Genomic DNA, 80,979 nt, shown 5'->3' on the forward strand with positions numbered 1-80,979 from the left:
GGCCTGCCCGGAAGCTGGCGGCTGCACCGGGAAAAGAAAGCCGGCAACGTACATTACGCGCTCTGGCAGCGGGGAGCCTGAGGATGAGCCCGGCTTCCGCGAGCATTCGCCAACGCCTGCTGGCGCTTGGCGAGCCTTGCGCGGCGCAACCCGCCGCCGACTGGCAGGGCGATATCGCCCTGCCCGCCGAGCTGGAGCGTTTCTACCGCGAGGTCGGCCCACTCGACTGCACCCTGGAGAGTGCCGGCAACCCATTTTTCCTGCCGTCCCTGGCCCGCCTCTGGCAGCGCCAGGCCGGCTATCGCTGGCACGGCATCAGCGGCGAGCGCCTGTCGGGCTGGCAGGACGACTGGCTGGTGGTGGCCGACCAGGGCGCCGACCCGTTCATCCTCGAGACCGGCAGCGGGCGCATACTCTTCGACCTGCATGGCGGCAGGGGCTGGGACCCGGCCCCGTGCTTCGACGACCTGTGGCAGATGGCGGCCAGCCTGGTCTGCTTCGGCGAGGTCTGGAGCGGCGCCGGCGAGGACATCCTGCTGGACGACTGCAGCGTCGCGCCCCGCTATCGGCAGCAGCTCGTCGACGAACTGCAACCGATCCTCGGTTCGCGCCAGCGGGCGGAGGACCTCGCCGACGAGTTCGGCTGGTAAGCTGGTGGCCACACCACCACCGCCCATGACCTGCGCATGACCGCGTCCCCGACCTTCCAGCCCGCCTGGTGGCTGCCCAATCCGCACCTGCAGACCCTGTGGAGCCCGTTCTTCCGCCGCGGGCCGACCCTGGAACGGCAGCGCGAACGCCTGTGGCTGGCCGATGGCGACTTCATCGACCTCGACTGGGCCGGCCCGCACGATGCCGAGACCCCGCTGGTGCTGGCGCTGCACGGCCTCACCGGGTCATCCTCGTCGCACTACATCCTCGGTCTGCAGCGCGCCCTGCTGGAGCGCGGCTGGGCCAGCGTGGCGCTGAACTGGCGCGGTTGCTCGGGGGAGCCGAACCGCCTGCCGCGCGGCTACCATTCCGGGGTCAGCGACGACCTCGCCGAGGTGGTCGCGCACCTGCGCGCCAGGCGCCCGCAAGCGCCGCTGTACGCGGTCGGCTATTCGCTGGGCGGCAACGTGCTGCTCAAGTACCTGGGCGAAACCGCTGGGGACTGCCCGCTGCTCGGCGGCGTCGCGGTGTCGGTGCCGTTCCGCCTGGACGAGTGCGCCGACCGCATCGGCCTGGGCTTTTCCCGGGTCTACCAGGCGCACTTCATGAAGGCCATGCTGGCCTACGTGCAGGACAAGCAGCGGCTGTTCGGCGAGCAGGGCCAGGCGGAAGGCCTGGCCGCCCTGCAACGCCTCGGTCCGCTGGAGGGCATGCGCACCTTCTGGGACTTCGACGGCCGGGTCACCGCGCCGCTGCACGGCTTCGCCGACGCCAGGGATTACTATCGGCGCGCGTCCAGCCGCTACTACCTGCCGGACATCCGCACGCCGAGCCTGATCATCCATTCCAGCGACGACCCCTTCGTGTTCGCCCGCAGCCTGCCCGATCGCAGCGAACTGGCATCCTGCACCGAGCTGGAGCTGCACGCCCGCGGCGGTCACGTCGGCTTCGTCGACGGCTCTCCGCGCCAGCCCACCTACTACCTGGAACGACGCATCCCCGACTGGCTGGAGGCCCGCCTGCGGCAGCACTGAGCTGGCCGGCGTCCGGCGACGGGCGGCAGAATAGGAACAGGCTGAAGGAAAAAGGGGGGCGAATGGAACTGACGCTGCGGCACAACCCGATGCTCGACGACGCCGACTGCGAGGCGATCCTGGCGATCCACGCGGCGGTCGGCTGGGACCGGCGCATGCCGCCTGCCGAGCTACGCACGCTGTACCAGCATTCCGGGTATTCCCTGCTGGCCGAACGCGACGGCCGCCTGGTCGGCCTGCTGCGCGCCGAGGAAGAAACACCGATTCGCGTCTGGCTGGCGGAAATCGCCGTGCTGCCCGGCGCACAGAGCAGCGGCGTCGGCGCAGCCCTGCTGCGGCGCTTCGCCGAGGATCACCGCGGCGCCTACCTGTTCACCGACGCCACCCTCGGTACCGAAGCCTTCTTCCGCCGCCACGGCATCCACATCCAGCAGGTGCTGGAGAAAACCCTGCGCGATCAGAGCGGCACGTAGAGCCGCTCGGAAATCCCGTCCACCGCATCCTGGGCCTGCGCCTCGATGTGCCCGCTCTCCAGCGCCAGCACCTGGTAGATGCCGCGACGCAGTTGCGCCTCGCTGAGGTCGCCGTCGAGATCGAGGGTGGTGCAGAGGAAGCGCACCCAGGAGGTGAGGATGATCCAGGCGTTGAGGGTCAGGGCCTCCAGCTGGGTCTCGTTCATCCGCAGGATGCCGGCCTCGGTGAAGCCCCGGTAGATCGCCTTGGCGTTGACCAGGCAACGCTGGGCGAAGGCGCGGTAGCGCGCCGCCAGCTCCGGGTCGCTTTCCAGCAGGTGCTCGAGGTCGCGGTGGAGGAAGCGGTAGCGCCACATCGCGGCCAGTAGCGCTTCCAGGTAGAAGGTCTTGTCGTCCACCGTCAGACCCCGCCCTTCGGGCAGGCGCAGGAAACTCTCGACGTGGCTTTCGTACTCGGCGAACAGCTCGGCGATGATCGCCTGCTTGTTCGGGTAGTGGTAGTAGAGGTTCCCAGGCGATATACCCAGGTGGGTGGCGATATGGTTGGTGGTGACGCTGCGCTCGCCCTGGGCGTTGAACAGTTCCAGGCTGGCCTGGGCGATGCGATCGCGGGTCTTGATGCGTGGTGCCATGGGGACGACGGGCTCGTTCGGGTAACAGTGCGGGGCGCGCCCCGCCGTGACAGCGTAGAAGGTACACAAAGCCGGCCGCCCGGGTCAGCCCCCGGGGTGGCGGCCGGCGACCGGCCCGCCTTTCGTTGGGTACGCAAGCGCCGGGCTGGCAGGCATGCTGTTTGACACTTTAGAGTATTTACTCTAGAAATCCAGCGACGCAGCGAAATTCATCGGACCGAACCAGGTCCGCCATAACGACAGACGCGCGGCCACGCAGCCGCCCACGCTTCGCCGAGGAGCCAGCCCATGGTCGCCGATATCGCCTACCTGCAGCAGAGCCAGCAGGAAATCAACCAGCTCGAAGCCCTCTTCGCCCGCCAGCGCGCCGCCTACCTGGCGCAGCCGATGCCCGACGCCACGCAGCGCGTGCAGTGGCTGAAGGCCCTGCGCGACCTGCTGTTCAAGGAACAGCAGGCACTGATCGAGGCCATCGACCGGGACTTCAGCGCGCGCTCCGCCGACGAGACCCTGCTCGCCGAGATCATGCCCAGCCTGCACGGCATCCACTACGCCGCCAAGCGCGTGAAGAAATGGATGAAGCCCGCGCGCCGCGCGGTCGGCCTGCAATTCCAGCCGGCCTCGGCCCAGGTGGTGTACCAGCCGCTGGGCGTGGTCGGGGTGATCGTGCCTTGGAACTATCCGCTGTTCCTCTCCATCGGCCCGCTGACCGGGGCCCTCGCCGCCGGCAACCGGGTGATGATCAAGATGAGCGAGTCGACCCCGGCCACCGGGCGCCTGCTCAAGGACCTGCTGGCGCGGATCTTCCCCGAGGACCAGGTCGCCGTGGTGCTAGGCGAGGTAGACGTCGGCGTGGCCTTTTCCAAGCTGCCGTTCGACCACCTGCTGTTCACCGGCGCCACCAGCGTCGGCAAGCACGTGATGCGCGCCGCCGCCGAGAACCTGACCCCGGTCACCCTGGAGCTGGGCGGCAAGTCGCCGGCGATCGTCTCCGACAGCGTGCCGATGAAGGACGCCGCCGAGCGGATCGCCTTCGGCAAGAGCCTCAACGCCGGGCAGACCTGCGTCGCGCCCGACTACGTGCTGGTACCGAGCCGGCGCGTCGAGGAATTCGTCAGTCAGTACAAGGAGGTGGTCCAGGGCTTCTTCCCGCGTCTTTCGGACAACCCCGACTACACCGCGATCATCAACGAGCGCCAGCTCGGCCGCCTCCGGGGCTATCTCGACGACGCCCGCGAGAAGGGCGCGACCCTCGTCCCGCTGTTCGCCGAAGGCCAGCAACGGCGCCTGCCGCAGACGCTGCTGCTGAACGTCAGCGACGACATGAAAGTGATGCAGGAGGAAATCTTCGGCCCGCTGCTGCCGGTGATCCCCTACGAGCGCCTGGAAGACGCCCTGGCCTACGTCAACCAGCGCCCGCGACCGCTGGCCCTGTACTACTTCGGCTACGACAAGGCGCAGCAGCAGCGCGTGCTGCACGAGACCCACTCAGGCGGCGTGTGTCTGAACGACACCCTGCTGCATGTCGCCCAGGACGACATCCCGTTCGGTGGCGTCGGTCCCTCCGGCATGGGCCACTACCATGGCCACGAAGGCTTCCTCACCTTCAGCAAGGCCAAGGGCGTGTTCAGCAAGCCGCGCTTCAACGCCGCGCGAATGATCTACCCCCCCTACGGCAAGTCGATCCAGAAGCTCGTCTACAAGCTGTTCGTGCGCTGAACCGGGGCGCGTGCGGCGCCCCCTCATTCCTACGCTGCAGGTGACATAACAACAATGAGCGACACCACCCTTGAAAGCGCCGGCCTGTCCCGACGCAGCCTGATGAAAGTCGGCCTGATCGGCGGCGCCTTCCTCGCCACCGCGGGCGTCACCGCCAGCCTCACCGGCTGTTCGGCGGAGAAACCGGCGAGCGGCCTGGAAAAGGTCCGCGAATCCGACCTGCCGTTCCTCCGTGCGCTGCTGCCGGTGATGCTGCTCGGCGCGGTTTCCGCCGAGCAGATGCCGAAAGCCGTGGAGGGCGCGATCCAGAGCCTCGACCACAACCTGGCGCGGCTCTCCCCGGAGATGTTCAAGCTCACCCAGCAACTCTTCGACGTGCTCGCCCTGCCGCTCACCCGTGGCCCGCTCACCGGTATCTGGGGCAGTTGGGAGAACGCCAGCGGCGACGACGTGCGGGCATTCCTTTCGCGCTGGGAAAACAGCTTCATCGGCCTGTTGCGGATGGGCCACAGTTCGCTGATGCAACTGGCGATGATGGCCTGGTACGCCCGCCCCGAGGCGTGGGCCCATTGTGGCTACCCCGGACCGCCGAAGATCGCTTGAGCCGCCCCCGGAACAATACGAAGAGCCCGAAGCCGCCTAGCCTGAGAGTGCATTCATGCCTGTACCCGATCTGTTCGCCGAGGGCCTCGCCCGCGGCTGGAAAACCTACAACGGCTCGCGCCTGGACGACGACCTGGAGCTGGAGGCCGACGTGGTCGTGGTCGGCACCGGCGCCGGCGGCGGCACCACCGCGGAAATCCTCAGCGCCGCCGGCCTGAAGGTGCTGCTGGTGGAAGAAGGCCCGCTGAAGACCAGCAGCGATTTCAAGATGCAGGAGGCCGACGCCTACCCCGAGCTGTACCAGGAAGGCATCGGCCGGATGAGCAAGGACGGCGCCATCACCATCCTCCAGGGCCGCGCCGTGGGCGGCACCACCCTGATCAACTGGACCAGCAGCTTCCGCACCCCGGAACCGACCCTGCAGCACTGGGCCCAGGTCTACGGGGTCAAGGGCCACAGCGCGGAGGACATGGCGCCCTGGTTCGAGAAAATGGAGCAGCGCCTGCACGTGGCGCCCTGGGCGCTGCCGCCGAATGCCAACAACGACGTGATCCGCCTGGGCTGCGAGAAGCTCGGCTATCACTGGAAGGTCATCCCGCGCAACGTCCTCGGTTGCTGGAACCTCGGCTACTGCGGCATGGGCTGCCCGGTCAACGCCAAGCAGTCGATGCTGGTCACCACCATCCCGGCGACCCTCGACAAGGGTGGCGAGCTGCTCTACCTGGCGCGCGCCAACCGGCTGCTGCTGGACGGCGACAAGGTGACGGGCCTCGAATGCCTGGGCATGGATGAGCGCTGCGTGGCGCCCAACGGCCGCCGGATCAGGGTCCGGGCCAGGCACTACGTGCTCTCCGGCGGCGGCATCAACACCCCGGCGATTCTTCTCCGCTCGAAGGCGCCTGATCCGAGCCAGCGGGTCGGCAAGCGCACCTTCCTGCACACGGTGAATTTCAGCGCGGGGCTGTTCGACCGGGTGATCAACCCCTTCTACGGCGCACCGCAGTCGATCTACTCCGACCATTTCCAATGGGACGACGGTGTCACCGGACGCATGTCCTACAAACTGGAGGTGCCGCCGCTGCAACCGTCGCTGGCCTCGGTGCTGCTCGGCGGCTTCGGCAGCGACAACGCCCTGCGCATGGAACAGCTACCGCATACCAACATGATGCTCGCCCTGCTCCGCGACGGCTTCCACCCGGACAGCGCGGAGGGCTCGGTCGGCCTGCGCGGCGACGACACCCCAGTGCTCGACTACCGGATGACCGACTACACCTGGGACGGTATCCGCCGTGCCTTCCATACCATGGCGGAGATCCAGTTCGCCGCCGGCGCCCGGGAAGTGCGGCCGGTGCACAGCGACGCGCGTAGCGCGAAGAACCTGCAGGAGGCGCGCGGGATCATCGACGGCCTGCGCCTGGAGATCTACCGCACGCGCCTGGGCAGCGCCCACGTCATGGGCGGCTGCGCCATGGGCGAAGACCCGGCCGTGGCGGTGGCCGACAGCCTCGGCCGCCATCACCACCTGCGGAACCTGTCGATCCACGACGGCTCGCTGTTCCCCACCAGCATCGGCGCCAACCCGCAGCTCTCGGTCTACGGTCTTACCGCGCAACTGGCCAGCGCGCTGGCCGAACGCCTGGCCAGGGCCTGAACCGCCGCCGCGGCAGCCGGCCCGGCGCCATCAGACCTATGGGCTAAAGGCCGATGGCCCGTGCGTCTTGGCCGCACGGGCATCCCTGCGCTACCATCCGATTCCCTTACGAAACCCTGCCAGGACGTAGCGATGAACCGAGTGCTGTACCCAGGCACCTTCGATCCCATCACCAAGGGTCACGGCGATCTGATCGAACGTGCTTCACGGCTTTTCGACCATGTGATCATCGCGGTCGCCGCCAGCCCCAAGAAGAACCCCCTGTTCAGCCTGGAACAGCGGGTTGCGCTGGCCCAGGAGGTCACCAAGCACCTGCCGAACGTCGAGGTGGTGGGCTTCTCCACCCTGCTGGCGCACTTCGTCAAGGAGCAGAAGGCGAATGTCTTCCTCCGCGGCCTGCGCGCGGTTTCCGACTTCGAGTACGAGTTCCAGCTGGCCAACATGAACCGCCAGCTCGCCCCCGACGTGGAAAGCATGTTCCTCACCCCGTCGGAGAAGTACTCTTTCATTTCCTCGACGCTGGTCCGGGAAATCGCCGCTCTCGGCGGGGATATCAGCAAGTTCGTGCATCCGGCCGTGGCAGACGCCCTGGCGGAACGTTTCAAGCGCTGATCCGCGTCTCTCCGCCGGCCTCCCGTCGGCGTCCCGCGTGCACTGCGGGCGCCGATGCGGCACAATTCCGCTATTCCCGTTACCGATGCCGTGGCTGTCCGTCGCGGTTGGAGTTGTTAGATGTCCCTGAAAATCACTGACGATTGCATCAATTGCGACGTCTGCGAACCCGAATGCCCGAACGGCGCGATCTCGCAAGGCGAAGAAATCTATGTGATCGATCCCAATCTCTGCACCGAGTGCGTCGGCCACTACGACGAGCCGCAGTGCCAGCAGGTCTGTCCGGTGGACTGCATTCCCCTTGACGACGCCAATGTCGAGAGCAAGGAACAGTTGATGGAGAAATACCGGAAGATCACCGGCAAGGCCTGATCCCCGCCGGCGCCTGTCCTTCAGGGACGGTTCGCGCCCCGTCCGACGCGCTTTTGGCTATCCTTGGCAATCCAGTCTGAGGCGTTCGCGGTCCCGTCCCGCGAACGCCGCTGAACAGTGAGCCGCCATGTCCTTCCTGAACCTGCCCGTCCGTACCCTGGTCGCCGCCTGCGGCCTGTCCCTGCTCAGCCTCGCGGCGCATGCCGACAGCTTTCGCGGCGACGCCCACGCACCGCAGCAGGCCGCCGTCGCCACGCCACATCCGGCCGCGACCGTCGCCGGCCTGGAAACCCTGGCCAATGGCGGCAACGCCTTCGACGCCGCGGCGGCCATCGCCGCTGCCCTGGCGGTAGCCGAGCCTTACGGCTCGGGACTCGGCGGCGGTGGATTCTTCCTTCTGCGCCAGGCCGGTGCGCAGCCGACCTATCGCTTCCTCGACGCCCGCGAGCGCGCGCCGAAGGCCGCCTACGCCGACATGTACCGGCGCAATGGCAAGGTCGACCCCAGGCTGTCCGTCGACGGCCCGCTGGCGGCGGCGATCCCCGGCCTGCCGGCGGCGCTGGTCGAATTGAGCAGCCGCTACGGACGCAAGCCCCTGGCCGACAATCTGGTGCCGGCGATCCGCCTGGCGGTGGATGGCGTCTCCGTCGACCGGATCTACCGTGACCGCGCCGCCATGCGCCTGGAAGCGATGCGCAAGGACCCGGAAACCGCGCGGATCTTCCTCGACAAGGGCGGAATCCCCGACGAATGGAACCTGCTCCGCCAACCGCAGCTGGCACGTACCCTGGAACGCCTCGGGCGCTACGGGCGGATTGGTTTCTACGAAGGCGAGACAGCGGACAAGCTGCTCACCGGGGTCCGCGCCGGCGGCGGCATCTGGAGCGCGGCCGACCTGCGCGACTACCGGGTGATCGAACGCCGCCCGCTGGAGGTGAAGCTGGCCAACGGCCGCGAACTGATCAGCGCACCGCCGCCCTCGGCCGGCGGCGTCGCCCTGGCGCAGAGCCTGCAGATGCTGGAACAGCTGCCGTGGCAGAAGGCCGAGCCGGTACAGCGTGCCCATTACGTGCTGGAGGTCCTGCGCCGTGCCTACCGCGATCGAGGCCTGCTCGGCGACCCGGACTTCGTCGCCAACCCGCTGCCCAGTTTGCTGGCGCCGGACTACCTGAAGCGCCTTGCCGCCGGCATCGACCCGCGCCGCGCCACGCCCAGCTCGGCGCTGCCGGAGGCGCCGGCCTGGCGCGAAGGCGACCACACCACCCACTTCGCGGTGATCGATGCCCAGGGCAACGCGGTGGCCGCCACCCTCTCAGTGAACCTGCCGTTCGGCGCTGCCTTCACCGTTCCCGATACCGGCGTGGTGCTGAACAACGAGATGGACGATTTCGCCGCCGACACCCAGGGCGCCAACAGCTACGGCCTGGCCGGCAGCCAGGCGAACGCGGTGGCGGCCGGCAAGCGCCCGCTGTCGAGCATGAGCCCGAGCTTCCTGGAAAGCCCGACCGACTTCGCCGCCTTCGGCACCCCTGGCGGCAGCCGCATCCCGAGCATGGTGCTGATCTCCATGCTGCAGTACTTCGACGGCCGCCCGGTCGGCCAATGGGTCGCCGCGCCGCGCTACCACCACCAGTACAAGCCGGACGTCGTCGAGTACGAACCGCGCGCCTTCAGCGATGCCGAGGCCGCCGAACTGCGCCGGCGCGGCTATCAGCTCAAACGTCTGGAGCGCAGCTACGGCAACCAGCAGGTGCTCTACTGGGACAAGCGCAGCGGCCGCGTCGACGCCGCCAGCGACCCGCGCGGGATCGGCTACTCGTCTCTGTCCCTGGAGGCGCAAACGCAGCCTCGGCCGCACTGAACAAACGAGAGACAGCGCTCAAAAAATGTTCGACGATCTCACCCAGATAGGCGCCGCGTAGGGATTTCGCCGACGAGTCCAGCTGGCAATCCAGGCGGCGTGCCTCACTGGCTCGCCGCTTCAACCGCCTGCTGCGCATCCTCCGCACTGGCTTCCACCGCCTCCGGGTCAGACGGGGCGCCCTCCATGCCTCGGCCGGAGTGCCGGCGATCGGCGGCACCGGAGCAGTCGGCGACACCGGACAGCTCTCCATCCAGCGCAGCATGAATCCAGTTTTCCAGGCGGGTGTACCAGGCTGCGTTCGCGGCGCTCTCCAACCAGGCGATGGCATCCGCATCCTGCTGCTGTGCGGCCTTTTCCAGCCAGAGCCGCGCTTGCAGCTTGTTCATCCCGGCACCGGAACCGTTCCAGTAGGCCTCGCCCACCTTGAACTGGGCACGGGCATCTCCCTGGGTCGCAGCCTTGCAGAACCAGTGGAAGGCCTTTTCCCGGCTGCCGGCATAACGGTCCAGCAGGGCGGCTTCCTCGTCTGAAGTGGCGGAATAGACGCCTTGCGAGTCGTCCAGGTAGAACCATCCCAGATTGGTTTCGGCGTCTTCGCTACCGCTGGCCGCCGCGCGTTCGAACCAGGTCCCGGCCTTCACCCGGTCCTGGTCGACCCCTTCGCCTCTCCAGTAGAGAACGCCCATTTCATTCTGGGCGGCGGCATCCCCCTGCTCCGCGGCCTTCCGGAACCAGCGTGCCGCCTCGGTCTTGTCCTGTGGCCCGCCGTCACCATCGCGATAGAGCATGGCCAGTTGGATCTGCGCGCGGACCATCCCCGCAGCGGCCGCCTTGCCCCACCATTCGCGCGCGCTGGCGTAGTTCCGTTGCTGGTAGAAGTAGGCGCCGAAATCGAACAGAGCCTGCGGCTCCCCCGTCTCGGCGGCCTGGCGGAGGCGGGTGAATTCGGCGAACAGTTCATCGCCGCGCTTGTCGCCCTGCTCGGCCTTGGACTGCTCCTTGGCGAGGTCGGACACCGCATCCTCCGCCCAGGCGAACGAGGGTACGGCAAGAGCAAGGACGGACAGGAACACCCACTGACTGAACATACGCGAAATCCTTATCTTGGTTGAGTCGGTCGGCCACCCCTGGTCGACCTTGTGACCTTGCTGGTCAGCAGGACACTGTCACCATCGGAGAGTCCGATCAAGTGCCGCGAACGGTCCGTGCGGAACATCTGTCATCGGCCGATGCGGCGCTATAGCTGCCGCCTGCCGTGGCGGAAGAAAAGACTTAGCCCAATCTCCGTGCCCCCTGCAATGCATCGAGAAAACAAAAAGCCGGTCGATGACCGGCTTTTTTTCATTCCGTTGGAAACTCAGCTTTCGTCGTGGTTATAGCCGCTGGTGGTGCAGCCCAGGCAACGGACGAAGGCTTCCTTGCCCGGATCGACCACCAGCGCCTGGCCGGCCTTGCCGACGCTGCCGCTGGCCGCGGTGAACGGCAGGCTGACCACGAAGGCCACCGCCCCGACGGCCGTGGCGGCGATCAGGAAGGGACGGGCGATGAGCAGATCGCCGATCATGGCGTACGCGGGGGGCGCTTCGACGGTGTACATCGGGTCGCCGCTGGCGTTTTCCTGCACGGCATCCGCCAGCGCGGGCATGGACGAGAGCCCGGTGGTCAGCGCCAGCACGAGCGCGGTGGTGCGAAACAGGTTCATGGAGGCGGTCCTTTCTGGTTTTTGGTTGGGCAGATATCGCCTAACTATAACAGCGCTGCGGGTAGTGCCAGCGTGACCGCCTTCAATCGCCGAGGAATGCGTAGTGCGGCTTTTTCGGGATGAACGGCCGGTAGAAGCCGATCAGGCTGCACAGGTCGGCGTCCTCGTTGCCGGTCGGCCAGAAGGGTTCGCCGATGACGATCCGCCGGTTTTCGTAGTCCAGCGCCGCCGGTACCACCGGTACGCCGGCGCCACGGGCGATGTGGTAGAAGCCCATGCGCCAGCGGTCGACCTTCTTGCGCGTGCCTTCCGGAGCGATGATCAGCATGAACTCACGGTGCTCGCGGAAGGCCTGGATCGCCTGGTCCACGGTATTCAGCTTCAGGTGGCGCTGGATCGGGATACCGCCCCAGCGCCGCATCAGGCCGCCCAGCGGGCCGTTGAACAGGGTGTGCTTGCCGAACCAGCGGGCGTTCAGGCGCAGGACGAACTTGGCGGCAAGGAAGGCCACGAAGTCCCAGTTCGAGGTGTGGTGGGCGCCGATCACCACGAACTTGTCGAGCGCGGGCAATTGGCCCTCGATCTTCCAGCCGGAGAGTTTCAGCATGGCATGGCCGAGCGACTCGACCAGGGTGTTGCGAGGCAGGTAATTGCCGGACATCGTGCACCTTTCTTATGGCAGGCCGCTCACCGTGGCGGCCCTTCTTGTGGCGGTAGAGTATGCGCGGCGCGGCGCTTCAGCGTTGGCAGCGCGGGCAGTACACGCTGGCGCGCTGGCCTAGGCGGATCTCGCGCAGGGTGCTGCCGCAGACCTTGCAGAACTCCCCGCCACGGCCATAGACGAACAATTCCTGCTGGAAGTAACCGGGCTGGCCGTCGCCGCCGACGAAATCGCGCAGGGTGGTGCCGCCGCGCTCGATGGCGATCGCCAGGATCCGCTTGATCTCCTCCGCCAGGCGCAGGTAGCGCGCCTTGGAGATGCTCCCGGCGGGCTTGCGCGGATCGATGCCGGCGGCGAACAGCGCTTCGCTGGCGTAGATGTTGCCGACCCCGACCACCACCGCGTTGTCCATGATGAACGGCTTGACCGCCATGCTCCGCCCGCGCGACAGCTCGAACAGACGCTGGCCGGCGAAAGCGTCGGTCAGCGGTTCCGGGCCGAGGTTGCGCAGCAACTCGTGTTCCAGTGGCGCCAGGCTCCAGAGCATGGCGCCGAAGCGCCGCGGATCGGTGTAGCGCAGGGCCATGCCCGAGGCCAGCTCGATGTCGACGTGCTCGTGGCGACTGGCCGGGGTGCCGCTCTCCACCAGCCTCAGGCTGCCGGACATGCCCAGGTGGCTGATCAGCGTACCGGCCTCGGCGCCCAGCAGCAGGTACTTGGCGCGGCGCTCGACGCTGACGATGCGTTGTCCGGACAGGCGCACGTCCAGGTCTTCGGGAATCGGCCAGCGCAGGCGCCGCTCGCGCACGATCACGCGCTCGACGCGCTGGCCTTCGAGGTAGGGGGCGATGCCCCGGCGGGTGGTTTCGACTTCGGGTAGTTCGGGCATGGCGGCAGCAATCCGGTTGACCGCGGCACCTTAGCAGGAAGCGCCGCGGCGCGGCCAGTCAGTAGCTGCCCTGGCCGACGCCCAGCTCGAGGATCGAGCCCTTGAGGTTCTCGAAGTCGTAGTCGGTGAGCCCGACGTAGTCCAGCACCAGCGCACCGATGCTGTTCCATTCGTGGTCTTCCGGCTGGTTGCCGAGGACCCGGTGCGAACCGCAGATGTGCTCGGCCATCTTCAGGATCGCCAGCAGGTTCTTCAGTTGGGTATCGCGTGCCGATTCGTCGCCGAAGATCGACAACGCGTTGTGGTGGTTGGCGATCGCCTCGCAGACGTGCTCCGGCAGGCGCCAGGAGCGCGCGGTGTAGTAGCCGACCACCGCATGGTTGGTGTTCAGCACGCGGTTCTCGGTGTCCACCACCCGGCGTTCGTCGCTGGCGGCGGCGTAGGCCTCTTCCAGCACCGCCATGTAGTGCGGGAAGCGCTTGAGCATCAGCGGGATGCCGCAATTGTGGAACAGGCCGAGAGCGTAGGCTTCGTCCACCGATTCGTAGCCGATCCGCTTGGCCAGGCTCAGGCAGCTCATGGCCACGTCCTGGGCGGTGTCCCAGAAACGGTTGAGGGTGACGATGGTGTCGTCGCTCATCTCACCCTTGATCGACTGGGCGTTGATCAGGTTGATCACCGAACGACTGCCCAGCAGGTTCACCGCGCGCTGGATCGAAGTGATGCGATTGGCCAGGCCGAAGAACGGCGAGTTCACCAGTTTCAGGAGAGCCCCGGAAAGGCCCGGGTCCTGGCTGATCAGCCTGGCAATGTTCTTCAGGTCCGGATTGGGCATGACCTGCTCCATCTGCAGGTCGACCATGATCTGGGGTTGCGGCGGCACGCTGATGCCTTGCAGGGCCTGGCGGATCTGCTCGGCGGTGAGTTCTTGGACCATGAGGACGGAGGCGAAAGTTGACGGTGCGCGCAGTTTACCCGGAGAACCCCGCCATGGGGCGGGCTTCTACCGGAAAAGCGGCGCCAGGCAACGGACATGGAACTTTTCCCGCAGCCGCCAGGGTCGGAATGAATACCCCTTCTGATATCGGGAGACATGCCATGACCCAATCCCTGCACGGCAAGGTCGTCGCCGCCCTGGTGACCGACGGTTTCGAACAGGTCGAACTGACCGGTCCGAAAAAAGCCCTGGAAGACGCCGGCGCCACGGTAAGGATTCTTTCCGACAAGGCCGGCGAGGTGCGCGGCTGGAACCATCACCAGCCAGCCGAGGCCTTCCGCGTCGACGGCACCTTCGAAGACGCCAGCCTGGACGACTACGACGCCCTGCTGCTGCCCGGCGGGGTGATCAATTCCGACCAGATCCGCAGCCTGGCCAAGGCCCAGGAACTGGCGATCCGCGCCGAACAGGCGAGCAAGCCGGTGGCGGTGATCTGCCACGGCGCCTGGCTGCTGATCTCCGCCGGACTGGTGCAGGGTCGTACCCTGACCAGTTGGCCGTCGCTCAAGGACGACATCAACAACGCCGGCGGCCACTGGGTGGACCAGGAGGTAGCGGTGGACGGCAAGCTGGTGAGCAGCCGCAAACCCGAAGACATCCCGGCCTTCAACCGTCGATTCATCGAAATCCTCGCCGGCTGAACGGCCCGCGTTCGCGCAGCGGCGAATCCCGTCGCTGCGCTATAATCGCGCTCTTTTGCCGGAGCCTTTCCCATGACCCTGCCCAGCTTGCGTCTCAAAGCCAACGCCGAGCGCCGCCTGCGCGCCGGCCACCTGTGGGTCTACAGCAACGAGGTGGATGTCGCCGCGACGCCGCTGAATGCCTTCGCCGCCGGCGACCAGGCGGTGCTGGAAATGGCCAACGGCAAGCCGCTGGGCATCGTCGCGCTGAGCCCGAACAATCTCATCTGCGGCCGCCTCATTTCCCGTGATACCAAGCACGTTCTCGACAAATCGCTGCTGGTTCATCGCATCAACATCGCCCTCAGCCTGCGCGAGCGGCTTTTCGACAAGCCGTTCTACCGGCTGGTCTACGGCGATTCCGACCTGCTGCCCGGCCTGGTGGTCGATCGCTTCGGCGACGTGCTGGTGGTGCAACTGGCGTCCGCAGCCATGGAACTGCGCAAGGACGAGGTGCTCGCCGCCCTGCTGCAGGTGCTCAAGCCCGCCGCCGTGCTCTGGAAGAACGACTCCAGCGCGCGCGACGCCGAGGGCCTGGAACGCTACGTGGCCAATGCCTACGGCGAAGTGCCGGAGTGGGTCGCCCTGGAAGAGAACGGCGTGAAGTTCGAGGCGCCGGTGCTGGCCGGGCAGAAGACCGGCTGGTTCTACGACCACCGCATGAACCGTGCGCGCCTGGCGCCCTACGTGCGGGGCAAGCGGGTCCTCGACCTGTTCAGCTATATCGGTGGCTGGGGCATCCAGGCCGCCGCCTTCGGCGCCAGCGAAGTGATGTGCGTGGACGCGTCCGCCTTCGCCCTCGACGGCGTCGAGCGCAACGCGGCACTGAACGGCGTGGCGGAGAAGGTCGCCTGCGTCGAGGGCGACGTGTTCGAGGCCCTGCGCGAGCTGAAGGCCGCCGACGAACGCTTCGACGTGGTGATCGCCGACCCGCCGGCCTTCATCAAGCGCAAGAAGGACCTGAAGAACGGCGAGGCCGCCTACCGCCGTCTCAACGAACAGGCCATGCGCCTGCTGAGCAAGGACGGCATCCTGGTCAGCGCCTCCTGCTCGATGCACCTGCCCGAGGACGACCTGCAGAACATCCTGATCGGCAGCGCCCGCCATCTCGACCGCAACATCCAGCTGCTCGAGCGCGGCGGCCAGGGCCCCGACCATCCGGTGCACCTGGCGATCGCGGAAACCCGCTACATCAAGAGCCTGACCTGCCGGCTGCTGCCCAACGGCTGAGCCCGTCCCGGCGGATGAGCGCCTGCGTTCATCCGCCCTACGGCCACCGCCGCTCATGGCGCGACGGGCGGCGCAAGACGCCAGCCGGGTCGCGACGCGCCGCTCCGCCGACCGCCAGCCTTCCCCATTCGCCCGCTCTGGGCTTAGAATCCGGGCATTCCTCGCCAATCATCCCCCGGCGGGCAGTGAGCCCAGGCCGTCGCCAATGGTGACCCCATTCAGACCCCGGCCAACTCCGTACACTCGGCTATTCCCCGTTTGCATCCGGTTCCTTCGACGCTCACGATACAGTCATAACCCGAACCTGATTAGCCGCAGGAAATCGTCATGCCCGATTACCGCTCGAAAACCTCCACCCACGGCCGCAACATGGCCGGCGCCCGCGCCCTCTGGCGCGCCACCGGGATGAAGGACGAAGACTTCAAGAAGCCGATCATCGCCATCGCCAACTCCTTCACCCAGTTCGTGCCCGGCCACGTGCACCTGAAGGACCTCGGCCAACTGGTCGCCCGCGAGATCGAGAAGGCCGGCGGCGTGGCCAAGGAATTCAACACCATCGCCGTCGACGACGGCATCGCCATGGGCCACGACGGCATGCTCTATTCGCTGCCGAGCCGGGAGATCATCGCCGACTCCGTGGAATACATGGTCAACGCCCACTGCGCCGACGCCATCGTCTGCATCTCCAACTGCGACAAGATCACCCCCGGCATGCTGATGGCCGCGCTGCGCCTGAACATCCCGGTAGTGTTCGTCTCCGGCGGGCCGATGGAAGCCGGCAAGACCAAGCTGGCCAGCCACGGCCTGGACCTGGTCGATGCCATGGTGGTGGCCGCCGACGACTCCTGCTCCGACGAGAAGGTCGCCGAGTACGAGCGCAGCGCCTGCCCGACCTGCGGCTCCTGCTCCGGCATGTTCACCGCCAACTCGATGAACTGCCTGACCGAGGCGCTCGGCCTGTCGCTGCCGGGCAACGGCTCGACCCTGGCCACCCACGCCGACCGCGAGCAACTGTTCCTGCGCGCCGGGCGCCTGGCCGTGGAACTCTGCCAGCGCTATTACGGCGAAGGCGACGACAGCGTGCTGCCGCGCAACATCGCCAACTTCAAGGCCTTCGAGAACGCCATGACCCTGGACATCGCCATGGGCGGCTCGACCAATACCATCCTGCACCTGCTGGCCGCCGCCCAGGAGGCCGAGGTGCCGTTCGACCTGCGCGACATCGACCGCCTGTCGCGCAAGGTGCCGCAACTGTGCAAGGTGGCGCCGAACATCCAGAAGTACCACATGGAAGACGTGCATCGCGCCGGCGGCATCTTCTCCATCCTCGGCGAACTGGCCCGCGGTGGCCTGCTGCACACCGACGTCCCCACCGTGCACAGCCCGAGCATGGCCGACGCCATCGCCCAGTGGGACATCACCCAGACCCGCGACGAAGCCGTGCACACCTTCTTCAAGGCCGGTCCGGCGGGCATCCCGACCCAGACCGCGTTCAGCCAGAACACCCGCTGGCCGAGCCTGGACGACGACCGCGCCGAGGGCTGCATCCGCAGCGTCGAGCATGCCTATTCCAAGGAAGGCGGGCTGGCCGTGCTCTACGGCAACATCGCTCTCGACGGCTGCGTGGTGAAGACCGCCGGGGTCGACGAGTCGATCCACGTGTTCGAAGGCAGCGCGAAGATATTCGAAAGCCAGGACGCCGCGGTGAAAGGCATCCTCGGCGACGAGGTGAAGGCCGGCGACATCGTGATCATCCGCTACGAAGGACCGAAGGGCGGGCCGGGCATGCAGGAAATGCTCTATCCGACCAGCTACCTGAAGTCCAAGGGCCTGGGCAAGCAGTGCGCCCTGCTCACCGACGGACGCTTCTCCGGCGGCACCTCGGGCCTGTCCATCGGTCACGCCTCCCCGGAAGCCGCCGCCGGCGGCGCCATCGGCCTGGTGCAGGACGGCGACAAGGTGCTGATCGACATTCCCAATCGCTCGATCAACCTGCTGGTCAGCGACGAAGAACTCGCCGCACGCCGCGCCGAACAGGACAAGAAGGGCTGGAAGCCGGCCGCGCCGCGTGCCCGCCGCGTCAGCACCGCGCTCAAGGCCTACGCCCTGCTCGCCACCAGCGCCGACAAGGGCGCGGTACGCAACAAGGCGCTGCTGGACGGCTGAATCGTCCCGCGACGAAAAAAGCCCGGTCCCGCGCCGGGCTTTTTCATTCACGCGTACGCGCGCCGAATGGCGGATAACCGCAAGCGGTCATTCGCCCTACCGCTCACCCACGCTCCAACCGCAGGGCGCATACGCCACCGGCGTTATCCGCCGACATGCGACGCAGCCAGGCCTGGGCGAGACCGCGTTCGCCCAGTAAAATCGCGCTCTTTTTCCCCGGACCGCCACCATGAGTTCCCTGCAAAGCCCGTCGGACGCCAGCGCCCGCAACGACCTGGTCTATGGCCTGGACGACCGTCCCAGCGCTCCCATCGCCCTGCTCGCCGCCCTCCAGCACCTGCTGGCGATCATCGTGCCGATCGTTACCCCCGGCCTGCTGATCTGCCAGGCGCTGGGCGTATCGCCGCGCGACACCAATCTGATCGTGTCGATGTCGCTGGTGATCTCCGGCATCGCCACCTTCGTCCAGTGCAAGCGCTTCGGCCCGTTCGGCGCCGGACTGTTGATCGTCCAGGGCACCAGCTTCAACTTCGTCGGCCCGCTGATCGCCGGCGGGGCGCTGATGGTCAAGCAGGGCACGCCGGTGGAAAGCGTGATGGCGGCGATCTTCGGCGTGGTCATCGCCGGCTCCTTCGTCGAGATGGGCATCTCGCGCATACTGCCGTTCGTCAAGCGGCTGATCACCCCGCTGGTGACCGGCATCGTCGTGCTGATGATCGGCCTGACCCTGATCAAGGTCGGCCTGATCAGCATGGGCGGCGGCTTCTCGGCGATGTCCAACGGCACCTTCGCCAACGGCGAGAACCTGCTGCTGTCCGGTGTGGTGCTGGGCATCATCGTGGTGCTCAACCGCATCCCGGTGGTATGGATGCGCAGTTGCGCCATCGTCATCGCCCTGGCCGTCGGCTACGCGCTGGCCGGCTACCTCGGTCGCCTGGACTTCACCGGCATGCACCAGGCCGAGCTGTTCCAGGTACCGACCCCGCTGCACTTCGGCCTGGACTTCTCCTGGCCGCTGTTCATCCCGATGCTGGTGATCTACCTGGTCACCTCCCTGGAAGCCATCGGCGACGTCACCGCCACCAGCAAGGTGTCTAAGCAACCGGTGGAAGGCCCGCTGTGGATGCAGCGGATCAAGGGCGGCGTGCTGGTCAACGGCGCCAACTCGTTCCTCGCCGGTATCTTCAATACCTTCCCCAGCTCAGTGTTCGCCCAGAACAACGGGGTGATCCAGCTCACCGGCGTGGCCAGCCGCTACGTCGGCCTGTGGATCGCCGCCATGCTGGTCCTGCTCGGCCTGTTCCCGAGCGTCGCCGGGGTCATCCAGGCGGTGCCGGAACCGGTACTGGGCGGCGCGGCGATGGTGATGTTCGGCGCGGTGGCCGCTTCGGGCATCAACATCCTCGCCGGCATCCAGCTGGACCGCCGTGCCCTGCTGATCATCGCCGTATCCCTGGCCCTCGGCCTGGGCGTTTCGCAGGTGCCGGAGTTCCTCGCGCACATGCCCGCGGCGCTGCGCAACGTGCTGGAGTCCGGGGTCGCCACCGGCGGCATCTGCGCCCTGCTGCTGAACTGGTTCCTGCCGGAAAGCCCGGTCCAGAAGGCCGGACACTGATAGGCGCGGCGCCACCTCCGGGTGGCGTCGCGGTTTTCGCCGAAGGGTTTTCGTACCCGGCCAATGGTTGGGTATGATCGACGGCATGGCCATGCCCGTCGGCCACCCTCTTCCGTCCCGCAACCCGGACCCGCGCCCATGCCCCAGTCCCGCCGCCCGTTGCGCATCGGCCTGATCGCCGACACCCATGGCCTGCTCCGGCCCGAGGCGCTGGAACGGTTGCGCGGCTGCGACCAGTTGATCCATGCCGGCGACATCGGCAAGCCGGAAATCCTCGCCGAGCTGGAACGCCTGGCGCCGCTCTCGGTGGTGCGCGGCAACAACGACACCCAGGACTGGGCGGCGGACATCCCCGAGCGCCTGCTGCTGAAGATCGGCCGGCTGACCCTCTATGTGCTGCACGACCTCAAGCGACTCGACCTCGACCCGGCCGCCGAAGGCATCGACGTGGTGGTCGCCGGACATTCGCACAAGCCGCTGAAGGAAGAGCGCGACGGCGTGCTCTACCTCAACCCGGGCAGCGCCGGGCCGCGGCGCTTCAGCTTGCCGATCGGGATCGGCGTGCTGGAAGTGGCGGGGAAGAAGATCGAGGCGGAGCTGATCACCCTCTGACCCCGCCTGGAACCGTCAGCGGCGCTCCCATACCTCGAAGGCGTAGGCAGGCGCATCGTCAGCCGCGGCGTGTTCGATGCTCGACGCCAGGCGCCAGGCCGCACCATCGATCTCGGGGAAAAAGGCGTCGCCCTCCGGCGCCAGGCCAACCCGGGTCAGGTAGAGACGCGCGGCGCGCGGCAAGGCCTCGGCATAGAGCTGGGCGCCGCCGATCAGCATCAGTTCGTCGGCGTCCTCCGCCTGCGCCCACGCCTCGGCGCGCGCCAGCGCGGCGTCCAGGCTGGCGAACACTTCCGCACCTTCCAGTGCCAGGCCGGCCTGGCGGCTGACCACCAGGTTTAGCCGGCCCGGCAGCGGCCGACCCAGCGAGTCCCAGGTCTTGCGCCCCATGATCACCGGCTTGCCGAGGGTCATCGCCTTGAAATGCTTGAGGTCGGCCGGCAGGCGCCAGGGCAGGCGGTTGTCGATGCCGATCGCGCGGTTCTCGCCAAGGGCGGCGATCATCGCCAGCGGTCGTGCCATGGGGTTACCTCATCGTGGAAGGACAAAGGCGCGAGGATAAACACTCGCGCCGGCGGACTCCAGGCCAACTGTGCGGGCCGGCCTACAAGGGATTGGCATACGGCGGCACCTGCATGAAGAAGGTGCCATCCTCGTTGACCTGGGTGGTGCCGGTCGCCAGCACCTTGCGGTAGTCCTGCAGGTTGAAGGTCAGCACCTGGTCCGGGGTCTCGGTCTTCAGCAGCACCTGGGCGTAGGTGATGAGGATTTCGAAGATCTTCAGGTCGCCCGACTGTAGCCAGAGGAAGGATGGGCCCGCCGCGGCCGGCGGGCTGAACACCGGCGACGGCTGGCCGGGCGCCTGGGAGAAACGCAGGTGCAGCCCCTGGTCGTCGAGCCAGGCCTCCTGTACGTGGCCGTCGATGCCCAGCAGCGGGAAGACCTTGCGGTAGTCCAGGCGCATGGCGCTGCCCACCAGGCTCGCCCCCGGCCGATCGAGGCTGACCAGCGCCGACATCGGCAGGCCGACCAGGCTCATCGCCCCGTACAGCGGCAGACCGATCACCCTCAACTGGTCGGGCCGATAGACCAGCGCGCCGCTGGCCGCGTCCACCTCCACGCCGCCGCCCAGCCGCAGCGGCAGCCAGGGCCCTACGCCGAGCGGACGCACCCGCCCCTCCACCTCCAGGCGTCCCGCCGCACTGCTCATGCGGAAGTCCTTCAACATGGTCCCGTCGTAGGCGAGGATGTGCTCGTTGAACAGGTTGGCCAGTTGCCGCGGGCTGAGCAGCACCTCGCCCTCCATCACCTGGAAATGCATGTCCTGCGGACGGTCGAAGTCCACCGGCTGGCCGGCCCGGTTCGGCACCAGCCAGCCCTTCAGCTCGGGCACGTGGAAACCGATGTTGCCGCGCAGGTACATGTCCACGTTGCGCAGCAGTATGCCGACACCATCCTGGCCGGAATCCGCCGGCCCGGCCGTACGCATGGGCAGCGGCACCGGCGCCGGGGGGACCTGCCGGTACCAGCCCTCGCGCAGCAGGGCCAGTTCGCGCTGCTGCCGGTCGATGGCGCTTTCGGCCTGGGCCGCGCTGGCCGCCAACAGGCAACAGCCAAGCAGTACGCCCCACGGACGCCGGCTCACAGCCGTGCCTCCAGCGGCGCCGGCGCCTTCACCGGCGACACGGCGATCTGCACCATGCCGTCCTCGCGCAGGCGGATCACGCCGTTCTGCAGTTGCCGCCGGTAGTCGTAGAGATTGAACAGCAGCGGCTGCCCCGGGCTGAGGCTGGTGAACAGGGCATAGGCCTTGACCAGCACGGTGCGCGCCATCTTGATATCGCCGCCCTCGATGAACATGTAGCTGTCCGGCGCCCGTAATGCCGGCCATTGCAGGTCGGCCAGGGAGTCGCCGAGGGCGAGTTGCATGCCGCCGTCGGCCAGGGCCAGGCGACTGACGCGGAAGTCCAGGCGCGGCGGCGGGAACAAACCGTCGAGGTCGACGCGGATGCGGTTGCCGACCAGTTCCATGTGCCGGGTCTTCAGCTTCAGCACCTCGGACATCTCGATCGAGGCCGCCGCCAGCGACGAAGTGACCTCGACCCCGTCGACGAAGATCCGCCGGGGTACCAGGGTCACCTCCAGCGGACCGCTCAGCTCGATCTCGGTGAGCATCCGCAGCGGCCGCCAGCGCCCCTTGCGCAACAACTCGCCACGCACTTCCTGGCCGTCCTTGCGGGTGTTCATACTGAGGTTGCGCACGGCCGCGCGGGACGCGGCGAGGTCCTGGTTGAGCAGGGTCGCCAGGGTGGCGTCGCTGACGAATATCTCGCCGGCCTGGATCCGCGCCACCATCGCCGTCGGATCGTCGAGCGACAAGGGCGCGCCGGGACGAGTCGGCTCCATGCGGATCAGCATGCGCTGGATGAAGAAACCGATGTCGTCGTGCAGGCGGAAGTCGGTATCGGCGATCCACAGTCGCGAACTCGCCGATCCCGAGCCGCGGGCGCCGACGCTCGCCTCCAGCGTGCGCGGCGGCACGGCGCTCATCAGGCTGTCCGGCTGGCGTCCCCAGTCATCGGTAGCGGCCGTCGGCACACGCGCTTCGACACGGGCCGGCGGCGCCACGGCCTGGCCGCCGTGGGCATCGAAGGCCAGCCAGGCGCCCAGCAACAGGCAGGCCAGTTGCAACGACAGGCAGGGAAACGCGGAGGCAGGTTGCGCGGAAGCCATCACCGATCCTCTTATTGTTATGCGAGCGCCGTCACCCTATACCCTGCCCCGGCCGTCCGCCCCTTTCGTTGGATTGGCCGGGAAAACGCCGACGTCGTCACGCTGGCGGCGATTGTCACGGGAATGTCGCGAAACGGGCAAAGAAGTATCACCTGGCTGCGTCAATCTGCTGGACTGGAACACTCCCGAACCGCCGACGAGGACCCGTCATGCAACCAGCCTTCCTGCGCCGCCACCTCGGCGCCGCCTGCCTGATGCTCGCCGCTGGCCTGGCCAGCGCCGCCCACGCCGACACCGGCAACGTACAACGCGCCATCGACTGGGCCCAGGGCCAGGCCTCCGTTCGCCACCCGGCCAGCGACGAACGCTCGCCGCTGGTCATCGCCCACCGGGGCGCCAGCGGTTACGTACCGGAACACACCCTGGGCGCCTACGCCCTGGCGGTGATGATGGGCGCCGACTACGTCGAGCCGGACCTGGTGATGACCCGCGACGGCAAGCTGGTCGCCCGCCACGACAACGAACTGGGCCTGACCACCGATGTCGCCCAGCACCCGGAATTCGCCGACCGCAAGCGCACGCAGAAAGTCGACGGAGTGGAACTCACCGGCTGGTTCAGCGAAGACTTCACCCTCGCCGAACTGAAGACCCTGCGCGCCATCGAGCGCATCCCCACGATCCGCCCGGGCAATGCGCGCCTGGACGGCAGCTTCGAGATCCCCACCCTGCAGGAGATCATCGACCTGGTGAAAAGCCTGCAGATCAGCCAGCAGCGCACCATCGGCCTGTACCCCGAGATCAAGCACGGCACCCACTTCCAGCGCCTCGGCCTGGCCATGGAACGCCCGCTGGTGAAGACCCTGCACCGCAACGGCTACCTCGGTCCGCGCGCGCCGGTATTCATCCAGTCCTTCGAGGTGAACAACCTGAAGGAACTCAAGCGCCTCACCGGCATCCGCCTGGTCCAGCTCTACGGCAGCGGCCAGCCCTACGACCAGCAGGCTGCCGGCGGCAGCCTGACCTACGCCGAGATGGCCACCGCCAAGGGCCTGCGCCAGGTGGCGCGCTACGCCTACGGGGTCGGTCCGGACAAGAGCTACGTGATTCCCCGCGATGCCAACGGCAACCTCGGCCAGCCGACCCGCTTCGTCGGCGACGCCCACGCCGCCGGGCTGAAGGTGCATCCCTACACCTTCCGCGCGGAAAACAGCTTCCTTCCGGCGGAGTTCCGCAGCGCCGACGGCAACCCGCAGTCGCGCGGCGACCTGGCCGGCGAGATCAGGGCCTACCTCGACGCCGGCATCGACGGCCTGTTCAGCGACCAGCCGGACGTCGCCGTGCGCCTGCGCGAGCAGCGCTGACGCAGCCCGACCGGCGCTCGTACGCGGGCGCCGGCCTCATGGACACTCGATGTAGCCGTCGAAGGGCTGTGCCTTGCCTTTCTCCAGTGCCTGCCGCCTGATGTTCCGGCAGATCCGCCGATCGCGCTCGTGCATGGCGTCGATCGACGGGTTGCCAGTGGGTTCCATGCCCTTGTGGTCCTTGACGCCAAAGGTCACCAAGGGCTGCTCCGGCTCCACCCGGAAGCGCGACGGCGTTTCCTTCTCCTCCTTGCGCGACGGCGGATCCGCCGCCAGGGTCGGCAACTGGTCGGCCTGCACGCCATAGCGTTGCAGCAAGGAGCCATCGGGCAACTCGTCGGCCAGCGCGCCCGCCATCCCCAGCAACAGCGCCAGGGGGTATCGGCGTACTACCTTCATCTCAGTGTTCCTCTCGCTACCGGCGCCGAACGCTTTCGCCACGGCGCCAGTCAAAATCCCACACCCCGCCGCCAGCCGGCTGGCAAGCCAGCATGAGCCGCCGGGGCGCTTTTTGCTATGTTTGGCGCTGATCAGACGCCGTTGGCCGGGCACGATTCACGCTCGGCAGGGAAATCGACACAGGAGGTGACTTGAGTCACACGACGCATCCCGGCCTCGACGCCCTCTGGCTGACCGAGGCCGTTCGCCTGCGCGAGGAGCAGGCCGGTCCGCTGGAAGACAGCGAGGCGGTTCGCCAGGCGCTGGCCCAGGGCGGTTCCCTGCCGCGCCGTATTCTCACCCGCGCCCACTGGCTGGGCCGCCGCGAGGGCCTGCTCGACGCCCAGCGGACCTGGCGCCAGGGTTCGCGGCTGGCGCTGGCCCTGCTGCTGGTGCTGGCCCTGGCCAGCGGCGCCGGACTGGCCTTCGCCGCGCTCGGCGATGGCCAGCGCCCGGTCAACGTGTTCTGGGCGCTGGCCAGCCTACTCGGCCTGCACCTGCTGACCCTGCTCGGCTGGGCCCTCGGCCTGCTCGCCGGCGGCGAGGCCGCGGGCGCGCTCGGCCGGCTCTGGCTGTGGCTCAGCGGCAAGCTGGCGCGCGATGCCCGCGCCGCGCACCTGGCGCCGGCGCTATTGGTCCTGCTCGGCCGGCGCCGGCTGGCGCGCTGGGGCCTCGGCGCGCTGGTCCACGGGCTCTGGCTGCTCGGCCTGCTGACCGCGCTGGCCATGCTCCTCGGCCTGCTGGCGACCCGCCGCTACGGTTTCGTCTGGGAAACCACCATTCTCGGCAGCGATACCTTCATCGCCCTTACCCAGGCGCTCGGCGCCCTGCCGGCGTTGCTTGGCTTCCCGTTGCCGGACGCCGAGCTGATCCGCGCCAGCGGCGACGCCGCCCTGGCCAGCGAAGCCGCACGGCACGCCTGGGCCGGCTGGCTGGTAGGCGTACTGCTGGTCTATGGGGTCCTGCCGCGCGCGCTGCTCGGTCTGCTCTGCCTGTGGCGCTGGAAACGCGGCCTGGCCCACCTCGACCTGGACCTCGACGACCCAGGCTACAGCCTGCTGCGCGAACGCTTGATGCCGGCCAGCGAACGCCTCGGCGTCAGCGACGCGGCACCGGACTGGCTGCCGGAGCCGCAGGGCGGCCAGTCCAGCCAGGAAGCCGCCGGAGCGGTGCTGGTGGCGGTGGAGCTGGACGATCGCCGGCCCTGGCCGCCGAAGCTCGCCGAAGGCGTCGCCGACGCCGGCATCCTCGACGACGGCCAGCAGCGCCGTCGCCTGCTCGAACAACTGACCCGCTACCCGCCGGCGCGCCTGGCCATCGCCTGCGACCCGCGTCGCTCGCCGGACCGCGGCACCCTGGCACTGCTCGGCGAACTCGCCCGCTGCGCCGCCAGCACCCGCATCTGGCTGCTCCAGGCTCCGCCCGGCGAAGCGCTCGACAGCGACCGCCTGGGTGACTGGCACGCCGCCCTGGAACGCCTGCAACTGCCGCACGGCGAGACCTCGCCGCTGGCCTGGCTGGAGACCGGCCATGACTGAGCCGCTGATCCTGGCCGTGGTCGGCCACACCAATACCGGCAAGACCTCGCTGCTGCGCACCCTGACTCGCGACCGCGGATTCGGCGAAGTCTCCCATCGCCCCAGTACCACCCGCCACGTCGAGGGCGCCAGGCTGTCGGTGGACGGCGAAGCGCTGCTGGAACTCTACGACACGCCCGGCCTGGAAGACGCCATCGCCCTGCTCGACTACCTGGACGCCCTGGAGCGCCCCGGCGAGCGTCTCGATGGCCCGGAACGCATGGCGCGGTTGCTGGACAGCAACGAAGCGCGCGGGCGTTTCGAACAGGAAGCCAAGGTGGTCCGCCAGTTGCTCGCCTCCGACGCCGGGCTCTACGTGATCGACGCCCGCGAACCGGTACTGGCCAAGTATCGCGACGAACTGGCGGTGCTCGCCGGCTGCGGCCGGCCGCTGCTGCCGGTGCTGAACTTTGTCGCCAGCCCGCAGCATCGCGAGGAGGAGTGGCGCGCCGCCCTCGCTCGCCTGGGCCTGCACGCCCTGGTGCGTTTCGACAGCGTGGCGCCGCCGCTGGACGGCGAACGGCGCCTCTACGAGAGCCTGGCGCTGCTGCTGGAGCGCGCCCGGCCGCAACTCGACCGGCTGATCGCCGACCATGAGACCCAGGCCGCCGCGCGCCTGCGCGCCGGGCAACGGCTGATCGCCGAATTGCTGGTCGACGTCGCCGCCTGCCGGCGCCTGGTGCCCGGCGGCGAAAGCGCCGTGCAGGAAGCCACCCGCGACCTGCACCAGCAGGTGCGCAAGCGCGAGCAGGCCTGCGTGGAAGCGTTGCTGCGGCTCTACGCCTTCGCCAGGGACGACGCCCGCGCCGCCGACCTGCCGCTGCTCGACGGCCGCTGGGGCGACGATCTGTTCAATCCGGAGACCCTGCGCCAACTCGGTATCCGCCTCGGCGGCGGGGTTGCGGCCGGTGCCGCGGCCGGCGCCGGCATCGACCTGCTGGTGGGCGGCGTCACCCTTGGCGCCGCCGCCGCCCTCGGCGCCCTCGCCGGCGGCGCCTGGCAGACCGTCGGGCACTACGGCTCGCGCCTGCTCGGCAAGCTCAAGGGCGCCCGCGAGCTGACTGTCAACGACGCCGTGCTGCGCTTGCTCGCGCTGCGCCAACGGCAGCTCCTGGCAGCCCTGCAAACGCGCGGCCACGCGGCGGTCGAGGCGATCCGCCTGGAAACCCCGGAAGACAAGCAGTGGCGCGAAGGCAAGCTGCCGGAAGCACTGCGCAAGGCGCGCGCGCATCCGGAGTGGTCGTCGCTGAACGGCAGGCGGGTGGGCGGCAGCGACCGCCAGGAACAGATCGACGCGCTGGCCGAATTGCTGGAGAGCGGACGCGGGGAATGACAGACTGGGCGACGATCGCCCAAGAGGTAGGCCCATGCCCTTCGTTTCCTACGCGCAGAACCTGGAAGACGTCCGACTCTGGCGGGCCCTGAAACTCTTCCCCAGGGGGTTCTACATCGACGTCGGCGCCAACCACCCGCGGATCGACTCGGTCACCCTGGCGTTCTACGAGCGCGGCTGGCGCGGCATCAACATCGAACCGCTGCCCCACCTGCACCGCGAGCTGGAGCGGGAACGGCCGGAAGACCTCAACCTGAACCTCGCCATTGGCGAGCGCGAAGGCCGCGCCACGCTCTACGAGATGGCCGCCTCGGGTCTCTCCACCCTGGACCCCGAGCTAGCCCGCCAGCGCCAGGCCGAGGGCTGCACGGCCACTCCGCGCGAAGTGATGGTCAGCACCCTGGACGCGATCTGCGCGGCCCATGTCGAAGGGCCGATCCACTTCCTCAAGATCGACGTCGAAGGGCTGGAAGGCGCGGTGCTCCGCGGCCTCGACCTGAACCGCTGGCGCCCGTGGCTGATCCTCGCGGAAACTCCGTTCGACCACGACCCCGAGTGGAAAGCGCCGCTGCTCGCCGCGGGCTACCGTTTCGTCCACTTCGACGGCCTCAACGGCTATTACCTGGCGGAGGAACAGGCCCGCCTGGAAGGCGCCTTCGCGCTACCGCCGAACCTGCTGGACGACTTCCAGCTCTGCCATGGCCACGCCATGAGCCATCCGGTCGCACCGCTGGAGCAGGCCCTGGAGCAGGCGCTGCAACGCGCAGAAGATGCGGAGCGGGCTTTGCGGGACTGGCGCGCGCTTCCCTGGTACCGTCGCCTGTTCGGTTGAGCGGAGCCGACGGCTCCGCCGAAGGGTCAGACCGCGACCGGTGCCTTGATGTGCGGATGGGCCTCGTAGCCGACCAGCTCGAAGTCCTCGAAGCGAAAGTCGAACAGATCCTTCACCTCGGGATTCAGCTTCATGCTCGGCAACGGCAGCGGCTCGCGGGTCAGCTGCAGGTCGGCCTGCTCCAGGTGGTTGGCGTACAGGTGGCAATCGCCGCCGGTCCAGATGAACTCGCCCGGCTGCAGGCCGGCGACCTGCGCCACCATCAGGGTCAGCAGGGCATAGCTGGCGATATTGAAGGGTACGCCGAGGAAGATGTCCGCCGAACGTTGGTAGAGCTGGCAGCTGAGCTTGCCGTCGGCGACGTAGAACTGGAACAGCGCGTGGCAGGGCGGCAGGGCCATCTCGTCGATCAGCGCCGGGTTCCAGGCGGAGACGATCAGCCGGCGCGAGTCCGGATTCTTCTTCAGCATCGCCATCAGGTTGGCGATCTGGTCGATGTGGCGGCCGTCCGGCGCCGGCCAGGAGCGCCACTGGTAGCCATACACCGGGCCGAGGTCGCCGTTCTCGTCGGCCCATTCGTCCCAGATCGAGACGCCGTGCTCCTTGAGGTAGGCGATATTGGTGGAGCCCTTGAGGAACCACAGCAGCTCGTGGACGATCGACTTGAGGTGGCACTTCTTGGTGGTCACCAGGGGGAAGCCCGCGGCCAGGTCGAAGCGCATCTGGTGGCCGAACACGCTATAGGTGCCGGTGCCGGTGCGGTCGCTCTTGAAGGTGCCGTGCTCGCGCACGTGGCGCATCAGGTCGAGGTACTGTTTCATCGGAGGCTCGGATCGATATCGGTGCGGCGCCGACGTGGCGGCTCCCACCGAGGGATGACAGAAGGATGGCCAAGTCTACGGCGACGGAGCCTGCATCGCCAGTTCGGCGCGACCGGCGCAAGCCATGCACGCCCTGGAGCGGAAAGCCGGCTGCCCGGAGCGGATGACGCCTGCGACGTTATCCGCCCCGGGCACGAAAAGCGGCTCAGGCCGCCTTCGGCTGCGCCGCGTCGCGGCGGTAGGCCCAGACCATCAGGGCAATGCCGGCCAGCACCATCGGTACGCAGAGCACCTGGCCCATGGTCAGCCAACCCCAGGCGAGGTAGCCGAGCTGGGCATCCGGCACGCGGACGAATTCGACAACGAAGCGGAAGATCCCGTAGCACAGCACGAACAGGCCGGAGACCGAGGCGGTCGGCCGTGGCTTGCGGGTGAACAGCCAGAGGATGACGAACAGCGCCACGCCTTCCAGGGCGAACTGGTACAGCTGCGAGGGATGCCGCGGCAGCGGGCCGCCGTTGGGGAAGACCATGGCCCAGGGCACATCGCTGACCTTGCCCCACAGTTCCGAGTTGATGAAGTTGCCGATGCGCCCGGCGCCCAGGCCGATGGGCACCAGCGGGGCGATGAAGTCCATCAGCTGGAAGAAGCTCTTGCCATGGCGCTTGCCGAACCACCAGACCGCCAGCATCACGCCGAGCAGGCCGCCATGGAAGGACATGCCGCCTTTCCAGACCTCGAAGATCAGCGTCGGGTTGGCGATGTACTCGTCCAGGTTGTAGAACAGCACGTAGCCCAGGCGGCCACCGAGGATCACGCCGCAGGCGACCCAGAAGACCAGGTCGGAAAGGCGCTCCTTGGTCCAGGTCGGGTCGAAGCGCTTCATCCGGCGCGACGCCAGCAGCCAGGCGCCGCCGATCCCGATCAGGTACATCAGCCCGTACCAGTGGATCTTCAGCGGGCCGATGGCCAGCGCAACCGGATCGATCTGGGGATACGTCAGCATCGATAACTCCTACGACAGAAAAGCGAGATCGGGGGTCAGGAAACTTATGCCCACGCTGAACAGCAGCAGGGCGAACAGTCGCTTGAGTACGCGCGGCGACAAACGATGCGCCAGGCGCGCGCCGAAGCGGGCGAACAGCATACTGGTGGCGGCGATGCCGACCAACGCCGGCAGATAGACGTAGCCCAGGCTCCACTCCGGCAACTGCGGGTTGTGCCAGCCGACCGCGATGAACGACAGAGCGCCGGAAATGGCGATAGGAAGGCCGCAGGCCGAGGAAGTCGCCACCGCCTGCTGCATCGGCACGCTGCGCCAACTGAGGAAAGGCACGGTCAGCGAACCGCCGCCGATGCCGAAGATCGCCGAGGCCCAGCCGATCACCGCGCCGGCCAGGGTCAGGCCGCCCTTGCCGGGCACCTCGCGGCTACCCTTGGGCTTGAGGTCGAGAACCATCTGCAAAGCGACCAGGATGGCGAACACCCCGATTATCTTCTGCAACAGCGGCCCCTTGATCTGCGCCGCGGTCAGCGCGCCGAGGGCACTGCCGATGAGGATGCCGAGGGTCATCCAGGCGAACACCGGCCAGCGCACCGCGCCGCGCCGATGGTGTTCGAGAATGGAATTGATCGAAGTGAAGACGATGGTCGCCAGGGAGGTGCCGACCGCCATCTGGGTCAGGACGTCGCCGCCGAAACCGTGCGCGGTGAAGCTGAAGACCAGCGCCGGGACGATGATCAGGCCGCCGCCGACGCCGAACAGTCCGGCCAGCACGCCGGCACAGGCGCCCAGCACGATATAGAGGAGAAACTCCATGCACGCCCCCGTTGGAAAGCCGGCATGGTAACGGAATTGCGCGCCGTGCGGCAGGCGTCGTGCTTGAACGGCGATGGCGGATGCCTTTAGCCTGACGGCCAGCCCATCCCAAGGATCGCGCATGTGCCTGATCGTCTTCGCCTGGCAACCGGGGCACGCCCTGCCGCTGCTGGTCGCCGCCAACCGTGACGAATTCTATGCCCGCCCGAGCCTGCCGCTGGCGGCCTGGGAGGACGCCGAGGGGGTATTCGCCGGACGCGACCTGGAGGCCGGCGGCACCTGGCTGGGGCTCGGCCCGGCCGGCCGTTTCGCCGCCCTGACCAACGTCCGCGATCCGTCGCAGGCTCTCGGCAAGCGCTCCCGTGGCGAACTGGTGGCGGACTTCCTGCGCGGCGGCGGCAACCCGGCCGACTACCTGGCGCAGGTCGCCGGGCGCGCCGCGGACTATTCCGGCTTCAACCTGCTCATTGGCGATCGCCATCAGCTCTGGCACTACAACCCCCGCGTAGGGCCACCGCGCCTGCTGCCGGCGGGGATCTACGGGCTGTCCAACGCGGCCCTCGATACGCCCTGGCCGAAGCTGCTCAAGGCTCGCGCCGCCCTCGCCGAGCGGCTTGCCGAGCCGCATCCGCAGGCCCTGCTGGAGCTGCTGGCCGACGCAGCGCCGGCCGCCGACGGCCAGTTGCCGGATACCGGCGTGGGTCTGGCCACGGAACGCCTGCTCTCCAGCGTGTTCATCGCCAGCCCGAGCTACGGCACTCGCGCCAGCAGCGTCGTACGGGTACACGCCGACGGCACGCGGGAGATGATCGAGCGCAGCTTCGGGCCGTCCGGCGCCCGGCTCGGCGAGGTCAGCCTGGTGCTGCCGCCAGGCTGACCTTCAGCAACAGGCCACGCAATCGCGACGCTGCTTGGCCCGATAGAGGGCGTCGTCCACCCGGCACAGCAGCAGGTCGAGGGTCTCGCCATCATTCAGCACGCCGACGCCAAAGCTGGCGGTCAACCGCTCGCCCATCTCGAAGGACTGCGAGCGAACCCGCTGGCGCAGGCGTTCGGCCAAGGCCGCCGCGGCCTCCAGGCCGGTTTCCGGGAGCAGCAGGATGAACTCCTCGCCACCCCAGCGCGCCAGCACGTCGACCTCGCGCAGCTCGCTGGCAACCAGGCGGCCGAAGGCGACCAGCACGCGATCACCGGTGGAGTGGCCGAACAGGTCGTTGATCCGCTTGAAGTGATCGACATCGATCATCACCAGTGCCGTGGCGCGTCCATGGCGCTGCCGGCGCATCCATTCATGGTGCAGGCACTGCTCGAACTTGCGTCGGTTGTACAGCTCGGTGAGCGGATCGATTTCGCTCAGGCGCTGGGCCTCGGCCATCTTCGAGGCCAGCGCCTGGTTGACCCGGTGCAGCGCCTCGGTGCGCTCGGCCACCAGTTCCTCGAGACGCAGGTTCCAGTCGAACAGTTCCTCGTTGCGCTGCTGCAACTCCAGCTCGACCAGCTTGCGCTGATGGATCTCGTGGTGCGCACCGATCATCCGCCGCGGCTCGCCGCGCTCGTCGAACTCGACGAAACGCCCGCGATCGCTGATCCACAGGTAATCCCCGCTGTAGGTGCGGCAGCGGTATTCCTCGCAGTATTCCGGGCTTTCGCCGTCGAGGTAGGCCTGGAAGCTGGCCATCACCCGCGGATAGTCCTCGGGATGGATGATGTTCTTCCAGGTCTCCACGCTCTCCGGCAGGCTATGCGGCGGATAGCCGAGCATCAGGTACCAGCCGGCGCTGCGGCTGACCTGGTTGGTCGCGATGTTCCAGTCCCAGATCCCGTCGCTGACGATCTCCAGGGCATATCGCAGGGTTTTCTCAAGGTCTTCGCGTGACAGCGGAAGAAGACCTGGCGGCTTCGACGCCCGTTCGTCCATTTTGCGGCAATCCCTCGCACGTTCGACTGGCCAGTGGCCTCTACCGAATGGCAGGCAGTCTATACGCTTGCGGGGAAAGCGTAAGCGCCGCACGACGAAGCGTCCGGCGCGCGGGAAATCAGGGCTGGACGGTAGCCGCCGGGTTGATCACGCGACCCAGGCCGAGGTTGCGCAACGCCAGGTGCAGCGAGCTGTGGATGACCTGCGGGTTGTCGAAGGTGAGCAACTGGCCGAGCAGGTCCCGGGCCTTGTCCAGGGTGATCTGGCGCAGCAGCCACTTCACCTTGGGCAGGTTGGTGGCGTTCATCGACAGGCTGTCGAAGCCCATCGCCATCAGCAGCACGGCAGCCGCGGGATCGCCGGCCATCTCGCCGCAGATGCTCACCGGCTTGCCTTCCAGGTGGGCATCGTCGACCACCTTCTTCAACGCATGCAGCACAGCCGGATGCAGGTAGTCGTAGAGGTCGGCGACCCGCGGATTGTTGCGGTCGACCGCCAGCAGGTACTGGGTCAGGTCGTTCGAACCGACCGAAAGGAAGTCGACCTGGCGGGCCAGCTCGCGGGTCTGGTACACGGCGGCGGGAATCTCGACCATCATGCCGATGGGCGGCATGGCGATGTCCACGCCCTCGTCGCGCACCTCGCCCCAGGCGCGGTGGATCAGGTGCAGGGCCTCTTCCAGCTCGTGGGTGCCGGAGATCATCGGCAGCAGGATGCGCAGGTTGTCCAGTCCTTCGCTGGCCTTGAGCATGGCGCGGGTCTGGACCAGGAAGATCTCCGGGTGGTCGAGGGTGACGCGGATGCCGCGCCAGCCGAGGAACGGGTTGTCTTCCTTGATCGGGAAGTAGGACAGCGCCTTGTCGCCGCCGATATCCAGGGTGCGCATGGTCACCGGCAGCGGGTGGAAGGCACTGAGCTGCTCGCGGTAGATCGCCAACTGTTCCTTCTCGCTGGGGAAGCGGTCGTTGATCATGAACGGCACTTCGGTGCGGTACAGGCCCACGCCCTCGGCGCCACGCTCCTGGGCGCGGGCGACATCGGCGAGCAGGCCGGTGTTGACCCAGAGCGGCATGCGGTGGCCGTCGAGGGTCTCGCAGGGCAGCTCGCGCAGGGCCGCCAGGCCCTTGCTCAGCTCGCGCTCCTCGGCGACCACGTCGCTGTACTGGCGCACCAGCTCGGCGGAGGGGTTGGTGTAGACCTCGCCGTGGTAGCCATCGACGATCAGGTCGATACCGTCGACCTTGGAGTACGGCAGGTCGACCGCCCCCATCACCGTGGGGATGCCCATGGCACGGGCGAGGATCGCCACGTGCGAGTTGCCCGAGCCGAGCACCGAGACCAGGCCGACCAGGCGCCCTTCCGGCACCTCGCCGAGCATCGCCGGCGACAGCTCCTCGCTGACGATGATGGTCTGTTCCGGGTAGGTCAGGTTCTGCTTGCGTTCTTCCTGGAGGTAGGCGAGCAGGCGGCGACCTATGTCCTTGACGTCGGAGGCGCGCTCGCGGAGATAGGCGTCGTCCATCAGCTCGAAGCGCTGCACGTGCTCCATCACCACCTGGCGCAGGGCGCCCTGGGCCCACTGGCCGGTACGGATGATGCGCTTGACCTCGTTGCCGATGGAGGCATCGTCGAGCATCATCAGGTAGACGTCGAACAGCGCGCGTTCTTCCTTGCGCAGCTGGCTGGCGAGCTTGCTCGACAGCGCGCGCATGTCGGCGCGAACGCCCTCCAGGGCCTGCTTGAACAGGGCGATCTCGGCGTCGATGTCGTCGACCTGCTTGTCCGGCACCACTTCCAGGTCGGCCGGCGGCAACACCACCACCGCCTTGCCCACCCCGACCCCGGGGGCGCCGGGCACGCCGACGAACTTGGCTTCCTGGATGCCCTTGCCGAGCTTGCCCAGGCCGCGGATCGAACCGGTCGCCTCGGCATGCGCGATGACCCCGGCGAGCTGGGCGCTCATGGTGACGAGGAAGGCTTCCTCGCCTTCGTCGAACTGGCGGCGCTCCTTCTGCTGCACCACCAGCACCCCCATCACCCGCCGATGGTGGATGATCGGCGCGCCAAGGAACGACGCGTAGCGCTCCTCGCCGGTCTCGGCGAAATAGCGGTAGCGCGGGTGGGCGGCGGCGTTCTCCAGGTTGAGCGGCTCCTCGCGGGTGCCGACCAGGCCGACCAGGCCTTCGCTGGGAGCCATGCTGACCTTGCCGATGGAACGCTTGTTGAGGCCTTCGGTGGCCATCAGGACGAAACGCTGGGTCTCGGTGTCGAGCAGGTACACCGAGCAGACCTGGGTACCCATGGCTTCCTTGACCCGCTGCACGATGATGCCCAGCGCCGCCTTCAGATCCTTGGCGGAGTTCACTTCCTGGACGATCTTGCGCAGCGTGTTGAGCATGCTCGGGGCCTTGTCTCCGTGTTCAGTCCCGCGCCAGAAGGCGCGGGGCCAGTTCCTTCAGGGCGCGGCGGTAGACCTCGCGCTTGAAGGTCACCACCTGTCCCAGGGGGTACCAGTAACTCACCCAGCGCCAGCCGTCGAACTCGGGCTTGCTGGTGATATCCATGCGCACGCGCGCCTCGTCGGACATCAGCCGCAGCAGGAACCATTTCTGCTTCTGGCCGATGCACAGCGGCTGGCTGTGGGTCCGCACCAGGCGCTGCGGCAAACGGTAGCGCAGCCAGCCGCGGGTACAGGCCAGGATGCGCACGTCCCCGGCCTCCAGCCCGACTTCTTCGTTCAATTCGCGATACAGCGCCTCTTCCGGCGTTTCGCGATCATTGATGCCTCCCTGCGGGAACTGCCAGGCTTCCTGATTGATACGCCGCGCCCACAGCACCTGCCCCGCCTCGTTGGCGAGAATGATGCCGACATTCGGGCGAAAACCATCGGAATCGATCACGCTGGGACATCCTCGAAATCGCATGTGCCCGCATTGTTCCATAAAGCTTGTGATAGCGGCAACGCGCGGCTTTGCGACTCGTGCGGGGAGGATACAGGGCCGGCAAAAGCCGGTAGGCTAGGGGCTTTCCCAAGGCCCGGTGGGAGCCTTCGCAAAAGGCTCTCGCGGCCCTTCCGCCACCCGCCAACCGATGGAGTCACCCCGTGCGTCTGGCCCTTTTCGATCTCGATAACACCCTGCTCGCCGGCGACAGCGACCATAGCTGGGGCGAATGGCTGTGCCAGCGCGGCCTGGTCGACGCCGCCGAATACCAGGCGCGCAACGACGCCTTCTATGCCGACTACGTCGCCGGCAGGCTCGACGTCCTTGCCTACCAGGCCTTCACCCAGGCGATCCTCGGTCGCACCGAGATGGCCCAGCTGGAAACCTGGCACCGCCAGTTCATGCAGGAAGTGATCGAGCCGATCGTGCTGGCCAAGGGCGAGGCTCTGCTCGCCGAGCACCGCGCCGCCGGCGACCGGCTGGTGATCATCACCGCCACCAACCGCTTCGTCACCGGCCCGATCGCCGAACGGCTCGGGGTGGAGACCCTGATCGCCACCGAGTGCGAGATGCGCGACGGCCGCTACACCGGGCAGACCTTCGACGTGCCCTGCTTCCAGGGCGGCAAGGTGGTGCGCCTGCAACGCTGGCTCGACGAGAACGGCCTGGACCTGGAAGGCGCCAGCTTCTACAGCGACTCGCTGAACGACCTGCCGCTGCTGGAAAAGGTCAGCCGGCCGGTGGCCGTCGACCCCGATCCGCGCCTGCGCGCCGAGGCGGAAAAACGCGGCTGGCCGATCATTTCCCTGCGTTGACCCACTGACAAGCGCGCCGTCCGACGGGCGGCGCCACGGCGGACCCAGGATGCCCCACACAGCCCCCGCTCCCGGCTCGCTGCGGCCGGTCGTGATCGTCGCCCTGGTCACCGCGCTATGCCTGGCCGGCGATTCGATGCTTTATATCGCCTTGCCGATCTACTGGCACGAGGTCGGCCTGGAGGCGCTCTGGCAGGTCGGCGTGCTGCTGTCGATCAACCGCCTGATCCGCCTGCCCTTCAATCCGCTGATCGGCCGCCTGTACAAGCACCTGGCACTGAAGACCGGCCTGCTCCTGGCGGTCGTCATCGGCGTGCTGAGCACCGCCGGCTACGGCCTGGCCAGCGGTTTCCTGGCCTGGGTGCTGCTGCGCGGACTGTGGGGGATCGGCTGGTCGTTCTTCCGCATCGGCGGACTCTCGGCGGTGGTCTACTGCGCCGCCGACCACCAGCGCGGCCGCGCCATGGGCCTGTACAACGGCCTCTACCGCCTGGGCAGCCTGGTCGGCATGCTGCTCGGCGGGCTGCTGGTGCCGGTCCTCGGCCTGCCGGCGCTGGCGCTGTCCTTCGCGTTCCTGGCACTGCTCGGCCTGCCGCTGCTGGCGAAGGGTTTCGACCTGCCGGAGAATCCCGCCGGACATGCGCGGACCTCCGCCGCAACGGCAGCCACCAGCGTCGCCAGGCGCCCGCCGCCGCGCGGCCTGGTGATCCTCAGCGGCTTCGCCACCGCGCTCCTGATCCAAGGCGTACTCGCCGCCACCCTGAGCGCGCTGATCGCCCGCAGCTTCGGCACCGAGGTCAGCCTGCTCGGCCTGGCGCTCAGCGCCGCCGGCCTCTCCGGGATCATCCAGGCCCTGCGCTGGTCCTGGGAGCCCTGGCTGGCCGGGCGCTTCGGTGCCTGGTCGGATGGCCCGCGCGGGCGTCGGCGCTTCTACGTGGCTGCGCTACTGGTCGGCGCAATGGGCTTCGGCCTGCTTTCCAGCAGGCTGCCCATTCTCGCCTGGCTGGCCATCGCCCTGCTGGTGATGCTGGTCGCCACCGCCCTCACCACCCTGACCGACGCCCTCGCCGCCGACGTCGCCCGCGCCGGCGACGTGGTCGGCTTCATGACCCGCTATTCCATCGTCCAGGACCTCGGCGCCGCGCTGGGCCCGGCCCTGGCCTTCCTCCTGCTGGAGCGGCCCGGCGGCTTCGCCTGGTTGTACTGGGGCGGCTCCCTGGCGTTCCTGGTCCTGGCGTTGCTCTGGTTGCGCCGAGGGGACTCTCAGACCGGCTTGTTGACCATCAGGTAGAAGATGACCATGAAGGCGATGAAGGCCGGCCAGCCGAGGATGAACCAGGCGTTCATGTAGCGGTACGCCAGCGGTTCGATGGGCCGCGCCTCGCGCAAGGCCGCCTCGGCCATGTCGCGTACGCGGATCTGCAACCACACCACCGGTAGCCAGCAGAGCCCGGCGAACACGTAGAGGCCCAGGCTCCACAGCAACCAGCCCTGGGCCAGCGACCAGCCGGCGACATGCACCATGGCCAGGCCGCTGAGCGGCTGGAACACCGCGGTGGTGGCGATGAACAGCCAGTCGGCGGCGACCAGGTGGCGGAAGGTCACCGCGATCACCGGCAACTGCCCGCTGCGCCAGGCGCGCAGGGCGTAGTAGGCCGACCCCAGGCCGGTGCCGAAGAGAATGGTCGAGGAAAGGATATGCAGGGTTTTCAGCAGCAGGTAAAGGTTCATCCACGGGCCTCCCTGGCTCGAGGTTCGTCGCCCAGCAGCCAGAGCGTGGCCACCATCAGCACGATGTTCTTGCCGACCGCCATGTAGGGGTCGTACCAGTAGTGCGGCAGGATCAGGCTGATCACCAGGCTGTAGCCAAGCATCAGCCAGAACTGCGCCAGCAGCGCGCGCCGGCGCCAGCGGCGGAGCAGCAGGCCGACGCCGAGCGCGCCGTCGAGCAGGGCCCCGGCGATCACCGCCAGGCTCGCCGGCCAGCCGTGGATGCCGGCCTCGCCGAGGATCCGCAGGCCCCAACCGTAACCCGGCCCCAGGCAGGCGACCAGGGTACCCAGCCAGATCAGCACCAGGGCCGCCAGCATCAGCGGCCGCATCAGCGCCGCCAGGCTGCGTGCCGCCTGCGGCCAGCCGAGCAGGCGACTGGCCAGCGGCGCGCAACGATAGCCGCAGGCCGCATCGAGGAGTGCCGGGTCGGCCAGGTTGTCGTGGCGCACCAGCTTCAGCATCGATGGACTCAGTGTCCGCCAGCCAGCACGCCGGCCAAGCCCGCCCAACGCATCGAGAAGCGCCGCGGGCGGCACCACATAGCGGCCGCGCGGCCAACCCTGGGCGCGGCGCAGCTCGTCCAGCAGCTCGCCCTGGGTCAGCGCCTGCGGACCCACCAGCGGAATCACCTGCGCCCGCTCCGGCCAGCGGCGCAGCAAGGCCAGCACCGCGCCGACCAGGTCCTCGACATGCAGCGGTTGCAGGCGCGCGCGATTGTCCAGCAAGGGAATCAGCGGTAGCGGCGACAGGCGTTCCAGCCAGGCGCTGCTGGCGCCGCCCGGCCCCAGCAGCAGGGACGGGCGCAGCACCAGCGCCGGGATGCCCAGTTCCAGCAGGTGGCGGTCGGCCGCCGCCTTGCTGGCGAGGAAGGCCACGTCCGGGTGCGCACCGGCGCCCAGCGCGGAAATCTGCAGGACCTTCGCCCCATGGGCTGCAGCGAGGTCGAAGAGTGTTCGCGCGCCGCTGTCCTGGACGCGAGCCATGCTCGCCTCGTCGAGGCTCATGGTGCCGGCGGCATTGATCAGCAGGTCGACCCCGGCGGGCCAGGCGAAGCTGTCCGGCCTTTCCGCAAGCCGCTCCAGGTCGAGCGCCAGCCAGCGTACGCCGGCAGGCGCATCGACCGGCGGGCGGCGCGCGGTGAGGAGCAGTTCGTGTCCGGCGGCGAGCAGCGCCGGGAGCAGGTGCCGCCCGACGAAACCTCCCGCGCCTACCAGCAGAATACGCATGCGTTCCTACAGAACCGGCGAAGGCCGGTGAAGTCCATTTCGTTGGCGTTTCAGAGCGGCTTGCTGACCATCAGTACCGCCACCGCGATGAAGCTGGCCGCACCGAGCAGGGCCATGACCAGGCCCACCTTGATCTCGCGCAGGGTCTGCTCGCCCAGCGCGGCCCCCGCCGTCTCGGCGGCGCCGGCCTGGTGCTGGACCCGCGCCAGGCGGCCGGCGAGGAGCAGCCAGAAGATGCAGCCGAGCAGATAGAGGCAGGCGCCGAACAGCAGCCAGCTCTGGCCCAACGGCCAGCCGGCCAGGTGCACCAGCCACCAGCCGCTGACCGGCAGGGCCAGCAGGCTGAGCCCCAGCAGCGGCCAGCCGATCAGGCGGACCCGCTTGAAACCGCGCGCGACCCGAGCCGCGTCGCCCGTCCGCCAGTTGCGCCAGGCGTAGAACGCCAGGCCGAGCAGGCCGCCGAACAGCAGCACGGTGGCGACTCCGTGGAGAATCTTGATCTGGAGAAAATGTTCCATCAGCGCATCCTTGTCCGTGTTCCCGGCCCGTTTGAGGGGCCGGGGGCGGGCTCAGTTCCCGAGGAAGGAGATCACCTGCCCGTGAAGCTTAGCAGCCCGTGTCGGCGAGCCGCCGCGGGTCAGCCGAGGAACAGCTGGTAGGCCGGGTTGGCGGTCTCGTCCCAGTACGGATAGCCGATCGCCTCCAGGGTCTGCGGGATCAGGTGGCGCTCGTCTTCCGGCACCTGCAACCCGGCCACCACCCGGCCGTCGGCCGCGCCATGGTTGCGGTAGTGGAACATCGAGATGTTCCAGCGCCCGCCGAGCTTGGTGAGGAAGTTGAACAGCGCGCCGGGCCGCTCGGGGAATTCGAAGCGGAACACCATCTCGTCGCTGACTTTCACCGCATGGCCGCCAACCATGTGGCGGATGTGCAGCTTGGCCAGTTCGTTGTCGGTCAGGTCGAGGACCGGGAAGCCCTTCTCGCGCAGATAGGCCACCAGCGCCTCGCGCGGGTCGTTCTCCGGGTGGGTCTGCACGCCGACGAAGATGTGCGCCTCGCTGCCGCTGTGGTAGCGATAGTTGAACTCGGTGATCTGGCGCTTGCCGACCGCCTCGCAGAAGGCCTTGAAGCTGCCCGGCCGCTCGGGAATGGTCACCGCGATGATCGCTTCGCGGCGCTCGCCCAGTTCGGCGCGTTCGGCGACATGCCGCAGGCGATCGAAGTTGACGTTGGCGCCGGAGTCGATCGCCACCAGGGTCTGCCCCTCGGCGCGCTCGCGCTCGACGTACTTCTTGATCCCGGCCACCGCCAGCGCGCCGGCCGGCTCGGTGATCGAGCGGGTGTCGTCGTAGATGTCCTTGATCGCCGCACAGATCTCGTCGGTGCTGACGGTGATCACTTCGTCGACGTGGTCCTTGCAGATGTCGAAGGTGTGCTGGCCGATCTGCGCCACCGCCACGCCGTCGGCGAACAGCCCGACCTGGCCCAGCACCACCCGCTCGCCGGCGGCCATGGCCGCCTGCAGGCAGTTCGACTCGTCCGGCTCGACGCCGATCACCTTGATCTCCGGACGCAGGTACTTGACGTAGGCGGCGATGCCGGCGACCAGTCCGCCACCGCCCACCGGGACGAAGATCGCATCGAGGCGGCCGGGCTGCTGGCGGAGAATCTCCATGGCCACGGTGCCCTGGCCGGCGATGGTGTCCGGATCGTCGTAGGGATGGACGAAGGTGTAGCCCTTCTCGTCGACCAGCTTCAGCGCGTGGGCCAGCGCCTCGGGGAAGGCGTCGCCGTGCAGCACCGCCTTGGCGCCGTGGGCGCGCACCGCCTGGACCTTGATCTCGGGGGTGGTCTTGGGCATCACGATGACCGCCCTGATCCCCTGCCGCTTGGCCGCCAGGGCCAGGCCCTGGGCGTGATTGCCGGCCGAGGCGGCGATCACCCCGCGGGCCTTCTCCTCCTCGGTGAGCTGCGCGACCTTGTTGTAGGCGCCGCGGATCTTGAAGGAAAACACCGGCTGCAGGTCCTCGCGCTTGAGCAGGACCTGGTTGCCGAGGCGTTCGGACAACTGGCGGGCGGGTTGCAGGGGCGTTTCCACCGCGACGTCGTAGACGCGCGAGGTGAGGATCTTCTTGGCGTATTGTTCGAGCATCGGAGGCGGTTCGGCGGACTTCACGGAAACCCGGAGTCTACTCCAGGCCCGCCGGGCGGACTACCGGCGCGCCGCAGGAAAACACCGCGACTGCCGGTCATCCGGGGCAAGACCGGAGGACGCCAGGCCGCTATAATTCGTCCCTTCGTATCGCAGCGGCACAGGACGTGCCGGAAACCCGCCGGGCCGCCCCGGCCGCGCGCACCCTCCGCCTGCGCCGCCGGGACGGCCGGCCAGGCAACCAGACAGGCACCCGGGATGAACCAGGATCAGCTCAAGCAGGCAGTGGCACAGGCCGCCGTCGACCACATTCTTCCGCACCTCGACAGCAAGAGCATCGTCGGCGTCGGCACAGGCTCCACCGCCAACTTCTTCATCGATGCCCTGGCCCGCCACAAGGCCGAGTTCGACGGCGCAGTAGCCAGTTCGGAGGCCACCGCCAAGCGCCTGAAGGAGCATGGCATCCCGGTCTACGAGCTGAACACGGTCAGCGAGCTGGAGTTCTACGTCGACGGCGCCGACGAAAGCAACGAGCGCCTGGAGCTGATCAAGGGCGGCGGTGCCGCGCTGACCCGCGAGAAGATCGTCGCCGCGGTGGCCAAGACCTTCATCTGCATCGCCGATGCCAGCAAGCTGGTGCCCATCCTCGGCCAGTTCCCGCTGCCGGTGGAGGTCATCCCGATGGCTCGCAGCCACGTCGCCCGCCAACTGGTGAAGCTCGGCGGCGATCCGGTCTACCGCGAAGGCGTGCTGACCGACAACGGCAATATCATCCTCGACGTGCACAACCTGCGCATCGACAGCCCGGTGGAACTGGAAGAGAAGATCAACGCCATCGTCGGCGTGGTCACCAACGGCTTGTTCGCCGCCCGCCCGGCCGACTTGCTGCTGCTCGGCACCGCCGACGGCGTCAAGACCCTCAAGGCCTGAGCCCGCTCGCCCCAGGCCGATGACCGGAGCGGGGCGACACTGCAACAAAAGCGGCTACGCTGTGTCTCAGCAGACGGCTGGTCCGTTGCGATCCGCCTCACCCTGTGAACAAGGAGCTAGACATGGCAGCCAAATTCCATCTGAAGAAAGCGAAAGACGGCCAGTTCCACTTCAACCTGCATGCCGCCAACGGCGAGATCATTCTCACCAGCGAACTGTACAAGGCCAAGGACTCGGCGCTCGGCGGCATCGAGTCGGTGCGCAAGAACTCCCAGCGCGACGGTGCCTTCGAGGTCAAGCCGGCCAGCAACGGCAAGTTCCACTTCGTACTCAAGGCCACCAATGGCCAGGTCGTCGGCCAGAGCCAGCTCTATGCCAGCCAGGCCAACGCCGAAGCCGGCGTGCAGTCGGTGAAGCGCGCAGCGCCGGAAGCCGGTCTCAGCGACGAAAGCTGACCCAGCCCTGGCCGCCGTCGACACCGGCGGCGGCTGCGGGCCTCAGGACAGCCATTCGATGGCGAACGGCTTGTGCCGGATGCGCAAGCGCCGCGCCTCCTGGCACGCCTGCGGCGGCCGACGCTCCAGCGCCTCGACGCAGGCCTGCGGATCGTCCAGCGGCAATTCGCCAAGCACGTCCAGCGGCAACTCCCACCAGCGACTCGCCAGCAGTCGCTCGATCAGCTCCGGCGCGAAGCGATAGCGGAGCACCCGCGCCGGCGAGCCCGCCACCACCGCGTAGGGCGGCACGTCGCGATTGACCAGCGATTGCGCGCCGATCACCGCGCCGGTGCCGATCTCCACCCCATCGAGGATCAGCGCGTCACGCCCGATCCATACATCGTGGCCGATCCGCGCCGGGGTCGCTTCGCGCTCGGGCTGCAACGGCTTGCGCAACAGCTTCGGATTGGCGGTGAAGGCGTGGGTGCTCAGCCAGTGCATTGGATGCGAGCGGCGCGGCTGACCGATCACCACCCCGGTGGCGATCGAGCAGAAGCGGCCGATGCTGGCCACCTCCAAGAACTCGCAGCCGCTGACCACGTCGGTATAGGCGCCGACCTCCAGTGCCGGCGAATGGATCTTCGCCTTGCCCAGCTTCACGTTCGGCTCCAGCGTCACCTGCGTGCCGTCGCGCAGCGTCTCGACCCCGCTGGCCATGCGGCAACCGTGACGTGCCAGGGCCTTCTTCAGGCGACGGTTGAGCAGGGCTTCGCGGAAAATGTTCATGCGACGGGTATCCAGGAGATCGGCAGGGCGAGCACTGTAAATCGACCGCTCGCGGTTACCAAGCCCCGAAACGGGAAGTCACGCCCCAGTACCGGCCATCGCCGGTAACACTACGTCCAGCACGAAGCTTCCCGCCCATCGCCAGGAGCGACGCTTCTTACAACCTGGCGACACCGCAGGTCGACCAGGCGTCACTTCGTGCCACCGGGACATGAAACGGTCCGCATCCTGCTTTCCGCGGCGCGAGCATCATTCGATGCACCATCGTACCGACACAGAGGAAAGTGCCGTGTTCAAACCATTAGCTGTCGCTGTAGGCCTGGGATGTGCCGCGCTGTCGTTGGGCGCCAACGCCTACCAATACGGGGAATACGCCGGGGAGACCCTGGAGCGCCTGATCACCGACTACCCGGGCCGCTATCGCGGCACCGCCAGCTTCGCCGGCGCCAGCGAACTGATGCAGTCGCGCCTGGGCTTCGGCTACCAGACCAGTCGCCAGGACTTCACCTGGGCCGGCAACCGCAGTTCGCAGAACGTCATCGCCTCGGCGCCCGGTAGCAGCGGGAAGTTCCTGGTACTCGGCGCGCACTACGACACCTACTACGGTCGCCCGACCCTGCAGGGCCTGGACGATAACGCCTCGGGCGCGGCGGTGCTCACCGAGATCGCCCGCAACCTCGGCGGCATCGCCCTGGAGAACGGCCTCGAGGTGGTCGGTTTCGGCGCCGAGGAGGAAGGCCTGCGCGGTTCGCGTGCCTACGTCGAGTCCCTCGACGCCAGCCAGCGCGCCAACCTGCTGGGAATGATCAACCTCGACAGCCTGGTCACCGGCGACAAGATGTACGCCCATGCCGGCTCCAACAGCGTGTCCAGCCCGGCCCTCGGCGCCTACCGCGAACAGATCCTGCGCATCGCCCGCGAGCTGGACATCCCGTTGTTCACCAACCCCGGCCTGAACGCCGAATACCCGGCGGGTACCGGCTGCTGCAGCGACGGCGAAAGCTTCAACGGGATGGACATCCCGGTGTTGTTCATCGAGGCGACCAACTGGGAACTGGGCGACCTGGACGGCTACGAGCAGACCGACAACCCGGCGATTCCCGGCGGCTCAACCTGGCACGACCCGGCCGAGGACAACAAGGAAGTACTGACCAACGCCCTCGGCCAGGAGCGCATCGAGCAACGCATGCGCGACTTTTCCCGCCTGCTGACGCGCCTGGTGCTGGAGCTGACCAACGCCGACCTGCTGGCCTCCACCGCCTCCGGCGGCGCCCTGGCGCGGCAGATGGAAGACCAGTTGCAGCGCCAGCACCAGGCACTGACCCGCCTGCACGACCGCCGCTGGCTGACCCTGCTCGGCAGCAACCGGCCGGTAGGCAGCTTCGACGGCGAGGTGGGCGCGGAGGGCGAGGTCTCGCCGGACAGCGGTTTCGACATGCCTGGCGATCCGGAGTCCAGGCGCGCCGGCGTGCATCTGCTCGGCGACTACCGCTACAGCGAGGCCCTGACCCTTGGTGGCAGCCTGGCCTTCCAGCGCAGCCGCGACAAGCTGGACCATGGTGGGCGCATCGAGGGCGACACCTGGCAGCTCGGCCTGTTCGGCCTGTACAACGACGGCGGTCCGGAATGGCTGGCCGGCGAGCTGAACCTCGGGCATACCCGCTACGACAGCAAGCGTTCGGTCTACCTCCAGGCCGCCGGCGGGCCGGTGCTGCTCGACCAGCGTCTGTCGGGCGACACCTCGGCCTGGTCCTGGGGCGCCCGGCTGGAAGGCGGCTATGACTTCAGCTTCGGCGAACTGCGGAGCGGGCCGCTGGCCGGCCTCGACTACATGCACTACCGCATCGACGACTTCCGCGAGGACGAGGCCCTGCGTACCGCACTCGGCTACGAGAAGCAGGACTACGACTCGCTGGAGGCAAGTCTCGGCTGGCGCCTGCGCGGCGAGCTGGCGCTGGGCGCGAGAATGCGCCTGCAACCCTACGCCAGCCTGCGCTGGGTCCGCGAGCTGGCGGACGGACGCCTGGACGACATGGACCTGACCAGCCGCGGCGACGGGCGTGTCCGGGTCGCCGACATGGGCGGCGTGGACAAGGATTTTGGCCGCGCCCAGCTTGGCGCGCAACTGGCGATCACCGAGCAGCTCGGGGTCTTCGCCGAAGCCAACAGCCGCTTCGCCCACAGCGAAGGCAACCAGGCGGGCTATTCGCTCGGGGTGAACTGGCAGTTCTGAGCGGGCCAGGGGACGCTCCTGCCGTCCCCGTAGGCCGCGTCAGGGCTGCGCCGGCTCGTCCTTGCTGAAGACGTAGAACAGGTTCGGCTCGCTGACCAGGTAGAGCACGCCACGGTCGTCCATCGCCACGCCCTCGGCCTGCGGCACGCTGCGCTTCAGGCCGTGCATGCCGCGCAGCAGCGACAGGGTGCTGACCGGCTCGCCGTCGGTGTCCAGCTCGACTACCAGACGCGACTCGTCGGACAACGCCAGCAGGTGCCCGGTGCCCTCGTCGAACTGCAGGCTGGACAGGTCGCGGACGAACAGGCGCTTGTCGCGCCCGGGGTCGTCCACCACGTGCACGGCGAACGGTTTGTCCGCCTGGGTGTGGGGGAAACCGTGGATCTCGTAGATGCGCACCGGGTCACGCTCCTTGGCGACGAACAGGCGCTTGCCCTCGGCGTCGTAAGCTAGCCCTTCGAAACCCTTGTTGCCGTTGAGGCCGATACCCAGCGAAAGCTGCTGGGCATCGGCAGCGTCGATGAAGCGCGTGTCGTCCTCCAGGCGCACCTTGACCAGGCGTTGCTGGCGCTCGTCGGTGATCACGTAGACGCCGCGGCTGATGTACTCGATGGCCTCGGCGTCGCCGAAGCCGGTCAGCGGGATGGTCCGCAGTACCTTGCCCTGCAAGGACAGCTCGATGATCTGCGCCGGCTGGTTGGTCACGGTGAACAGGGTGCGCCGGTCGGGATCGAAGGTCAGCGCGGAAACGTCGTCGTTCAACCCCTCGATGGGCTGCGCCTCGATCCGCACGCGGTAGTCCGGCAGCCATATCGAGCGCTCTTTCCAGGCATCGGCGTGACGCCACTCCTGGACGGCGAACCAGGCCCGGTCGAAGACCCGGAAGCTCTGGCCGAGAAGGACCAGCGCGGCCAGCGCGACCAGCAGGACGGCCAGCAGCAGACGGCGAGGCGTGAAAGCTCGGGACATGGAAAACGGCTCGGGAGTTTGGGCGTGGATAGTCATAGCATAGAGCCTGTACGCTGTATGGAAACGGGCTGCGCCCGACCTTTCCTACGCAAGCTACGGCTCCAGGCTGAAGCCAAGCTTAAAGTCAGCCAGCCGCCCGGGCGACTCGGACAGGTCCGAGTTTCCTGTCCGAAGAGACGACAAGAGAGCATCCGCAGTCTTCTTCCAGCGCCACCAGATTGGCCTGTTCGATCCCTTATTGGCCGCATCTATCGTTCTGCGCCCGCGGCGCCCCGGTCATTATCGAACCGCAGCAGGTGAAGCGGGCCCCAGAAACCGCAAAACCTCAACAATAACAACTGCTTGACTGCATGGAATTCAGCATGACCAGCGCGATAGCCATCGAGCGGATCTGCATGGAATTCGGTACCCCCGGCCAAGGCCTGAAGGCCCTTGACGATGTGTCCCTGGATATCCACGCCAACGAATTCTTCACCCTCCTCGGCCCTTCCGGCTGCGGCAAGACCACCCTCCTCCGCCTCATCGCCGGCTTCGAACAGCCCAGTTCCGGCAGCATCCGCCTCTATGGCGAACACATGGAAGGCCTGCCGCCGTTCCGCCGCCCGGTCAACACGGTGTTCCAGAGTTATGCGCTGTTCCCGCACATGAGCGTCGCCGACAACATCGGCTTCGGCCTGGAGATGCAGGGCCGCCCGCGCAGCGAGATCGACGCCACCGTGAGCCGCATGCTCGACCTGGTGAAGCTGCCGGAGGTCGGCAAGCGCCGCGCCGACCAGTTGTCCGGTGGCCAGCAGCAACGCATCGCCCTGGCCCGCGCGCTGGCCAGCCGGCCCAAGGTGCTGCTGCTCGACGAGTCGCTGTCGGCGCTGGACCTGAAGCTGCGCAAGGAAATGCAGATCGAGCTGAAGCGCCTGCAGCACGAGACCGGGATCACCTTCATCTTCGTCACCCACGACCAGGAGGAAGCGCTGACCATGTCCGACCGCATCGCGGTGATGAGCAAGGGCAAGGTGTTGCAGGTCGGCACGCCCAGCGACATCTACGAGGCGCCGCTGAACCGGGCGGTCGCCGACTTCATCGGCGAAACCAACTTCCTCGAGGGCCAGGCCGACGCCGACGGCGTGCGCCTGGCGGACGGCCAGCGGCTGGCCGCGACGACCCCGGGCAGCGGCGCTGTGACCTTGGCGATCCGCCCGGAGCGCACCGAACTGGCCGCCGACGGCCAGTTGGAAGGCGTGCTGGAAAACATCGTCTATGTCGGCACCGATACCGTCTACCACCTGAACGTGGCCGGACAGCCGGGCTTCCGCGTGCGCCAGCAGAACCGCGACGGCGCACGCTGCCCGCACAGTCCGGGGGCGAAGGTGCGGGTGCGGATTCCCGCCGCCGCCATCCGGGTGCTCGCCGAATGAGCACCGCCGGCCGACCTACCGCGCAACAGTCGGCCGAACGCCGGCAGCTGCGTCGGCGCCTGCTGCTGAGCAGCCCGGCGATGCTGATGCTGGTGCTGTTCCTGGTGATCCCGCTGGGCATCATGTTCGCCGTGTCGATCCAGCAATCCGGCGACTACGGCGGAGTGAAATGGGGCCAGCACAGCCTGGAGGCCTACCTCAATTTCCTCTGGGAACGCGACCTGGACGACAGCCTGGTGTTCAACGCCGACTACCTGGGCATCTTCCAGCGCTCGTTCTGGCTGTCGCTGCTGACCACCCTCGGCTGCCTGGCGCTCGGCTTCCCCACCGCGCTGTACCTGGCGTTGCAACCGGAACGCCGGCGCAACCTGCTGCTGTTCCTGGTCACCGTGCCGTTCTGGACCAACCTGCTGGTGCGGGTCTACGCCTGGATCCTGCTGCTGCGCAACGGCGGGCTGGTGGACGCCGGCCTGCAAGGCATCGGCCTGACCGACACCGGGCTGGGGCTGCTCTATACCGACAACGCGGTGATCATCGGCCTCCTTTATACCTACCTGCCGTTCATGGTGCTGCCGATCTACAGCAGCCTGGAAAAGATGGACTGGCGCCTGGTGGAGGCGGCATTCGACCTCGGCGCCAACCGCTGGAAAGCGCTGCGCCGGGTGATCGTGCCGCTGGCGATGCCGGGGATAGTCGCCGGCTGCATCCTGGTATTCATCCCGGCCCTGGGCAGCTACATCATTCCGGAATTGCTCGGCGGCGGTAAGGCGCTGATGATCGGCAACCTGATCCAGCTGCAATTCGGTACCGCGCACAACTGGCCGTTCGGCGCCGCCCTTTCGTTCGCCCTGCTGGCCTTCGTCCTGCTGGCGATGCTGATCTACAACCTGCGCTTCCGGGCCAACGCCGGCGGAGGCCAGCCATGAACGGCCGCAATCCACTCTGGACCTTCAGCGGCGTGCGCCAGGCCGCCTGGCTGTTCTTCGCCTTCCTCTACATCCCGATCCTGGTGCTGGTAGTGCTCAGCTTCAACAGCGGCCAGTCGGCGACGCTCTGGGAGAGCTTCAGCCTGAAATGGTATGCGGTGGTGGCCAACGATCCGGAAATCCTCCGCGCGGCGAAGAACTCGCTGCTCGTCGCCACCCTCGCCACCCTGGCCTCGACCGTCCTGGCCACCCTCGCCGCGCTGGGCATGCGCGGTCGCGCCTTCCGCGGGCAGACCCTGATGAACGGCGTTCTCGGCCTGCCGCTGCTGGTGCCGGAGATCGTCACTGCGGTGGCGACCCTGATGTTCTTCTCCTTCATCGGCCTGAAGCTGTCGTTGTTCACCATCCTCATCGCCCACATCGTGTTCTGCATCCCCTTCGCCTACCTGCCGATCCGCGCCCGCCTGGAGGGCCTGGACCCGCGCCTGGCGGAGGCCGCCGCCGACCTCTACGCCTCGCCGTGGAAGGCCTTCTGGAAAATCACCCTGCCGCTGCTGATGCCCGGCGTGCTGTCCGGGGCGATGCTCGCGTTCATCATCTCGATGGACGATTTCGTCATCACCTATTTCGTCGCCGGCGCCGGCGCAACCACCCTGCCGGTGTACATCTTCAGTTCCATCCGCATGGGCATATCCCCGAAGATCAATGCGATTTCCTCGATCATCCTCATGATTTCCATCGCCTTCGTCGCCCTGTCGTACTACCTCGGCCAACGCCGCCGCTGAGAACCTGCCTCCACGAAGAAAAAACAGAAGATCGCCAGGAGTCCATCATGACCTACCGCACACCGCTCACCCTGCTCTTCGCCGCCGGTCTAGCCCTGGGCGGCCAGGCTCGCGCCGAAGGCACCCTGCACTTCGCCAACTGGTCGGACTACTACCCGCCGGAGTTGCTGAAGAAGTTCGAGAAGGACACCGGGATCAAGGCCACCCTCGACGCCTACGACAGCAACGAGACGCTGCTGGCCAAGCTCAAGGCCGGTGGCGGCGCCTACGACGTGGTGGTGCCGTCGGACAGTTTCATAGAAATATTCGTCAAGGAGGGGCTGCTGCAAAAGCTCGACAAGAGCCAGTTGCCGAGCCTGGGCAATCTGAAGGAAAACTTCCGGACCCTTGGCTTCGATCCCGGCCACGACTACAGCATTCCCTATCTCTGGGGCACCACCGGCTACAGCTACGATACGGCGAAGGTGCCGGGCGGCAGGCTGGAAGAAAGCTGGAAGCCGTTCTTCGAACCACCAGCCGAGCTGAAAGGCAAGGTGGTGGCTCTGAACTCCATCGAGGAACTGTTCATTCCCGCCACCTACTACCTCGGCATCGACGAATGCACCGAGGACGCCAGGGAAGCGCAGAAGGTCCTCGACCTGCTGCTCAGGCAAAAGCCGGCGCTGGCCATGTACAACAGCGACGGCACCATCGAGCGCATGGCCGCCGGCGAGGTCGCCATGCACCAGCAGTGGAACGGCGCCTTCCACCGCGCCCACGCCCAACGCGCCAGCCTCGAATACGTCTATCCGAAGGAAGGCATCCGGCTGTTCATCGACAACTTCGCGATTCCGCGCGACGCCAGCAACGTCAAGGAAGCCCACGTCTTCATCGACTGGATGATGCGCCCGGAGAACATCGCCGCCGCCTCCAACTTCGCCAAGTACAACAACGCCATCGTCGGCTCGGAGAAATTCATGGAGAAAGCACTGTTCGACGACCCGGCGATCAACACCCCGCAGGACAAGCTCGACCGCCTGAAGCCGTTCAAGCTCTGCTCGCCGAAAGCCCTGGCGTTGCGCAGCAAGGTCTGGACCAAGCTTAAGAAATGATCGACGCGGCGCTGGCGGCCAGCTCGCGCCAGCGCTGGCCGGCCAACCAGTTTGGCCATCTCGATCCCTTTTTGACCGTCTACAGGGTTCTCCCCGGCGAAACCGGATTGCTAGAGTCGAACCGCGCCCTCCTCGAGGGGTCGCCCGGAGCCGCGGAAACGGCGCCGGCAGAGCCCAAGGGAACCTCGCGACCGCGAGCTAGAAATCCAACAAGAACGCTTCCTGAGAACGCCATGAACACTATCGACGCCCCAACGCCCGTGCCCGCACACGCCGCGCGCCCTCTCGTCACTGCCATTTCCACCGACCCGACGGAAACCCCAGCGGTTTTCCACTAGCCCGTCCATTCACCCGGCGCAGGAAAGGTCCGCCCAAGCGGCCGCCTGCGGGATCGATACGGCATTTCGCGAGGAGCGGAACATGGCCAGCGAACGCAACAACGGCATCCTCATCGGCGGCAAGCGCCCCGAGTACGTCCACAGCGCCCAGGGCACCGGCCTGCGGCGCATCCTCGGGCTTCCCGCCCTGGTCTTCTTCGGGCTGGTCTACATGGTTCCGCTGACCATGTTCACCACCTACGGGGTAGTCACCGAGATCACCGGCGGTCGCACCGCCAGCGCCTACCTGATCACCCTGGCGGCGATGCTCTTCACCGCCTTTTCCTACAGCTTCATGGTGAAGAAATATCCCATCGCCGGCTCGGCCTATTCCTATACCAGCCTCAGCTTCGGCCCCTGCGTCGGCTTCCTCGCCGGCTGGTCGCTGCTGCTCGACTACCTGTTCCTGCCGATGATCAACTACCTGCTCATCGGCCTGTTCCTCAACATCGCCTTCCCGATGGTGCCGGCCTGGGTCTTCGTGCTCGCGGCGATCGGCCTGGTCACCGTGCTCAATGTGATCGGCATCAGCTCGGTGGCCGGCATGAGCAACGTGATCGTCGGCGCCCAGTTCGTCTTCGCCGTGGTGTTCGTCGCCATGGCGGTCAAGCACCTGGCCGGCATCCCCTCGCTGGACCTGAGCCTGCCCTTCGTCGGCGACGGCAGCCAGCCGGGCTTCGCCCCGTTGATGGCCGGCGCGGCGGTGCTGTGCCTGTCGTTCCTCGGCTTCGACGCGGTCTCGACCCTGGCCGAGGAAACCCGCGACCCGCAACGCGACATCCCGCGCGCCATCGTCATCACCACGGTCGGCGCCGGCCTGCTGTTCACCGTGCTGGCGGTCTTCAGCCAACTGGTGTTCCCCGGCAGCGTATTCCAGGACGCCGAGTCGGCGGCCAACGAAGTGATGCTGGCGGCCGGCGGCAAGTTCCTCGCCAGCTTCTTCACCGCCGCCTACGTCGCCGGCGCCGCCGGCTCGGCGCTGGCCTCGCAGGCCTCGGTGTCGCGCATCCTCTACAGCATGGGCCGCGACGGCATCCTGCCGCGGCGCGTGTTCGGCAGCCTCTCGGAGCGCTTCAAGACGCCAGTGATCGCGATCCTGGTGGTCTCGGTGATTTCCCTGCTGGCGGTGGTCATCGATCTCACCACCCTGGCCTCGATGATCAGCTTCGGCGCGCTGGTGGCGTTCTCCGCGGTGAACCTGGCGGTGATCCGCAGCTACCTGCTGCTCGACGGCCGCCGCGCCCCGCGCGACCTGCTGCGCTACGGGCTGGTGCCGGCCATCGGCCTGGGCCTGACCCTGTGGCTGTGGACCAGCCTCTCGGCGCTGACCCTGGTGATCGGCCTGACCTGGTTCGCCGCCGGCCTCGCCTACCTGGCGTTGCATACCGGCGGTTTCCGCCGCAAGGCGCCGACCGTGACCTTCTCCGAACAGAACTGAGCCCGGGAGCCCGACATGCTGACCATCTACAGCGACGACCATCGCCTGCACCACGGCCGGCACGAACTGATCGGCGGCCAGTTCACCCCCTGCTTCGAAAAACCCAGCCGCGCCGACATGGTCCTCGACCGCGTGAAGGCCGTCGGCCTCGGCGAAGTCCGCGCACCGCGCGACTTCGGCCTGGAACCGATCCGCCGGGTGCACAGCGAGGGTTTCGTGCGTTTCCTGCAGAACGCCTGGCAGGACTGGCTGGCCACCGGCCGCAGCCACGACATGCTGCCGATCGCCTGGCCGACCCGGCGCCTGCGGCAGACGGAGCCGGACAACATCGACGGTCGCCTCGGCTACTACTCCTTCGACGCCGGCGCGCCGATCACCGCCGGGACCTGGCAGGCGATCACCAGTTCGGCCAACGTCGCCCTCAGCGGCCAGTCCGAACTCGCCAACGGCGCGCGCTCGGTATTTTCGCTCTGTCGCCCGCCGGGCCACCACGCCGCGGCCGACTACATGGGCGGCTATTGCTTCTTCAACAATGCCGCCATCGCCGCCCAGGCCTTCCTCGACCGGGGCGCCGGGCGGGTGGCGATCCTCGACGTCGACTACCACCATGGCAACGGCACCCAGGACATCTTCTACGACCGCGCCGATGTGCTGTTCACCTCGATCCACGGCGATCCGCGCTTCGAATACCCCTATTTCCTCGGCTACGCCGACGAGAAGGGCAACGGCGTCGGCACCGGCTACAACTTCAACTACCCACTGGCGGCCGGCAGCGACTGGGCGACCTGGAGCCAGGCGCTGCAGGCGGCGATCCGGCAGATCCAGGCCTATGCGGCGGACGTCCTGATCGTTTCCCTGGGGGTGGATACCTTCAAGGAGGACCCGATTTCCCAGTTCCGCCTGGACAGCCCCGACTACCTGCGCATGGGCGAAGCCATCGGCAAGCTCGGCCTGGCCACGCTGTTCGTGATGGAGGGAGGCTACGCGGTGGAGGAAATCGGGATCAACGCGGTGAACGTGCTACAGGGTTTCGAAGGGGTTCACCGGTAAGCCCGCCCGCAACTTCGCCCGTTCGGAACGCGAAACGGCCCGCCTCTCTTCCGGGAGGCGGGCCGTTTCGATTCAGGGCCTTACTTGATCACTTCGACGAACTCGACGTCGATCTCGCGGCCGACCAGGTCGCGGTCGACTTCGCCGGTCAGCTTGACCCGGGTCTTGTCGTTGATTTCCATCGGCGGGAAGTCTTCGTCGTCGATCTCCACCTTCATGCTGCCGGTGGCATCGCGGAACTCGTAGATGTCGCCCTTGATGCGCTTGACGATGGTGCCCTGGAGGACCACCGGGGTGTCGTCGGCGGCTTCCAGCGCGGCCTTCACCGTGGTGGTGGTCGGGGTAGCGCCCGGGCCGGTATAGCCGGCGGCCAGGGTGACGGTGGAGAACAGGCCGATGGCAGCGATGAGGGGCAGGTGACGAAGTTTCATGGGTAACGCCTCGTAGTTGGTTTCGATGGGTCCAGGCTACGAAGCCTTGCTGAAACCAGGCTTAATCGGCGCTTAAGCGAAGCTTAATCGGCGTCGCTGGTGGCCAGGCGCTCGCCGCTCTTCTTGCGGAACACGTAGAACAGGTTCGGCTCGCTGACCATGTAGATCGTGCCCTCGTCGTCGATGGCCACCCCTTCGGCGCGCGGGATCTTGCTGTCCAGGCCGTTGAAGCCGCCGAGCAGGCTGATGAAGCTGACCGGCTCGCCCTTCTCGTCCAGCTCCAGCAGCAGATGCGATTCGGCCGACAGCACCAGGGTATGGCCGGTACGCGGGTCGACGCTGAGGGCCGAGACGTTGCGCATGTACAGGTCGTCGCTCGGTAGCGCGGTCATCGCCCCGCTCAGGCTCGGCCCGCCGTCGCTCTTCCAGCTGAACAGGGTCATCGGATCGCGCTCCTTGCTCAGCAACAGACGCTGCTGGCGCGGATCCCAGGCGATGCCCTCGAAGCCCTTGTTCTTCTTGCCGATATTGCCCAGCGGGAATTCGGCCAGGCTCTTGGTGCTCAGCTCGGCGGTCTGCGGGTCGACATGGAAGATGGTCAGGGTATTGCGGCGCTCGTCGGTCACCGCGACGTTGCCGTTCTCCAGCACCGCCACGCCTTCGGGATTGCTCAGGCCGAGCAGCGGGATGGTGCGCAGCACGTCGCCGGTGAGCGACAGCTCCACCAGCAGCGGCCGCTTGCCGGTAACGGTGAACAGGGTCCTGGTTGCCGGGTTGTAGGCCAGGTCCGAGGTTTCTTCCTCCTCCAGGCCCTGCAACGGCTTGGCGTCGATCACCACCCGATAGCCCGGCAGCCAGATGCTTTCGTCGCGCTGCTGCTGGCTGGCCTGGCTTTCCTTCCACCAAAGGCCGGCGCGATCGTCCCAATGCATGACGATGGTCAGCACCACGCCGACGAGCACGACGAACGCCGGCAGCAGCCAGCGGAAACGGGGAAGCTTGGAGGCAAGGGACATGGGCGAGGCTCGACTGTTTGGCCAGGTGTTTTCTTGGGCGTCGCCATGAAAGGGCATTGCCCCCGGCCTGTCAATCGAAGCGTCGGCCAGCCGACCGACAGTCGCTTCCGCTGCCGGCGCTAGGGAAGTCGGCCGCCCCCCGCGGCCGCAGCGGTTCAGAGCACGCGGGTCTCGAAACGGCTGGCGCCCGGCAATTCGAGCAGCAACTCGTCGCCGCTGTTCAGCGGCCCGACCCCGGACGGCGTGCCGGTCAGCACCACATCGCCGGCCTGTAGCGAGAAATGCCCGGCGATGTGCTGGATCAGCGGCACGATCGGATTGAGCATGTCGCGGCTGTTGCCGTCCTGGCGTACCTCGCCGTTGATGGTCAGGCGGATGCCGATGTCGGTCGGGTCGGGGAACTGGTCGGCGTTCACGAACGGCGACAGCACGCCGGCGCCATCGAAGCTCTTTGCCAGCTCCCAGGGCAGGCCCTTTTCCTTCAGCTTCGCCTGGACCTCGCGCAAGGTCAGGTCCAGCGCCGGCGCATAGCCGGAGATCGCGTCGAGGACCTCCTCGCGGTTCGGCTTGCGCGACAGCGGCTTGCCGATCAGCACGGCGATTTCCGCCTCGTAGTGTACCGAGCCGCGCTCCTGCGGCAGGCTCAGCCCGCCGCTCACCGGCACCACGCAGGAGCCGGGCTTGATGAACAGCAGCGGCTCGGTGGGAACCGGGTTGTTCAGTTCCTTGGCGTGTTCGGCGTAGTTGCGCCCGACGCAGACCAGCTTGCCCAGGGGGAAGTGGATCGGGGTGCCGTCGATATATTGATGCTGGTAACTCATTTACCGACTCCTGAACGGGTGGAAAGGCATCCGTGGCGCCCGCCACAGACGAGAAGGGCCGGATGACCGGCCCTCTGCGTTGCGAAACCTGCTACTCGGCGAAGATCTTGCCGGGATTCATGATCCCGTTGGGGTCGAACACCGCCTTCAGTGCCTTCATATAGGCAATTTCGGTTTCCGAGCGGGTGTAGGTCAAGTAGTCGCGCTTGGTCATGCCCACGCCATGCTCGGCGGAAATCGAGCCGTTGTACTTCTCGACGGTCTCGAACACCCACTTGTTGACGGTCGCGCACTTGGCGAAGAACTCGTCCTTGCCGAGGTTTTCCGGCTTGAGGATGTTCAGGTGCAGGTTGCCGTCGCCGATGTGGCCGAACCACACCACCTCGAAGTCCGGGTAGTTGGCCTCGACGATGGCGTCGATGTCCTTGAGGAAGGCGGGCACCCGGGAAACCGTGACCGAGATGTCGTTCTTGTACGGCGTCCAGTGGGAGATGGTCTCGGAGATGTACTCGCGCAGCTTCCACAGGTTCTGCAACTGCTGCTCGCTCTGGCTCATCACCCCGTCCAGCACCCAGCCCTGCTCGACGCAGTGCTCGAAGGTGGCCAGCGCCTCGTTGGCGACTTCCTCGGTGGTCGCCTCGAACTCCAGCAGGGCGTAGAACGGGCAGTCGGTCTCGAACGCCCGTGGTACATCGCCACGGGCCAGGACCTTGGCCAGGGCCTTGTCGGAGAAGAACTCGAAGGCGGTCAGGTCGAGCTTGCTCTGGAAGGCATGCAGCACCGGCATGATCGAGTCGAAGTCGGGCGTGCCGAGGACCATAGCGGTGAGGTTCTTCGGCGTGCGCTCCAGGCGCATGGTCGCCTCGACCACGAAGCCCAGGGTGCCTTCGGCGCCGATGAACAGCTGGCGCATGTCGTAGCCGGTGGCGTTCTTGATCAGGTCCTTGTTCAGCTCGAGCAGGTCGCCCTTGCCGGTGACGACCTTCATCCCGGCCACCCAGTTACGGGTCATGCCGTAGCGAATGACCTTGATCCCGCCGGCATTGGTGCCGATATTGCCGCCGATCTGGCTGGAACCGGAAGAAGCGAAGTCAACCGGGTAGTACAGGCCGTTTTCCTCGGCGAAGGTCTGCAGTTGCTTGGTAACCACGCCCGGCTGGCAGACTACGGTGCGGTCGAAGGCATTGAAGTCGAGTATCCGGTTCATGTAGTCGAAGGCCACCACGACTTCGCCGTTGGCCGCCACGGCCGCGGCGGAGAGCCCGGTACGACCGCCCGACGGGACCAGACCGACCTTGTGCTGGTTGGCCCAGCGGACGATCGCCTGGACCTGCTCGACGCTCTTGGGGAACACGATGGCCAGCGGCGCAGGGGCGAAATGCTTGGTCCAGTCCTTGCCGTAGGCGTCCAGGGAGGCGGCGTCGTCGAGCAGCTTGCCAGGCTCGACCAGGGGCTTGAGCGATTCGATCAGGGCTTCGCGGGTCATTCGGGAACTCTCAAATGATTCATGGTCGTCCTGAGAACAACTCAGGTCGCAACCGGGCAAGGAAAAGGGAGAACATGCTAGCATACGCCCCCCGCGCTTAGTGCCTCTGGGCGCCGAGTTGCGGGTGCCGGCCAGCGCCGGCCGGACCCGCTTCGCGCAGTTCGCTTTCCAGCCACTTCCTCCGGGACAACAGGTTTACGCAGATGAGCAAGACCTCTCTCGACAAGAGCAAGATCAAGTTCCTTCTTCTCGAAGGTGTCCACCAGAACGCCGTGGACACGCTGAAGGCCGCCGGCTACACCAACATCGAGTACCTCAAGACCGCGCTTTCCGGCGACGAGCTGAAGGAAAGGATCGCCGATGCGCACTTCATCGGCATTCGCTCCCGCACCCAGCTGACCGAAGAGGTCTTCGACTGCGCGAAGAAACTGATCGCGGTCGGCTGCTTCTGCATCGGCACCAACCAGGTCGACCTCAACGCCGCCCGCGAACGCGGTATCGCCGTGTTCAACGCGCCCTACTCGAACACCCGCTCTGTGGCTGAGCTGGTACTGGCCGAGGCGATCCTGCTGCTGCGCGGCATCCCGGAAAAGAACGCCTCCTGCCATCGCGGCGGCTGGATCAAGAGCGCGGCGAATTCCTTCGAGATCCGTGGCAAGAAGCTCGGCATCGTCGGCTACGGCTCGATCGGCACCCAGCTCTCGGTACTCGCCGAGGCCCTGGGCATGCAGGTGTTCTTCTACGACACCGTGACCAAGCTGCCGCTGGGCAACGCGGTGCAGATCGGCAGCCTGCACGAGCTGCTGGGCATGTCCGACATCGTCTCGCTGCACGTTCCCGAACTGCCCTCCACCCAGTGGATGATCGGCGAGAAGGAAATCCGCGCGATGAAGAAGGGCGGCATCCTGATCAACGCCGCGCGCGGCACAGTGGTCGAGCTGGACCACCTGGCCGCCGCGATCAAGGACGAGCACCTGATCGGCGCCGCCATCGACGTGTTCCCGGTCGAGCCGAAATCCAACGACGAGGAATTCGCCAGCCCGCTGCGTGGCCTGGACCGGGTGATCCTGACCCCGCACATCGGCGGCTCCACCGCCGAGGCACAGGCCAACATCGGCCTGGAAGTGGCGGAGAAGCTGGTCAAGTACAGCGACAACGGCACCTCGGTGTCCTCGGTCAACTTCCCCGAAGTGGCCCTGCCGTCGCACCCAGGCAAGCACCGCCTGCTGCACATCCACGCCAACATCCCCGGCGTGATGAGCGAGATCAACAAGGTCTTCGCCGACAACGGCATCAACGTTTCCGGCCAGTACCTGCAAACCAACGAGAAGGTCGGCTACGTAGTGATCGACGTCGATGCCGAGTACTCGGACCTGGCCCTGGAGAAACTCCAGCAGGTCAACGGTACCATCCGTAGCCGCGTGCTGTTCTAAGGCAGCGTCCGGCGGAAAGGAAAAAGGAGGCCCAGCGGCCTCCTTTTTTCGTTTCCGTCACTTGACGGTAACGGTGATCTTCTCCGACTCCACGGTCGGCTCCAGCGGCACGTGGTTCTTGTCGCCCACCAGCAGTTGCAGGGTGTGCTTGCCCGGCGGCAGGGTGATCTCGGTTTCGGTCTGGCCCTTGCCGAAGTGGCGGATGTTGTCGGTCATCGGCAGCGGCAGGTTCATCGCCGGCTGCTCCTTCAGGTCCACCAACAGGTGATGGTGGCCGGTATCCGGCATGTCGACGCCGGCCGGCGCCACGCCCATGCCTTTCAGGCCGAATTTCACGGTGAAGGTCTTGTCGACGGTTGCACCATCGGCCGGCGTGATGAAATACACTTTCGCCCCTTCGGGCGCCTTCGTCCGGGGCAGGTCGGCAGCCATCAGGCTGGCGGATGCGCCGAACATCAGGGCGGCTAGACCGAGGCAAGGCAATGTCACTCTCATGGGAGTCTCCTGTTTTCACTTCCGTTAGCACCCGGGAAACACCACTGGACGGAATTTCCCCGGCACTCTTCGTGCCTTCCGAATCAGGGAAAGGCATCGCTGGCACAGCGATTTCCACTGCGAAGCCCGTGTTAGAGCGGCGCTCGCGCACATAATCCGGGTCAATGCCCGCAACCCCTGGAAAGACCGCATGCAACCCAGTAGGTTCGCGATTGTCCAGGACGCGGGCCCGGCTAAGCTGAACGAACAGCATAGGCCCGACCGACGTTCATTCCCACCCGAGGAGTACTACATGCGATTTCTGCCCCGCCTGCTGATGCTGGTATCCCTGGCCGCTCCGCTGGCCCATGCCGAGCTGCTCGACGACGTCCACCAGCGCGGCGCCCTGCGCATCGCCCTGGAGGGCACCTATCCGCCGTTCAACTTCAAGCAGGGCGGCAAGCTCACCGGCTTCGAGACCGAACTGGGCGAACTGCTGGCCGCCGAACTGGCGGTCAAGCCGGAATTCGTCACCACCGAATGGAGCGGCATCCTCGCCGGCCTGCAGAGCGGCAAGTACGACATCGCGCTGAACCAGGTCTCGGTGAACGAGCAGCGGCGCAAGGTCTTCGACTTCAGCGAGCCATACACCATCTCCAGCGCCCAGTTGATCGTGCGCGCCGACGAAACCCGCCAGTTCAAGTCGCTGGAAGACCTCAAGGGCCTCAAGCTCGGCGTCGGCCAGGGCACCAACTACGCCGACCTGGCGAAGTCGGTGGCCGGCGTCAACGTGCGCACCTATCCGGGCGCCCCGGAATACCTGCAGGACCTGGCCAGCAAACGCATCGACGCGGCGCTCAACGACCGCCTGCTGATCCCCTTCGCCATCCGCGAGGCCAAGCTGCCGGTCAAGCCCGGCGCGGCGGTGGGACCGGTGGCGAACATGGCGATTCCCTACCGGAAGAACAATCCGAAGTTCGGCGAGGCGCTGAATGCGGCGCTGGAGAAGATCAAGGCCGACGGCCGCTTCGCCAAGCTCTCGGAAAAGTGGTTCGGCCTGGACGTCAGCCAGCCGCCGAAGTGAGCTCCCGCCCGAACGGGGGAAGCGGCCGCGCCCGAGAGACGCGGCCGTCGTGTTTGTCGATGGAGTGTTGAATGAATTCGCTGCAGAAATTGCTCGAATGGCTCGCCAACCTGGTCGAGCTGCTCGGGATGGCCTGGCCCTTCCTGCTCCAGGGCGCGATGTATACCGTGCTGTTCGCCGCGGTATCGATGGTCCTGGGCCTGATCCTCGGCTTCAGCGTCGCGGTGGTCCGGGTGACCAAGGTGCCGGTGGTCTCGCAGATCGCCGCGGTCTACGTCAGCGCCTTCCGCGGGACGCCACTGCTGGTGCAGATCTTCGTCCTGTACTACGGGCTGCCGAGCGTAGGCATCGAGTTCACCCCGGTCACCGCGGGCATCCTGGCGCTGACCCTGAATGTCGCGGCCTATCTCTCGGAGTCCATGCGCGGGGCGATCCTCGGCATCGACAAGGGACAATGGGAAGCCGGGCTCTCGGTCGGCCTGACCTGGGGCCAGACCCTGTGGAACATCATCACCCCGCAGGCCCTGCGCCTGGCGGTGCCGAGCCTGTCGAACAGCCTGATCAGCCTGATCAAGGACACCTCGCTGATCTCCGTGATCACCGTGACCGAACTGATGCTGGCGACCAAGGAGGTCATCGCCGAGACCTTCCAGCCGCTGCCGCTCTATCTCGCCGCCGCCGGGATCTACTGGCTGCTTTCGGCACTCTTCGAGCGTGTGCAGAAAGCCCTGGAGAACCGCCTGACCGCGCCGCTGCGGCGCTGAGTTCAGCCGCCGGCGTCGAGGCCGGCCAGGCAGACCGCGGCGCGGTCCAGTTCATCCTCGTTGAATACCAGCACGCCCATGCGCTTGAGGGCGGCGGCGGTAACGCCCTCGCCGGCGACCCGGTTGCCGTTGAAGCGCCCGTCGTAGTTCTCCAGGTTGCCGCAGGAAGGACTGCGCGCCTTGAGCACGGCCATCCGGATGTCATGGCGGCGGACCAGCTCCACTGCCGCCTCCGCACCCAGCAGGAATGCTTCGCTGACATCCTCGCCGTCGACGGTGAAGACCCGGTTCAGCCGGTCCAGCACTTCGCCGCCCTGGCCGCCGGGGATCTCCGCTGGCGGGCGGGGCGTCGGCAGGCCTCCGGCGACCTCCGGGCAAAGGGCGACGATCCGCCCCTGCGCATGCCAGCGCGAGAGCAGGTCGAACGGGCCATGGCTGCCACCGTCGTAGCGCACCAGGTGGCCCAGCAGGCAACGGCTGACCAGAACCTTCTGCATGGATGCTCCACCCCTTTGACAGGCACACAGAGTAGCCCGCCGCTCGCCGATGGTCACGCCCGGTAACAGTAGCCGGGAAACACCGGGGAAACCCGCCCTCGACCCAACCGGAGTTAGGCCTCGCGGTAGCGCTCCAGCGCCCGTATGGCGGGGACCAGGGCTATTTCTTGCCGATCCTTAGGATAGAACTGCGGGCGGCCCATGGCGAACCTCCGCCGCCCCGAGCAGACTGGCTTCCCGCGCAACCGCGAAGGACCCGCCCGTCATGCTCCCGACCCGCTCGCTTCTACCGTTTTTCCTGGCCCCCGCGTTGCTCGCCAGCGCTGCCAGCCAGGCGGCCATGGAGGCCCTGGACAACGACAGTCTCAGCCAGGTCACCGGCCACGCCGGCATCAGCCTGCGCCTGGACCTGCGCGCCGGCGCGGCCAGGGTCGCCTGGGTGGACGACGGCGGCAGCCTCTCGCTGCGCAACCTGGTGATCGACAACGGCTGCGTGAAGGCCGGCGACTGCCCGGACGGGCGCGGCGGCAACATCCCCCTGGGCGCCGCCCAGCTCGGCCTGAGCTTGCCGATCTTCGGCGTCGAGCAGCCGACCCTGGCACTGGACGTGACCACCGGCAGCGGCGGCGGGCAGCAACTGGCGATCAGCCTGCCGGACCTCGCCACCATCAACGACCAGTTGATCGCCAGCGGCCTGCCGGCGCAGCGCATCCGCCTGCGGGTGGCCAGCGACCTGTACATCGGCGACAACTCGATCGGCCGCATCGAACTGCGCGACATCACCGACCTGCGCGGCACGATCAAGGTCTGGGGTCACTGAGGCGGCGACGCCGCCGAGGGTTCAGGAGAGTTGCAGGAGGGATTCGTTGCGCCGGCGGAACCAGCCGGTCAGCGACAGCCGGTCGCGGCTGGCGGGCAGGACTTCGTGCTCGGTGCCGGCGGACATGAACACCACCAGGCTACCGCCCGTCGGCTGGATGTCCACCTGCCGCTGCGGCAGGTGCAGGCGCAGCGCGCCGCCATGCTCGGGCAACCAGGCATCGTTGAGGTAGAGAACCGCGGAGACGGTGCGTGCGTCGTCGTCGCGGAAACGATCGACATGCTTCTGGTAATAGGCGCCCGGCGGGTACAGCGCGAAGTGGCACTCGAAATCCTCGAGGCCGAGGAACAGCGAGGCGTTGAGCGCCTGGCGCAAGCTGTCCATCACCCCCAGGTATTCGTCGCAGGCCTCGGATTCTCCGGGCTCCAGCCATTGCGTGAGGTCGCCGCGGATGCCTTCGCGGATCACCTGGCCGTCGCCGCGGCCGATCGCCGCCGGGGTCAGGTCGCCCGCGACCGCACGGGTGCGGCACTCTTCGGCCAATCTGGTGGTCAGACGCTCAGGCATGAAGATGCTCTGGTGCGACCAGCCCTGGTCGACCAGTTCATCGACGATGCGATGCAGGAGGGGATGATTGACGTTGATGTGCATTGTCCATTGTAGCGTGCCGCCCCGGTGTCTCGACAAGCGGTCCGCCGCATGTCGACAATAGCGCCCCATGGACGGCACCACCCGAACGACGAGGCTTTCGCCGCCAAAGGAGTATCAATGCGCGCTTTGCTCGCCTTCGCTTTACTGCTGGTTGGTCTGCCCGCCCTGGCCGACCCTTATCAACGCCTGTACCAGGCCGCTGGCTGGCCCGACCAGCGCGCGCATTTCAGCGATGCCCTGGACGCGGCGCAGAAGCGCTACCAGGACAAGCTGCCGCCCGCGCTCTACCAGACCCTGGTGGACAACAGCAATCGCCGCTTCGCCCCGGCCGAAGTCGACCAGCGCGCCCTCAACGGCCTGCGCGAGAACCTGCCGGACAGCGCCAGCCCGCTGAATTTCTTCGAGTCGCCGCTGGGGCGCAAGGTGGTCGCCGCCGAGGTGCTCGCCACCCGCCGCGACCAGTTGCTCCAGCACAGCAACGGCCTGCCGCGGCAGACCGCCAGCGAGCCACGCCGGGCCCTCGTCAAGCGCCTGGCCCAGGTCCTTCCGGCCCGAGAGGCCGGCGCGGAAGTCAGCCTGGCCCTGGCCGGGGTCGCCGCCGACAGCCTCAGCCAGATGCTTCCGGGCCTCCCCGGCCTGCTTGGCGGCGGACAGACCGGCCAGTTGCTGGAAGGCCAGCGCCAGCGCCTGGTGCAGCAGATCGGCGCGGACCTGGAGAACACCCTGCTGTATGTCTACCGCGATCTCTCCGATGCGGAACTCACCCAGTACGTGAACTTCGCCGAGTCGCCGGCCGGCCGCAGCTACTACCAGGCGGCCCTGGCCGCGCTGAAAGCCGGCCTGGCGGTGGACCAGGCGGTCGCCCCCTGATCGCCGCGGGGCCTGGAACTCAGGCCCCCAGCGCGTCGCTCAGGAAATCGAAATAGCGCCGCCGCAGCCCCTCGCTTTCGTTCGCCAGGTGATGGCGCGCCTCTTCCAGCAACAGTATCCGCGGCTCGTCGAATTTCTCCCGCAGCACCTTCAGGCCATGGCGCCAGTCCACCGTCTCGTCGGACTCGCCCTGCACCACCAGGGGGCTCAGGGCACGCCGAGGTGCCCGCTCGATGCGCGGCACCCAGCGGGTCAGCGCGCCGACCCAGGCGGTCGGCAGGGTGCGTGGCTGCAACGGATCGTGCTCGCGGAGGAAGTCGAGGAACTGCGGATCGCTGGAGTTCTCCGAGAAGCGCCGCGGGATCGAGTCGACGAAGGGGCTCAGCAGGCGGTAGCTGAGCTTCGACCAGCCCCAGGCGCGCGGGCGCACCAGCGGCGCCAGGAGAATCGTCTCGCCCAGTTCGGGACGTTCGCCGCCGTGCAGCAGGTAGTCCAGCAGGATCGCCCCCCCGGTGCTTTGTCCGCAGAGGTGCCAGGGCGCCGCCAGGTCGAGTTCGGCAGCCTGGCCCAGCAGGCCCTTGAACACCGCCTGGTATTCGGCGAAGTCGCGGATGCTGGCCCGCTCGCCTTCGGACAGGCCATGCCCCGGCAGGTCGCAGGCGAGCACCGAGAAGCCCATGCCCAGCGCCCAGTCGACCACGTGCCGATACAGTCCCATGTGGTCGTAATAGCCATGCATCAGCAACAGGCTGCCGCGCGCCTCCGGCAGCAGCCAGGCCTGCACCGCCAGGCGGCGCCCGTCGACCGCCATGCTGCCGAGCCGCGCTTGCAGGCGCGGATGGCGGGAGCACAGGTCCAGGCCGTAGTAGGCCTGGTAGGCGAGGACGGCGGCGTCCGCCTCGGCCGCGGCCAAGGGTCGCAGGTGCTGGCGCAGGTAATCGGGGTTGAAGGCTTCTGACATCGGCGGTTCCGGGCTGCAATCGATTCGTGGCCGGGCCACGGGCGAAACCCAGGGATATTCAGCTGCGCGCGAACACATGGCAAGCTTGGCACCCGTTTTCCGTGTGAATGCCATGACTCCCCGCCGCAAGACGCTCCTCGTCAGCCTGGTCGGCCTGCTCTGGGCCGGCGGCCTGCTCGCCGCCTACTGGTGGTTCGAGATCCGCTACATCCGCCCGTTCAGCGAGCAGACCACCCTGTTCTCCGGCGACAGCCTGCGCCTGCCGGCCGAGCTGGCCGGGCCGGGGGCGATCCGCCTGGTGCATTTCTGGGACCCGGCCTGCCCCTGCAACGTCGGCAACCAGCAGCACCTCGGCGAGCTGATCGAACGCTTCGCCGGCAAGGGCGTGGAGTTCCATGTCCTGCAGAAGCCTGGCAGCCAGGGCCGCCTGCCGGACAACCTGGCCGCCCTGCGCCCCCTCGCCGGTCTGCCCGGTTCCGAGCAGTTGCCGGCCAGCCCGGCCGTGGCGATCTGGGACCGCGACGGCCGCCTGGCCTACTTCGGCCCCTATAGCGAGGGCGCGGTATGCACCTCCAGCAACAGCTTCATCGAACCGATCCTCGAAGCGCTGCTGCAGGGACGTCCGGTGGATGCCACCCATACCCTCGCCGTGGGTTGCTACTGCCCCTGGACCCCGGAAAAAGGCTGACCTGGCTCAACACCGGGCCTTCCGGAGGGGGCGCCGGAAGGCGTAGCGGCTACACTGCCCGGGTCGGCCCACGAGGGGCCGTTGCCGAACCAAGGAGTCGCTGCATGTCCCTACGTCCCACCCTCGCCCTGCTCGCCCTCGTCAGCCTGCCACTGATGGCCGCCCAGAACGACCCTCAGCCCAGCAGCAAGGAACTGATGAAGGAGCACCAGGCGCAGATCCAGAACGACCTGGCCGACGTCGACTACAAGCGCAAGCGCATCGTCGAGGCCAACATGAACCTCACCGACCAGGAAGGCGAGAAGTTCTGGCCGATCTACAACACCTACCGCACCGAGTCGGACAAGCTCAGCAAGGAAACCCTCAAGCTCCTGCTCGACTACGCCCAGGCCTACAACAGCGGCAACGTCAGCGACGACCAGGCGAGCAAGCTGATCGAGCGTGTCGACGACCTCCAGGAGGACCGTCTGGAACTGCGCGACAAGTACGTCAAGCGCATCGCCAAGAACGTCTCGCCCAAGCGCGCCATGCGCTTCCTGCAGATCGAGATCCAGCTCGACGCCATCGCCACCCTGGAGATCGGCCGTCAGGTACCGCTGGTCGAGTAACCCTCTTCCCGCTTCGCCAGCCGCGCCCTGTATTGCTCCGGGGGCGCGGCGTGCCAGCGGCGAAAGGCCCGGTAGAACGGCGACAGCTCGGCGAACCCGCAAGCCTTGGCCACCTCGCGGATGGCGCGACCGGCCAACAGCATCTCGCTCGCCCGCTGCCGGCGAACCTCATCGCGAACCTGCCGGAAACTCGCTCCCCCAGCGGCCAGCGCACGCTGCAAGGCACCGCTGCCAAGGCCCAGCTCCGCCGCGCACTGGCGCAAGCCATAGCCCTCCCCGAGGCGCAGCTCGATCAGGTAGCGCACGCGATTGAGCAAGCGGTTCTCGCTGAGTTCGCGGGACTGTTCTTCCGCGTGGCGGGTCAGCACGTCATGCATGTCCGGATTGGCGTTGCGCGAAGGACGCCGCAGCAAGGCGGCGGAAAACACCAGGGCATCGTGCGGCCGCGAGAACAGCGGCAGCCTGCCGAACAACCGGCGGTGTTCGCCCAGCCGCGGCGGGGCTCGGTGGCGGAACTCGATGCGCTCGGCGACGAACTCGTCGTCGCTGATCAGCGCCAGCAGCTTGAGGAACAGCAGCATCAGGCATTCGATCTGCTGGCGCAGCGAGGCATAGCCCAGGTAGTTGATGTCGAGGATCAGCCTTGCCGTTTCCCCTTCGACCTCGAGGCGCGCGGCGAAACCGCCGGAGAGAATGTGCTGGAAACGCACGAAGCTGCGCAGCGCCTCCTCCAGGTCGCGCGCGGACAGCAGCAGGTAGCCGACCACATCGAGCAGGCGCGGCTTCATTGCCTCGCCCAGGTGCAGGCCGATGTCGGCATCGCCGGTCACCGCCGCCAGCTCGGTCCAGAACAACGGGGCGTTGTCATGCACCAGGCGGCCGCCCAGGGTCGGCGGCGGCAGCGGGATACGCCGGTAGACGCTGCGGTAGACGCGGGTGGGGTCGAGCCCGAGGGCGTCCAGGGCTTCATACAACAGACGCCGCAACGTGGCGGAATGGGTCAGGGGGCTGGTAGACGGGTCGTCCTGCATGGCGGCTCCTCGCGATTGACCAAAGACTTCCAGGGTCCGAGCATTCGGTCAATGCCGCGGGCCGGCGGCATCCGCAGAATGCTCGGCACTACAACAAGGAGAAAGGATCGATGAAACGCACCCTGACCGTGATCGCCGTGGCGGTCGCCGCCGCGGCTGCCGGCGGCGCCTGGTACCTCCATGCCAAGCAGCCGCTCCGCAACGGCTCGCTCGCCCTGGCCCACCTGCAGGCGCCGGTCGACGTGCGCTACGACGAGCGCGGGGTTCCGCACCTGTATGCGCAGAACCAGACCGACCTCTACCGCGCCCTCGGCTACGTGCACGCCCAGGACCGCCTGTTCCAGATGGAAATGCTGCGGCGCCTGGCGCGCGGCGAGCTGGCCGAAGTGCTCGGACCCAAGCTGGTGGATACCGACCGTCTGTTCCGCACCCTGCGCATCCGCGACCACGCCGCCGAATACAGCGCCCGCCAGGACAAGCAGTCGCAGCCCTGGAAAGTGCTGGAGGCCTACCTGGACGGGGTCAACCAGTTCCAGGAGAACAACCCGGCGCCGCTCGAATTCGATCTGCTGGGCATACCCAGGCGTCCCTTCACCCCCGAAGATACCCTGAGCATCGCCGGCTACATGGCCTACAGCTTCGCTGCCGCCTTCCGCACCGAGCCGGTGCTGACCTACATCCGCGACGAACTGGGCAGCGACTACCTGCGCATCTTCGATCTCGACTGGCATCCGCAGGGCGTGCTGACGCCCTCCGGCGCACTGGGCGCCGGCGACTGGAAGGACCTCGGCGCCCTCGCCCGTCTCAGCCAGCAGGCCCTGGAGGACGCCGGCCTGCCGCAGTTCGAGGGCAGCAACGCCTGGGTCGTCGCCGGCAGCCGCACCGCCAGCGGCAAGCCCCTGCTGGCCGGCGACCCGCATATCCGCTTCGCCGCGCCGGCGGTATGGTACGAGGCCCAGCTGAGCGCGCCCGGCTTCGAACTCTATGGCCACCACCAGGCGCTCAACCCCTTCGCCTCGCTGGGCCACAACCGTGCGTTCGGCTGGAGCCTGACGATGTTCCAGAACGACGACCTCGACCTGGTCGCCGAGAAGGTCAACCCGGACAACCCCAACCAGGTCTGGTACCAGGGCGAATGGGTCGACCTGCAGAGCGAGGAGCAGGAAATCGCGGTCAAGGGCGCTGCGCCGGTGAAGCTCACCCTGCGCCGCTCGCCCCACGGTCCGATCGTCAACGACGCGCTCGGCGCCAGCTCCGGCAAGACCCCGATCGCCATGTGGTGGGCTTTCCTCGAGACCGAGAACCCGGTGCTCGACGCCTTCTACCAGCTGAATCGCGCCGATACCCTGGCCAAGGCCCGCGCGGCGGCCTCGAAGATCCATTCGCCGGGACTCAACCTGGTCTGGGCCAACGCCGCCGGCGATATCGGCTGGTGGGCCTCGGCGGCCCTGCCGAAGCGGCCGGAGGGGGTGAACCCGAGCTTCATCCTCGACGGCAGCAAGGGCGAGGCGGACAAGTCCGGCTTCTATCCGTTCGCCGACAACCCACAGGAGGAAAACCCGGCGCGCGGCTACATCGTCTCCGCCAACTTCCAGCCGGTCCCGGCCAATGGCCGGCCGATTCCCGGCTACTACAACCTGGCGGACCGCGGCCAGTGGCTGGATACCCAACTGGCCGACCGCGGCACCAAATGGAACCTGGACAACAGCCGCGCGCTGCAACTCGGCAATCGCACCGGCTACGCGCCACGCCTGCTCGCACCCTTGCTGCCGGTCCTGCGCGAGGTGGTCGACGACGCCGAAGGCAAGCGCCTGGTCGAGCAACTGGCGGCCTGGAACGGCGACTACCCGGTCGACTCGACCGCCGCCACGCTGTTCAACCAGTTGCTGTTCCAGATTGCCGAGGGCGCCTTGCACGACGAACTGGGCGATGCCTTCTTCGACAGCCTGATCGCCACCCGCGCCATCGACAGCGCGCTGCCTCGGCTGGCTGGCGACGCCGACTCGCCCTGGTGGGACGACCGCCGCACAGAACGCCGGGAAACCCGCGCGGATATCGTCAGGACCGCCTGGAACGCCTCCCTCGCGCATCTGCGCGGCACCCTCGGCAACGACCCGTCCGGCTGGCTGTGGGGCAAGGCGCATACCCTGACCCACGAGCACGCCCTGGGCCAGCAGGCGCTGCTCAAGCGCCTTCTCAACGTCGGTCCGTTCGCCGCCCCCGGCACCCACGAGGTACCGAACAATCTGTCGGCGAAGATCGGCCCGGCCCCCTGGGCGGTCACCTACGGTCCATCGACCCGGCGCCTGGTGGACTTCGCCGACCCGACCCACAGCCTCGGCATCAACCCGGTCGGGCAGAGCGGCGTGCCCTTCGACGGCCACTACGACGACCAGGCCGAGGCCTACATCGAGGGCCACTACCTGCCGCAGCACTACGAGGAAAACGAGGTGAAGGCGAACAGCAAGGGCGTGCTGGTGCTGGAGCCGAAGCGCTGAGCCGGCCGGCGTGGGGTCGGGCGAGTAGCCGCATGGTGGTTGTCCGCCGGATACAACGGGCTATCGGCGGATAACGCCTCGGGCGTCGCCCTACGGAGCGTAGCCAGGCATTTCCCGCCACCGACGCGCCAATGAAAAAGGCCACCCGCAGGTGGCCTTTTCTTTTCGGCGGAGGGCTCAGGCCGGGGTCGGCGAGCCTTTCTGCCAGTCGGTCGCGGTCTCTTCCATCGCCTGCTGGATCGCCCGGCGACGCCGCTCCTCGGCCTGGCGGGTGAAGTACCAGGCGAAGAAGGTGAACAGCGAAACGCTCAGCAGGATCAGGCTGGCCACCGCGTTGATCTCCGGCTTCACGCCCAGGCGTACCGCCGAGAACACTTCCATCGGCAAGGTGGTCGAGCCGGGTCCGGAGACGAAGCTGGCCAGTACCAGGTCGTCCAGCGACAGGGCGAAGGACATCATGCCGCCCGCCGCCAGCGAGGGCGCGATCATCGGGATGGTGATCAGCAGGAACACCTTCCAGGGCTTGGCGCCCAGGTCCATCGCCGCTTCCTCGATCGACAGGTCGAGTTCACGCAGGCGCGCCGACACCACCACCGCCACGTAGGACGAGCAGAAGCTGGTGTGGGCGATCCAGATGGTCACGATACCCCGTTCCTGCGGCCAGCCGATCAGTTGCGCCATGGCCACGAACAACAGCAGCAGCGACAGGCCGGTGATCACTTCCGGCATCACCAGCGGCGCGGTGACCATGCCGCCGAACAGCGTACGACCGCGGAAGCGCGGGATGCGGGTGAGGACGAAGGCCGCCAGGGTGCCGAGGAGCACCGAGGAGAACGCCGTATAGAAGGCGATCTCCAGGGAGCGTCCGACCGAACTGACCAGTTGGGTGTTGTCCAGCAGGCCGACGTACCACTTCACCGACCAGCCGCCCCACACCGTCACCAGCTTGGAGGCGTTGAACGAATAGATCACCAGGATCAGCATCGGCAGGTAGATGAAGAGCAGGCCGACGATCAGCATGACGTTGGAGAAATTCCAGCGCTTCATACCTTGCCCTCCAGTTCTTTGGCCACGCTTCTGGATGGAGAGCCTGTTGAACGGGATACGGAGCGGGATACGCTGTGCTGGCTCATACCTTGCCCTCCAGTTCTTTGGCCTGGTTCTTGTTGAACAGGATGATCGGGATGATCAGGATCGCCAGCATCACCACCGCCAGGGCGGACGCCACCGGCCAGTCGCGGTTGTTGAAGAACTCCTGCCAGAGCACCTTGCCGATCATCAGGGTCTCGGGGCCGCCGAGCAGTTCCGGGATGACGAACTCGCCCACCGCCGGGATGAACACCAGCATGCAGCCGGCGATGATGCCGTTCTTCGACAGCGGCACGGTGATCTTCCAGAAGCTGGTGAAGTTACGCGCGCCCAGGTCGGAAGCGGCCTCCAGCAGGCTCGGGTCGTGCTTCACCAGGTTGGCGTAGAGCGGCAGGATCATGAACGGCAGGTAGGAATAGACGATGCCGATGTACACCGCGATGTTGGTATTGAGGATGGTCAGCGGCTCGCTGATGAGCCCCAGCCCCATCAGTACGCTGTTGAGCAGGCCGTTGTTGGAAAGGATGCCCATCCAGGCATAGACCCGGATCAGGATCGCCGTCCAGGTCGGCATCATGATCAGCAGCAGCAGGACGGTCTGCGAGGACTGGCTGGAGCGGGCGATGGCGTAGGCCATCGGGTAGCCCACCAGCAGGCAGATCAGGGTACTGATGAAGGCCATCTTCAGCGAGCCGAGGTAGGCATCGATGTAGAGCGGGTCATCGGTCAGCATCAGGTAGTTGCCGAGGTTGAGGAGCACCTGCAACTGCTGGTCCGCGTAGGCGAAGATCTCGGTATAGGGCGGGATGGCCACGTCCGCTTCCGCCAGGCTGATCTTCAGCACGATGGCGAAGGGCAGCAGGAAGAACAGGAAGAGCCACAGGAACGGCACCCCGATGACCGCATGCCGCCCGGTGGGCATGCGCTTTTTCAGGCTGTTGGCGAATTTCATGACTGCAGTACCACGCCGCTGTCGTCGTACCAGCTGATGTACACCGACTGGTCCCAGGTCGGCCGGGCGACGTGGCGCTCGGCGTTGGCCATGAAGGCCTGGACGATCATCCCGGAGGCCAGCTTGATGTAGTACACCGAGTGGCCGCCAAGGTAGGCGATGTCGTAGACGGTGCCCTGGGCCCAGTTGTGCCCGGCGTGTTCCAGGTTGTCCGGCTTCTGCGCGCTGATCATCACTTTCTCCGGCCGCAGCGCGTAGGTGATGCGCTTGTCCTCGGCGCGGGTGCTGATGCCGTGGCCGATGTAGATCGGGTTCTCCAGCTGCGGGCAGGCGATCACCGCATGGTCCTGCACGTCCTCCACCAGCACGCCGTCGAACAGGTTGACGTTGCCGATGAACTCGCAGACCAGGCGGCTCGCCGGGGTCTCGTAGATGTCCATCGGGCTGCCGATCTGCTCGATGCAGCCCAGGTGCATGATGGCGATGCGCTGGGCCATGGTCATGGCCTCTTCCTGGTCGTGGGTCACCATCACGCAGGTCACGCCGACGCGCTCGATGATCTCCACCAGTTCCAGTTGCATCTGCGAGCGCAGCTTCTTGTCCAGCGCGCCCATCGGCTCGTCGAGCAGCAGCAGCTTCGGCCGCTTGGCCAGCGAACGAGCCAGGGCCACCCGCTGGCGCTGGCCGCCGGAGAGCTGGTGCGGCTTGCGCTTGGCGTACTGGGTCATGTGCACCAGCTTGAGCATCTCGGCCACGCGCTCGTCGATCTCGGCCTTGGGCAGGCCGTCCTGCTTGAGGCCGAAGGCGATGTTCTGCGCCACGCTCATGTGCGGGAACAGCGCATAGGACTGGAACATCATGTTGATCGGCCGCTCGTAGGGCGGCAGGTCGGTGATGTCCTGGCCATCGAGGAAGATCCGCCCCTCGGTGGGCCGCTCGAAACCGGCGAGCATGCGCAACAGGGTGGATTTACCCGAGCCGGAGCCGCCGAGCAGGGCGAAGATCTCGCCCTTGTTGATGGTCAGGGACACGGTGTCCACCGCCAGCGTCTCGTCGAACTGCTTGGTTACCCGGTCGATCTTTACCAGCACCTCTTTCGGCTGCTGGTTGCCCTCTAGGGCTTTCTTGTAGGCACCGGAGGCTATCGCCATTACCACAACTCCCAAGTCGTTGAGCCCGGTCACGCTACCGGGCGGAATTTGAACTTATTTGCCGGTCTTGATCCGGGTCCAGGTACGGGTCTGCAGGCGCAGCACCTTGGCCGGCAACACGGCGGAAACGTAGAGCTTGTCGAGCACGGCCTGCGGCGGATACACCTCCTCGCTGTCGCTGACGCTCTTGTCCATCAGCGGGCGGGCCCCCGGTATCGCGTTGGCGTAGCCGACGTAGTCGCTGACCTTGGCGATCACCTCCGGACGCAGCAGGTAGTCGATGAACGCGTAGGCGTTATCGGCGGCCTTGGCATCGGCGGGAATCGCCATCAGGTCGAACCACAGGTTGGCGCCTTCCTTGGGAATCACGTACTGGATGTCGATGCCCTTGCCGGCCTCTTCGGCGCGGGCAGCGGCCTGGAAGACGTCCCCGGAATAGCCGAAGGCGACGCAGATGTTGCCGTTGGCCAGGTCGGAGATGTACTTGGAGGAGTGGAAGTAGCTGACGTAGGGGCGAACCTTGGTCAGGACTTCCTCGGCCTTCTTGTAGTCCTTCGGGTCGTGGGTGTTGGGGTCCAGCCCCAGATAGTTGAGGGCGGCGGGCAGCATCTCGTCGCCGCTGTCCATGAAGGCCACGCCGCACTTGGCGAGCTTCTTCATGTTCTCCGGCTCGAAGAGGATGGCCCAGGAGTCGATCGGCTGGTCGCCGAGGACTTCCTTGACCTTGGCCACGTTGTAACCGATGCCGTTGGTGCCCCACAGGTAGGGAACCGCGTACTGGTTGCCCGGGTCGCTGACCTCCAGTTGCTTGAGCAGCGCCGGATCGAGGTTCTTCCAGTTCGGCAGCTTGCTCTTGTCCAGCTTCTGGAAGGCACCGGCCTGGATCTGCTTGCCGAGGAAGTTGTTCGACGGCACCACGATGTCATAGCCGGAGTGGCCGGAGACCAGCTTGCCCTCGAGGGTCTCGTTGGAGTCGAAGACGTCGTAGCTGACGTCGATCCCGCTCTCCTTGGTGAAGTCCTTGAGGGTGGTGGGAGCGATGTAATCGGTCCAGTTATAGATGTGCAGGCTCTTCTTCTCCGCCTGCACGGGGCCCGCGATCGCCGTAGCCAGAGCGGCTACCAGCAGTGTCTTGCCAATGGAATGTTGCATGTCCGACTCCTGTTCCGGGCCTTTTCACGGCAGCACCCTGCCTGTTCGACCCGTGTTCTTCAAGTGCCGATGTAAGCCCAGATCACTCGGGTTTCATGACAACCCGACGATTCCGCCGGGAAACATGAGTGAGCTGGGTTCCCTACCGGCGTGTTGGTTTCAGGTTTTCCGGGCCCTCGGCCCCGGTGCGAGCGACACGACCGGCCCCGGCGCGGCAGATTGGCGCAGCGCCCATGGCAGCGTCTTCGTCGTCGATACTGCGTCCGGTCGTCGGGCCCCCAGGAGGAAGCGTCTGGACGAACGGGCAAAAGAGTCGAACCTCTTCGCAGGGGAGCGCGGCCGGAGGAAACCCGGCCGCGTTCCGGTTCTCTCGTGCCGGAGCGCCGGCGGCTTCAGGCGCCGCCGGGCTCCTCGCGGATCACTTGCCGGACTTGATCTTGGTCCAGCTGCGGGTCATCGCCCGCTGGGTCTTGGCCGGCAGGTCGGGGAAGGTATACAGCTTCTTCATGACCTCTTCGCTCGGGTAGATGCCCGGGTCGTTGCGGATCGCCTCGGACACCAGCGGGGTGGCCGCCGCGTTGCCGTTGGGGAACTGAACCACGTCGGTGATCTCGGCCATGATTTCCGGCTTCATCAGGAAGTTGACGAAGGCCAGGGCGCCCTCGGTGTTCTCGGCGTCCTTCGGAATGGCGACCATGTCGAAGAAGCTGCCGGCGCCTTCCTTGGGAATGTTGTACTTGACGGTGACCTTGTTCTTCGCCTCTTCGGCGCGGGACTTGGCCTGGTAGATGTCGCCGGAGTAGCCGATGGCGACGCAGATGTTGCCGTTGGCCAGGTCGGAAATGTACTTCGACGAGTGGAAGTAGGTGACGTAGGGACGGATCTTCAGGAACAGCTCTTCGGCCGCCTTGAGTTCCTTGGGATTGTCGGTGTCCGGCTTGTAGCCGAGATAATGCAGGGCCGCCGGGAGGATCTCGGTCGGCGAGTCGAGGAAGCTGACGCCGCACTGCTTCAGCTTCTGGATGTTCTCCGGCTTGAATACCAGGTCCCAGGAATCCACCGGCGCGTTGTCGCCGAAGGCCGCCTTGACCTTGTCCGGGTTGTAGCCGATGCCGATGGTGCCCCACATGTAGGGAATCGCATGCTCGTTGCCCGGGTCGCTGACTTCCAGGGTGTGCATCAGGTCCTTGTTCAGGTTCTTCCAGTTCGGCAGCTTGGACTTGTCGAGCTTCTGGTAGACCCCGGCCTTGATCTGCTTGGCGAGGAAGGAGTTGGACGGCACCACCACGTCGTACCCGGACTTGCCCGCCAGCAACTTGGCTTCCAGCACTTCGTTGCTGTCGTAGACGTCGTAGACGACCTTGATCCCGGTTTCCTTGGTGAACTTCTCCAGGGTGTCCGGCGCGATGTAGTCGGACCAGTTGTACACGTGCAGCACCTTGTTGTCCGCAGCCTGCGCCATACCGGCCACAGAGCCCGCCAAGGTCAGGGCGAGCAGGGTCTTACCGAAACGTTTCATCATGCGGGGTAGCTCCATTTTTGTTGAAGTATCCGGGCGGTGGCGCAACCGATCGCGTCACCACCCGGTGAGCCTGGCCAACGCACTGGCGCAGTCTGGCAAAAGTCCGCTCAGGGACTCAAGCCAGGACGGCGGCGGCGGTCTGATCGAGGCACTTGCGCGCCAGGGTGATCAACTCATCGATCTGCGACGGATCGATCACCAGCGGCGGCGAGATAATCATAGTGTCGCCCACCGCGCGCATGATCAAACCGTTGCGGAAACAATGTTCCCGGCACAGCATCCCGACGCCCTTGTCGGTGAAACGCTCGCGGGTCTTCTTGTTCTTGACCAGCTCCAGGGCGGCGACCATGCCGACCCCGCGCGCTTCGCCCACCAACGGGTGGTCGGCCAGCTCCTGCCAGCGTTTCTGCAAATACGGTGCCGTTTCCGCCTTCACCTTCTCGATGATCTTCTCTTCGCGCAGGATGCGGATGTTCTCCAGGGCCACGGCGGCCGCCACCGGGTGACCGGAATAGGTGAAGCCGTGGTAGAACTCGCCGCCCTGGTTGAGCACTTCGACGATCTCGTCGCGCACCACTACCCCGCCCATGGGGATGTAGCCGGAGGTGAGGCCCTTGGCGATCGGCATCAGGTCCGGGGCGTTGCCGTAGTACTGGCTGCCGAACCACTCGCCGGTACGGCCGAAGCCGCAGATCACTTCGTCGGCGATGAACAGGATGTCGTACTTGGCGAGGATCTCGCGGATCTTCGGCCAGTAGGTGTCCGGCGGGACGATCACGCCGCCGGCGCCCTGGATCGGCTCGGCGATGAAGGCGGCGACGTTTTCCTCGCCCACTTCGAGAATCTTCTTCTCCAGCTGCTCGGCGGCCCAGACGCCGAACTCGTCCGGCGACATGTCGCCGCCCTCGCCGTACCAGTAGGGCTGGGCGATGTGGACGATGCCCGGGATGGGGAAATCACCCTGCTCATGCAACGCCTTCATGCCGCCCAGGCTGACGCCGGCGACGGTGGAGCCGTGGTAGCCGTTCCAGCGGCCGATCACCACTTTCTTCTGCGGCTGGCCCTTGGTCGCCCAATAGTGGCGGACCATACGCAGCACGGTGTCGTTGGCCTCGGAGCCGGAGCCGGTGAAGAACACGTGGTTCATGCCTTCCGGAGCGACGTCGGCGATCGCCTTGGCCAGCTCGACCACCGGCGGGTGGGCGGTCTGGAAGAACAGGTTGTAGAACGGCAACTCGCGCATCTGCCGGGTGGCGGCCTGGACCAGCTCCTCGCGGCCGTAGCCGACGTTGACGCACCAGAGGCCGGCCATCGCATCGAGGATCTTGTTGCCCTCGCTGTCCCAGATATAGACGCCTTCGGCCTTGGTGATGATCCGCGCGCCCTTCTCGTTCAACTGCTTGTAGTCGGTGAACGGCGGCAGATGGTGGTCGCGGCTCAACGCCTGCCACTCACGGGTCTTGGCGTTGGTGATTTGGCTGTTCATGTCACACCTCTTCTATTCAAGACTGTCCGGGAGCGGCGGACCACGCCGGCCGCCCCCGGTCAGGATCAAACGGAAAGCAGGAGGAATTCCCGCTCCCAGGAGCTGATTACCCGCTTGAAATTCTCGTGCTCCGCACGCTTCACCGCGACGTAGCCGCTGATGAACTTGCTGCCGAGATACTGCTCGAGGGGCTTGCAGTTCTCCATGCGCTCCAGCGCCGCTTCGATCGTCAGCGGCAGGCGCAGGTTGCGGCGTTCATAGCCGCGACCTTTGACCTGGGCGCTCGGCTTGATGCCTTCGACCATGCCGATGTAGCCGCACAGCAGGCTGGCAGCCAGCGCCAGGTAAGGGTTGGCGTCGGCGCCGGCGAGACGGTTCTCGACCCGGCGGTTCTCCGGGCTGGAGTCCGGCACGCGCAGGCCGACGGTACGGTTCTCTTCGCCCCACTCGACGTTCACCGGCGCCGAGGTATCGGGCAGGAAGCGGCGGAACGAGTTCACGTTGGGCGCGAACAGCGGCAGCACTTCCGGGATGAACTTCTGCAGGCCGCCGATATGGTGCAGGAACAGCTCGCTCATGGTGCCGTCGGCATTGGAGAAGATGTTCTTGCCGGTCTTCACGTCGACGATGCTCTGGTGCAGGTGCATCGCGCTGCCCGGCTCGCCGGTCATCGGCTTGGCCATGAAGGTCGCGGCGACGTTGTGCTTGAGCGCGGCCTCGCGCATGGTGCGCTTGAACACCAGGATCTGGTCGGCCAGGTCGAGGGCGTCGCCATGACGGAAGTTGATCTCCATCTGCGCGGTGCCTTCCTCGTGGATCAGCGTATCCAGGTCAAGGCCCTGGGCCTCGCACCAGTCGTACATGTCCTCGAACAGCGGGTCGAACTCGTTGGCGGCGTCGATGGAGAACGACTGACGCCCGGTTTCCTGGCGTCCGGAGCGGCCCACCGGGGCCTGCAACGGATAGTCGGGGTCGTCGCTGCGCTTGGTCAGGTAGAACTCCATCTCTGGCGCCACGATCGGCCGCCAGCCCTTGTCGGCATACATCTTCAACACGCGCTTGAGGATGTTGCGCGGCGACAGCTCGATGGGATTGCCGAGCTTGTCGAAGGTGTCGTGGATCACCATCGCGGTGGGCTCGATGGCCCAGGGGACGAGGAACACGGCATTCTCGTCCGGGCGGCAGACCATATCGATGTCGGCCGGGTCGAGCAGGTCGTAGTAAATGTCGTCTTCCACGTAGTCGCCGGTGACGGTCTGCAGCAGAACGCTCTCCGGCAGGCGCATGCCCTTTTCCGCGATGAATTTGTTGGTCGGCGAGATCTTGCCGCGGGCGATGCCTGTCAGATCGGAAATCAGGCATTCCACTTCGGTGATCTTGCGTTCCTTCAGCCAGCTGGTCAGCTGGTCTAACTTGGTAGTCATAAAGACCTCAGGGTTGAGAGTCCGGCCCCAACAGCCGGACTCAACGTTGCCCCGCCCTCTTGCTGCAGGCCTTACCGAAAGCCTGGAAGATAGCGAGATAGTTGGGGTTCGTCAGAACCTGCCACTCCGGGTGCCATTGCACACCAAGAGCGAAGGCTTTTGCACCTTCTACGGAGATGGCTTCGACCAACCCGTCAGGCGCCAGTGCTTCTACTCGAAGGCCCGGCGCCAGACGATCAACGCCCTGGCCATGGATGGAATTGACCTGGAACTCGCTCGGCAAGCCGATACCGGCGAGCACTCCGCCCGGCTGCACATGCATGGCATGGCGCGGCGCGTACTGAACCTCGAGCGGCTGGTCGGCCGGCTCGCGGTGGTCCATGAAGGTTCCGACCTCGTGCACCTTCTGGTGCAGGCTGCCGCCGAAAGCCACGTTCATTTCCTGGAAACCGCGGCAGATGCCGAGGACCGGAATGCCGGCGTCGATGGCGGCGCGGACCAGCGGCAGCGTGGTGGCGTCGCGGTCGGAGTCGTGGAGGGTGCCGGGCTCGCTCGCCGGTCCACTATAATGACGGGGCTCGACGTTCGACGGCGAGCCAGTGAAGAGCAAGCCGTCGACGCTGTCCAGCAGGGCTGCCTGGTCGATCGAATCGCCCAGCGCAGGAATGATCAGCGGGAGACCGCCAGCGCCGTTGACGACGGCACGCAGATATTTGTCGCCGGCAATGTGGTAGGGATGAAGACCGATCTGCTTGGTGCAGGCGGTGACGCCGATTAACGGCAGGCGAGACATGAGACACCCGTTGTTTGTAGATGTTATGGGGTTTGGCCGAGCTTAGCGTTGTTCATTTTTTTACACAATAGGCCTGTAAAAAATTGAACACGCACTCCTGAACACCCTTCGACGCGAGGTTTTTTTCGGCTTTTCGTCCGGCGAAAATGCCCTGAAAACGGCCTCAACGCCCCACAAGAGGGCGTTTTTGGCGGCTATTGACATCCCACAGGCTTTCGGATTGACTCATAGCCTACCCCCCGCATGATTGAAATTTTTAACAAAAAAGGTGTTGCATCATGTCGGTACCCCAGCGTGCCGTTCAGCTCACTGAACCGAGCGAGTTCCTCAAGGAACATCCCGAGGTCCAGTTCGTCGACCTCCTTATTGCAGACATGAATGGCGTGGTTCGCGGCAAGCGGATCGAACGCAACAGTCTGAACAAAGTCTTCGAAAAAGGTATCAATCTCCCCGCTTCCCTGTTCGCCCTCGATATCACCGGCTCCACCGTAGAGAGTACCGGCCTGGGTCTCGACATCGGCGACGCCGACCGGATCTGCTACCCGATCCCCGGCACCCTCTCCATGGAACCCTGGCAGAAGCGCCCGACCGCGCAACTGCTGATGACCATGCACGAACTGGAAGGCGAGCCGTTCTTCGCCGACCCCCGCGAAGTCCTGCGCCAGGTGGTGGCCAGGTTCACCGAGATGGAACTGACCATCGTCGCCGCCTTCGAGCTGGAGTTCTACCTGATCGACCAGGAGAACGTGAACGGCCGGCCGCAGCCGCCTCGCTCGCCGATCTCCGGCAAGCGTCCGCAGTCGGTGCAGGTGTACTCCATCGACGACCTCGACGAATACGTCGAGTGCCTCCAGGACATCATCGACGGCGCCCGCGCCCAGGGCATCCCGGCCGACGCCATCGTCGCCGAATCCGCACCGGCGCAGTTCGAGGTCAACCT

78 protein-coding genes and 1 pseudogene (1 of these 79 running past the window's edge) are annotated in these 80,979 nt (G+C 66.9%); 40 read left to right on the forward strand and 39 right to left on the reverse strand.

Going from position 1 to position 80,979, the window contains the following annotated elements:
- The 4 genes from rsmD to ACTJJX_RS03705 all read left to right on the forward strand — a co-directional run.
- Positions 1–81, forward strand: partial view of a 16S rRNA (guanine(966)-N(2))-methyltransferase RsmD gene (gene rsmD / locus ACTJJX_RS03690; protein WP_009875718.1) — the end only. 516 nt of this gene lie to the left of the window's left edge; the window shows 81 of its 597 coding nt (coding positions 517–597); its start codon lies off the left edge, out of view; it ends in the stop codon at positions 79–81.
- A gap of 2 nt (positions 82–83) precedes the next feature.
- A complete protein-coding gene (locus ACTJJX_RS03695; protein WP_003117889.1) occupies positions 84–650 on the forward strand; it encodes a hypothetical protein in 567 nt (188 codons plus the stop codon).
- 36 nt (positions 651–686) lie between these two features.
- A complete protein-coding gene (locus ACTJJX_RS03700; protein WP_016852366.1) occupies positions 687–1,685 on the forward strand; it encodes a hydrolase in 999 nt (332 codons plus the stop codon).
- Positions 1,686–1,747: 62 nt separating this feature from the next.
- Positions 1,748–2,158, forward strand: a complete 411-nt coding sequence (locus tag ACTJJX_RS03705) for a GNAT family N-acetyltransferase (protein ID WP_003102866.1) — start codon at positions 1,748–1,750, stop codon at positions 2,156–2,158.
- On the opposite strand, the gene ACTJJX_RS03710 is transcribed toward ACTJJX_RS03705, so the two are convergent.
- A complete protein-coding gene (locus tag ACTJJX_RS03710; protein WP_003084488.1) occupies positions 2,143–2,790 on the reverse strand; it encodes a TetR/AcrR family transcriptional regulator in 648 nt (215 codons plus the stop codon). The genes ACTJJX_RS03705 and ACTJJX_RS03710 overlap by 16 nt on opposite strands.
- Before the next feature lie 288 nt (positions 2,791–3,078).
- Here ACTJJX_RS03710 and ACTJJX_RS03715 point away from each other — a divergent pair, with 288 nt between their 5' ends.
- From ACTJJX_RS03715 to ggt, 6 genes are all read left to right on the forward strand, one after another.
- A complete protein-coding gene (locus ACTJJX_RS03715; protein WP_003102868.1) occupies positions 3,079–4,509 on the forward strand; it encodes a coniferyl aldehyde dehydrogenase in 1,431 nt (476 codons plus the stop codon).
- Positions 4,510–4,563: 54 nt separating this feature from the next.
- Positions 4,564–5,112, forward strand: a complete 549-nt coding sequence (locus ACTJJX_RS03720; RefSeq protein WP_003084486.1) for a hypothetical protein — start codon at positions 4,564–4,566, stop codon at positions 5,110–5,112.
- Between the two features lie 55 nt (positions 5,113–5,167).
- A complete protein-coding gene (locus ACTJJX_RS03725; RefSeq protein ID WP_003102870.1) occupies positions 5,168–6,763 on the forward strand; it encodes a GMC family oxidoreductase in 1,596 nt (531 codons plus the stop codon).
- A gap of 132 nt (positions 6,764–6,895) precedes the next feature.
- Positions 6,896–7,375: a pantetheine-phosphate adenylyltransferase gene (gene coaD, locus ACTJJX_RS03730; RefSeq protein ID WP_003084466.1), complete on the forward strand. Its 480-nt coding sequence runs from the start codon at positions 6,896–6,898 to the stop codon at positions 7,373–7,375.
- A 120-nt stretch (positions 7,376–7,495) separates the two neighbouring features.
- Entirely contained in the window at positions 7,496–7,747 is a 252-nt protein-coding gene (locus tag ACTJJX_RS03735) for a YfhL family 4Fe-4S dicluster ferredoxin (protein WP_016852365.1), read from the forward strand.
- 127 nt (positions 7,748–7,874) lie between these two features.
- Positions 7,875–9,608 (forward strand): gamma-glutamyltransferase, encoded by a 1,734-nt coding sequence (gene ggt / locus ACTJJX_RS03740; protein ID WP_016852364.1) that lies wholly within the window; start codon positions 7,875–7,877, stop codon positions 9,606–9,608.
- A 104-nt stretch (positions 9,609–9,712) separates the two neighbouring features.
- Here the strand turns inward: ggt and ACTJJX_RS03745 are convergent, their stop codons facing one another.
- From ACTJJX_RS03745 to ACTJJX_RS03765, 5 genes are all read right to left on the reverse strand, one after another.
- Positions 9,713–10,699, reverse strand: coding sequence for a tetratricopeptide repeat protein (locus tag ACTJJX_RS03745; protein ID WP_016852363.1), 987 nt, complete (start codon positions 10,697–10,699; stop codon positions 9,713–9,715).
- Positions 10,700–10,968: 269 nt separating this feature from the next.
- Positions 10,969–11,313, reverse strand: a complete 345-nt coding sequence (locus ACTJJX_RS03750) for a hypothetical protein (protein ID WP_003084452.1) — start codon at positions 11,311–11,313, stop codon at positions 10,969–10,971.
- Positions 11,314–11,395: 82 nt separating this feature from the next.
- Positions 11,396–11,974: a lysophospholipid acyltransferase family protein gene (locus tag ACTJJX_RS03755; protein ID WP_003084450.1), complete on the reverse strand. Its 579-nt coding sequence runs from the start codon at positions 11,972–11,974 to the stop codon at positions 11,396–11,398.
- A 76-nt stretch (positions 11,975–12,050) separates the two neighbouring features.
- Positions 12,051–12,863, reverse strand: a complete 813-nt coding sequence (gene mutM / locus ACTJJX_RS03760; protein ID WP_003102876.1) for a bifunctional DNA-formamidopyrimidine glycosylase/DNA-(apurinic or apyrimidinic site) lyase — start codon at positions 12,861–12,863, stop codon at positions 12,051–12,053.
- Between the two features lie 58 nt (positions 12,864–12,921).
- Positions 12,922–13,746 carry an HDOD domain-containing protein gene (locus tag ACTJJX_RS03765; protein WP_003118789.1) on the reverse strand — a complete coding sequence of 275 codons (825 nt, stop codon included), beginning with the start codon at positions 13,744–13,746 and terminating at the stop codon, positions 12,922–12,924.
- Between the two features lie 215 nt (positions 13,747–13,961).
- Between ACTJJX_RS03765 and pfpI the strand changes: the two genes are divergently transcribed.
- The 5 genes from pfpI to ACTJJX_RS03790 all read left to right on the forward strand — a co-directional run bounded on the left by pfpI (position 13,962) and on the right by ACTJJX_RS03790 (position 20,163).
- Positions 13,962–14,501: a protease PfpI gene (gene pfpI, locus ACTJJX_RS03770; RefSeq protein ID WP_003102879.1), complete on the forward strand. Its 540-nt coding sequence runs from the start codon at positions 13,962–13,964 to the stop codon at positions 14,499–14,501.
- Positions 14,502–14,573: 72 nt separating this feature from the next.
- Entirely contained in the window at positions 14,574–15,770 is a 1,197-nt protein-coding gene (locus ACTJJX_RS03775) for a class I SAM-dependent rRNA methyltransferase (RefSeq protein WP_003102882.1), read from the forward strand.
- A 327-nt stretch (positions 15,771–16,097) separates the two neighbouring features.
- Positions 16,098–17,936: a dihydroxy-acid dehydratase gene (gene ilvD, locus ACTJJX_RS03780; protein ID WP_003084436.1), complete on the forward strand. Its 1,839-nt coding sequence runs from the start codon at positions 16,098–16,100 to the stop codon at positions 17,934–17,936.
- A gap of 229 nt (positions 17,937–18,165) precedes the next feature.
- Complete coding sequence (locus tag ACTJJX_RS03785; protein WP_003102887.1) at positions 18,166–19,551, forward strand: nucleobase:cation symporter-2 family protein; 1,386 nt, start codon at positions 18,166–18,168, stop codon at positions 19,549–19,551.
- A gap of 138 nt (positions 19,552–19,689) precedes the next feature.
- Entirely contained in the window at positions 19,690–20,163 is a 474-nt protein-coding gene (locus ACTJJX_RS03790) for a metallophosphoesterase family protein (protein ID WP_003102894.1), read from the forward strand.
- A gap of 15 nt (positions 20,164–20,178) precedes the next feature.
- Here the strand turns inward: ACTJJX_RS03790 and ACTJJX_RS03795 are convergent, their stop codons facing one another.
- The 3 genes from ACTJJX_RS03795 to ACTJJX_RS03805 all read right to left on the reverse strand — a co-directional run bounded on the left by ACTJJX_RS03795 (position 20,179) and on the right by ACTJJX_RS03805 (position 22,896).
- The gene (locus ACTJJX_RS03795) at positions 20,179–20,685 is read right to left on the reverse strand and encodes a dihydrofolate reductase (protein WP_003084430.1); all 507 of its coding nucleotides are present in this window, start codon (positions 20,683–20,685) and stop codon (positions 20,179–20,181) included.
- 82 nt (positions 20,686–20,767) lie between these two features.
- Positions 20,768–21,808 carry a hypothetical protein gene (locus tag ACTJJX_RS03800; protein ID WP_016263930.1) on the reverse strand — a complete coding sequence of 347 codons (1,041 nt, stop codon included), beginning with the start codon at positions 21,806–21,808 and terminating at the stop codon, positions 20,768–20,770.
- A complete protein-coding gene (locus ACTJJX_RS03805) occupies positions 21,805–22,896 on the reverse strand; it encodes a hypothetical protein (RefSeq protein ID WP_016852362.1) in 1,092 nt (363 codons plus the stop codon). Before ACTJJX_RS03805 ends, ACTJJX_RS03800 begins: the two co-directional genes overlap by 4 nt.
- A 209-nt stretch (positions 22,897–23,105) precedes the next feature.
- Between ACTJJX_RS03805 and ACTJJX_RS03810 the strand changes: the two genes are divergently transcribed.
- Positions 23,106–24,257, forward strand: coding sequence for a glycerophosphodiester phosphodiesterase (locus ACTJJX_RS03810; RefSeq protein WP_016852361.1), 1,152 nt, complete (start codon positions 23,106–23,108; stop codon positions 24,255–24,257).
- Positions 24,258–24,293: 36 nt separating this feature from the next.
- On the opposite strand, the gene ACTJJX_RS03815 is transcribed toward ACTJJX_RS03810, so the two are convergent.
- Entirely contained in the window at positions 24,294–24,656 is a 363-nt protein-coding gene (locus ACTJJX_RS03815; protein ID WP_003102907.1) for a hypothetical protein, read from the reverse strand.
- A gap of 191 nt (positions 24,657–24,847) precedes the next feature.
- Here ACTJJX_RS03815 and ACTJJX_RS03820 point away from each other — a divergent pair, with 191 nt between their 5' ends.
- The 3 genes from ACTJJX_RS03820 to ACTJJX_RS03830 are packed head-to-tail and all read left to right on the forward strand — an operon-like array spanning position 24,848 to position 28,437.
- On the forward strand, positions 24,848–26,233 hold the full coding sequence (locus tag ACTJJX_RS03820; RefSeq protein WP_003158453.1) for a DUF2868 domain-containing protein: 1,386 nt from the start codon (positions 24,848–24,850) through the stop codon (positions 26,231–26,233).
- A complete protein-coding gene (locus ACTJJX_RS03825) occupies positions 26,226–27,605 on the forward strand; it encodes a GTPase/DUF3482 domain-containing protein (RefSeq protein WP_003117881.1) in 1,380 nt (459 codons plus the stop codon). Before ACTJJX_RS03820 ends, ACTJJX_RS03825 begins: the two co-directional genes overlap by 8 nt.
- 34 nt (positions 27,606–27,639) lie before the next feature.
- Entirely contained in the window at positions 27,640–28,437 is a 798-nt protein-coding gene (locus ACTJJX_RS03830) for an FkbM family methyltransferase (protein WP_003084414.1), read from the forward strand.
- Between the two features lie 26 nt (positions 28,438–28,463).
- On the opposite strand, the gene ACTJJX_RS03835 is transcribed toward ACTJJX_RS03830, so the two are convergent.
- The 3 genes from ACTJJX_RS03835 to ACTJJX_RS03845 form a co-directional block, all read right to left on the reverse strand.
- Complete coding sequence (locus ACTJJX_RS03835) at positions 28,464–29,258, reverse strand: thymidylate synthase (RefSeq protein WP_003110588.1); 795 nt, start codon at positions 29,256–29,258, stop codon at positions 28,464–28,466.
- A gap of 205 nt (positions 29,259–29,463) precedes the next feature.
- A complete protein-coding gene (lgt, locus tag ACTJJX_RS03840; protein ID WP_003112963.1) occupies positions 29,464–30,264 on the reverse strand; it encodes a prolipoprotein diacylglyceryl transferase in 801 nt (266 codons plus the stop codon).
- A 9-nt stretch (positions 30,265–30,273) separates the two neighbouring features.
- Complete coding sequence (locus tag ACTJJX_RS03845; RefSeq protein ID WP_003110587.1) at positions 30,274–31,077, reverse strand: sulfite exporter TauE/SafE family protein; 804 nt, start codon at positions 31,075–31,077, stop codon at positions 30,274–30,276.
- A gap of 121 nt (positions 31,078–31,198) precedes the next feature.
- Between ACTJJX_RS03845 and ACTJJX_RS03850 the strand changes: the two genes are divergently transcribed.
- Positions 31,199–31,954 carry an NRDE family protein gene (locus tag ACTJJX_RS03850; RefSeq protein WP_003112962.1) on the forward strand — a complete coding sequence of 252 codons (756 nt, stop codon included), beginning with the start codon at positions 31,199–31,201 and terminating at the stop codon, positions 31,952–31,954.
- A 3-nt stretch (positions 31,955–31,957) separates the two neighbouring features.
- Here ACTJJX_RS03850 and ACTJJX_RS03855 read toward each other — a convergent pair whose 3' ends face one another.
- From ACTJJX_RS03855 to ACTJJX_RS03865, 3 genes are all read right to left on the reverse strand, one after another.
- On the reverse strand, positions 31,958–32,995 hold the full coding sequence (locus ACTJJX_RS03855) for a sensor domain-containing diguanylate cyclase (RefSeq protein WP_003459222.1): 1,038 nt from the start codon (positions 32,993–32,995) through the stop codon (positions 31,958–31,960).
- Between the two features lie 118 nt (positions 32,996–33,113).
- The gene (ptsP, locus tag ACTJJX_RS03860; RefSeq protein ID WP_003084404.1) at positions 33,114–35,393 is read right to left on the reverse strand and encodes a phosphoenolpyruvate--protein phosphotransferase; all 2,280 of its coding nucleotides are present in this window, start codon (positions 35,391–35,393) and stop codon (positions 33,114–33,116) included.
- 22 nt (positions 35,394–35,415) lie between these two features.
- A complete protein-coding gene (locus tag ACTJJX_RS03865) occupies positions 35,416–35,895 on the reverse strand; it encodes an RNA pyrophosphohydrolase (protein ID WP_003084400.1) in 480 nt (159 codons plus the stop codon).
- Positions 35,896–36,098: 203 nt separating this feature from the next.
- On the opposite strand from ACTJJX_RS03865, the gene ACTJJX_RS03870 reads away from it, so the two are divergent.
- Together ACTJJX_RS03870 and ACTJJX_RS03875 are read left to right on the forward strand one after the other, a co-directional pair.
- A complete protein-coding gene (locus ACTJJX_RS03870; RefSeq protein ID WP_016852360.1) occupies positions 36,099–36,752 on the forward strand; it encodes an HAD family hydrolase in 654 nt (217 codons plus the stop codon).
- A gap of 49 nt (positions 36,753–36,801) precedes the next feature.
- Entirely contained in the window at positions 36,802–38,043 is a 1,242-nt protein-coding gene (locus ACTJJX_RS03875; RefSeq protein WP_003158450.1) for an MFS transporter, read from the forward strand.
- On the opposite strand, the gene ACTJJX_RS03880 is transcribed toward ACTJJX_RS03875, so the two are convergent.
- The 4 genes from ACTJJX_RS03880 to ilvA all read right to left on the reverse strand — a co-directional run bounded on the left by ACTJJX_RS03880 (position 38,016) and on the right by ilvA (position 41,927).
- Complete coding sequence (locus ACTJJX_RS03880) at positions 38,016–38,483, reverse strand: DUF2269 family protein (RefSeq protein WP_003158448.1); 468 nt, start codon at positions 38,481–38,483, stop codon at positions 38,016–38,018. The two genes, ACTJJX_RS03875 and ACTJJX_RS03880, sit on opposite strands and share 28 nt — an antisense overlap.
- Positions 38,480–39,751 (reverse strand): SDR family oxidoreductase, encoded by a 1,272-nt coding sequence (locus tag ACTJJX_RS03885; protein WP_016852359.1) that lies wholly within the window; start codon positions 39,749–39,751, stop codon positions 38,480–38,482. Before ACTJJX_RS03885 ends, ACTJJX_RS03880 begins: the two co-directional genes overlap by 4 nt.
- 50 nt (positions 39,752–39,801) lie before the next feature.
- Positions 39,802–40,269: a DUF2269 domain-containing protein gene (locus tag ACTJJX_RS03890; protein WP_016852358.1), complete on the reverse strand. Its 468-nt coding sequence runs from the start codon at positions 40,267–40,269 to the stop codon at positions 39,802–39,804.
- Between the two features lie 119 nt (positions 40,270–40,388).
- Positions 40,389–41,927, reverse strand: a complete 1,539-nt coding sequence (gene ilvA / locus ACTJJX_RS03895; protein ID WP_016852357.1) for a threonine ammonia-lyase, biosynthetic — start codon at positions 41,925–41,927, stop codon at positions 40,389–40,391.
- A gap of 234 nt (positions 41,928–42,161) precedes the next feature.
- Between ilvA and rpiA the strand changes: the two genes are divergently transcribed.
- Positions 42,162–42,833 carry a ribose-5-phosphate isomerase RpiA gene (gene rpiA / locus ACTJJX_RS03900; RefSeq protein ID WP_003084386.1) on the forward strand — a complete coding sequence of 224 codons (672 nt, stop codon included), beginning with the start codon at positions 42,162–42,164 and terminating at the stop codon, positions 42,831–42,833.
- A 122-nt stretch (positions 42,834–42,955) separates the two neighbouring features.
- Entirely contained in the window at positions 42,956–43,288 is a 333-nt protein-coding gene (locus ACTJJX_RS03905) for a YegP family protein (protein ID WP_003117874.1), read from the forward strand.
- 42 nt (positions 43,289–43,330) lie between these two features.
- Here ACTJJX_RS03905 and ACTJJX_RS03910 read toward each other — a convergent pair whose 3' ends face one another.
- Positions 43,331–44,056, reverse strand: a complete 726-nt coding sequence (locus ACTJJX_RS03910; protein WP_003117873.1) for a CatB-related O-acetyltransferase — start codon at positions 44,054–44,056, stop codon at positions 43,331–43,333.
- Positions 44,057–44,345: 289 nt separating this feature from the next.
- On the opposite strand from ACTJJX_RS03910, the gene ACTJJX_RS03915 reads away from it, so the two are divergent.
- Complete coding sequence (locus tag ACTJJX_RS03915; RefSeq protein ID WP_003162086.1) at positions 44,346–46,289, forward strand: autotransporter outer membrane beta-barrel domain-containing protein; 1,944 nt, start codon at positions 44,346–44,348, stop codon at positions 46,287–46,289.
- Positions 46,290–46,328: 39 nt separating this feature from the next.
- Here the strand turns inward: ACTJJX_RS03915 and ACTJJX_RS03920 are convergent, their stop codons facing one another.
- Positions 46,329–47,294: an SdiA-regulated domain-containing protein gene (locus ACTJJX_RS03920; RefSeq protein ID WP_014602377.1), complete on the reverse strand. Its 966-nt coding sequence runs from the start codon at positions 47,292–47,294 to the stop codon at positions 46,329–46,331.
- A 326-nt stretch (positions 47,295–47,620) separates the two neighbouring features.
- On the opposite strand from ACTJJX_RS03920, the gene ACTJJX_RS03925 reads away from it, so the two are divergent.
- The 6 genes from ACTJJX_RS03925 (at position 47,621) to aphB (ending at position 54,337) form a co-directional block, all read left to right on the forward strand.
- The gene (locus ACTJJX_RS03925) at positions 47,621–48,670 is read left to right on the forward strand and encodes an ABC transporter ATP-binding protein (protein ID WP_003112954.1); all 1,050 of its coding nucleotides are present in this window, start codon (positions 47,621–47,623) and stop codon (positions 48,668–48,670) included.
- The gene (locus tag ACTJJX_RS03930; protein WP_003112953.1) at positions 48,667–49,596 is read left to right on the forward strand and encodes an ABC transporter permease; all 930 of its coding nucleotides are present in this window, start codon (positions 48,667–48,669) and stop codon (positions 49,594–49,596) included. The genes ACTJJX_RS03925 and ACTJJX_RS03930 overlap by 4 nt, the downstream gene beginning before the upstream one ends.
- A complete protein-coding gene (locus tag ACTJJX_RS03935; protein ID WP_003112952.1) occupies positions 49,593–50,381 on the forward strand; it encodes an ABC transporter permease in 789 nt (262 codons plus the stop codon). The genes ACTJJX_RS03930 and ACTJJX_RS03935 overlap by 4 nt, the downstream gene beginning before the upstream one ends.
- Before the next feature lie 47 nt (positions 50,382–50,428).
- Positions 50,429–51,472, forward strand: a complete 1,044-nt coding sequence (locus tag ACTJJX_RS03940) for an ABC transporter substrate-binding protein (RefSeq protein ID WP_003084365.1) — start codon at positions 50,429–50,431, stop codon at positions 51,470–51,472.
- A 420-nt stretch (positions 51,473–51,892) separates the two neighbouring features.
- Entirely contained in the window at positions 51,893–53,287 is a 1,395-nt protein-coding gene (locus ACTJJX_RS03945; protein WP_003112951.1) for an APC family permease, read from the forward strand.
- A gap of 15 nt (positions 53,288–53,302) precedes the next feature.
- A complete protein-coding gene (gene aphB / locus ACTJJX_RS03950) occupies positions 53,303–54,337 on the forward strand; it encodes an acetylpolyamine amidohydrolase AphB (RefSeq protein ID WP_003110574.1) in 1,035 nt (344 codons plus the stop codon).
- Between the two features lie 80 nt (positions 54,338–54,417).
- Here aphB and ACTJJX_RS03955 read toward each other — a convergent pair whose 3' ends face one another.
- From ACTJJX_RS03955 to ACTJJX_RS03970, 4 genes are all read right to left on the reverse strand, one after another.
- Positions 54,418–54,768: a NirD/YgiW/YdeI family stress tolerance protein gene (locus tag ACTJJX_RS03955; RefSeq protein ID WP_003084357.1), complete on the reverse strand. Its 351-nt coding sequence runs from the start codon at positions 54,766–54,768 to the stop codon at positions 54,418–54,420.
- Between the two features lie 83 nt (positions 54,769–54,851).
- Positions 54,852–55,841 carry an SdiA-regulated domain-containing protein gene (locus ACTJJX_RS03960; RefSeq protein ID WP_003121726.1) on the reverse strand — a complete coding sequence of 330 codons (990 nt, stop codon included), beginning with the start codon at positions 55,839–55,841 and terminating at the stop codon, positions 54,852–54,854.
- 98 nt (positions 55,842–55,939) lie between these two features.
- On the reverse strand, positions 55,940–56,605 hold the full coding sequence (locus ACTJJX_RS03965) for a fumarylacetoacetate hydrolase family protein (protein ID WP_003110705.1): 666 nt from the start codon (positions 56,603–56,605) through the stop codon (positions 55,940–55,942).
- Positions 56,606–56,696: 91 nt separating this feature from the next.
- The gene (locus ACTJJX_RS03970) at positions 56,697–58,091 is read right to left on the reverse strand and encodes an FAD-binding oxidoreductase (RefSeq protein WP_003112948.1); all 1,395 of its coding nucleotides are present in this window, start codon (positions 58,089–58,091) and stop codon (positions 56,697–56,699) included.
- 203 nt (positions 58,092–58,294) lie between these two features.
- On the opposite strand from ACTJJX_RS03970, the gene serA reads away from it, so the two are divergent.
- Positions 58,295–59,524, forward strand: a complete 1,230-nt coding sequence (gene serA, locus ACTJJX_RS03975; RefSeq protein WP_003112947.1) for a phosphoglycerate dehydrogenase — start codon at positions 58,295–58,297, stop codon at positions 59,522–59,524.
- Between the two features lie 57 nt (positions 59,525–59,581).
- On the opposite strand, the gene ACTJJX_RS03980 is transcribed toward serA, so the two are convergent.
- On the reverse strand, positions 59,582–60,019 hold the full coding sequence (locus tag ACTJJX_RS03980) for a DUF4399 domain-containing protein (RefSeq protein ID WP_003084345.1): 438 nt from the start codon (positions 60,017–60,019) through the stop codon (positions 59,582–59,584).
- Positions 60,020–60,311: 292 nt separating this feature from the next.
- Here ACTJJX_RS03980 and ACTJJX_RS03985 point away from each other — a divergent pair, with 292 nt between their 5' ends.
- Together ACTJJX_RS03985 and ACTJJX_RS03990 are read left to right on the forward strand one after the other, a co-directional pair.
- Positions 60,312–61,082, forward strand: a complete 771-nt coding sequence (locus ACTJJX_RS03985) for a cystine ABC transporter substrate-binding protein (protein ID WP_003112946.1) — start codon at positions 60,312–60,314, stop codon at positions 61,080–61,082.
- Between the two features lie 71 nt (positions 61,083–61,153).
- On the forward strand, positions 61,154–61,846 hold the full coding sequence (locus ACTJJX_RS03990; protein ID WP_003084339.1) for an amino acid ABC transporter permease: 693 nt from the start codon (positions 61,154–61,156) through the stop codon (positions 61,844–61,846).
- A gap of 2 nt (positions 61,847–61,848) precedes the next feature.
- On the opposite strand, the gene ACTJJX_RS03995 is transcribed toward ACTJJX_RS03990, so the two are convergent.
- Positions 61,849–62,343, reverse strand: a complete 495-nt coding sequence (locus ACTJJX_RS03995) for a DUF523 domain-containing protein (RefSeq protein ID WP_003112945.1) — start codon at positions 62,341–62,343, stop codon at positions 61,849–61,851.
- A 265-nt stretch (positions 62,344–62,608) separates the two neighbouring features.
- On the opposite strand from ACTJJX_RS03995, the gene ACTJJX_RS04000 reads away from it, so the two are divergent.
- Positions 62,609–63,163: a DUF6160 family protein gene (locus tag ACTJJX_RS04000; RefSeq protein WP_016852356.1), complete on the forward strand. Its 555-nt coding sequence runs from the start codon at positions 62,609–62,611 to the stop codon at positions 63,161–63,163.
- A gap of 21 nt (positions 63,164–63,184) precedes the next feature.
- On the opposite strand, the gene ACTJJX_RS04005 is transcribed toward ACTJJX_RS04000, so the two are convergent.
- Complete coding sequence (locus ACTJJX_RS04005) at positions 63,185–63,883, reverse strand: 2OG-Fe(II) oxygenase (RefSeq protein ID WP_003118764.1); 699 nt, start codon at positions 63,881–63,883, stop codon at positions 63,185–63,187.
- A gap of 48 nt (positions 63,884–63,931) precedes the next feature.
- Between ACTJJX_RS04005 and ACTJJX_RS04010 the strand changes: the two genes are divergently transcribed.
- Positions 63,932–64,684 carry a hypothetical protein gene (locus ACTJJX_RS04010; protein ID WP_003084320.1) on the forward strand — a complete coding sequence of 251 codons (753 nt, stop codon included), beginning with the start codon at positions 63,932–63,934 and terminating at the stop codon, positions 64,682–64,684.
- Between the two features lie 19 nt (positions 64,685–64,703).
- Here the strand turns inward: ACTJJX_RS04010 and ACTJJX_RS04015 are convergent, their stop codons facing one another.
- Positions 64,704–65,645, reverse strand: coding sequence for an alpha/beta hydrolase (locus tag ACTJJX_RS04015; RefSeq protein ID WP_023082625.1), 942 nt, complete (start codon positions 65,643–65,645; stop codon positions 64,704–64,706).
- Between the two features lie 76 nt (positions 65,646–65,721).
- On the opposite strand from ACTJJX_RS04015, the gene ACTJJX_RS04020 reads away from it, so the two are divergent.
- Both ACTJJX_RS04020 and ACTJJX_RS04025 read left to right on the forward strand, forming a co-directional pair.
- Positions 65,722–66,333: a DUF6436 domain-containing protein gene (locus ACTJJX_RS04020; RefSeq protein WP_003118762.1), complete on the forward strand. Its 612-nt coding sequence runs from the start codon at positions 65,722–65,724 to the stop codon at positions 66,331–66,333.
- 104 nt (positions 66,334–66,437) lie between these two features.
- Positions 66,438–66,941, forward strand: coding sequence for a transcriptional regulator (locus tag ACTJJX_RS04025; RefSeq protein WP_003112942.1), 504 nt, complete (start codon positions 66,438–66,440; stop codon positions 66,939–66,941).
- Here the strand turns inward: ACTJJX_RS04025 and ACTJJX_RS04030 are convergent.
- Entirely contained in the window at positions 66,920–67,972 is a 1,053-nt protein-coding gene (locus ACTJJX_RS04030; RefSeq protein WP_003112941.1) for an AraC family transcriptional regulator, read from the reverse strand. The genes ACTJJX_RS04025 and ACTJJX_RS04030 overlap by 22 nt on opposite strands.
- A 110-nt stretch (positions 67,973–68,082) precedes the next feature.
- On the opposite strand from ACTJJX_RS04030, the gene hacB reads away from it, so the two are divergent.
- On the forward strand, positions 68,083–70,470 hold the full coding sequence (gene hacB / locus ACTJJX_RS04035) for an N-acylhomoserine lactone acylase HacB (protein ID WP_016852354.1): 2,388 nt from the start codon (positions 68,083–68,085) through the stop codon (positions 70,468–70,470).
- 177 nt (positions 70,471–70,647) lie between these two features.
- On the opposite strand, the gene ACTJJX_RS04040 is transcribed toward hacB, so the two are convergent.
- From ACTJJX_RS04040 to ACTJJX_RS04075, 8 genes are all read right to left on the reverse strand, one after another.
- Positions 70,648–71,517, reverse strand: coding sequence for an ABC transporter permease subunit (locus ACTJJX_RS04040; RefSeq protein ID WP_003084307.1), 870 nt, complete (start codon positions 71,515–71,517; stop codon positions 70,648–70,650).
- A gap of 82 nt (positions 71,518–71,599) precedes the next feature.
- Positions 71,600–72,481, reverse strand: coding sequence for an ABC transporter permease subunit (locus ACTJJX_RS04045; protein ID WP_003121722.1), 882 nt, complete (start codon positions 72,479–72,481; stop codon positions 71,600–71,602).
- A gap of 26 nt (positions 72,482–72,507) precedes the next feature.
- On the reverse strand, positions 72,508–73,662 hold the full coding sequence (potA, locus tag ACTJJX_RS04050; RefSeq protein ID WP_003084303.1) for a polyamine ABC transporter ATP-binding protein: 1,155 nt from the start codon (positions 73,660–73,662) through the stop codon (positions 72,508–72,510).
- Positions 73,663–73,716: 54 nt separating this feature from the next.
- A complete protein-coding gene (gene spuE, locus ACTJJX_RS04055) occupies positions 73,717–74,814 on the reverse strand; it encodes a spermidine-binding protein SpuE (protein WP_003084301.1) in 1,098 nt (365 codons plus the stop codon).
- A gap of 418 nt (positions 74,815–75,232) precedes the next feature.
- On the reverse strand, positions 75,233–76,336 hold the full coding sequence (gene spuD, locus ACTJJX_RS04060; protein WP_003084299.1) for a putrescine-binding protein SpuD: 1,104 nt from the start codon (positions 76,334–76,336) through the stop codon (positions 75,233–75,235).
- 115 nt (positions 76,337–76,451) lie between these two features.
- Entirely contained in the window at positions 76,452–77,822 is a 1,371-nt protein-coding gene (gene spuC, locus ACTJJX_RS04065) for a putrescine--pyruvate aminotransferase (RefSeq protein WP_003084297.1), read from the reverse strand.
- A 65-nt stretch (positions 77,823–77,887) separates the two neighbouring features.
- Positions 77,888–79,246 (reverse strand): glutamine synthetase family protein, encoded by a 1,359-nt coding sequence (locus ACTJJX_RS04070; RefSeq protein ID WP_003084290.1) that lies wholly within the window; start codon positions 79,244–79,246, stop codon positions 77,888–77,890.
- A gap of 40 nt (positions 79,247–79,286) precedes the next feature.
- Positions 79,287–80,039 (reverse strand): gamma-glutamyl-gamma-aminobutyrate hydrolase family protein, encoded by a 753-nt coding sequence (locus ACTJJX_RS04075; protein ID WP_016852353.1) that lies wholly within the window; start codon positions 80,037–80,039, stop codon positions 79,287–79,289.
- 278 nt (positions 80,040–80,317) lie between these two features.
- On the opposite strand from ACTJJX_RS04075, the pseudogene ACTJJX_RS04080 reads away from it, so the two are divergent.
- Positions 80,318–80,979, forward strand: a pseudogene (locus ACTJJX_RS04080) (glutamine synthetase); the annotation flags it as partial.

The organism is Pseudomonas sp. 22490, from assembly GCF_052044465.1.
GTDB classification, from domain to species: domain Bacteria; phylum Pseudomonadota; class Gammaproteobacteria; order Pseudomonadales; family Pseudomonadaceae; genus Pseudomonas; species Pseudomonas aeruginosa.

Bases quoted from the DNA above. Each gene is read 5' to 3' on its own strand.
- ACTJJX_RS03695 (WP_003117889.1), top strand. From the start codon at position 84: ATGAGCCCGGCTTCCGCGAGCATTCGCCAACGCCTGCTGGCGCTTGGC.
- ACTJJX_RS03700 (WP_016852366.1), top strand. From the start codon at position 687: ATGACCGCGTCCCCGACCTTCCAGCCCGCCTGGTGGCTGCCCAATCCG.
- ACTJJX_RS03705 (WP_003102866.1), top strand. From the start codon at position 1,748: ATGGAACTGACGCTGCGGCACAACCCGATGCTCGACGACGCCGACTGC.
- ACTJJX_RS03710 (WP_003084488.1), bottom strand. From the start codon at position 2,790: ATGGCACCACGCATCAAGACCCGCGATCGCATCGCCCAGGCCAGCCTG.
- ACTJJX_RS03715 (WP_003102868.1), top strand. From the start codon at position 3,079: ATGGTCGCCGATATCGCCTACCTGCAGCAGAGCCAGCAGGAAATCAAC.
- ACTJJX_RS03720 (WP_003084486.1), top strand. From the start codon at position 4,564: ATGAGCGACACCACCCTTGAAAGCGCCGGCCTGTCCCGACGCAGCCTG.
- ACTJJX_RS03725 (WP_003102870.1), top strand. From the start codon at position 5,168: ATGCCTGTACCCGATCTGTTCGCCGAGGGCCTCGCCCGCGGCTGGAAA.
- coaD (WP_003084466.1), top strand. From the start codon at position 6,896: ATGAACCGAGTGCTGTACCCAGGCACCTTCGATCCCATCACCAAGGGT.
- ACTJJX_RS03735 (WP_016852365.1), top strand. From the start codon at position 7,496: ATGTCCCTGAAAATCACTGACGATTGCATCAATTGCGACGTCTGCGAA.
- ggt (WP_016852364.1), top strand. From the start codon at position 7,875: ATGTCCTTCCTGAACCTGCCCGTCCGTACCCTGGTCGCCGCCTGCGGC.
- ACTJJX_RS03745 (WP_016852363.1), bottom strand. From the start codon at position 10,699: ATGTTCAGTCAGTGGGTGTTCCTGTCCGTCCTTGCTCTTGCCGTACCC.
- ACTJJX_RS03750 (WP_003084452.1), bottom strand. From the start codon at position 11,313: ATGAACCTGTTTCGCACCACCGCGCTCGTGCTGGCGCTGACCACCGGG.
- ACTJJX_RS03755 (WP_003084450.1), bottom strand. From the start codon at position 11,974: ATGTCCGGCAATTACCTGCCTCGCAACACCCTGGTCGAGTCGCTCGGC.
- mutM (WP_003102876.1), bottom strand. From the start codon at position 12,863: ATGCCCGAACTACCCGAAGTCGAAACCACCCGCCGGGGCATCGCCCCC.
- pfpI (WP_003102879.1), top strand. From the start codon at position 13,962: ATGACCCAATCCCTGCACGGCAAGGTCGTCGCCGCCCTGGTGACCGAC.
- ACTJJX_RS03775 (WP_003102882.1), top strand. From the start codon at position 14,574: ATGACCCTGCCCAGCTTGCGTCTCAAAGCCAACGCCGAGCGCCGCCTG.
- ilvD (WP_003084436.1), top strand. From the start codon at position 16,098: ATGCCCGATTACCGCTCGAAAACCTCCACCCACGGCCGCAACATGGCC.
- ACTJJX_RS03785 (WP_003102887.1), top strand. From the start codon at position 18,166: ATGAGTTCCCTGCAAAGCCCGTCGGACGCCAGCGCCCGCAACGACCTG.
- ACTJJX_RS03790 (WP_003102894.1), top strand. From the start codon at position 19,690: ATGCCCCAGTCCCGCCGCCCGTTGCGCATCGGCCTGATCGCCGACACC.
- ACTJJX_RS03795 (WP_003084430.1), bottom strand. From the start codon at position 20,685: ATGGCACGACCGCTGGCGATGATCGCCGCCCTTGGCGAGAACCGCGCG.
- ACTJJX_RS03805 (WP_016852362.1), bottom strand. From the start codon at position 22,896: ATGGCTTCCGCGCAACCTGCCTCCGCGTTTCCCTGCCTGTCGTTGCAA.
- ACTJJX_RS03810 (WP_016852361.1), top strand. From the start codon at position 23,106: ATGCAACCAGCCTTCCTGCGCCGCCACCTCGGCGCCGCCTGCCTGATG.
- ACTJJX_RS03815 (WP_003102907.1), bottom strand. From the start codon at position 24,656: ATGAAGGTAGTACGCCGATACCCCCTGGCGCTGTTGCTGGGGATGGCG.
- ACTJJX_RS03825 (WP_003117881.1), top strand. From the start codon at position 26,226: ATGACTGAGCCGCTGATCCTGGCCGTGGTCGGCCACACCAATACCGGC.
- ACTJJX_RS03830 (WP_003084414.1), top strand. From the start codon at position 27,640: ATGCCCTTCGTTTCCTACGCGCAGAACCTGGAAGACGTCCGACTCTGG.
- ACTJJX_RS03835 (WP_003110588.1), bottom strand. From the start codon at position 29,258: ATGAAACAGTACCTCGACCTGATGCGCCACGTGCGCGAGCACGGCACC.
- lgt (WP_003112963.1), bottom strand. From the start codon at position 30,264: ATGCTGACGTATCCCCAGATCGATCCGGTTGCGCTGGCCATCGGCCCG.
- ACTJJX_RS03845 (WP_003110587.1), bottom strand. From the start codon at position 31,077: ATGGAGTTTCTCCTCTATATCGTGCTGGGCGCCTGTGCCGGCGTGCTG.
- ACTJJX_RS03850 (WP_003112962.1), top strand. From the start codon at position 31,199: ATGTGCCTGATCGTCTTCGCCTGGCAACCGGGGCACGCCCTGCCGCTG.
- ACTJJX_RS03855 (WP_003459222.1), bottom strand. From the start codon at position 32,995: ATGGACGAACGGGCGTCGAAGCCGCCAGGTCTTCTTCCGCTGTCACGC.
- ptsP (WP_003084404.1), bottom strand. From the start codon at position 35,393: ATGCTCAACACGCTGCGCAAGATCGTCCAGGAAGTGAACTCCGCCAAG.
- ACTJJX_RS03875 (WP_003158450.1), top strand. From the start codon at position 36,802: ATGCCCCACACAGCCCCCGCTCCCGGCTCGCTGCGGCCGGTCGTGATC.
- ACTJJX_RS03880 (WP_003158448.1), bottom strand. From the start codon at position 38,483: ATGAACCTTTACCTGCTGCTGAAAACCCTGCATATCCTTTCCTCGACC.
- ACTJJX_RS03885 (WP_016852359.1), bottom strand. From the start codon at position 39,751: ATGCGTATTCTGCTGGTAGGCGCGGGAGGTTTCGTCGGGCGGCACCTG.
- ACTJJX_RS03890 (WP_016852358.1), bottom strand. From the start codon at position 40,269: ATGGAACATTTTCTCCAGATCAAGATTCTCCACGGAGTCGCCACCGTG.
- rpiA (WP_003084386.1), top strand. From the start codon at position 42,162: ATGAACCAGGATCAGCTCAAGCAGGCAGTGGCACAGGCCGCCGTCGAC.
- ACTJJX_RS03905 (WP_003117874.1), top strand. From the start codon at position 42,956: ATGGCAGCCAAATTCCATCTGAAGAAAGCGAAAGACGGCCAGTTCCAC.
- ACTJJX_RS03910 (WP_003117873.1), bottom strand. From the start codon at position 44,056: ATGAACATTTTCCGCGAAGCCCTGCTCAACCGTCGCCTGAAGAAGGCC.
- ACTJJX_RS03920 (WP_014602377.1), bottom strand. From the start codon at position 47,294: ATGACTATCCACGCCCAAACTCCCGAGCCGTTTTCCATGTCCCGAGCT.
- ACTJJX_RS03925 (WP_003112954.1), top strand. From the start codon at position 47,621: ATGACCAGCGCGATAGCCATCGAGCGGATCTGCATGGAATTCGGTACC.
- ACTJJX_RS03930 (WP_003112953.1), top strand. From the start codon at position 48,667: ATGAGCACCGCCGGCCGACCTACCGCGCAACAGTCGGCCGAACGCCGG.
- ACTJJX_RS03935 (WP_003112952.1), top strand. From the start codon at position 49,593: ATGAACGGCCGCAATCCACTCTGGACCTTCAGCGGCGTGCGCCAGGCC.
- ACTJJX_RS03940 (WP_003084365.1), top strand. From the start codon at position 50,429: ATGACCTACCGCACACCGCTCACCCTGCTCTTCGCCGCCGGTCTAGCC.
- ACTJJX_RS03945 (WP_003112951.1), top strand. From the start codon at position 51,893: ATGGCCAGCGAACGCAACAACGGCATCCTCATCGGCGGCAAGCGCCCC.
- aphB (WP_003110574.1), top strand. From the start codon at position 53,303: ATGCTGACCATCTACAGCGACGACCATCGCCTGCACCACGGCCGGCAC.
- ACTJJX_RS03955 (WP_003084357.1), bottom strand. From the start codon at position 54,768: ATGAAACTTCGTCACCTGCCCCTCATCGCTGCCATCGGCCTGTTCTCC.
- ACTJJX_RS03960 (WP_003121726.1), bottom strand. From the start codon at position 55,841: ATGCCCTTTCATGGCGACGCCCAAGAAAACACCTGGCCAAACAGTCGA.
- ACTJJX_RS03965 (WP_003110705.1), bottom strand. From the start codon at position 56,605: ATGAGTTACCAGCATCAATATATCGACGGCACCCCGATCCACTTCCCC.
- ACTJJX_RS03970 (WP_003112948.1), bottom strand. From the start codon at position 58,091: ATGACCCGCGAAGCCCTGATCGAATCGCTCAAGCCCCTGGTCGAGCCT.
- serA (WP_003112947.1), top strand. From the start codon at position 58,295: ATGAGCAAGACCTCTCTCGACAAGAGCAAGATCAAGTTCCTTCTTCTC.
- ACTJJX_RS03980 (WP_003084345.1), bottom strand. From the start codon at position 60,019: ATGAGAGTGACATTGCCTTGCCTCGGTCTAGCCGCCCTGATGTTCGGC.
- ACTJJX_RS03985 (WP_003112946.1), top strand. From the start codon at position 60,312: ATGCGATTTCTGCCCCGCCTGCTGATGCTGGTATCCCTGGCCGCTCCG.
- ACTJJX_RS03990 (WP_003084339.1), top strand. From the start codon at position 61,154: ATGAATTCGCTGCAGAAATTGCTCGAATGGCTCGCCAACCTGGTCGAG.
- ACTJJX_RS03995 (WP_003112945.1), bottom strand. From the start codon at position 62,343: ATGCAGAAGGTTCTGGTCAGCCGTTGCCTGCTGGGCCACCTGGTGCGC.
- ACTJJX_RS04000 (WP_016852356.1), top strand. From the start codon at position 62,609: ATGCTCCCGACCCGCTCGCTTCTACCGTTTTTCCTGGCCCCCGCGTTG.
- ACTJJX_RS04005 (WP_003118764.1), bottom strand. From the start codon at position 63,883: ATGGGGCGCTATTGTCGACATGCGGCGGACCGCTTGTCGAGACACCGG.
- ACTJJX_RS04010 (WP_003084320.1), top strand. From the start codon at position 63,932: ATGCGCGCTTTGCTCGCCTTCGCTTTACTGCTGGTTGGTCTGCCCGCC.
- ACTJJX_RS04015 (WP_023082625.1), bottom strand. From the start codon at position 65,645: ATGTCAGAAGCCTTCAACCCCGATTACCTGCGCCAGCACCTGCGACCC.
- ACTJJX_RS04020 (WP_003118762.1), top strand. From the start codon at position 65,722: ATGGCAAGCTTGGCACCCGTTTTCCGTGTGAATGCCATGACTCCCCGC.
- ACTJJX_RS04025 (WP_003112942.1), top strand. From the start codon at position 66,438: ATGTCCCTACGTCCCACCCTCGCCCTGCTCGCCCTCGTCAGCCTGCCA.
- ACTJJX_RS04030 (WP_003112941.1), bottom strand. From the start codon at position 67,972: ATGCAGGACGACCCGTCTACCAGCCCCCTGACCCATTCCGCCACGTTG.
- hacB (WP_016852354.1), top strand. From the start codon at position 68,083: ATGAAACGCACCCTGACCGTGATCGCCGTGGCGGTCGCCGCCGCGGCT.
- ACTJJX_RS04040 (WP_003084307.1), bottom strand. From the start codon at position 71,517: ATGAAGCGCTGGAATTTCTCCAACGTCATGCTGATCGTCGGCCTGCTC.
- ACTJJX_RS04045 (WP_003121722.1), bottom strand. From the start codon at position 72,481: ATGCCCACCGGGCGGCATGCGGTCATCGGGGTGCCGTTCCTGTGGCTC.
- potA (WP_003084303.1), bottom strand. From the start codon at position 73,662: ATGGCGATAGCCTCCGGTGCCTACAAGAAAGCCCTAGAGGGCAACCAG.
- spuE (WP_003084301.1), bottom strand. From the start codon at position 74,814: ATGCAACATTCCATTGGCAAGACACTGCTGGTAGCCGCTCTGGCTACG.
- spuD (WP_003084299.1), bottom strand. From the start codon at position 76,336: ATGATGAAACGTTTCGGTAAGACCCTGCTCGCCCTGACCTTGGCGGGC.
- spuC (WP_003084297.1), bottom strand. From the start codon at position 77,822: ATGAACAGCCAAATCACCAACGCCAAGACCCGTGAGTGGCAGGCGTTG.
- ACTJJX_RS04070 (WP_003084290.1), bottom strand. From the start codon at position 79,246: ATGACTACCAAGTTAGACCAGCTGACCAGCTGGCTGAAGGAACGCAAG.
- ACTJJX_RS04075 (WP_016852353.1), bottom strand. From the start codon at position 80,039: ATGTCTCGCCTGCCGTTAATCGGCGTCACCGCCTGCACCAAGCAGATC.